The following is a 113,388-nucleotide window of genomic DNA, read 5'->3' on the forward strand; positions in this document are numbered from 1 at the left end:
AAGCATTAGCAATTTCAGTTAAAAAAGTGTCAATTGCCTCTCGAGAAGCCCTTTTAGTCAAATGGGCCTTAGTCGCTACTAAAGTCACAATTTGTTTTTTAGTCATAAATTCACCTCCTTTTTACCACTCTTAAATGGTGAGCAGGAGATTCCTCTAAAGGATAGCTTAAAATAAGAAGATTGTCAAGCTAATTCGGCCTTTTTGTTTATTGATTAGTTAATTATTTTGCTTTAGTCGTCTCACTGGCGGAAGTCTCGCGGATACAAGTCACCTTAATCTGGCCAGCATAGGTAACTTTTTCTTCTAATTTTTGGGCAATCTTATTAGCTAAAACTACCAGTTCGTCATCACTAACTTCTTCCGGTTTAACCATCACCCGAACATCCCGGCCGGCCTGATAAGCAAAAGCTTCCTCAACTCCCTCGAACTTGTTAGCGATTTCTTCAATTCCCTCCATCCGCTTCACATATTCTTCATGAGCGGCGTATCTAGCACCTGGTCGGGAACCGGAAATAGCGTCAGCAACCCAAATAATCCGCGATTCAGCTGACGAAAAAGGTTTATCTTCATGATGTTCAGCAATACAAGCAATCACTTCTTTGGGAATACTGTATTTCTTGGCCAAATCAACTCCTAACTGGACATGGGTACCTTCTTCTTCAGTAACCACTTTGCCAATATCGTGGAGGAGACAACCCAAACGGATGATATTAACATCGGCCCCAACTTCATGAGCAATTTGAAGACCAATTTTGGTTTCTTCAAGAGTATGAGCAATCATGTTTTGACCATAAGAAAATCTGAATTTGAAACGGCCTAGAAGTTTAATTAGATCAGGATGAAGTCGATAAACATCAACCGCATGACAAAGCCTTTTACCTTCCTCGAACATAATCTTCTCAACCTCTTTCTTAGTTTGACTAACAACTTCTTTAATTCTGGCTGGTTGAATTCTCTGATCTCTAACTAATTTTTGCAAAGCTCTTTTGGCAATTTCCCGGCGAATTGAATCAAAAGAAGAAATAATAATGTCATTAGCATCACCTAATTCAATCTCCACTCCCGTAGCCTGTTCAAAAGCACGAATGTTTCTACCTTCACGACCAATCACCCTGCCTTTCAATTCTTCACTCGGTAGTTGAACCGAAGAAACCGTGTATTCGGCCACATAATCAGTTGCTCCATGCTGCATGGCTTCAACCAATAACTCTTTGGCTTTCTCTTCAACTGTCTCTTCAACTTCTTCTTCCGCTTCTTTGACTTTGCGAGCCATACTTTCAGCTAGACGTTTCTCAGTTGCTTCCAATAAAAGATTTTTTGCTTCCTCACGAGTTAATTCGGCAATCTTTTCTAATTTAGCAATTTCTTTTTTTCTTATTTCTTCAACTTCAGTTAATTTCTTATCCAAATCTTTTTGGCGCTTATCAAGCTGGTTTTCTTTTTCCTCTAAAGCCCCTTCTCTTCTTTCAATTTCTGCAATTTTAGTTGCCAGCTCTTTAGCGATTTTTTTACTGTTCACTTTTTTTATCGATTTTACTTTTTCCCCACTTTTTTGAGTTGCCTTTTCTTCATCTAAAGCTTTTGTTAATAAATTATCTAATAATCCCATAAAACCTCCATATTAATAATCATTGGCGATTTGGCTTTTGGCAACGGAAAATGGCCGTTAGAAGATAACGGTTTATATCAAATTTAGATATAATCTACATTTTTTAGAAGCCATGATTCGTAATACCAACTTCGCCAAAAAAACTAATAATAACTGAATTTCAACAACTTTATTTTACCAGTTTTCTAAGTATTTCGCAATAACTGTTCTAATTACTTCCCAAGAAAAACCGCGCCGAGCCAAAAAAGCCGACATTTTTCGATAAAATTCATTTTTGGACAGGTTTTTATAAGTCTTTAATTTCTTTTGGGCTAATTCTTCAGCCAAACGCAATTCACTGACACTCTCAACCGTTTCTTTAATAACAGCCTTATCAATTCCTTTTTGACGCAATTCCATGGTTAGACCATACTTGCCTCGGGGCCGAAAACTCGTTCTTTGATCAACCCACCAACGGGCAAATTCCCGATCATCTATTTGTTTTAATTCTTTTAATTTAGCAATTACTTTTTCGGCTACTTTTGAAGATGATTTCTTTTTCTTAAAATAATTGCTGATTTCTTTTTCAGATCGAGGTCGCCTGGAGATTAAACGAAAAGCCCTATCCAGTAATTTTTGAAATTCATTCTTAAAAATTAAATCATCTATTTGTTTTTGATTTAATTTTTGGCCAATTTTTAAACGGGCTTTTAAAAAATTATCAGCATCTAAACCAAAAAAGAATTTGCCATCAAGATAAAGATTGACACGCTTTTTGTTTTTTTGGGCTTTGATTTTGGTTACTTGGGGCACTGAATTAGGAAGCTACTCTTTCTTTTTTTCGCCAATTTCTCTAGACAAATCTAACTTACCAGCTTTAACTTTTTCCCAAATTTCTTTCTCAATTTTTTTCGTTATTTGAGGGTGTTCTTCTAGATAAGCCTTAGCTGCCTCTCTACCTTGACCGAGCATGATTTTGTCAAACTTAAAAAAAGCACCCGACTTTTCAATAATCTCTAGTTCAACCGCAACATCAACCAAATTACCTGACTGAGAGATACCGCCAACATTCATAATATCAAATTCGGCCACTCGAAAAGGCGGCGCTACTTTGTTCTTAACCACCCTAGCTCGATGACGCGAACCAATTACAATCTCACCATCCTTAATGGCCCCAATTTTCCGTAAATCAATTCTGACAGAGGAATAAAACTTTAAAGCTAAACCGCCAGGGGTGGTTTCCGGATTACCAAACATCACTCCAATTTTATGACGCAGTTGGTTAGTAAAGATAACAATTGTTTTTGACTTGGAAATGGCCGCAGTTAACTTTCTTAAAGCTTGAGACATTAATCTGGCCTGAACACCAATCATTGCCGCGCCCATCTCGCCTTCAATCTCGGCCCGGGGCGTCAAAGCAGCCACTGAATCAATAGCAACAACATCAATTGCTCCAGAGCGAACCAATGTCTCAACAATTTCCAAAGCTTGCTCGCCAGTATCAGGCTGAGAGATTAATAATTCATTTAAGTTAACCCCAATGGATTCGGCTCTAGCTGGATCCATGGCGTGTTCCGCATCAACAAAAGCGGCTGAACCACCTCTTTTTTGGGCTTCAGCAATAACATGCAAAGCCAAAGTGGTCTTACCTGAAGCTTCAGGTCCGTAAATCTCGACTACCCGACCTCTTGGCAAACCACCGACACCAAGAGCGACATCTAAAGCAATTGAGCCAGTGGGAATAACATTAACTTTTTTCACTTCACCCTTGCTACCCATTCTCATAATCGCCCCTTTACCATATTGTTTTTCGATCTGTTCCATGGCCATTCTAACAGCTAGAGCTTTTTTACTAGAGGTGTCTTTTTTAACAACAGGGTTTTTAGGAGCTTTTTTCTTTCTTGCCATCTTTTTAGATTTTTACACAAAATGTGATAAAATTCAAGATGTAACGGGGTGTGGCGCAGTTGGCTAGCGCGCACGCATGGGGTGCGTGAGGTCGCCGGTTCGAGCCCGGCCACCCCGACAAATATGGAAGAAGAAAAATCAGAGGTCACTCCTTTTTGGTTAGGAACCACTTGTTCTGATCGTTCTTTTGAAGAATATAGAGATCTACTTGGTTTTTCTGAAAACGAATTTAAAGGAAAATCAATTCTCGATATTGGTGCTGGAACAACCCAAGAATTTACCAAGCAAGCTGCAAAGAAAGGTATCAAAGTCACTACCATCAATCCCGAATTAAATAATAAATTTTACCGAATGGCCCCAGATCAAAGAAGTTGGTGGCAATTAAGAAAACCAAAAAGACCTCTATCTGTCGCAGCTTTAGGACAAAATTTACCCTTTAAAGACGAATCTTTTGACGATATCACTTCTCTAATTGCTGTCCCACATTATTTACCAAATGATAGTCAACTAATCCGTCAGTCTTTCCGAGAAATGTTAAGAGTTTTGAAACCAGGCGAAAAAGCTTATTTATGCTTTAAAAAAAGAGATTTAATTGATCAAGAACTATCGAAACTAGAGACGGAAGGTATTTCTGTTCTATCTGAAGACATGCCAGGGTATTCCCAGAGACAAAGAACTATTTTAGAAAAGCCTCTCCAAAAAATCTAATGCTGTTTCCTATCTCTAAAAGCAATCTTACTGGCTAAAATCGTTGTAATGGGAACGGCCAAAATAAGACCGACACTTCCTACTAAAGTCCTAACAATTTCTTCAGCGATCATCTGGTAATTAATAATCTCTGAAAACGGTCGGGGATTATCAATGAAAAGAAGCATTAAAGGCAAAGCGGCGCCAGTGTAAACTAAAACTAAAGTGTTAATCATTGAGGCAATATGGTCTTGACCAACATCCATGGCTCTTAAAAACAATTCTTTTGTTTTCATTTTCGGATTAGCCTTTTTTAATTGCTGAATAATCGCCGCTTGAGAAATAGTAATGTCATCCAAAATTCCTAAAGTACCAATAATAATGCCAGCTAATAAAATCCCTTTTATATTAATTTGTCCTCGTCTGGCTAAATGAAGAAAGGCTGCTTCTTCTGAAGCATAACCAGTCAATTTGGTTAATTCAATAAAAAACTTTGATAAAAGGCCAACAATTAACAAAGCTATTAATGTTCCAGCCATGGCCACTAAGGTTTTTCGGTTTAAACCATGAGAAAGAAGAAAAGTTGCCGGAATAATAATTAATGAACCAACAATGGCAATAATAATCGGATCTTCGCCTTTATAAATCTGAGGTAAAATAAACAAGAAAATAACGGCAAAAGAGATAACTAGGCCTAATAAAGACATACCACCCCGCCATTGACCCACTATCAAAGCCAAAACAACAAAGATCAAAAAAAGCCAAACTAATGGTTTTCGCCGAATAAAATCAGTGATAATAAAAATGTTCTTGCCTTCAAAATCCTTAGAATAACTAATCATCACCTCATCACCCACTTGATATTTCGGCTGACCAACTATTGGAATATCGCCTACCTCGATCTTAATTTTTTCTCCAGCTAAAGAACCCTTGGATATCCTAACTTCTAATTCTTGATAAAGTAGTTTCTCACCATCTCTAATCATGGATTTTTCATCAAGAAGACTAATTACCTTTCCTTCAAGGAGTTCTTCTTGAAAAAGACTCGTTTCCATTTCTTGAGTCTCCTGCGACCAAATATAATCAATGGGTAAGCAAAAAAAGATTAAAATAAAAAAAAAGAAAGCTAATAGTTTTTTTATAACCATCCCAAGAACATCGCTAAACCTAAACCTAAAATAATGAGACCGGCTACTAAATGAAGATATTTGATATTCTTATCTTTCCAACCAGCTACATTTTCAACCGTGGTAAAGCCAATATAACAAGCGCCAGTAATTAATAACATTGGTAAAACAAAAATCAGATTATAAAGTAACAACCAAGGAATTACTTGAACTAAATCAAAGGTACATAAAATACCACCGCAAATCACATAAGGACCAATCGTACAAGGAAGCAAAAAAAGAGTAACTAAAGCCCCAACCACAAAAGCACCTCTAGGGCTAGTAACCTTAAACATTAGACTTTGGACTTTGGGACGCAGAAACATGGGCATCTCAGTTAAAAAACCTCCGGGTTTATAACGAATAAAATCTCTAAGATTTAAAATTCCTAAAATAATGGCCGCTAATCCTAAAATTCTATAAAGCCATAATTTAATACTCGTTAGAGCTTGGATTAATTGGAAAAACCTAATAATCACCAAACCATAGAAGAAATACATTACAAAAACGGCCGTGGTGAAAGCTAAGCCAGCTAAGAGGATATTGTAACGCTTTTTCGGAGCAAAGGCTAAAATAGCAAAAAGCATCATCACTAAGACTGCCAGAGCGCAAGGATTGATGGCATCAACCGCGGCCAAAGAAATAATCTTGGGTAAGGTCAATTCTGTTTGAATTGTCTCGCCCGAAGACACAGAGATACTGCCAGCTGACGCTGACAAAATTTCTGGCTTGCCTGGCAAAGTTGAAATATCCAAGTCTCCAAAGCTGGTCGAACTACCATCAGTCAAAGGGCAGGCATTACCTTCTAATTGCTCAAGCTTGGTTTCAATATTCTCTAAAATTGGCCTATCGCCAATAAGGAAATTATCCTTACCAAAAATAATTAAAGGAATACTTAACCCCGAACCATAAATTTCATTATATTTAGTTAATAAGGGTGCATTATTTCTTTGTTGATAAATTTCATATTCAATGATAACTAAATTGGGATACTTTTTAGGTAATTCTTTAAGGAGAACTGGATCAACTTGAGCGCAATGAGGACAACCAACTCCAGTAAAGTAAATCAGGCAAGTTTTCTCTTCGGCCTGGAGAGACGATGAAAACAAGACTGTCAGTAATAAAATGGAAATAAAAAAAATGGCTAATTTCTTCATTCAGCTATTCTTTAGGATAAGTAATTTTAGCCTTTTTTTCAACCACGAATCATTTTCACTCGACCTCCCTCAATCCTAATCGCTTTACCTTCAACCAAACCTTCACTTACTTTTTTTCTGGCGGAAGTGAGGATTCGTTGAAAAGTGGATTGAGAAACTTTCATCTTTCTAGCCGCTTTAATTTGGTCAACACCCTGATAATCAGCCGAACGAATGGCTTCTAATTCATCGACACTTAATTTAACCTCCCTTAAATAGCGCAAAGGTACTCCCCGAGGTTTGTAGTAAGTCACCCCTGGTCGAAATGATATCCACCGCCATCTTTTTGGTCTAGGCACGGTTAAATTACTTGCCTTGAATTTCTTTTTCTTCTTTTGCGACGTCTTCTAATTCTTCTTGAAGCGCTTTTTTGTATTCTTTTAAAGCCTCAACTTCCTCTTCTTTGGATTGAGGCCAGCGCCAACCAAAATAACGGCCCATGCCCCGGCCGGGCGCAAAACGTCGGCGCCAACCCAAACCTAGTCCACAAGGACCAAAACCACGACCTGTTGAAGGTCCTTGACCTCTTGGTCCTGTTTGATCAAATCCTGGCATAAATATTCACCTCCTCTCTCTTATTATGAATATATACCCATTATAACATGAACAGGAGAGTTGTCAAGGATTATTTTTTTTCTAAGAGAATTATCTTTTCGGAGATTGTTTCTTCGCTCGGGCTGATTGGGCAAGGCCGGCTTTGCGGCGCTCTTTCATTCGGGGGTCACGAGTTAAAAGACCAGCTTTTTTTAAAGGTAGATGATAAAGTTCAGAGTTTTCTTTGTCCAAAGCTCTGGCTAAGCCATGGACAACCGCTCCCAATTGACCATTTTTACCTGATCCTCTAACCTTAACCGTCGCGTAATATTTCCCTTCAGTTTTGGTGACCTGAAACGGCTTCATGTAAATAAGTTCATTGACTTCACCCGGAAACCATTCTTCAATTGGCCGATTATTGACCATCAAATCGCCTTTACCTTTGAAGAGTCTTACCCGGGCCACTGCCTCTTTCCTTCGGCCAAGAGCATAAGTATAGGCTTTTTTCCGACCTCGCTTGGTTTTTCTAACCTTAACTGTTTTTTTAGTCGTCATTATTTTTTAAATTTATCCTGATAAAGATGTTGATCGTCGCTAAACACTTTCAATCTCCTTAATCTTCGATCTCTTAATTTATTTTTAGGTAGCATGCCATTGACAGCGTAGTGAATTATTTTTCTCGGATCACGCTTCATCAACTCCTCAAAAGTTTTTTCCTTAAAACCACCAGGATAACCAGAATGATGTTGGTAGAGTTTTTGTTTTCTTTTACGGCCACTGACTTCAACCTCGGCCGCATTAATAACAACAACATAATCACCGCAATCTAAATTGGGCGAGTAATAAACTTTGCTCTTACCAATCAATAATTCCGCAATCTGACTTGCTACCCGACCAAGTCTCTTATCCTTAACATCAATCAGGTACCAACCTCTTTTAATTTCACTTGCTTTGGTTGTCTTTGTTTTTTTCATTTTTTCCTCGCGCTAAGTCTTTCTTTTTCTTGTTCGACTTTTTTGTTTTTTCTTTTCCTGACTTTTCTTCAGATTTGGGTTTAACCACTAATTCTAACTTCACCATGGTGGCATCATCACCACGACGTTGACCTAGGCGAATTATTCTAGTAAAACCACTTGATCTATCTTTAAATTGGGGAGTAATATTATCTACCAACTTATTAACAACCTTTCTATCATTAAAGAAAGCCTCTATCGTTCGTCGAGTGTGGAGAGTATTCTTTTTGCCCTTGGTAACTAAGCGATCAAAAAGTCGACGGACTGCCTTAGCCTTACTCTCGGTTGTTTTGATTTCCCCATGCAAAATCAAAGCGCTGAGTAAATTTTTAAACAGCGCTCTACGGTGACTTCTGCTTCGAGATAGTTTCTTTTTAGCCACTCTATGCTTCATTTTACTCGATTCTCAGAAAAATAAGATTCTTGCTAAAGCAATCTCTCTTATTTCTTCTTTTTCTTGAGAGAAACTCCTTTTTGGGATAAGGCAGCTTCAACGATGTTGACCGACTTTTCACCTAAATTTTTGACTTTAGCCAAATCGGCTTCGGTCGCCTCAACCAGATTAGCGACCGTACCATAACCTCCTTTACGAAGAGCGTTGGCGATTCTGGTTGGTAAGTCAAGCTCCTCCACTGTCAATCTCAAATTTAAATTAGGCATTTCACTCTTGGCCTTCTCCTTTTTAGGCATCTTTTTAGGAGAAGCTATTTGTTGGAAATAGCCAACCAGAATCTCAGCTGCCTGTTTTAAGGCCTGACTGGGTTTAAGACTACCATCAGTGGTAATCTCGAAAACCAACCGATTCAAGTCAGTTCTCCGACCAACTCGAGTAGATTCGATTCGATAATTAACCTGAAGAATGGGACCAAAAATAGCGTCAATCGGAATCTCACCTAATTTTTCTACTTCTCTCTCTTCGGCCGGTAGATAACCATAACCAGTTTCAACAATCATCTCTGCCTTAAATCGATTCTTCCGACTAGCTAAATTGCCAATAACCAAGTCTGGATTAGCAATTTTAACATTAGCCGGTGTTTTAATATCACCAGCCTTAATTTCACCAGGACCAGTTTTTTCTAAAGTCAATTTGACTGGTTTTTTTCCTTCATAACCAACCTTAACCTGTTTAAGGCCAAGAATAAACTCAATAATATCTTCCTTTAATCCTTCAAGAGTAGAAAATTTATGCTTAACGCCCGCGATCTTTACTTGAGTGATGGCAGCACCTGGCAAAGCCGAAAGCAAAACTCGCCGCAAAGCATTACCCAGAGTGTGTCCAAATCCAAGCTCTAGGGGTTCAATCACAAAATGACCAAAATCTTGGGTTTCCTTTTCTTTTTTAATTCGAAATAATGGTTCTATCATAGACCTCCTTTTATTATTAAAATTATCTTGAATAATATTCGATTATTAACTTGTCGTCAATGGCAGCTTCAATTTCTTCTCTTTTTGGCAGACGCATCATTTTACCAATTGGGCCCTTCCTTTGCAACCATTTAGGCATATTTTTAGTCCTATCAGTCCAATTTTTCTCCACCGCTGCTATTTTCATCGCCTTCTCACTAATTCGAATAAGATCACCGGGTTTGACTTGATAAGAAGCAATGTTAACTTTCTTTTCATTAACATAAGCATGACCATGACTAACTAATTGCCTAGCAATTGACCGAGAAGGCGCTAAGCCTGAACGATAAACTACATTATCCAACCTTGATTCTAAGAGTTGAAAAAGAACTTCACCGGTCACTTGAGGATTTTTAGATGCCTTATCAATATAGCGGCGAAATTGTTTCTCTAAAATACCATAGAGTCTCCTCGCTTTTTGTTTTTCCCTCAACTGCTGACCATATTCACTTAATCTTTTCCTTAACCTAGGACCATGCTGGCCTGGAGGTACTGCACCCTTTCTTTCAATCGGGCACTTGGGCGAATAACAACGCTCACCCTTTAAAAAAAGTTTGATTCCTTCGCGTCGGCAGAGTCGACATTTAGCATCAGTATATCTTGCCATTTAAACTCTCCTTTTCTTTTTTGGCCTTGGTCCATTATGAGGAATTGGGGTCACGTCAGCAATCAAACTCATTTTGATGCCAGCGGCTCTCAGAGCCCTTAAGGCTGAATCGCGGCCCGATCCTGGGCCTTTAATGTAAACTTCAACTTCCCTGAAACCGTGAGCTAAAGCTTTTTTAGCGGCTTTTTCAACGGTACTAATAGCCGCAAAAGGAGTTGATTTCCTTGCTCCCTTAAAACCGACTTCACCCGAACTCCCCCAACAAACGGTATTACCTTTTAAATCAGTAAAGGTAATGATCGTGTTGTTAAAAGTAGCCTGAATGTAAACTTTTCCTTTAGCCACAATCTTAGGCTCTTTCTTTTGGGGTTTGGTTTTAGTTTTTTCTTTTTTAGCTTTAACCATCATGCCTCCTTGTCCTCTTTAGCTACTTTTTCCTCTTCTGGATTCTTCTCGGCAACACCAAACTTAGTTAAATCCTTCTTGCGCATTGCTCCAATTGTCTTTCGCTTACCCCTTTTTGTCCGAGCATTTGATCGAGTTCTCTGGCCACGAGAAGGTAAGCCCTGTAAATGTCTTGTTCCTCGATAACTTCCCGTCACTTTCAGTTGTTTAATATTCTCGTTCACAATCGTTCTTAACTCTCCCTCCGTAGGTATTTTTTCAACCGTCTTTTGTAAACGAGTAATTTCTTCAGCCGTCAAATCCTTAATTCTTTTATTAGCATCAACGGCCGCTGTTTCTAAAACCCCTTGAACATTCTTACGACCAATACCATAAATTGCGGTTAAACCACTATCAACTTTCTTTTCAACTGGTAAATCAACTCCGGCAATTCGAACAGCCATGATTAACCCTGTCTTTGCTTATGGCGAGGATTAGAACAAATAACGTAGACTCGCCCTCGCCGGCGAGCAATTTTACAATTTTTACAACGTTTTTTAACTGACGCTTTAACTTCCATAATTATTTCTCCCGATAAACTATTCTTCCTTTCGTCTCATCATAAGGTGTCAATTCTACCCGAACCTTATCTCCAGGCATCACTCGAATGTGATGGATTCTTATCTTGCCTGAAAGATGACACAAAAGCTTTCTACCATCTTCCAGTTCGACCCTAAACATTGTATTGGGCAAGGCTTCGGTGACTGTCCCGGTAGTTTCTTCTTTTTTCTCTTTAATCATTGATTGAATTTTAACAAAATTTAGTTACTTTTTCAAGCTTAATTAGGCATAAATCATTTTCGAGTCAAAACTAATGGCTCTCCTGGAGTCACAAGAATTGTGTCTTCAAAAAGAGCCGCTAAATGACCATCAACTGTTTCTACTGTCCAACCATCTTCTCCTACCATGACTTCCGAATTTCCTTGGGTATAAATTACCTCAATGGCCAAAGTCATGCCAGGCTTCAATTTTTCAGTCTCCTCTATTCTTTTTTGCAAATAACAGGGTATTTGAGGTGGTTCGTGTAATTTTTTTCCCACCCCATGACCCACTAAAGCCTGAACTGGTTGCCAACCTTTGCTCTTAATTGTTGTTTGGATTGCCTGAGAGAGATGGCCAATCCGATTACCTAGTCTGACTGACTTAATAGCAACCTCTAAAGCCTCCCTACCAACCGATAGAAATTCTCTTTCCTTAAGTCGTTGATTGGTGCCTATGTCACCTACTAGCAAGCTATTAGCCTTATCAGTGTGATAGCCTTTGTAAAAAATACCAATATCGACACTAAGAAGATCACCTACCTTTAATCGATAGTCATTAGGAATTCCATGAACAACTCCCTGATTAACATTTAAACAAGTCGCCCAATGATAATCCTTAACCATTTTGAAAGAAGGTTTCCCATTTTGTTTTTTAATGAGCTCTTCAGCCAGAGTATCGACCTCTTTTAAACTCATTCCTGGCTTAATTTTGAGTTGTTCAAAAACCCAAGCCAATTTCTTGCCTCCCTCTTGCATTATCTTGATCTCTTTAGCTGTTTTTAGGGGAATCATTGATTCAACCGTTTCATAATCTCCTGATGAATCACTTCGATTGGCCTCTCACCATCAATCTCTATCAAAATTCCCTGTTGGCGAACATAATTAATTAAAGGTTCAGTTAGTCGATGGTAAGTTTCCAATCTCTTCTTGACTATTTTTGGTTTGTCATCTTGGCGCAAAACTAACTTCACCTGACAAAAGTCGCAAAGTTTATCTTTTTTAGGCGGTCTTGTTACTAAATTATATTCTTTATCACATTTTGGACAGACTCGTCGAGAGCTAATTCTCTTAATTGAAGTCATCTCGATTACCTTTAAATGAATTACTTTATTAATCTTAGTTCCTCGTTCAGTTAAAATTTTTTCTAAATCCTGATATTGGCTCAATTTTCTTGGATAGCCATCAAAAACAATTCCCTTACTAGTTTTGACTTTATCTAGCCAAGAATTGGCTACCTTTTTAATAACTGAGTCAGGAACTAAAGTACCTTGTTGATAAATAATTTGATTGATCTTTTCGCCAAGAGATGTCTTTTGTTTAGCAATCTCTCTAAGAACTTCGCCCATCTCAAGATGAGCAAACCCAAGTTTTTTAGCTAAAAGCTCTGCTTGAGCACCCTTACCTGAAGCTTGTGGTCCTAAAACAATAAAATTCATTTTAAAAAGCCCTCATAGCTTCTCATTGTCATCATCGCTTCTAGTTGACGAGTTGTCTCCAAAATGACCGAAACGACAATCAAAATCCCGGTACCGCCAATCGTCATAGTGGCAATCCCAGTTAAACCTTGGGCAATTGAGGGTAAAATGGCAATCAAACCTAGGAAAATCGCTCCGGCTAAAGTGATTCGATTTAAAATTCGATTAAGATAATCAGCCGTTGGTTGACCCGGTCGAATTCCGGGAATGAAACCACCATATTTACGAATTTCCTCAGCAATTTTGTCTGGATTAAAAACCACCGCCGTGTAAAAATAGGTGAAACCAACCACTAATAAGAAATAGGTAAGATTATAGACAACACCGCCTGGTTGAAAGATGGTGGCCAAACTAACCGCTATTTTAGCAATCATTGGTTGAGGAACTCCCTGAAGAAAATTACCCAACATTGAGGGTAAAAGAATCAGGGAAACCGCAAAAATAATAGGAATCACTCCGGCTTGATTAATTTTCAAAGGTAAATAAGTTGATTGACCACCATAAATCTTTCTGCCTCTCATCCGACGGGCATACTGAATCCTAATTTTTCGACTCGCCTCGTCAACCACTATAATAGCCACAATTACCGCTAAGGCCATTGCTAGAAAAATGATGAGATTAAATAAATTACCTGGTTCGAAAATACTAAAAGTTTGACCAAGTTGGACCGGATAACGAGCGACAATACCGGCAAAAATTAACATGGAAATTCCGTTGCCAATGCCGTATTCACTAATCAGTTCGCCTAACCACATCAAGAAAATCGTTCCAGCCACCATGGTGATAACTAAACTAATTAAACTCAATGGTAAAAGGCTAGTAATGATCTGTTGGTTTTTTAAAAGAGCATACATACCCAAAGATTGAACCACAGCTAAAGGAACGGTTAAAATCCGAGTATATTGGTTAATTTTTTCTCGACCATATTCACCTTCTTTAGAAAGTTCTTCTAATTGAGGAATCACCATCGTCAATAATTGGAAAATAATTGAGGCATTAATATAGGGGTTAAGGCCAAGAGCCATAATTGAAAAATTAGCTAAAGTGCCACCCGAAAAAATATCTAATAAACCTAATAATTGATTGCGGGCAAAGAGCTCTCGCAGAGCGATGGTATTAACTCCACCTACGGGAACATGGGCGGCAAAGCGAAAAACAATAAAAATCCCGGCCGTAAAAAGGATTTTTTTTCTTAATTCGGCAATCTTCCAGGCGTTAAGAAGAGTATTAAGAATTCTATTCATCTCTTAACTTCTTTTTTATTAACTTTGGTTATTTCTTTTTTCTTCTTTGCTGCTTCCTTTTGGGTTTTAACTGGTTTTGTTTTCTTTTTCTTGGCCGGCTTAGACTTTAATCGATTGGCCTTAGGTTGCTTTTCAACCTCAACTACCTTGCCTCCGGCTTTTTCAATTTTTTTAGTCGCTCCTTTAGAGGCGGGTAACTCAATCGTCAGCGCCACGTTCAAATCACCATCACCTAAAATTTTAACTCCTTGTTTTTCAGCTTTATCACTTGTTATAATTCTCTTTTTGGCCAGAGTGGTCAAATTAACCTTTTCCCCTTTCTTAAAAAGATTAAGATATTTAAGGTTAACCACCAAGGGTTTAGGCTTTAATGACTTAAATCTTCCTTTACCTCGCTGAAGCGGCAATTTTTTGATAAAGGATTTTTTTGTTTTAGTTCCTTCAAAGGTCAAACCAACCTTGCCTCGAGCTTTTAATCCCTTCGCACCTCGACCAGAAGTATGACCACCTTTTCCCGAACCATAACCCCGACCAACTCTTTTCTTTTTCCTCTTAGTAGTTTTTGGTAATTTATCTAATTTTATCATTTTATTAATTTCCTTTTGGATGTTTAAGCTGCTTCAAAGCTTCAAGCGTCGCATAAACATTATTAATCTTATTATTACTCCCCAGGATTTTAGAAACAATATCCTTTATTCCCGCCGCTTCAACCACCACCCGAACCGCACCACCGGCTTTAACCCCTGTGCCCGGAGGAGCTGGTTTGATTAAGATTTTGGCAGCACCCCGTTTAATCCGCACCTCGTGAGGAATGGTAGTTCCTTTAATAGGCACCTCAATCATTTTCTTTTTAGCTTGTTTCATTCCTTTTTTGATTCCAGAAATAACGTCAGGCGCCCTGCCCAAACCAACACCAACCTTTCCCTTTTTATCACCAACAACGGTCAGAACCGAAAAGCTAATCCGATTACCTCCCTTTGTCTTTTTCGAAACTCGATTGACTTGAACCACCTTCTCTTCAAATTCTCTTTCTCCTTGATTTTCTTCCATCATTCTTCTTCTAGGTTGATTAAACATTGTTTTATTTTTCTTAATTTTAAATTAATTTTTTAAACCTTAATTAAAATTTAAGACCTCCTTCTCTGGCGCCTTCAGCAAGCGCTTTAACTCGTCCGTGATAGCGATAAGGACCGCGATCAAAAATAACCTTTTTGATCTTTTTCTTCAGCGCTTTTTTCGCCAAGGCTTCCCCAATTAACTTAGCTTTCTTGATTTTGGTAACTGGCTTAGCTTCTTTACCAAGATCTTTCTCACTCGATCCCACTAAAGTTTTACCCTGCTCATCATTAATAAGTTGAGTATAGATCCTCTTATTAGAACGAAAAACCGATAGTCTGGGTCTCTCGTTTGTCCCTTTAATTTTCTGTCTGACTCTGTTTTTTCTTTTTAATTCTTGCTCTTTTTTAGTCATCTTCCCTCCTGATTATTCACCACCACCAAAACCACCTTCGCCTGTCTTACCGGCTTTACCTGGTTTTCGCCTTACTTCTTCGTCTTGATAACGAACACCTTTGCCTTTATAAGGTTCGGGTGGTCTAATCTGACGAATTTTGGCGGCTACTTGACCAACTAAGGCTTTATCGATTCCAGAGATTTTGATTGTTTCTTTATCCTCAACTTCAAATTGGATTTCTTTAATTGGTTCAACTACCACTGGATGAGAAAAACCTAAAGACAAAACCAAATTTTCCTCCTGCTTTTCTACCCGATAACCTGTGCCTACTAATTTTAAGACTTTACTGTAGCCTTGAGTGACACCTGTAATCATATTAGCCACTAAAGTTCTTATTAGGCCGTGCAAAGAACGGCTGAATTTATCATTCTTTTTTCGAATGACTTTAATTTCATCTTGGCCAATCTCCAACTTGATTTCCGACCGAATCTTTTGCTTCAACTCGCCTAGGGGGCCTTTTACTGTCAAAGTTGAACCATGATAATTAATTTCGACTCCCTCTGGTATTTTAACTGGTTGTTGACCTATTCTCGACATTTTTCCTTTACCATAATTGACAAATAACTTCGCCGCCAAGTTTTTTCTTTCTGGCTTGTTTATCGGTCATTAAGCCTTTAGAGGTAGAAAGAATTCTCATCCCAAAACCACTCCGAACTGGCTTCAATTCTTCAGCTTGAAGATAAACCCTCAGACTAGGCTTCGAAACGCGTTCTATACTTGTAATCGCCGGCTCCTGGTAAGGATATTTCAAACCAACAACTAATTGTTTCTCTTGAGGTTTTTTACCTTCAACTTCTATCTTTTTGAGATAGCCTTCCTGAACCAAAATCTTAGTTAAATTTTCTTTAGCAGCCGAATAAGGCACTTCAAATTTCCTTTTTCGAACGGCATAGCCATTTCTAATTCTGGTAATCAAATCACCAATTGGATCAGTCATTTTACCAACTTGCCTTGGTCACCCCAGGCAACTCTCCTCTATGAGCTAATTCACGAAAACAAAGCCGACAAAGACCAAAAAGACGTAAAAAGCCTCTTGGCCGACCACAAAGCTGACAGCGATTGTGTTGTCGAGTCGGATACTTTGGTTTTCGACCATCTTTAACGACTTTTGATTTTTTTGCCATTATTTTTCTCCTTTTTCAAAAGGCATACCTAATAACTCTAACAATCTCTTGGCCTTTTCGTTTGTTCGGGCATTAGTCACAAGCGTCATCTCCAAACCTCTGACTTTGTCCACCCTAGAATGGTCAATCTCTGAAAAAACAATCTGTTCTGATATCCCAAGACTGTAATTACCCTGACCATCAAAGCTCTTCAAAGAAACCCCTTGAAAATCTCTTAACCGAGGTAAAACGACGCTTATCAGCTTTTCTAAAAAATCATACATCCGGCGGCCTCTTAAAGTAACCATGAGGCCAATTGGCTGGCCTTTGCGCAATTTAAAACCAGCAATTGATTGCCGAGCCAGAGTCATTTTAGGTCGTTGGCCAGTAATCACCGCTAAATCTTCACTGGCTGACTTTAAAGCCTTCTTGTCAGTTAAAGCATCACTTAAACCAATATTAACCATAATCTTCTCCAATCTTGGTGCCGCTAAAGAATTACCTAGATCAAATTCTTTAGCCAGTTGAGGAGCAATTTCCTTCTGATATTTTTCTTTTAAATTGTTGCTTGACATTTTCGACAGATTCTTGTTTTAACCGCCTTACTATGAACCTTGCCACTCTTTTGTTCAATTCGATAACCGACTCGGGTCGGTTTTTTACATTTCGGACAAAAAAGGGCGACGTTAGCCACGAATAAAGGTTTAACAATTTCAATAATCCCGCCTGGTTTTTTCTCGCTTTGCTTCCGAGCATGTTTTTTATAAACATTAATGCCGGGAATAAGCACCTTATTGGTCTTGGGAAAAATTTTTTCAATTTTTCCTTTTCGACCTTTATCTTTACCTTTAAGAACGATAACTGAATCACCTTTCCTTATTTTCATATAACCTCCTTAGCCAAAGAAACAATCTTAGCATAACCTAAATCTTTAATTTCCCTAGCCACTGGACCTAAAATTCTGGTTCCTTTTGGGTTGCCATGCTTATCAATAATCACCGCCGCATTATCATCAAAACGAACAAAAGAACCATCAGCCCGACCCTGTTCCTTCTTGGTTCTAACAATGACAGCCTTAACTATCTCGGCATCTTCAACCACGCCATTAGAATCAGCCTGATCAACAACGGCCACGACAACGTCACCAATTTTACCGAATCGCCTCTTCGAACCACCTAAAACCCGGATTACTTTTAATTTTTTTGCCCCAGCATTATCGGCTGGTTTTAAGACCGTTCTTAATTGAATCATTTTTTAACCACCTCTAAAACCTTCCATTTTTTAGTTTTGCTGATTGGTTTTGTCTCCGTAATAATGACTTGATCGCCAACTTTAACCCCCAATTCATCATGGGCATGAAATTTTTTCTTAACTTTCATTCTCTTTTTATAAATAGGATGAGTCTTAAACCTAATAATCTCAACAGTAGCCGTTTTATTCATTTTAGTCCTAACAACTTCACCTTTAAATTTTTTCATTTAGTTAACTCCTTTTCTCTTAGAATTGTTTTTAAAACCGCCAGATGATGACGCTGATTCATTAACTGACGAGTGTTCTTAAGTTTACCTGCTCTTAATTCTAATCTTAACTTAGTTAATTTTTCCTCTACCTTAATAATTTCTTTTTGTAATTGAGCGATGGTTTTTTGATGCAATTCCTGTTTTTCTTTATCTTTCATTCTACTCCTTCTTAATAAACTTAATTTTAAAAGGTAATTTGGCTCCGGCTCGCCTAATCGCTTCTTTAGCCATCTTTTCATCAACACCAGCCAATTCAAAAATAATTCTACCAGGTGTAACCACAGCAACGTGATGATCAATAGCGCCTTTACCCGATCCCATCCTGACGCCTGCTGGTTTCTTGGTAACTGGTTTATCGGGAAAAACTCGAATCCAAATTTTACCTTGTCTTTTGGTTTGATGGGTAATCGCTTTCCGAGCCGCTTCAATTTGCCGGGCCATCAGCCAACCGCGACCAAGACTTTTCAAACCATAATCACCAAAAGCCAAAGTTGAACCTTTAATTGACTTACCTTTCATTCTGCCTCGAAATTGTTTTCGGTATTTAGCTCTTTTTGGTTCTAGCATGATTATTCTTCTTTCTCGCCTTTATAAACCCAAACTTTCACTCCAACATAACCAAATCTAGTGGTGGCTGGAATTTGAGCATAGTCAATTTCCGCTCGCAAAGTCTGTAAAGGAATGGCTCCCTTTTTAAAAGTTTCTGTTCGACTAATTTCCGCCCCGCCGACTCGACCTGAGAGAGCAATCTTAATCCCCTGAGCGCCGGCATCCATGGCTCGTTCAACCGTTTTATTGGCCACTCGCCGATAAGGCATCCTTTTCTCTAATTGCTGAACGACTCGAACCGCTATCAATTGGGCTGATAGTTCTGGTTCTTTGACTTCTTCAACATCCAACTCCAGATTCTTTTCTGGTTCAGTTAGACTAACCATTTTTACTAATTCCTTTTTTAAAAGCTCTAGGCCAGAACCGCCTCGACCAATGACCACTCCTGGCCGGGAAACTTTTAAGGTAATTTTCATTTTGTTAATTGATCGTTCAATCTGAGCTTCAACGATACCGGCTAAAGCCAATTTATCCATAAGATAACGACGGATTTGATGATCCTCCAAAATATTTTTTCGATATTGTTTGGAATCACGAGCAAACCAACGTGATCGCCACTGCTTAGAATTTGTTAATCTAAATCCAAAAGGATTAACTTTTTGTCCCACGTTTTTTTCCTTTTTTAACTTTAGTAGAAATCGGTTTTTTCTCTTTCTTGATTGATTTTTTAGCCTTTTTTTCTTCCTCACCTTCAAGAATAATTTTAATATGAGCCATTTTCTTCAAAATCTGATGAACTCTGCCTTTGGCAACAAAACGATAACGTTTCATTTGAGGGCCTTCACCAATTTCTAATCTTTTAATTTTCAGATCATCTTTCTTAAGATGAAAATTATTTTCGGCATTGGCAATCCCTTGTCTTAAAGTTTTTAATAATAATCTGGCAGCCTTTTTATTGAAACTTTTCAAGATTATCTCTGCTTCTAGAGCCTTTAGACCACGAACCTCAGCCGCTACTAAACGTAACTTCCTTGGTGTCTGGCGAACAAATTTGGTTTGAGCAATAATTTCCATTTTTCTTTAAGTTTTAGTAACCATTCGCTTAACTACTCGACCATGGCCTCGAAAAGTCCGAGTCGGCGCAAATTCACCTAATCGTTGGCCAACCATGGACTCGGAAACAAAAACATCAATAAAATTTCGACCATTATGGACCTGAAAAGTATGACCCACAAATTCTGGTGGAATTTGACTAGCTCGAGCCCAAGTTTTAATCGGCTCCTTTTTACCTGTTCCTTTCTGGGTCATAACCTTTTTAAATAATTTTTGGTCGATATATGGTCCTTTTTTACTGGATCTACTCATAGCGCCTCTTTCTGCCTTTAATGATTAACTTATCACTATATTTCTTTGATTTTCGCGTCTTTTTCCCTAAGGTCTTTTTTCCCCAAGGTGACTTAGGGCTAGGCATACCAATCCCGGAACGACCTTCACCACCACCGTGCGGATGAGAACTGGGATTTTGGGCCACTCCTCGAACCGAGGGGCGAATCCCCATATGCCTTTTTCTGCCCGCTTTACCTAATTTTCTGGTTTTCAATTCTGGCTTACCAACCTGACCAACAGTGGCGTAACAATCTTCCTTAATTAATCTTTGCTCGCTTGATGGTAATTTGACAATAACATAACCTTTTTCCTTACTGGCAATCGTTGCCCCAGTACCCGCGCCGCGAACAATTTGACCACCCTTACCTGGCATTAACTCGATATTGTGGATAACTGTTCCCACTCTAATCATCTTTAAGGGTAAGGCATTACCAGGTTTAATTTCCGCTTTTTCACCAGCCATAACCAGATCACCAACTTTTAAACCAACTGGGGTAAGAATGTACCTTTTTGCTCCATCCGGATAGTGCAAAAGAGAGATATCGGCTCCACGATTAGGCGAGCATTCAATCGAAACGACTTTAGCTTCGATATCTCTTTTATTTCTCCTGAAATCAATTTCCCTCAGAAACCTTTTTTGTCGACCACCCTGGTGGCGAGTTGTTACCTTGCCAAGAGCATTCCTACCCGAATGTTTCTTTAAGATTTTCTTTAATTTTTTTTCTTTTCTTGCCATCTTTATTATTCTCCAGTTTCAAAAATATCAATTTTTTCTCCTTCAGCTAATTCAACTACGGCTTTTTTCCAATCTGGCTGCTTAATCGGTTGGCGATTACGACCACTCCGCTTAGTTTTTCCTCGAAAATTAACCGTTCTCACCTTGATAACCTTAACACCAAATGTCTTTTCAATTACTTGGGCAATCTCTAACTTATTGGCTCTCCGATCAACCTCAAAAACATAGCGCCCCCAGGCTGACTCTTGGGTTCCTTTTTCAGTAACAATTGGTCTTTTAAAAATATCTTTAGCTTTCATTATTTCAAAAAAGTCTCTTTTAATTTTTTAATACTTTCTTCCATTAAAACAATCTGTTGATGATTCAAAACTTGGTAAGTATTAAGCTGATTAGCCTGAACCAACTCAATCCCAACTAGATTCCTTGAAGCCCGAATAACGTTTTCCAAAACTTCTGGCAAAACCAAAAGAATCTTCACTTTTTTTTCCTTTTTTTCTTTTAAAGGCAAACTCGCAAGAACCGCAGCCATGATCTTAGTCTTTGGTTCCACCTTGCTCAATCCCTTAACCGCAACTATTTCTTTTTCCTTAAATTTACTTGTTAAAGCGGAAAACAAGGCTTGGCGTTTCATTTTCTTGCTCATTTTCAATTTATAATTTTCCTTGCCCGTCGGACTGTGAGCCCGACCACCACCAACAAAAATCGGGGCATAACGATCACCGTGACGGGCCCGACCCGTGCCTTTTTGACGCCAAATTTTTCTTCGGGAACCTGTGACTTCGGCCCGAGTTTTGGTTTTAGCACCGGCTTTTCTTTGATTTGAAAGATAAACCCTAATAGCCTGAGTCATTAAGAGCTGGTTAATTTTAGCTTCAAATATCTCTTTAGGTAAACTAACTTGACCTGCCTTTCTACCAGAAATTGTGTAGAGATCTGCTTTAGCCATTTTCTTTTACCTCCTCAGTTTGTTTTTCTTTTGGTTTTTCCTCTTTTTTCTCTCCTGGTTTTTCCTCTTGACCTGATTCTGGTTTAGTTTTAGCTGCTTCGGCGGCAGTCAAAGATTCTTTAGCTTCTTTTTCTCGCCGCAAACGCTCAATTCGCTGTCCCTCAGTTTCTTCAATCTCTTTCTTACCCATCTCCATTAAAGGTACAAACCGCTTGTCTTTGCCTGTTTTGGTAATAATCAAAAACCCATTTCGGGCTCCTGGAACCAATCCTTTAATTAATAATTCTTCATTTTCCTCATCAACTGCCTGGAGTGTTAATCCCTTAACCGCTATTCGGGCGTTACCGGATCGACCTGGCATTTTCTTGCCTTTGTGAACCCTACCGGGTGTGGTGCCTTGGCCAATTGAACCTGGTGCTCTTTCTCGATCAGATTGACCATGAGTTCGCGGTCCACCTTTAAAGCCCCAGCGTTTCATTACACCGGTAAAACCCTTGCCTTTTGACCAACCAGTCACTTTTACCTGGTCGCCCGGCTGAAAAATATCAGTAATCTTAATTCGTCCGCCCACTTTAATCTCATCCCCAAAAGGCTTCTCTAATCTAATTTCCCGCAAAAAACGAGGAGCCTTTTCTAATTTGGCTCCTTTTAAGTGTCCTTTTAATGGCTTCTTAATCTTAGTTATTTTTTTCTCCCCCCAACCAATCTGAACTGCATGATAGCCGTCTTTCTTCTCTTTCCGAACCTGAACCACATGACAAGGCCCAGCTTTAACTCTGGTTACTGGTATTCTTGTTCCGTCTTGAGTAAATCTCTGATTTACCTCTTTTTTTATGCCTAAAATCGCGTTCAGCATTTTGACCACCAAAAAGAGTGCCGGAGGCACTCTTAGGATTACTCCATTAACTAAATTAGTTTAATTTCAATAGGTGTTTAACCTCACCTCCATTACTGAGTATTATAGAAAAATTTAGGATAAAAAGCAAGCTGATTCTTAGTGTAATAGAAAATGTTCGAACCGCGACAATTTTAAGAGAAAATTCTTTATTTTTTAATCGCTTTTATTAATAGCCTGGTAGGAACAGAAGAATATTTCTTATATTCCGTCAAGTTTTTTTTGGCTTCTTCGCCCATAGGAATTGGCTCTTCAACAGTCATTAAGTCAAAACCAGAATTTATTGTTGTATTAATGTAATCTGAAATCTTTTTCGGATGATATTCAATTTCTGTTCCCCAAGGCGTTTTTTCTATCTTTACTTTATTACTGAAGTATTCTGAATGATTAGTAACAAACCGAAGTGGGTGAATAGCAATAAGAAATAGATATCCTCCTCTTACTAACCATCTGGAGATATTCTCCATTGTTTTCTTAAAATCCTTTTGACTTAAGTAATTAAAAGTCATATTACTTACGACAAGGTCTAAGCTTTCACTCCGTAGTTTTAAATTAGGCAAGTCTGCCTGTATAAGTTTCACATTAGGAAAAGACTTTCGGGTGATATTTAGCATATCGGAACTTATGTCAGTTCCGATAAGATTTTTTTCCTGCACTCCCAAATCGAAAAGAAGTTTCATTGTTCTCCCAGCCCCACAACCAGCATCAAGAACCTGCATATCACTTTTCAATATTGGTTTTAAGTGCTTTTCTATTGCTGGTTTTTCTATAAATTTCCAACTAAATGATTTCTCTGAAAACTGGACATACTTGGCGGCTTGGGCGCCTGAATACTTTATTTTCATGGGGCTAATTATACTTGAAAAACAAATTATATTCAGTCAACAAAAGTCAGGGCTACACCCTTTTTTCCCATTCTTCCTGTTCTACCTATCCGATGGACATAATCACCATATGTTCTTGGTACGTCATAGTTGATGACATGAGTCACATTCTCTATGTCAATCCCTCTGGAAGCCACATCTGTCGCCAGTAAAATCTGAACCTCATTATTCTTTAACATATTCAAAGCCCGCAACCTCTGTCCCTGGCTCTTGTTACCATGAATCGCCGCAGCTTTGAAACCTCTCTGGGTTAGATTTGCTTCAAGCTTGTTCACTCCCCATTTGGTTCGGCCAAAAACCAAAACCTTCCTAAATTCCTCTTTAATCAACAGCTGGTGAAGAATCTCAAGTTTGTTTTTGCCCCGAGTTCGAATTATGTCTTGATCAACATTTTGAGGAGTCACACCGGTTTTTACCGACACTGTTACTGGATCAACTAAAAAACTTTGCATAATCACCTCAGTTTCCTTTGGTATCGTTGCCGAGAAGAATAAAGATTGGCGACTCTTTGGTAAAAATGAAATAATATGTCGGATATCGTTGATAAATCCCATGTCCAACATACGATCAACTTCATCTAAGACCACGTTTCCGTATTGACTTAAGTTCAAAATCCGTCGTCCTTCTAGATCCTTTATCCTCCCAGGGGTTCCAATCACAAAATTTGGCTGACGTGACAACTCGCGTGCCTGGACATTCAGTGAGGCACCTCCAATACATAGTGTTGAGAAAACTCTCGTACCCAAACTAAACAATTTAAATTCGTCTTGAATCTGTGAAGCTAGTTCGCGAGTAGGTGCCACGATTAAAACCTTTTGACTTCGATCTTTTGACACTTTTGTAATCAAAGGTAGTAAAAAAGCCGCTGTTTTTCCAGTTCCTGTGTTGGCAAGACCAACCAAGTCCCTTCCTTCCAATACGGGAAGTATTGCCTGGTCTTGAATTGCAGTCGGCTTGTCAAAACCACGCACTAGAATATTCTTTTTTACAGTTTCATCCAAAGGAAAGTCTGAAAAACTATTCGCTGGCACATATGGCATTTCGACAACGTCAATAGCCTTTTTGACAAACATAAGTGGGTTCAAGGAAGCACCTTTGCTTCGGTATCTACCTTGACCTCCTGATCTGTTTGGTCGATATTGACCAAAAGATCTATTATTCTGCCCGCGAAAACCACGGGAACGATCGCGCTTAAAATTTCTCATTTTTATTATATTAATGGCTTTAAAGGAGACGATTTGAAAAAAGGGGAAGATACGAATACCTAAACCAAATAAACCGACTCAAATCAGTATTAACTACTGATCAATATTTAAAGCTAACGGAAAGCATTGTAACACATCTAATTATCACTGTCAAACTATAGGATATTTGCTCACTTTTTCCCTTTAGTATCTTTTTTCTTGACTGGCGTTAACACTTCAATAGCTTTATCTGCTTTCTTGATTGTTGATTTTTTACTCTTTTTCGCCTTATTCTCTACCAACTTTGGTTTCTTCTCCCCGACCGACGATAGCAAATCAATAATTATATCAAGCCTGGTATTTAGAATTTCAATTTTTTCTACAAGTTGTGAAATGCTACGACTATTTATATCGCTTTGCGAAGGCCTTCTTGAATCTCTGTCGCCAAAACTTCTTCTGGGAGAACCTCTTCTGTCTCTTGATCTATCACTATCGCTTCCGCCTTTCTTCTCAAAACAGTCACTGCAATATACTGGCTTCTCACCGCTTGGCCTGAAGGGTACTTGACAATCCTTGCCACATTCATCGCAAACTGCATTGTGCAATAAAGGCCTTCTTGAATCTCTGTCGCCAAAACTTCTTCTGGGAGAACCTCTTCTGTCTCTTGATCTATCACCTGGATTAAAGTTTCTCATAAATGCTCCTACTAAATATTAAATATATTAGTGAGTATATGTATTATTAGTATAAATAGCAAGGAATACTGTAAAAAAATGCAAATAATTGATGAAATAGGAACGGTTTTTAAATAGTCTCGATACTCGTAATTTTGGTTATATTAAGTTGTAAACTGCTCAGGATAATAGAAAATGTTTGAACTGCTGTTCAGACTAAAGAATACGCTTATACTTCTTGTTAAATAAAAGCTTTTTAATAACCTTAATCTTTTAAGGCTTTATCAAAAAAATCTACTGAACGTTGGAGTGCTGTATCTAAGTTATTAGAAAGATTATGATTGTCTCCTTCATAAGTGTATAACTCTACGGGCTTGCCGGCATTTCTCAACGCTTCATCTAATCTCTGACTAAACAGGAGTGGTACTTCATCATCTGCCGTCCCATGTTGAAGCTGTATCGGGCCGGAAATGTCTTTGACAAACGATATGGGTGAAATTGACTGCCAAAACTGGGGATTTTCTTCAAAGTTACCGTATTTATCAATCAGTTCCTGTCTTCCTGGCCGTCTTTCCGCCTGTTCTCTTTGCGAAGGCACCCAAGGCTGAGGATTATGAACTGGATGATGCCAGTTTATGGCTAAATCTTCATAAGAAGCCACTACTCCTGCCCAGATTTCTCCTGCCTTAATATCTTCTGTTACTACCATTGAACGCAAAACTATCATTCCTCCCATAGAATGACCCCACATGCCGATTCTTTCTGGGTCAGCATCTTTATATTTTTTCATCGATGAAACAGCATTCAAAACATCTACTGTATAGGCTGATGAATAATAAGCGCCTTCTGGTTTGCCTTCTGAATTGCCGTGCCCCCTAAAATCGGGTTTAAAAACAAGATATCCATTCCTGGAGAAAGCATCAATGTAAGCAACATATTTCTCGGTTGTTCTATACTGTTCTGGTTGAATGTAGCCGTGGTTAAAAACAATCACCGGCCAGCCGGTCTCAGGTTGTTCTCCTTGTGGTATCGTTAACAGAGCATAAATTTTTAAACCGTCTGATTTATAAGAAGCAATGTATCTATTGTAATTTGAGCCGGGAGGCAGTGTCTGTTCGATAACAATATCGCTTCCGGGGTATTCCTGCTTCCTCATATATTCTATGGAGAGAGAGTTGGGTTCGTTTGTCAATCCGCCGAGGTTCTGCTCATTTATTTCTTTGGGAATACTTTTAAAGAAGCGGTTATAAGTGATAGTGCCGCCGAATATACATACAACAATAATAGAAATAACAAGAGTACGTTTTCTCATTTTGCACAAAAAAAATTATTATACCAGGTTTTTCTGACAAAATCATAAAGAAAATTACTTCTGGTTTTTGAAGATTTTAAGTTTGTGCAGGAATTGAGGGAGGAAATAAAAAAACTAACCTCTCAAGAGGCATTAATAGGCTGTTGTTAATTACTCAGCCTATTTCCCCTCCCTGGATGGGCCGGAACCTGTGCGCCAGCAAACCAATCATTGATTCCGTTATATAAAGATTGGGCAATCTGCTGTTGCCGGTTTCCAGTACCATCAGTTAATAAACCACATTCAGTCATATTTGATATAAAAGCTACTTCCTGAATAGTGGCGGGCATTTCCGCTTTAAGAATTACTCCAGAGGCAAACTGCAATAATCCTCCATTGCCAATTCCCAAGCTCGGATATAGTTGATTATGGATTGTCGAGGCTAAATCAATGTCTTTTTTCCATTTAGCGTACAATCCTTGAGTGTAATTCAATTCATGGTCGGTTGAACCGTTGAAATGAATGGAAACCAGAATTTCACCATCTGTATTGTTGGCAAGAGTGTATCTATCTCTATTGGTCATATAGACATCGCTTTCTCTAGTCATGTAAACTGTTACATCGGGCTCAAGCAGTGCTTTTAGCCTTTTTGCTACATCTAAATTTGCATCAGCCTCTGATAAACCAGGACACTCCATTGAACCAGGCTCATCGCCGCCGTGTCCAGCGTCAATGACTATTTTGTGGCCAGTTGCCTCTGCCGTATTGGAAACAAACACTAATGACGCAACCCACAATAACAAAACCAAAACAAGAAATACTATTTTTTTATTCATCCATTTCACCCCCTTTCAAACACTAGTTTTTTATCTGTAAAACAGTCTGATAAGCCAGCCGAAAATACTTCCGACCTGCTCTTCTGCCTGAATCTGCTCTTCTAAACTCGTATTCTGCTCAACCAGAGCCTGAATCGCTTCCTCAAGTTGGGTTTCATCAGCCTGGTTAGCTACTTGGTTTTGCAGTTGAGTTAACTGCCGGATTCTAAGCTGATTTTGTTCCATTTGTTGCTTGAGGTTTTTGATGGCTCCGTAGTCAGGACCAAACAACTTTTTCATTAAACCTGACCTGGATTCCAATTTGTTCAATTGAGTCTGAGTCTGTGTTTGAGTCTGGACCTGTTCCTGGGCAATATTTCTTACCTGACTGCCGACTTCCTCATTTAAACCTTCCATGTCCATTAACTGCTCCATGTGCTGTGTGGCCACCTGCAATTGGGTTTCTTCTCCTTGATTTTGAGTTTGGACCTGATTTTGATTCTGAACTTGGTTGCCTTGGGGAGTTGGCGAACCGCTAAGGTGGGTAGATGGGTCCTGGACTTTATTTTGCTGCTGGACTCCTTGAGCTGATACAAAAGAGGGAACAAGTATTAACGCTAACGCGATTATTGATGTTGCAATCAATTTCTTCAATTTTCTCACCTCCTTTTCCAGTAATTTTACTATATTTTACCTCAAGTTAAAGAAATTTATAAGTTTTAACTCTACTCTACAAAGTTAAAATATTAAAAACCTCTCATTATCTATAATTCGGCCAGTGAATTTAGCCAGACAGTCTTTCAAGGCTTTAAATAGGCGCGGGAATTGAGAAAGGAAATTGATAGGGTTAAAAACCCTACCACAATACCCGCAATTATCTAATTCACTCGTTATAAAGCTCTTGAATTCCTAGCCAGTCTCCGGTTCCTAAGGTTTGCTTATCAATCTCTCCGTAACCGCTATATCCATACATGGTCAACGCCGTGCTTGGCGGCATGTATAAGTCACTTAATCCATTGTGCCCGAATTCATGAGTGGCAATGTTTTGCAGGTCCATTTTGCCGCTTTCACCAGCCAAACTCCAAGTGAAACCTGTACTAAATACAACATCAGATTCTACTATAATTTTTAATGCTGGATTATACCAAAATTGATTTACTGCAATAATTCCTGATCCTAGACTTCCCCATGTTACTGTATTAGTATAATCTCTGTTTTCATTAAAACTTACGCTATCATCTAACTCTGGTGTTGCAAAAAGCTCAAATGAAGTTTCAATATCCCATGTTTCTAAACTTTCGCTTAGAGTAGCTATCACTTCATTTTCATTTAAGTAGCTTCCATAGGGGTTCACTTCATAAGTCATGGTGTCGGCCCACCTTATTCCACCGGCAATGAATTTGAATTTATCTACCGTGTCATCCCAAACTGGTTTGGAATTTTTAGCAGATTTTGCGTAGTGAATAAAGGTTATTTTTTCTAAATCCGGCGGAGTGGTTTCTGGTTTTCCTGGCTGTTCTTTTGCCAATACCGGAAAAGCTAAAGCCAAAAACAGCAAACAACTAGCTCCAATTAAAAATTTCCTCATATATTTGTTCACCCCTTTCTAAACACTAAAATTGCTAAATAATCTTACGCGAAAATCGCAAAAGAATATCTATAAATTAGTTCAGAGGTCCCCAAGGTCCAGCCGGGGCTTCATCCTCCATGTCAAATCGACAACGAGCCTCAGGGCCCCAAGGACCGGACCGATGTTCCGTGCAGTCGCCATCTTCAGGCTGGCTGGCCGCCATAACGCTCACGCTGAGTACCGACATGATTACTGTCATCAACAGCCCCACGGCCACAATGAAAGTTAATTTCTTCATTTTATTCACCCCCTTTCAATTTCAAATTTTCAATAAAAAATCCGCATAAAAGCGGATTAATAAATTTTCTTTGAATTGGGCAGGCAAGTGACTTGCCTCATTAGTCAGACGATAACAAGTTTTTCACGAATAGTCAACCAGCGGGTCAATCGAGATGTAAATAGTAAAAATGAAGCCCATCTAGTTTTAGCCTCATAATTCCCTTACAACTAGGGGATTTTATTAGAGGCGATTTAAGGCTAGTTTCTGCCTGAAGTTTTAAACCAAAGCTAACTTGGGTATATTAAATTCCAACTAGCTCACCCGATGGGACGATTTTCGAACCTTTATAAAATATTACTTAATAGAAAGTTATTTCTCGAAGCATACCCCATGACTTTGCGTCTGTTGCTTTTTTAAATACAAATATTGACTCAACCTTAAAGGAAAACACATTGTTAAAATTTTTTAATTCCTTTTTAATCTTAGGAAGTGAGTTGTTTGGTATTTTCTCCGCAATAGTCATATGAGGATTAAACTTGTCAGGAGTTGGACTATATTCACTGTAAACACTTTTTGTATAACCTTCTAAGAACTTAACAGTTTTTACTAGTAAGTTAATAATATATTTAGACGATTTAGAATCAGGTTTTACAAACGCAACATTATTTCTACCTTTAAAATAATCAATTGAATTAAGAGTAACTTCACCACATTTCGTTTTAGAAAAGTCGTTTACAAGTTTTGTAAGAAATCGTCTTTCCGTAATACCTTTTAAAAAGAATGGTGGATATACGGTAATGTGTGAGGGAATAGTGTAACTTGTGTATTTTGCATACAATCTGCGATATTTATCCATTGTTTTAATAACTTCTTTTGGAGGGAGAATGACTATTAGGTAAGAGTAAGAGTTCATACGTGAAGTATATCATCTGAGGCTAAAGGTCGTGGCTCGAGGATCTTAACGCTAATATAACCAGTCAATTCGTGCGTATTTTCAAGGTATTTGAGGATTCCAAGTTTATCAGTCAACTACAGGAAGAAATGAATAGAGTGATACCAGCAGTCAATCTTTCAAGTGGTACGATTCGTTCATCCATTCAATGATTTCATCGTCTATTTCTTGCTTGCTGCTTATATCAAAACAATTCTTATATACCATGCTGGACATTGGTACACATACTTTCAACCTTGGGCTATCAAGTTTTCTATCTAATGCAAACCTTATCTCTAACCTATCATTTTTAGGTAACGCTGCCAAAAAGTCATATTTACCAAACAAATGAACACAGCAAGGAATAGAAATTATTTTGCATTTACCAATCTTGCTGTCAATTTGTTCTACTAAAAAGTCAAACAGCTTTTTTGCTTGCTTCTTACCTACAAAATGCTTTTGCAAAGGAATCTTTTTACAACTATGAGGTTGGTTGGCGCCTCTGAAAATTCGTTTGCATTTAGGACACGTCCACATGGTTCAATTGTACTAGTTTTATCAGGAAATGATAAATGGAAGGTTATATTAAAGACTATTCGACTAATTTAATTTCATGGCTAAATTTCTTTATGCTCCCCAAACCAAAAGATATTATATCCAAGGTTTTAGGCACAATTCTTACTGCTTTTGAGGATGTAAACCAGATGGAAGTGATTAAAGTGAGGTGGGAGGAGATAAAGAAGTTACAGCCACAACTAGCGACTTCCTAGTTTTTTTATCCTCTCAGCTAATAAACCAGTTAATGAACCTATCCCAAACCAGAAAATTCCAACAAAAAGAACATTAAAAATAAAATTGTCAGAAAATGCTCGGCAACAGGTTTCAAAAATCTCTTCAAAAATGATTGAGGGAATAACCATCCAAAATAAAATACTTATTTTACCTCCAGTAATGAGTCCGAAGAGTAACCCCAAAACTATCAAGACTGGAAAAATCATAACTCCGGAAACTAACCAATAAGGTAAGTTTTTAAGTTTCATTATTTTAATTATATCAGAAGTTCGAAGGGCAACACTTGGTATATTAAAAACGAGACTAAATTTCTAAGCCCTCCCTTGCGGACGATGTTCTAACTAGCCTATTTTAGTAGATTTTTTTTCGAAGATGTGTTAAATAGGCAGAAAAAATTGTTGTTAAAAGTTGCAAGAAAGGAGAAATAACAACCATCAAGACTAACCATCCCCAAAAACTAGCAACTGGAGTAAAAAGTATTAGAGGTTCACCAAAATTAGCAATATCTTTTGTAGAGTCTAAACAATATGGCAACATCGCTAATAACCAAATAACAGCAAGGATTAAAAAGGTAAATAACGAGGCGAAGATTGAATATCTAAAAACCTTCCGCTCATCAATAAAATTACGAGCAAGAAAATATCCCAGAGGAAAACCTAAAAGTATATTAAAAAACGGGACTCCCATGCCCATGCCTATACAAATAATGTCAATTGCCAGATAACCTAAAATCCATTTTTTCTTTATTTTCATTTTTCCTCCTTATGCCAATATTTTACATCAATCTTATAAAAGACTAAACCATGTCCAGGGTGGGGTGGTAGATGGAAATTATTATAACCAACAAAAAAGGACGTAGTATCGGAATAATTTGATACCTGCGTCCAACCGAGCTCCCCCTAAAGGACCTATTCTGCAACCAAGAACTAGAATTTGATTTGAGCCTACAGGAAGTTAAAACTTACTTTCTAGTCCAACTCGCTGATTGACTCATTGTTACGCTCAATCTATCTCCATATAGACACATCTCATCTATCACAACTCGATACTCCAGTGCACTTTCTATCATTGATTTAAGATAAATTGCTACAGGCAGAGTTCCATCGCTTTCTTGTCCGAAAGCTTCTAATACTCGTATTCGTGTGTCCTTATCTGTATGGATAACTACACTTTCTTCGCTAGAAAGAACTCCTTGAGAATCATTCTTCACTCTACCCTCTATTACCAGGCCGACCCTTTCTTTGGGGTTATCGAGGTCTGAAACTGTATATGGTGTAAGGAGGTATAAACCGTCTTGTGTAACTTCGGCCACAAAATTAGACAGAAGAACCGGATGGTCCTCAGAGTCATCAATCTCAGCCTGCCTTTTGAATAACTCGTGTAGTTCATCCATGGTTAGAGAATATTCACCTCTGCTTTTTTCCGCCACAACCTCTATTAAAGCAATGTGCACTGGTCTTAACTCTGGTCTCTCAGGCATGTCCGAAGTATATCAAATCTGAAGCTAAAATCCTAGCTCCCCACGGTATACAGGCTTCGAGACTGGCTAACAGACAACTTTTTAGATATTCCGGCTCTAAGACTAAGCGTTGCTATCTAAGAATTGCTTAAGCGCTTGCAGGTCTTTTTTATCGGGGTCGTAATAATATGAGGTTATACCGAGCGATTGAGCGCTTTTTGTTGCTTCTGGACTGTGTTCAAAATAGACAACATCTTCCGGTTGGAGGCTAAAGTGTTCTAGCATTTTCCTAAAATACTCGGGGTCAGTCTTTTCCGGATTGTGCTTTAGTGTAAAAACCTCATAGGGCATTTTGTCCAAGCCAAACTTCTTAAATTGCTTATCGTTCGCGCCGGTTAAGATTATTTTTTGATTTGGAAAGCCCTCAAGAAGATCGTGCATTTCCTTAAAAATCTTAAAGGCATCCTTACCCTTAACCACAAAAGCGCCAATTGCGTCTACTAAAATAGTTTTCATAATTGAAGTATAACAAAAAGCGTTTTAGGGTTACATTCTATGCTCCGCGAACAGGACTCGAACTAATATTAAAATTTACATTTTGATTTCAATATCCACTCCTGAAGGAAGTTCAAGATGCATTAAGGAGTCAATTGTTTTACTGGTTGGTTCAAGAATATCAATCAATCTTTTATGAGTGAGGATTTGGAAGTGTTCTCTGGCGTCTTTGTCAGTGTGGGGACTGGTGGTAACCGTAATCAGTTTTCGGTGGGTTGGTAGAGGCACAGGACCCACTACTTTGGCACCACTAGCTAAGGCTGTTTCTAAGATTTTTTCGCAACTCTCATCGATGACTCGATGATCATATGCTTTTAAACGTACCCTTATTCTGCCCTTTGGCATTCTCTCCTTAGGCGATAATTTTACTAATTGCTCCCGCCCCAACAGTGTGACCACCCTCACGGATAGCAAAACGGAAGCCTTCTTCCATAGCGACCGGCTGAATAAGCTTGACTGTCATCTTGGCATTATCACCAGGCATGACCATTTCTACTCCCTTAGAGAGAGTGACTTCACCGGTTACATCTGTAGTTCGAACATAAAATTGAGGTTTGTAACCACTGAAGAAAGGGGTATGACGACCACCTTCTTCTTTGGTAAGGATATAAACTTCTGCCTCAAATTCTTGATGAGGCTTAATGGTACCAGGTTTTGCTAAAGCTTGACCTCGTTCCACGTCTTTCTTTTCGACTCCTCGAAGAAGAATACCAACGTTATCACCAGCTTCACCTTCATCAAGAGTTTTACGGAACATCTCAACACCAGTGACCGTTGTCTTTTGGGTGTCGCGAAGACCGATGATTTCGATTTCATCACCAACTTTAATTTTACCTCGTTCGATTCTTCCAGTGACAACAGTCCCTCGACCTTTAATAGAGAAAACATCCTCAAGAGGCATCAAGAAGGGTTTGTCTAAAGGCCGTTTAGGTGTCGGAATATTTTCATCAACCGCCTTCATCAGTTCAAGAACGGCTTTTTCTGCTTCAGCATCGCCCTCAAGGGCCTTAGCGGCGGAGCCTCGAATAATCGCAATTTTGTCACCAGGGAATTTATATTTAGTTAAAAGTTCCCTAATTTCCATTTCAACCAGATCAAGCATCTCTTTGTCCTTAACCAAATCGACTTTATTTAGGAAAACGATCATGGCTGGCACATCAACCTGACGAGCCAAGAGAATATGCTCTCGAGTCTGAGGCATTGGACCATCATCGGCGGCGACAACAAGAATGGCACCATCCATTTGAGCAGCACCGGTAATCATGTTTTTAATAAAGTCTTTGTGTCCGGGACAGTCAATGTGAGCATAGTGACGCTTTTCCGTCTCATACTCAATGTGGGAAATAGAAATTGTCAAACCCCGTTCTTTTTCTTCAGGAGCGTTATCAATCTGATCAAAGGGAATATATTTTGTCCCCGTATTTGCTTTCTCTAAAACCTTGGTAATTGCTGAGGTTAAAGTCGTCTTACCATGGTCAACGTGACCAATGGTCCCAATATTAACGTGAGGTTTTTCTCTTTTAAATTTTGTTTTTTCAGCCACTTTTTCTCCTTGATGCTATTTTAGCTAATTCTCGAGTATTTTACAAGACTGTTTTTTCTTTTGCAAGCCCTATTTATTTTCCTCTGTCAGAAGCAGCTCCAGTTTTGGCGGAAACAATTTTTTCCGTAATATTAGCCGGCACTTCTTGATAATGAGAAAATTCCATATAGGGATTGGCCCTACCCTGAGTAATACTCCTCAAAGTTGTGGCATAACCTGAGACTTCAGCCAAAGGAATGAGAACCGTAATCACCCGAATATTGCCCCGTGCCTCTGTCTCCTGAATTTGAGCCCGTTTACTAGACAAATCGCCAATAACATCACCCATAAACCCATCAGGCGTAGTCACTTCTAATTTCATAATCGGTTCTAAGAGAACCAAATTGGCTTGCTTAGCCGCATCTTGAAAACCCATTGAACCAGCAATCTTAAAAGCAATATCTGAAGAGTCAACTTCATGATAACTGCCGTCATAGACAGCCACAAACACATCAGTCACCGGATAACCTGCTAAAATTCCTTTATCCATCGCCTCCTTAACGCCCTTTTCAATCGCCGGAATGTAAACAGAAGGAATGGCTGTCCCTCGAATTTCATTGGTAAACTTAAAGCCCTCGCCTCGACCTAAAGGTTCCAGTCTAAGAAAACAATGACCATATTGACCTCGGCCACCTGATTGACGAATATATTTACCTTCGCCTCTAGCCATCCGGGTAATCGTTTCCTTATAGGCAACTTGGGGCCGTCCAGTCCTGGCTTCGACCCCAAATTCCCGCTTCATTCGGTCAACAATAATTTCCAGATGCAACTCACCCATACCAGAAATAATTGTCTGGCCAGTCTCCCGATCAGACTTGATTTGAAAAGTCGGATCTTCTTCAGAAAGACGATTAAGAGCATAACCGAGTTTCCCTTGGTCAGCCCGGGTTTTAGGTTCAATCGCAAGAGAAATGACTGGCTCAGGAAAAGTAATCGATTCTAAAACAATCGGCTTGGCTTTGTCACAGAGAGTATCACCCGTCGCCGCTTCTTTCAAACCAACAATGGCAATAATTTCCCCGGCTTCAGCCGTTTCAATTTGCTCTCGATTGTTGGCATGCATCAGTAATAAACGCCCAACTCTTTCAGACCGTTTTTTGGTACTATTGTAAACTTCCTCACCGGCTTTTAATGTTCCCGAATAAATACGAATATAAGTTAGTCTACCCACATGGGGGTCAGATTGAATTTTAAAAGCCAGAGCTGCAAAAGAACCTTTAGGATCACATGTTCTTCTTTCTTCCTTACCCGTTTCAGGGTTAGTCCCTTTAATCGCCGGAACATCAAGCGGATTGGGTAAAAAATCGATCACTCCATCCAAAATAGGTTGGACACCTTTATTACGCAAGGAGGCTCCGGTATAAACCGGGACAAGTTGATTAGCGATGGTTGCTTGACGAATGCCTGTTTTTAATTCTTCAAGGCTAATTTCTTCACTCCGTAAAAATTTTTCTGTGAGGTCTTCATTGGTTTCGGCCACTAACTCAACCAATTCTTCTCGATATTTTTTCGCTTGCTCAATTAGATTAGCGGGAATTTCTTTGGTTTCAAATTTCTCTCCGGTTTTATCCTTTTCTTCCCAAATCAAGGCTTTTTGATTGAGGACATCAACCACGCCGACAAAATCTTTCTCACTACCAATCGGCATCGTAAGAACAATCGGCTTGGCCCCTAAACGATCTTTAATCATTTCCACTGTCCGTTCAAAGTTTGCTCCCAATTTATCCATCTTATTAATGAGACAGAGACGAGGAACGTGATAGCCATCAGCTTGGTGCCAAACTTTTTCTGATTGAGATTGAACGCCTTCTTCAGCATCAAAAACAACAATCCCACCGTCTAAAACTCTTAAAGAGCGTTCCACTTCAGCCGTAAAATCAATATGGCCAGGAGTATCAATGATATTAATCCGATAGTCACGCCAAAAAGCGGTTGTCGCTGCTGACATAATCGTAATTCCCCGTTCCTTTTCCTGCTCCATCCAATCCATCTGGGTAGTACCTTCATCGATATCGCCGATTTTATAGCTCTTGCCAGTATAATAAAGGACCCGCTCGGTCGTGGTCGTTTTACCGGCATCAATATGGGCAATAATACCAATGTTCCGAACTTTTTCAATCGGGACTTTTCTTTTAGTAACTGTTTCGTTTTTTTCGGCCATCTTTCTGTCTTTATTTTATCAATTTTTAGGCAAATAAAAAACCGCCTCTGTCAAGAAGCAGGCTTGCTTCGAGCTCATTTTAACAAAATCCTATTGATTACTCAAGCGTAATGTCCTAATAACCTCGCTCTTTCCCTAGGCTTCTTGTTTCCTTAAGCAATTCTTGTTGAATCTCATTATCTTCCGTTTCGAAATGATGGCCGCTTGCAAAATTTCTTACTTCCATCATCCCAAATATCCCTGAACCATCAAAAACAACAAAAATGTCATGTTGAGGTAATCTGTAATTACCTACGACCCTATTAGTTTGGTGGTGTTCAATACAAAGTTCGGCTAAATCACCTTCAGCCCTGATAACAAGTCTATTTCTCGCCCAAGCAACCATCTCACTCTTTCTAAGGGAAAGTGGGCCTTCCATTTCGTCCCAACAATCCCGACAGATTGCTTTTACTTTAGGTTTTCTAATCGACATAAACTAAAAAATTGCTTTTGGGCAGGCAATAAAATAAAAATAATAGAATCCTGACTTCTACTCAAGAACCTCTTTGTCGGTAAAGCTTGGGATCAATCACCTTTGCCATAGCTTGAGTATCAAGAGTTCCATCTAAAAATTGGTTAATCTTTTTTACTTGACTCGCTGGCTTTTTCAAAACTTGATTATAGTCAATATAGATGACTTCAATATTGGGCTGTTTTCCCAACCATAATTTGGCCTCTTTTAAATGCTTTTTGAATAAGGCAGCCATCTTCTTATCACTGGCTTTATTTACTGGCTTACCTCTTCTTTTAAGCATTTGTCTTTGGGAAGCAAGAATCTCTTCCATCTTCCGTTGCATAAAAATTACTTTGTAATTGTAGCTTCTGGGTAAATATTTTAAGAATTCAGAAACCATCTTGACGGTCTTACCTTGAGCCTGTTTAAGCCAAGTTTTATCCCGCCTAATTTGTTTAACTTTTTCAAATTCATAATAACCCTTAGGATTATCTTCATCGGCCTTTCTCAAATTATCCGTCAAAACAGATATCCCACCGGCTTTCATCATCTTCATCATCATTGAGGTACCAGAACGAGGTAAACCAGAAACAATCGTAATCGTTTTTTGTTTCATTAAGTCAATTTTAGCAAACGTGGTGAATAAAAAAAATTACCACCTGAAGTGAGCAAAGGCTTTATTAGCTTCAGCAATTTTATTAATTTCTTCTTTCTTAGCGACCGCGCCGCCTTCTTTTTTAGCCGCCTCGATTAACTCAACCGCTAATTTCTCATAAAAGTGATGGTATTCCTTATTGGGCCTTGCTTGGGCGGCCTGAATAAGCCAACGAATAGCCAGTGATTCTCGCCGGTCACCTTTAACCGGTATCGGTACTTGGTAAGCAGCACCGCCAACTCGACGAGGTCGAACCTCCATTTGAGGTTTAACATTTTCCAAAGCTTGATGAAAAATTTCCAAAGGATTGCTTTTGGTTTTTTCTTCAATAAGTTTAAAAGCCTGATAAACATGTTTTTGGGCAACTGATTTCTTTCCCTGACGCATCGTCCGATTGATCAACTTGGTCACTAACCGGCTTTTATAGACTTCATCAGGAACGACCGTTCTTTTTGGTGCTCTTTTACCTCTCATTGTTTTCTCCTTTCTCTTCTCCTTTTTTCTCAGTTCTTTCGTCACTCTTTCCGCCACCAGCTGCTGGTGTGGCGGCGGCGCCCTTACGGGTACCATATTTGGATCGAGCCTTTTTTCTGTCCTCTACGCCGGCCGTATCAAATTTACCTCTAACCACATGATATTTCACTCCTGGTAAATCTTTAACTCGACCACCCCTAACTAAAACAACCGCATGTTCAGCCAGATTATGACCTTCACCAGCAATATAGGCGGTCACTTCCTTTTTATTAGAAAGCCTAACTCGAGCCACTTTTCTTAAAGCCGAATTAGGTTTCTTAGGAGGCATTGTTTTGACATAAAGAACTACTCCTCGTTTAAAGGGATTGGTTGCTTCTGTCATTCGCCTGTCTTTGGCATTAAAAGTTTTTCGCAAGGCAGCCGCTTTGACCTTTTTTCTTGTTTTCTTTCTGCCTTTACGAATTAATTGACTGATTCTTGGCATATTTTTATTCTATCATGAATTTAGGTTCAAATAAAGGAGTTTTTCACTCTTCAATCTTAGCTCTCTCTGGAGTCACTGGAATTAAACGACCAATAATTACATTTTCTTTAAGACCAAGTAGCTTATCTTCTTTCCCTTCAACTGCGGCATCGGTCAAAACAATGGTGGTTCTTTCAAAGGAGGCAGCCGAAAGCCAGGATTCGGTGTAAATTGAAGAACGACTTATCCCCAGGATCACCACTTGAGCTGAGGCCGGCTCGCCACCCTCCGCCAGTACTTTTTCATTCTCCTCTTCAAAAGTAGTCCGATTAACAAACTGACCAGGTAACAAAGAAGTATCGCCTGAAGTTTCTATCCGAACTTTATCGCTCATTTTCTTGACAATCACCTCAAAATGCTTATCTTGAATCTGAATTCCTTGTGATTCATAAACCATCTGTAGTTCCTCAATCAAATAGGCCTGAGCGGCTTTTAGGCCTCTGACTTCTAAGACTTCTCTTGTGTCAAGCGATCCAGTCGCCAATTGAGTTCCGGCATCAACCAAGTCTCCATCACTAACATTAATTTCACTAACGGCTGGAATAAGATATTCTTTTTCTTCAGGAGGTTTAACACCAACTGTCTTTATCTTTATTTTATAACTTTCTTCTGTTTCCAAAACTTCAACCTTCCCAGCAATTTCGGCTAGGGGCGCCAAAATTTTGGGCTTTCTAGCTTCAAATAACTCTTCAACTCTCGGCAAACCTTGAGTCACGTCAGAAACAGCAATCCCACCAAAATGATGAGTTCTTAAAGTCAGCTGAGTACCTGGTTCGCCAATTGATTGAGCCCCGATTACCCCCACTGGTGTTCCTATTTCTACCATGGTTTTAGTGGAAAAATCCCAACCATAACATTGAACACACATACCATGCTTCGTCTCGCAGGTCAAAGGTGAACGAATTTGGAGATTATTGATATTGTGTTTTTCTAAAAGGCCAATATTATTTTCGGTAATTAACTCGCCTTTTTTAAGGATGATTTTCTTTGTTTTAGGATCACTAACCTTCTTAGCCAAAACCCGACCCAAAGCTCTCTCCAAAAACTTATCGCCCCTCTTGCCGGAACGATTAATTTCAATTGAATCTTTCGTCCCACAATCTTCTTCACGAACAATAACGTCATGGGCGACATCAATCAATCGCCGCGTTAAATAACCGGCATCAGCGGTCTTCAAAGCCGTATCAGTTAAACCCTTGCGTCCACCTCTAGCGGAAGTAATGTATTCAAAAACCGATAAACCTTCTCTGAAATTCGATTTGACCGGCAACTCAACAATTTTACCCAAAGGGTCAACCACGAGCCCTTGCATGGCTGAAAGTTGCTTAACCTGTTCTTTAGAAGCTCTGCCTACTTTAGCTTCAATAATTAAGCGAACACTGTTTTCCAAATCAAATTTTTCCCAAGTTTTATCCGCCAATTCCTCTGTTGTTTCCATCCAAACTTCTTGGGTCAAACGTCGCTTTTCCTGATCAGTAATTAATCCTTTATTAAAGTTATTCTCGATTTCGGCCACCTTCTGATTCGCCTGATCAATCACCTTCTTTTTATCATCTAACATTGTGCAATCCATCACCCCAACTGAAAGACCAGAAAGAGTTGATCCCCAAAAACCAATCATCTTAATATCATCGACTAAATTGACCACCGTCTTTTTCTGACAGATCTGGATGGCTCGGGTAATCAAAGCTTTCACGGTCGGTCCTTTAACTTCATCATTGATAAAGGCTAATTCTTTAGGCAGAATTTTGTTGAAGATAATTCTTCCAGGAGTGGTTTCCATAATTTTGCCGTCAATTTTAACTTTAACCAATCGACGCAGTTCAACCTTCTTCCCCTGATAAGCTAAAATTACTTCTACTTGACTGGCAAAAATCGTTGGGTAGATTGGCAACTTAGTATTAACCGCAGTGACAAAAAAGCAACCTAAAGCCATTTCTTTACTCGGAATTGTCACCGGGCTGCCATCAGAAGGTTTAAGTAAATTTTGTTCGGGGAACATTAAATCTATAGATTCTTTCTTTGCTTTGGCGCTCAGAGGAATATGAACCGCCATTTGGTCACCATCAAAATCAGCGTTAAAACCAGCACAAACACAAGGATGAATTTGAATAGCTTCACCCTCAATTAAAACAGGGTAAAAGGCCTGGATGCCTAATTTATGGAGGGTTGGTGCTCGATTGAGGAGAACAGGATGATCTTTGGTGATTCTTCCAAGAATATCAAAAACTTCAGGTGGTTTTTGATCAAGAACATTTTTGGCATTCTTAACATTAGGAGCAATCCCGGTCAAAATCATCTCTCGTAAAACAAAAGGTTTAAACATTTCCAAAGCCATTTCTTTCGGTAAACCACATTGATTAAGCTTTAATTCTGGCCCAACCACAATGACCGAACGACCCGAGTAATCAACTCGCTTACCCAATAAATTCTGCCTAAAACGTCCTTGTTTACCTCGCAACATATCAGAAAGAGACCGTAATGGTTGGTTACCCCGACGATAACGACGAATTGGCCTTTTGGAAGCATCAATTAGCGTATCGACTGATTCTTGAAGCATTCTCTTTTCATTTCGAAGAATGATTTCTGGGGCTCCTAAATCAATTAAATGCTTCAAACGATTATTCCGATTGATAACCCGGCGATAAAGATCATTCAAATCACTAGTTGCAAACCGGCCACCTGAAAGTTGAACCATCGGTCGTAGATCTGGAGGAATAACGGGCAAATTCTTTAAAATCATCCAGGCTGGATCAATTTCAGCTTTTCTAAATCCTTCAACTACTTGCAATCTCTTAATCGCTTTGATATGACGAGCACCTTTACTTTCCTTAACTACTTTCCTCAAATCAGCCGCTAGCTTCTCGAGATCAATCATTTTAATAGCTTCTATGACTGCCTCAGCTCCCATATTCACCTTGAAAAAACCAGCTGCTTTATACTCAACCAGCTTCAAATATTCATCTTCACTTAAAAGGGCTTTTTCTTTCAAACCATTGGCAAGATTAATAATCGCTTGGTAAATTTCTTCAGCCCGCTCTCCTTCAGCTAGATATTCATCCCGAAGATTTTGGATTTTTTGTTTAGTTTTAAGTTCAATTTCTCCCAGAGCTAATGTCTGTCGTTCTTTATCCTTAATTTCTTTTCTAATTCTGGTCTTTTCTTTATTAACTTTTTCTTTGGCTTCCCTGATCTTTCCTTCGCACTCTTCTTTAAGGGTATTTTTCTTTTCCAATAAGTCTTTCTTTAAACGGTCAATTATTTTTTGCTGTTTTTTCTCGTCAACTCCAAAAATTAAATATTGAGAGAAATAAATCACCGATTCTAAACCACGTGGAGAGATATCAAGAAGAAGGGATAATTTCGAAGGCATCCCTTTGAAAAACCAAATATGGGCTATTGGTGAGGCTAAGCTAATATGACCCATTCTCTCTCGCCTGACTCGAGATTGGGTTACTTCAACACCACATTTATCACAAATAATACCGCGATAGCGAATTCGTTTATATTTACCACAGTAACACTCCCAATCTTTGGTTGGACCAAAAATCCTCTCACAAAAAAGACCGTCCTTCTCTGGTTTTAAAGTTCGATAATTAATCGTTTCTGGTTTGGTCACTTCACCATGAGACCAATCCTTAATCTCCTGGGGCGAAGCCAGTTTAATTCTTAAACCAGAAAAATCAACAATTTTTCTACCAAAAATCACTCTACCTCCTTTTCTTTAACAATAGTTGCGCCTGACGCTTGGGCTAATTCCTCTGCTTCCCCTCTCGCTTCTTCTTCTTCCTTCAACTCTTCTTCTGTTTCCTCTTTTTCTTTTTCTTCAATCACGCCAGTAGGTTCAATTTTTAAGCTAAGACTATTTAATTCCTTAACCAAAACTTTAAAAGATTCAGGGACAGTTGATTCCGGAATTTCTGTTCCCTTAACAATCGCTTCAAAGCTTTTTGCCCGACCAACAACATCATCACTCTTAATCGTTAACATTTCCTGAAGGGTATTAGCCGCTCGATGGGCTTCGAGTGCCCAAACTTCCATCTCTCCCAAACGTTGACCACCCATTTGGGCTTTACCTCCTAATGGCTGTTGGGTGACTAAGGAATAGGGACCAGTTGAACGGGCGTGACTTTTATCTTCAACCATGTGAGCCAGCTTGAGAATATAGCTAATTCCAACTACACTTTTCTTCTCAAAGGTTTCACCTGTTCGTCCGTCGTAAAGAGTGACTTTACCGTCAACCGGTAAACCTGCCTTCTTCAAAGCTTGAACGATTTCTTCTTCACTAAGTTTCTCAAAAACAGGTAAATCAACTTTATAGCCATCTTTCTTGGCTGCCCAGCCTAAGTGAGTTTCTAATAATTGACCTAGATTCATTCTCGTCAAAACCGAGAGGGGAGAAATGATGATATCCACAGGTGTACCGTCCGCCAGATAGGGCATGTCAGCTTCGGGAACAATCTTAGAAATAACTCCTTTATTACCATGACGACCAGCAATTTTATCACCCGCAGTTAATCGTCGCATTTGGGCCACTTTGACAATTACTTTCTTAAGAGTCCCTGGTTCGAGTTCATCACCCTTGATCCGATCCAATATCTGAACATCAATGACGGTTCCTCTTTCTCCGTGAGGCACCCGTAGAGAGGTATCACGAACTTCTCTTGCTTTTTCACCAAAAATCGCCCTTAGTAGCCTTTCTTCAGCCGTCAATTCTGTTTCCCCTTTAGGAGCAATCTTACCCACTAAAATATCGTGGGTGCCAACCTCGCTGCCAACCACTACAATACCATCCTCAGCCAGATTAGCCAGGTCAGACTCACCGACATTGGGAATATCCCGAGTGAGTTCTTCAGGACCAAGTTTTGTTTCCACCACCGAGGCTTCATATTCCTCAATCGTAATTGAAGTCAAAGCATCGTCTCTAACAACTCGATCAGAAACAACAATAGCATCTTCATAGCCTAGACCCTCAAAAGAAGCATAAGTAATCACCAAGTTTGTTCCTAAAGCCAGTTCACCTTGATCACAAGCCGGTCCATCAATCAATAAATCACCTTTTTTAACTAAATCTCCAGTCAAAACTAAGGGGTGCTGAGAGTAACAAGTGCTACTGGGACTAGTTCGTTTAAACTTAGTTAGATAATAAATCTCTTCCCTACCTTTGATTTTAATATATTCCGTATCCTGAAGATCATTCTTCTTACCATTAATTTTTAAGATAATCTCTTCGCTGTCAACATAAATGACTTTACCATCATGCCGAGCTCTAATAACCCAACCCATCTGTTCGGGAACAACCGACTCCATGCCTGTACCAATTATTGGCATCTCTGGCTTGACTAAAGGAATTGCCTGACATTGCATATTGGTTCCCATTAAAGCTCGATTGGCCATATCATGGGATAAGAAAGGAATCAAAGAAGCGGAAGTACCCACGATTTGTCGGGGAACAACATCAATATATTCCACTTTTTCCACCGGTGTTTCAAGGAATTCGCCCTGATAACGAACCGGTACCCAACTATCAATGATATAACTATTCTTATCGGTATGAACACCGCAATGAGTAATATAATGTTCCTGTTCATCATCAGCTTGGAGATAAACAATTTCATCGGTAATTTTCACTCGGTCTTTCCCCAGAATCTTCTTTCTAATCACCTTCCGATAAGGGGCTTCAAGAAAACCATATTCGTTCACTCGAGTATAAAGAGCCATATAAGTCACCAAACCAATATTAGGTCCTTCAGGAGAACGAACCGGACAAATTCGGCCATATTGAGAAGCGTTGATATCGCGAATCGAGAAACTGGCTCTTTCTCGAGTAATACCTCCCGGTCCAGTAACTGAAAGTCGCCGCAAATTATCAATTTCGGAAAGGGGATTAACCTGATCTAGAATTGCGGAAAGTTGACTGGAACGGAAAAACTCATTAAGTAAAGCCACGACTGGCCGGGCATTAACCAATTGAACTGGACTTGCCTTCTCCTCAGTTGAAATCAAACTCATTTTTTCTTTAATAGAACGCTCTAAACGAAGAAGGCCAACCCGAAAAACAGTATCAGTAACAATCTCGCCTACCCGGCGAACCCGGCGATTAGACAAGTGATCAATATCATCAACTCTCCCTTCACCATTTTGGAGTTTAATCAAGTAACGAATGGAGGCGATAACGTCTTCTTGACGAAGAATCCAGTTCTTTTTTTCATTGGCGACTTTTAAATCCAAACGCCTATTGATTTTGTAACGACCAACCTTACCTAAGTTATAGCGCCGACTGTCAAAAAACATATTCTCAAACATCTCTCGGGCGTTATCCAAAACCGCAGGCTCACCCGGTCGCATTTTTTGATAAATCTCGATTAAAGCTTCTTCTTTGGTTTTAGTTGAATCTTTTTCTAAAGTGGCAAGAATATAATCGTTACTTTCCTTAATTAAATCCTTAAAAGTATCAATAATTTCTTCATCACTAACTAAACCAAAAGCCCGCAAAAGAACTGTGATAGGAAATTTTCGCCTTCGGTCCAAACGACAACTGATAACGTCGTTGCGATTAATCTTAAACTCCAGCCAAGAACCTCGTAAGGGACGAATTTCCGCATTATAAAGCATTCGGCCGCTGACCCGGTCTATTTCACCAAAGAAAAACGCGCCCGGAGCGCGTATAATCTGGTTGATAACCCCTCTCTCGATCCCGTTAACAATAAAAGTCGCCCTTTCGGTCATCTGGGGAATATCACCCAAGAAAACTTCTCGAGTTACCTTCCGGTCATTCTTTTTGTTAATCAGAGTGGCTTCGACTCTTAGAGGGATATCATAAGTCAAACCTTTCCTAAGAGCTTCAGAAGGAGTTACTCGAGGTTTACCAAAATAATAATCACCGAAAGCCAATTGCCAATTTTTACCGGTAAAGTCATCAATTGGAGAAATTTCTTCCAATGCCTCCTTAATCCCCTCTTTAATGAACCATTGGTACGACTCTCTCTGAGTTTCCAGGAGATTTAATGGTGGCAGATTTTTATATTCATGTCCCCAGTTTAGGCGCTTTATTTTAGCGGTGGGCATTGGCGATTTTTTATAATAAAAAGGACAGAGAAAACCTAAGTATAGCAAAGAAGCGTACGCTTAGGTACGCCTACCCTACTATTGCTTAACTGGAAAAAGATTAACACATTAAAAGAAATCTGTCAAGGACAAAATCACCTCAAATATTTTTCTATATTCTCGCTATGTTCCTCGGCTGTTTTAGCGTAATAAATTTTTCCCTGACTATCAGAAAGGTAAAACCAATAATCAGTTTCTTGTGGATAAATCACGGCTTCGATTGAAGCTAGACCCGGATTGCAAATTGGTCCTAACGGTAAACCTTTATATTGATAAGTGTTATAAGGGGAATTAATTTTCAAATCATCTTTAGTTAACTTTGCTGGCCACCAATCAACTTCTTGCCAGTCCTTACCCATTGAATTTCTTTGATTAGCAAGAGCATATTGAACCGTCGCATCGGCTTGAAGCGGCCAGCCCTCTCGCCAGCGTTTAAGTAGGATTCCAGCGATAATCGGACTGTCTTTACCTCCCTTTGATTCTCTTTCGACAATCGACGCCAAAGTAATTACTTCTACCTGAGTTAAACCCGCTTTTTTAGCGGCAAGTTCTAATTCCAAAGAATATTTTTTTTCAGAGTTATTAGTTAAAATCTCTAAGACAGCTGAAGAACTGGCATCTTTAGGAATAAGATAGGTATCAGGAAAAAGATAACCCTCAAGATCATCTGTCAGTTGAAGAAATTGTGGATAACTAAAATCTTCCAGATTACTGGCCAGGCGCCGGCCGAACTCTTCCCGACGCCAACCCTCAGGAAAAGTTAACCAAAGATCTAGACTGCCGTGAGTCAAAAGATAAACCACCTCTTCAGCTGTCCAAGAAGGATTAATCCGAAAATCGCCAGCCTGAATCTTGCCTGATAAATTTTTAACCAGGACGAGAACCTTAAAAGCCGAAGCGCTTTTAACAAGACCTTCATCTTCTAATCGCTGAGCAATCAGAGATAAACCTTCGCCTTTGTGAATAACAAAAATCTGGCTTTGGCCTGGAGGTGATTGAACTGGAGAAACTGCCCAGCGCCACCAAAAAAAGCCGCCAATAACAGCGGCAATCAGGAAGAAAAAGACAAGACTAAACTTCTTCAAAAAGGGCACGACGATATTTTTTGGTTTTCGGATCATAAATAAAAATCCGACCGCACTTACAAGTTACTTTGACGATACCGTCTTTTCTTTTAACTCTTTTTCCTTTATCTAATGGTGTTCCACAACCCACACACTGGCCACGACTTAAAAGCCAAGCTTGAACTGGAGCAATAATATTTTTAAACATTTTGTTTATCTAAATAAGCTTGCAAAATAATCGCTGCGGCAAAAGCATCTTCCTTTTCTTGACGATATTTCTTTTTTTTGCCTACCTCTATCATTTTAGCAATTGCCTCTTTAGTGGTCAAGGTTTCGTCTTGGAAAAAAACTTCCAAGCCCGTGGCTTCTTTTAATCTTTGACCATACTCTTGTGCCTTCTGACCAATTTTGCCTTCGCTAACACCAATGACAATCTCTTCTATTCCCTCCTGCTCAATTATTTGAATAATCTTGCTTAATGTTTCTCGATGATTCTTAATCACTACTAAGGGCTGAGCCAAACTATTATCAGTGATCGCGAGGCCAATCTTTACTATTCCAAAATCGACTCCTAGAATTCTCATATTGCTACCAGTTGAGCCCGAATAACTAGCCTTCTTAAATAAGTACCTGGAGGAACGCAAGTAATTAGAGAAAGCCATTGACTATCATAATTCTGTTCTAAAACAGTAATATCTCCAGGTTCTGTTTCAACCAGCTTTCTGACTAGATAACGGTATTTGATACCGTCAAAGTCAACCAGAATCTCATCTCCCTTTTCAAGTTTAGGCAGAGTAGAAAAAATTGTTTTATAGTTTTTAGGGTTAAAAAACTGGGGTAAGACCGAATGACCAAAGATAACGGTGTTACCATATTGACCTGGTAAAGCGGTTCCCGGATACTGAACTAAACTAACCATCAAATCCTCCCCGCCAATTTGAACCGCAGCCTGGTTAATCTTCAACTTTGGAATATAAAGACTGTAATGGGTAATCCTGCTTGGTTGAGGCGGTAAGATTGGGACCGCCGGAAACCAAGTTTTAGGATTAGCGTAATTAATGTTGGCATCTTCGCCTAAAATAACACCCTGGGAAGAAACTGGACTGACTAGTTTTTGGGTAAAACGACTATTAGTCAACTCATAATAAAGAATAGGCAAAACAGCATTGCTGATTAAAATCAAACCAGTTGTTAAGATCAAAAGAGACAAACCCCGCCAGATAAAAGCCGTTTTTCTCTGATAGGCTAATCGTTCTCCAAGAGGGGCAGATTTTAAATAGCGGTAAGGAACGGTCATTGAATTTCTGTGATTATTTCAATTCGTTTGGCGATTCTGGGAAAAGTACCCAGTCGGCCAGGTAATTTAGGCGTAATTTCGACTTCAAATCCGGCTACTTTAGAAAGATTGTTCAAATAAGATTCACCTATTAGCAAATACTTACCAGCTAGATTTTCCCTTATTTGTTCTAAATCTTGCTGGGGAATTAGCCTGGCCTTAAGGTGAGCTTCTACGATTGCCTTGCCTTCTTCATCGATTTCGCCTAAATCAAAAGAAAATTCGGTTTCTTCAGGCAAATATTCAAAACCCTCGGTAACGGATTCTAAAACACTATCTTCGACTAATTCCTGAAGTTCTTTCTCAGTGTAAATAAGGGCTTTTGCTTGAACTTTTAAGGATAATTCCAAATTGTCAATTTCCTCACCTACATCATGACTGTAATCACTGCTAACTACCTTGGTAGAAATTGATTCTTCGACTAATTTATCTTCTGGTGAAAGCTGAGAAATTAATTTTTCCCTCGCCTCTTTTTCTAACTTGGCTTCCAAATCAGCTAGGAGAACTTCCTGGTCTTCTTTGGAAACAGCCTGAATTTGACGACTCATACCGCCACTAAAAGCTGATTCATTTTTGGCGACATAATCCGATTTAGCATAATTAGCGATTGTGAATTCCGTTCCTGAGGCTAAATTAGCCTCAGTTCCAATCTCTACCGCCGTCACCTTAACCACGGCTTTACCTGGTGGATCAGCGGCACTACTCTGAGAAGCAACAGTGACATCATCATCTAAAGTAAACTCTAAATCGGCCGTACTACTAATGACTGTGTTGGCATCGAATTTCTTCTCATTAGAAGTTCCATTATAAATAGTCACCTCTCCCTTGGCTGGGTCGCCAATATCTTTAGTTCCAGTCGTCGTTCGACTCTCGGTCCCTTCAACCTCCTCACCAACTTGCTGGGCAGGCAAAATAAAATTCTCTTTGTCTGGAGAACCAATCGTTGGATCTAATTCAACCGTAAAGTCTTTTTCTAAAATTTCTGGTTCTAAATAGAGAGTTATTTTGGCTTGGGGTAAATACCAATAGCCGGCAAAGGCACTTCCAGCCAGAATAAGGAAAAGAGCAAGAACAATAATTAGGATTGGCGAGCCCCGAAAAGAGGCAGGCATCAGCTCTTTAAAGAAAGCTAAATTAAACTTCTTCAATCCCGAAAAACCACCGAGAAAAGAAGTTATCTTAGAAAAAAAGTCTGCTCTGGCAAAAACAGGCTGTTTTGTCTTCATCTCTGGCTCTCCCATAAGAGATGGTTTTTCAACTGACTCTAATTCTTCTGGTTTTTCTAATACCTCTGGTTCCTCTAATGACTCTTCTAGTGGAGATGGTGGTGACTCCATAGCGATATCACCACCTTTAACAAAACCTAAATCCTCAGCCGGAATAAAACCTGGTTTTTCAATTCCTTCCTTAGCTTCTTCTTCAACTGCCTCTGTTTCTTTTTCCTCTTTAACTCCCTCTTCGGCTTCTGCTTCTTTCTTTTTCTCTTCTTCTCCTGGTTCCTCTTCAAGCACAAAACCAGCCGCTTTGACCACTTCTTTACCACCTGCTAAAGCAATTGCCTGAATATCAAAATCAAGAGGGAGAATCTCAACCTTAGGTAGATGAAGAAATTCAACTCCTTCTTTCTTTTTCTCCAGCCAGGGATAAGTAGTTAATTGTTGTCTCGCTTCTTCTAGATTTTCCTCGCCATTATAGATTAAAATTCGGGCAGGCAACGGTTCGTGAGTTTCAAATCGAGACAGACCTTCAATTAAATCATCAGCTAAATTATCGCTTTTATCAACTAGCTGGGGGCCAAAAATTCTGCCAATTCTCACTAAACCAATATCCACTTTCTTAAGACCAAGGTGAACCAAAACGGCTGTCGGCGGAATACCTTCAGTGGTTTTTAAATGATGAATAATTGCCTCAATAATCACCACAAAACCAGCTGGTTTAAGATCAAGCTTCTCGGAAACTTTCTTAAGAAGTTTTAATTTATCTTCAACAATCTTTTCCCCATCAACCCAACTAAAAGGCAAACCAAAAACAACCTTATCTGGTTCCTGAACTTCTCCTTCTACTGGTAATTTCTCAGCTGCCGAAGATAAACTAGCGTCAATAGCCTCAATCAATTCCTCTTCAGCCTGCCACCTCTCGGTATTACCCAGAGAAAGAACTTTAATCTGATTATCGACAATCGAGAAGACGGCACTTTTGACAAATTCTAAGCCGATCTCTAAAGCAAAATAATATTCAGAAGGTTGGCCTTCTTTTTGACGAATCTTACTTAAAATAGTTTTAACTTCCATGGGCAAGTTGAATGTATATTCGGCGCCGACCGGCACCAACTGCTTTCTCCTTTATTATCTTAACACGACCAATCTCTCTCGTCGACTTGACATGAGGACCACCGCAAACCTCTTGGGAATAATTTCCAATCGAATAAACTTTAACTTGATCGCCATACTTCTCACCAAAAAAAGCTAAAGCCTCTTTTTTCTTGGCTTCTTCTAAAGAGATTGTCTCTGCCTTAACTGGTAAATTAGCTTTAATTTTGGCATTAATAATTGCTTCAACTTTCTTTATTTGTTCATCAGTTAGTTTTTCTGGATGACTAAAATCAAAACGCAATCTTTCCGGAGTAATATTACTGCCTACTTGCTGAACATGTTTACCAAGAACATCTCGAAGGGCCTGATGAAGTAAGTGAGTAACGGTGTGGTATTTGGTAACAGTTTCTGAATGATCAACTAACCCACCAGCAAATTTCTTTTCTGCGCTTATTTTTGAAACTTCTTGATGCTTTTTTTGAAGTTCTTGAAAAGACGCATTAGATTTATTTTCGTCGAAAGGACGAATATATTTTTTAAGTATATTTGTAGTACCTTCAATTGGCCTGCCAAATACACTCTTTTGAGTAAAAACTATAGTACCAGCTACTCCTGAAGGTGAAGAAACATAAGGCAAAAAAGAATCATAATCTTTTTTATTCTTAATCAATCCCTTTAATTTAGGCAAAACCTCTGCCTTAAAAACCTCTGCCGGTTTATCCCCTTTTTTCAATCTTTTAGCTGGATTTTCTATTTTTTTTCTTTCTGAAGGTTTTTCTAAGTCTTTATCTTTTTCAATAAGCTTTTCTACTTTTTCTTTATACTCTTTTTCAATTTTTTTCTTTTTATCTTTAAGATATTCATACTCCTCTTGATAATTATTTATTACTGTTTTTACTATTTCGACTGTGAATTCGTCCTCAATACCTAATTTTTTTCCTTCGAACCTCGCATCCTTAATCAAGAGATGGATAATATTGCCTCGCCCTTTCCCATAAGGAATTACCCCATCACCAATCGCAAAAGTCGCTGCTCTTAGATGATCAGCAATAATTCGCATTGGCTTTTCGTTTTCTCCTTGGTACTTCTTCTTGGAAATTTTTTCAATTGTCTGAATAATTGGTTCAAATAATTCTGTTTGATAAACATCGTCTTTTCCCTGAAGCATGGCCGTTATCCTTTCTACCCCCATGCCAGTATCAATGTTTCTTTGTTTTAGCTTTTCTAATCTGCCACTAGGTAGGCGATTAAATTCCATAAAAACATCATTCCAAACCTCAAAATATTTACCACAATTATCGTCGGGCCGACATTGAGGACCACATTTTTTCTTACCAGTATCGTAAAACATCTCTGTATCTGGACCACAAGGGCCCGAATCACCTACCTTCCACCAATTATCTTCTTTGCCAAGAAAGTAAATTCTCTCTTCAGGAATACCTATCTTTTGCCAAATACCAGCCGCTTCTTCATCTCGAGGTGTATTTTTATCACCAGCAAAACAGGTGACCGAAATTCGCTTTGGTTCAAGATTTAATACCTTTGTTAAAAATTCCCAAGACCACTTAATGGCCTCTTCTTTCCAATAATCACCTAAAGACCAATTGCCAAGCATTTCAAAAAAAGTCAAGTGCATTGCATTGCCTATCTTTTTAATATCTTCAGTTCGTAAACAGCGTTGATTACTAACGAGGCGCTTACCTAAATGATGAGTTTTACCCAAAAGATAAGGAACTAAAGGATGCATGCCAGAATTAATAAACAAATCATCAGAACTGCCACCAAACTCTGGCACTGAAACTAAAGAAACATTGGGTAGTTTTTTATGCCCTTTTTTAATAAAAAAATCAAGATATTTTTTCTTTAATTCTTGAGCGGTCATCAAGAAGAATTATAACCTAGTTTGCCTGTGAAGTTAAGGGTTTGCCGTTGCGAACAAAGAATTTCTTACTAGCTTTTCGGCCTCGCTCCCGGAGTTGTTCAATATGACTTAATTTTTCTTGAGCCTCTTCAGTGATTTCTTTGGAAACACCTTTGGTCTTTTCCTCTAGCTGAACTTGGATTTCTTTAGCCTTAGCTCGAAATTCCGCTCCTTTGACTTCAAAATCTTCGACTAACTCGGCTAAATTATCCAAAGTTTCTTCACTCTTAGCCTTAATCTGTTTCTTAACCTCTTCACCCTGTTCGGTTTGGGTGAGAAAATAATAGGCGCCTGCACCAATCAAAGCGCCTAAAATCAAACCTTGAAAAAAACCTCCTTGATGATCTTGATCGCTCATTTTTCTTCTGACTCCTTTGTTTCTTTCTTCGGTCTTTCCCTCATCTTGGCCAACCAACCAAAAAGACCAGCAACTCCAGAAACACCGGTAATCGAACTGGAAAGAGAGGCAATCGGCCGAGCCACTGATTCCGAAATCAAACCCATATCATCAAGCATTTTATTGAACTTTTCAATCGTTCTTTTAATTTCTTTGAGAATAAAGAAAACTTGAACCCCTATAATGGTCAGGAGAGCTGTTAAAACAGTGACAACCGCAATTAGTAAAATTTGTGTCGTGTCAATCATGGGCAGTATTTCATAATATCCTATATTCAAGGCTAATTGTCAATTATAACTTTCTATATCAATTCGTTTTGGAATAATAAATCGTTCTTGTTTGTTTCGTTTTTCTGCCTATTCGATTAGTCGCTTCGATAACAATCTTATTTTCCCCACTCGTCAACCTTAAACGATAGCTAAATTTTCCTTCTTCATCAAGTTGAGTCAAGCGACCATTAATGGTCACGGAATTATCTGGATCAGTTCCTCCTTCAATTAAAACTTCTTCATTAACAATTTTTTCATTATCGATTGGCGAATAAACTTCTAATCTTGGCTTTCCCAATAAACTGTGGTATTGATAACCCAAGTAAGTTAAGAAAATGATAATAAACAAAGCGACAAGGGAAATCAAAGTCTTTCTTGGACTCCAACGAAATTGTTTGTTGAGACTTTCTCCAGAAGGCAAAACCAGTTTTTGCTCTTGTGTCCGCTGGTAATCTCGCCTAAAAACAGCCAACACTCGATCAGGTTCAAGACCCAAATACTGGGCGTAATTCCGAATAAAACCTCGGTTGGTAGTGATCGAAGGGAAGAATTGATATCTATCTTTTTCTAAAGCAATTAAATATTGCTTCCGAATTTTAATTTCCTGGGCAATTTCATCAAGACTAAGCCCCTTTTTCTTTCTTTTTTCTCTAAGAATTTGGCCGGCCGTTTTCATTTTTTTATTGTTGGGAGACAACTTGAGAGGCAAGATATTCTTCAGGATCTTTAATTAGAACTTCTCGGGGTTTTGAACCTTCAGCCGAACCAACAATACCAACTCTTTCTAATTGATCAATAATTCTGGCTGCTCGGGCATAGCCAACTTTCAAACGCCGCTGGAGTAAAGAGGCCGAAGCCCGTTCATAGCGACAGACTGTCCGAACCGCATCATCAAAGAGTTCATCTCTTTCTTGGATTTCACCACCTATCACCGTTCCTGCTTTAGTTGGCATTTTGGTTACTTCCTCAGTGTATTGAGGAGCAACACCGGCTTTTTTAAGAAAACCAATTAATTTCTGAATTTCTGGTTCAGAAACAAGGGTTCCTTGAATTCGTGTTGGTTTAGCTTGATCTGGAGGAATATAGAGCATGTCACCTCGTCCTAAAAGTTTCTCTGCTCCCGGCATATCAATAATCACTCTCGAATCAACTTGAGAAGAAACATTAAAAGCAATTCTGCAGGGAATATTAGCTTTAATCAAACCCGTAATCACATCGACCGAAGGCCGCTGGGTAGAAATAATTAAATGGATACCGGTAGCTCGGGCCATTTGGGCAATTCGACAGATAACGTCTTCGACTTCGGCCGGAGCAAACAACATAATATCAGCCAATTCATCAATAATAATTAGAATATAGGGAAGAGCTGAAAAACCTGAAAGTTCATTGTAGGCATCAATGTTCCGCACTCCTACTTCAGCAAATAATTTATAGCGACGTTCCATCTCGGAAATAGCCCACTTTAAAGCCGAAATCACTTTTTCTGGATCAACAATTACTGGGGTTAACAAATGAGGAATCCCATTATATTGGGTTAATTCCACTCGTTTAGGATCAACTAGGATGAATTTGACTTCAGCTGGAGAAGCTCTAAAAAGGATGGCAGCAATAAAAGAGTTAATACAAACTGACTTGCCTGAACCAGTGGCGCCAGCGATAAGAACATGAGGCATTCGGTTAATATTATCTACCACTGAATCACCAGAAACATTCAGACCTAGAGGTATCGTCAGTCTGGATTTAGCTTTTTCCATTTGATCTGAAGTTAACATTTTCTTGAGAGTCACAAATTCAGGACTTCGGTTAGGCACTTCAATCCCCACTAACGAGCGTCCAGGAATTGGAGCTTCAATTCTAATTTGACCAGTCGGCGCTGCCAAAGCTAAAGCTAAATCATTAGCTAATGTAGTAATCTTAGAAAGTTTCGTTCCTAAAGCAATTTCCAAAGCATATTGAGTCACGGCCGGCCCAAGATTAACCTCAGCCACTCGAGCGGCCACGCCAAAGGACTCTAAAGTCTTCTCAATGAGATCAGCGTTCTTTTTAATATCACCCCGGTCGGCTTTACCACTAACAGAATCAGCTAAAAGAGATAAAGGCGGAAATTCCCAAACGCCTTCCTCGGCAGGCAAATTAGTCACCAAAGAGGACGTTAATTCTTCTTCCCTCTTTTGTGATTCTGATTTAACGGCTTCTTTTGACCCTCCACTTCTAATTTCTAAATCCCCTGTCGCTAATTGACGACGGCTAGAAACCTTTTTAAGACCAGCGCTCAATTGGCGAATTCTGGTAATAAATTTCATTAAAAAGAGAACGATTTCTTCTAAAGAAGTATTAAAAACCACGACAAAACCAATAAAAACAAAACCCATTAAAACAAAGAAGGCACCAAAAGCACTAATTAAACCAGCTAGTTGATACCAAATTTGGGAACCAATCAAACCCGTTCGAGTTAAACTGATAAGAGCAATCGCTAAAACAACGGAACCAACAAAAACGTTAGGACGAGTGATTCGCCAGCGCAAGCGGGCCATCATCAAGCCTGCTGTCATTAAAAGAAAAGGCAAAAGAACTGCTCCCCAACCAAAATAATAAATAAAGACTTGAAATAATTTTGTCAGTAATGTCCCTTGGCGGGAAAAAGAAAAGACAATAATTGCAGCCAAAGAAAAGAGAAAAACACTGGAAATCGTATAAAGAGTGTCCTTTTTTAGGTTTAATTTAAATGGTTTTTTTCTTCTGCCTCTGGCCATTTTGACTCTAGCGGTGCTTTCTTCTATTTGATCTGGATTTTACCAAGTGAGTTTTTCCTATTAAAGGAGAACCTATTTTCACTTGGCCTTTAGCCGTCATTTCAACGGTATCATTTCGGTTCGGAAGAATAATTTCTTCCTCGCGATAACCCATTCTCTCGGCTAAAAGGGCATATTGTCTCATCTGACGAAAAGCGCCCCCAATTGGAACTAAATAATAAGGTCGGGCTAAACCAATCATTAAGGCTAAATCTCCCTGAGCAGCATGGCCACTGACGTGAAGGTCATCAAGAATATCTGAATAAGCGACATCAGCTCCTTGGCGGGAAAGGTTATCTACTAGCTTATTAATCGCCAATTGGGTACCAGGAATATAATCTGGTGAAGAAAAAACCACTTTATCATCAGGCTGAATTTCCAGTCCTTTATATTCACCTCTGGTAATCCTATCTAAGGCCGAACCTGTCTGGGCTTGACTGCCAGCCACAAACAAGCTAACTTTTTCTTTTGGCAAACTATTTAATTTTTTCATCGGCACAATTGTCTCCTTAGGAATATTCAGGTAGCCCAAACGGGAAGCGATCTTAAAAATTTTTTCAATCGACCGGCCAACTAAAATCACTTTTCTATTATATTTTACCGAAACATTCAAAGCTTGCTGCCAACGGGAAACATTAGAAGAGATGGTGGTAATTAAAACTCTTCCTCGACAATTACGCATTTCTCTCTCCAAAGAGTCCTCAACCATGGCTTCAGAAAGAGTGAAGCCGGCTTTTTCACTCCGCAGGCAGTCAGAAACCAAACAAACAACACCTTGATTACCAATGGTCGCGATTTTACCTACGTCAGAAATCGAACCCATTACCGGTGTCCAGTCAAATTTGTAGTCACCCATATGAAGAATCGTCCCGATAGGCGTTTTAATAGCAACCCCAAAAGTATCGGGAATCGAGTGAGTTAAATAAATAAAATCCAGATTAAAACTGCCCAAATTAACTTTTTCGCGAGAATCAATCAGGTTGATTTCAACTGATTGACCATATTCATCAAGCTTTTCCTTGATTAAGGCCGTTGTTAGGCGTGAAGCGTAGATAGGAATTTTTCGATTAAGCTTTGGTAGAATAAAAGGCAAACCACCATAATGGTCTTCGTGACCATGAGTAATGATGATGCCTTTAATTTTCTCTCGATTTCTAACCAAATAATCAACATCAGCCACCAACAAATCACCTCGAGTCGTTTCTTCTTCAGGAAAACCAACGCCACAATCAATGATGAGAATTTCGTTATTGTATTGATAGGCAAACAAATTCTGGGTAACGGTTCCCCAGCCACCAAGAGAAATCAGCCTTAATCCTGACTGATTATTCTGTTTTCTTTTATTGTTTTTATGTCGTCTAAAAATATTCATTTCAAAATTTAATTTAAATTAATTTCATTTGTTTATCAGTTTCTTGTTCTTCAACAATTTTTTCTTCTGGGTGTCCTTCAAGAAAAACCTCTATTTTCTTGAAATCTTCTTTTACCTCCTCCATTATTTTACCACTTCTTAAAGCCGCGGCCGGATGATACATCGGAATAACAATATAGCGCTTACTTAAAAAATCGACGTATCTCGCCTGACCGTGAATTTGAGAAATTTTCTCATCAGGCAAAAATTTAGTCATTGAAAACCGACCTAAAGTCACAATAATTTTCGGCTGAATTACTTGAATTTGTTCATCTAAAAAAGACCGGCAAGCTTCAATCTCTTCTGGCAAAGGGTCACGGTTACCTAGTGGTCGATGTTTAATGACATTACCAATAAAAACTTCTTTTCTTTCCAGTTTAATTAATTGAAGTAGCTGATCCAATAGTTTCCCCGCGGCACCAACAAAAGGTAATCCTTGCTGATCTTCATGAAAACCAGGGCCTTCACCAATAAACATCACCTCGGCATCAGGATTACCATCTCCAGGCACAGGATGAGTTGTTCCTTTATACAAACTACAACGGGTACATTCTGAAACCCGCCTTGCAATTTCTTCTAATTTCTCCGCTTTAGTCATTTAAACTGCATCTAAATAAATTACCAAGTAGGTAAAAACTCTTTTACATTTTCACTGGTGATATGAAAACTTCTACCTTTACCTTGGACAATCATTTTGGCTACTTTCCGACAGATACCGTTAATCGTTCTTTCTAAAGTTCGGATACCGGCATCATAACCTAAAGGCCTGACAATTTTTGGCCAAACGTCAGGATCAATTCTAATCGCCTCCTTGTCCAAACCAGTCTCTTGGATTGTTCTTGGTAAAACATAGTCCTTACTAATTTTGATTTTTTCTTCATCTGTATAAGAGGGCATTTGGATTGGTTCCAAACGATCCATGACCGCCACCGAGATATTACTGGTATTATTGCAAGTAGCAATAAATAAAACTTCAGAAAGATCAAAAGAATAGTCAATAAAGTGATCACGAAAAGCCATATTTTGTTCGGGATCAAGCAATTCTACCAAAACACCCATAATGCTTGACCGACCATCTTCGGTTACTCGATCAATCTCATCAAGAAGAAGAACTGAATTCTTTGTCCCGGTTCGCCGTAAAGCCTTAATAATCAAACCCGGTTCAGCATCGGGTCGAATTCGGGATTGACCCCGCAGATCAAGGGGGTCACCTAAACCGCCAAAAGGAACCCGTGCAAACTTTCTCCCCATCGCTTCGGCAATCGAATAAGCAATCGTTGTCTTCCCTGTTCCTACTAAACCAACAAAAAGGAGCATTGGTGCTCTCATAAACTTCAAAATACCTTCTTCCTTTCTTTCTTCTTTACCCTCTCTTTTTAATCTCATCACCGCTAAATACTCTAAAATTCTCTCTTTGGTTTCTTCTAAACCATAATGATTTTCATCTAAAATCTTTTTGGCCGCTTCCAAATCAAGCCTATCTTCACTTCTTTTCTCCCAAGGTAGGGCGGTTATCCAATCAATGTAATGCGAAACTCGCTCGTACTCGGTTGAATACTCACCATACTTAATCATTCGAGAGAGACGTTCAATTAAATGAAGACACTTTTCCTTTAATTCTGGGGGTAAACAAGCTGCTTCCGTCTTTTCTTCTAATTCAGCAATTTCTTTAAATAGGGCAGTTTTTTCAGGCATAGTAATAGCTTAACAAAAGCATAAGTTTAAAACAAGAAGTTTTATTAATGACGTCGAGGCGGTCGACGATTCGGCCGTCGAGAAAAACCTGAAGAACTTCGCTGCCGAGGTGGTCGATAATCACTCGTTTGTTTGTCTGGCTGCTCCTTTAAAACCATGGTTAAATTAATTCTCCCCATATCATCAATCTCAGAGACCTTAACTTTAACCTTATCGCCAATCTTAACGACTTCATTAGGGTCCCTAACATATTGAGTTGACATTTTTGAAACATGAACCAAACCATCTTTACCTGGTAAGATCTCGACAAAAGCCCCAAAAGGCTGGATTCGCTTGACTTCGCCTTCAAAAATCTCACCTGCTTCAACCTCTCGAGTCAAACCTTCAATTTTAGCCACAGCCATGTCCACCGCCGCTTTATCAGGTGCAGAAATATTAACTGAGCCATCGTCTTCGACATCAATTGCTGCCCCAGTTTCCTTAATCAATTCCCTAATAACACGTCCACCGGGACCAATCACTTCACCAATTTTATCTACAGGAATATGAAGAACTCTAATTTTAGGAGCGAACTTGGAAATCTGAGCCCGAGAAGCAGGCAAAACAGTCATCATTTTTTTGAGAATAAAATTCCTTCCTTCTTTGGCTCGAGAAACAATCTCCTCGAATAATTTTAAATCAATACCTTGATTCTTAACATCCATCTGAACAGCCGTCATCCCTTTTTCTGTTCCCGCCAGTTTGAAATCTATATCACCATTAAAATCTTCTAATCCTAAGATATCAGTCAAGATTACTTGTTTTCCCCCTTCTTCGATTAAACCCATGGCGATTCCGGCTACTGGTGCCTTAATAGGCGCTCCAGCGTCCATTAAAGATAAAGTTGAACCGCAAACAGCGGCCATTGAGGTGGAACCATTAGAAGACATTATTTCTGTTACCACCCGAATGGTATAAGGAAATTTATCTTCGGCAGGAATGACACTTAATAAAGCCTTTTCTGCCAAAGCCCCGTGACCAACTTCCCGACGCTTGGGCCAACCTACATAACCAATTTCTCCCATAGAAAAAGGCGGCATGTAATAATGATGAATGTAACGTTTGGTCTCCTCACCTTCCATGTTTTCAATTAATTGTTCTAAAGAAGGCGAACCCAAAGTGGTCACCGTCAGAGCTTGGGTTTGGCCACGTTTAAATATCGCCGATCCATGAGTCCGCGGCAATAAACCAACTTCGACCTCAATTGATCGAATCTCATCTGGTTTTCGACCATCAATCCGTTTACCCTTATTGACAATTTGTTCTCTAATACTTTTCTTAATTAAATCATCGATAATTCGATTAATATCTTTTTTGTTCTCTTCACCAAATTCTTCCCCTAAAGCTTCTTTCACTTCACCGATTAATTCTCTTGCTTCATTTTTGGCCATACTCGTTAAAATCTGGTCAATTTGTTTAGTCGCAACTTCGGTTACTTCCTTAACTAATTTTGCATTAACTTTTTTAGTTTCGACTGTTTGCTTCTTTTTACCAACTTTTTTAACTAATGATTCAATTAATTGAATCACCTCTTTTATTTCTTTTTGGGCAACATCAATTGCTTTGATAAGAATTTCTTCAGGCACTTCTTGGGCTGATCCTTCGATCATAATGGTCTTGTTCTCTTTTCCAGAAATAATCAAATCCATAATTGAATAACTTAAATCTTGGTAAGTAGGATTAATGACAAACGAACCTTCGCTATTTTTAGGAACATAACCAACTCTCATTGAACCCACTGGTCCTTGCCAAGGAAGATCGGAAATAGCCAACGCGGCACTGGTCGCCCAAACTGCCGGCATATCAGGATCGTTCTCACCATCAACCGAAAGAACGGTAATCACTACCTGAATATTATCCCGACAGTCCTTAGGAAATAATGGTCGAATAGAGCGATCAATTAAACGAGCTGTCAAAACAGCTTCGTCAGAAGGCCGACCTTCCCTCTTCACCCAACGGGAACCTTTAATCCGACCGCCAGCATAAAGACGTTCAACATACTCGACTTGAAGAGGCAAATAATCAAGACCTTCTTGAGGTTCTCCAGAGACAACGGTTGCGAGAACCATTGTATCACCGTAGCGAACTAAAACAGCGGCATTAGCCTGCTCGGCTAAAAGACCAACCTCTAAAGTTAATTTTTTGCCACCGATTTCTTTTGATTGAGAAACAGTTTTTATCATTAGAAACTACTTAGACAACTTCAAATCGCTAATAACATCTTTATAGCGCTTTTCGTCCCTCTTTAATAAATAAGCTAATAATCTTCTCCTTTTAGAAACAAGCGAAAGCAAGCCTCGTCGGGAATGAACATCTTTTTTATGCTCTTTGAGGTGGCCGGTTAACTTTTTTACCTTCGCCGTCAACAAAGCCACTTGGACTTCAGGAGAACCCGTATCCTCTTTTGACTGAGCAAATTTCTTAATAATTCTCTTTTTTTCGTTGGTTGTTAAAGCCATCGGCTCTCTATTTTAACAAAGATAAAAGAGGTTAACAAGAGGCATAAAACACTAAATTTCTATACCAATCGGACAATGGTCCGATCCTTTTACCTCTGGCATAATAAAAGCTTTTTTTAATTTAGATCTTAACTTTTTCGAAACAAAAGCATAATCTATTCGCCAACCCAAATTCCGTTCCCTGGCCTTAAAAGAATAAGGCCACCAAGTATAATTCCCTCCCTCTTGATGAAACATTCTAAAACTATCTTTAAAATTTAAACTAATTAGTTCATCAACTTGTTTTCTTTCTTCTGGAGTAAACATAATATTATTTTGATTCTGACTAGGACGCGCCAAATCAATTTCTTTATAAGCAATATTAAAATCACCAAACAAAAGTATCCTTTTATTTTTAATCTTTTTTAAATATTCAAAAAAGTGAGCATAGCTCTTTAATTTATAATTTAAGTTTTCTTTTTGTCTTCCGCCATGAGGTAGATAAAGATTAATCAAAATAAATTCCTGGTATTCAAGCTTTAAAAATCTTCCTTCTTCATCAAACCTTTTCAGATTAAGTTTTCGCTCAATCAGTAACGGTTTTTTCTTAGAATAAACGACGATACCACTATATCCTTTTCTTTTAGCTGAATTAAAATAAGAATAATAGCCTTTGGGAATAACTAAAACATCAGGTAATTGCTCTTTTTGGGCTTTTATTTCTTGGAGACAAATGATATCCGCGTCCGTTGTTTCCAACCAATCTAAGAAGCCTTTTCGAAAAACAGCTCGCAAACCGTTAACGTTCCAAGATACAATCTTCATTCTTAGTCTTAAATTTTCGTCATTTTAACAAAGATAAAAGAGGTTAACAAGAGGTTAAAGTCGTTGGAAAAAACTAAACACGGTCCTCACCTTTGTAGATTTTAGGCTCAAACCAATCAGGTTTTGGCTTCTCTATTTCCTCCTCTTCTTCTCTAGTTGGTTGCTTAAGAGCCGAAACTTTAGCAGGCATTGGTTTCAGAGGAGAGGTGCTTTTAGACTTTTTATTAGGCAATCTAACTTCTCGCCTTGCTCCCATTTTGAGACAAAGAGCGGCCGCTTCAAAGGTATCAGCACTCACTTTAGGTGAGGAAAATCGGTTGGTGGCTCGTTCAATTCCTTGAAAAAGATTAGTTCCAATATCCCTATCAGTCAATAATCTCAATAGTCCGATTAGTTTCGCCACTTCTTCAGAAAAGGAGGCGGCTGAAGGATCAACCAAGTTAATTTGGCCGTATTGTTGATTTCGAGAATTATTATCTAAGTTAATAACCTGAGTCTCTTTAAAAGCTTCCTGATTATCTTTGTAAAGATTCCCTAAACTCTCTAAGGAACTAGCACCAATCGTAAAAATCAAATCCACCTTCCCACCAGTGTAGGAAAATTCGACTTTATCTGAATCAAGAGGCGGATGACCAGGTCTAGGTTTAATCACTAAATTAAACTTACCATCTTCAATATTGTAACTGACCTTCTCAATCGCATCCTCAATATAATCAAAGGATATACTTAAGCTGTCTTTACCACCCTTAAGGCTATTTTCAATTTTATCAACCCCGACGAGCGAAGAAAAACCAACCGTCATTTCGGTTGAACAGCCAATGTTTACTGATTTCTTGGTTGTTCCTAAAGAAAGATAGAGAGCCAAACCAGCTGCCACTTGATCAAAATTGGGATTTTGGGGCAAGGCAATAAAAACTGTTTGGGCAGTGGCAAGAGCGGATTGAATTTGAGAAGCCTGGCTTTGATTAATCATTTACTCTTCCACTTTTCGATAAGAGATTAGCACATCACCTATCTGGAAGTCAAGCGTAGGTGAGAGAATCGCCCCGAATTCCTCATCTTTTTTAGCTTTCTCAATATCCTTTTTCTCAGTTTTCATTGATCTGATACGACAGTTACCGATTAGCTCTCCAAGGCGTTGGAGATGAAGCTGATCAGTTTTTTTAATTTCACCCTCAATTACCCGACAACCAGCCACTCGCTGTTTGTCGATCTCAAATTCCTGAAGCATCTCGGCGCGTCCCGAAATTTCTTCATCGGCCATGGGTTCTAGCTTTTTTTTAACCTTTTCTTCAATCTCTTCAAAAAATTTGTAAATAATCTGAAAAGGGCTAATTTTTACTTTTTCGGTGGCAGCTAATTTCTTAACTTTTCCTGGAGTTTTAACATTAAAAGCAATAATTTCTGCTCCTGTTGTTTCGGCCAACAAAACATCTGATTCGTTAACTTCACCTACACTTGAATTAATGACTTTTACTCCCTCAGGCAAACCAGCTAAAATAGCTTCTAAACTACCATTAACATCAGCTTTGATAATCAAATTCAATTTTTCCTCATCAGTTTCTTCTTTTTTAACTAGACTAGGAATTGCTTTTTTTTCTAAGGAAACTGGTTCTTTTTCAGTCCGTCTAAGAGTACTACCAATTGTTGGTACGGTTTTAAAACCTAAGACCTCAACTGGTTTGCTCGGACCGGTGGTTTTTACTCTTTGACCACTTTCATCAAACATGGCCTTGATTTTAGCAAAGGTACCATCAGCTTCAATCTGGTCACCGACTCGTAAATTGCCATTCCTGACCAAAATTGTAGCTAAGGGACCACGATACTTATCTAACTTAGATTCGATCACTAGAGCTTTCAACTCAGCTCCTGGTTTCTCTTTAATTTCTTCCATCTCTGCCACTAACAAAATCATTTCCAAAAGTTCATCAATCCCTTTGCCTGTTTTGGCAGACACCGATACGCTCACAATCTTACCCCCTTGGTCTTCGACCAAGACATTGTTCTTAGCTAAATTTGCTTTTACTTGCTTTAGATCAAAATGAGGTAAATCAATCTTGTTAATGGCGACTAGATAGGGAATTTTCGCTTGTTCAATATATTTTAGACTCTCTAAAGTTTGGGGTTTAACACCTTCATCAGCCGCCACCACTAGAACGGCGAGATCAGCGACTTTGGCACCCCGAGAACGCATCTCTGAAAAAGCGGCATGGCCGGGAGTATCAACAAAAGTAATGGTTTTGTTTTTAAATTTTATTTGGTAGGCACCAATGTGTTGGGTAATACCGCCAAATTCTTTAGCAACGACATTGGTCTGACGAATCTTATCTAGAAGAGTGGTTTTACCGTGATCAACATGGCCAAGGATAACCACCACTGGTGGTCGTGAAGAATTTTGAGAAATGTTTTTCTCCTTTGCCATTTTGATTTTTCCTGTCCCAAAGAACGACTCATTTTAGTGATTTTTTAATTTCTTCTGCCGCTTTGGGACCAATGCCTTTAATTGCTGCCACTGTATCTTTTTGTGATGCTAATTTTTTCTTTGTTTCAATACCAGCCGCTTCTAAAGTCGTAATCGTTCGCGTCGATAGACCTAGTTCTTCTAGCTCTGATGGTTTAGTTTTGGCCTTTTCTTTTTCTTTTTCAGTCTTCTTAACGATTTTTTCGGCACCTTTAATATCAATTCTGTAACCAGTTAGTTTAGCGGCTAAACGAACATTCTGGCCTTCTTTACCAATCGCTAGAGAAAGTTGATCTTCAGGGACAGAAACGATCGCTTCTTTTTTCTTTTCATTAAGTTTAACTTTAATCCCTTCCGCTGGTGAAAGAGCGGCCACAATAAATTTTTCCAGACTATCACTATACTGGATGACATCAATTTTTTCGCCTTCAAGCTCGTCAATGACCGCCTGAACCCGGACGCCTTTTTGACCAACACAAGAACCAACTGGATCAACTCCTAATTGAGTTGAGGAAACCGCAATCTTTGTTCGACCGCCGCCTTCCCGAGCAATTACCTTAATTTCTACGGCGCCTGAAGCAACTTCAGGCACTTCCCGACGGAAAAGAGCCTCAACCAAACCGGGGTCGGCTCGAGAAACAATTACTTCTCGACCCCGGGCTGTGTCACGAATTTCTTTAATCAGGAAAGTAAGACGTTGATTAACCGAGTATCTTTCTGCCCTAATTTGTTCTTGGGGAGGCATAACTCCCTCGGCCTTACCAATATCCACAATTGCATTTGGCCCATCAAAGCGAATAATCATTCCACTAACTAAGGTACCAGCACGCTTGGAATATTCATCCAGAATAGCGGTTTTTTCTGCTTCCCGAAGTTTTTGGATAATCACTTGTTTGGCAGTCATTGAAGCAATCCGACCAAAACCTGGTGGGGTAACTTCTTTCTTTTTCTCTTCTTCCTCTTCAGGAAACTCGTAGACCTTAAAGCCCCCTGTTTCCATATCCAAATCAACACTATAATCCATACCCTCTTTGACACCATAATCTTTTCGATAAGCGGCTAAAACCGCTGATTTAATTGATTCTAAAGCCACATCAGGCTCAATGCCTTTTTCAGCACAAATCTGATTAAGGGCAGAAGCAAATTCGGTTCTCGCTTTAAGAACAGTCATCTTTTTTCTTTTTTTATTTAAAAAGGTGGGAAGTTCCCACCTCAAAACTCATTTAACCAAACTAATTCTAACACCGAATAAAAAAGAAGTCAAAAATTGGCTTAGGAGATAAGAAGAATTAAAACAATCAAAAAAGTAAAAAGAGCTAACCAAGCCGTCATAAAAATAATTAATTTAAAAGCTTCCATAGTCTGTTTTCTTTCCCAAAACAAGATAAAGGCATAACCAAAAGCAATCAGAGCACAAATTAAAGCGGAAACAATAAATAAAACCAAAAAGAATAAGGGGCCCCAGTAATAAGAAATTGGCCCGAACAATTTTTCACCGCGCCAAAACAACAAACCCACTAAACTACAATAAAACAACAGACCTAGGGCTTGGAAAAAAGCAACGAAAGGTAAAGAGAAATCTTTCTTTTTCCTAAAAAGTGGACACATTTTCATTCTTAAATAATTATAACTTAACGATCAAATAAATTTTCAACCATGTTAAAATATAGATATGTCTCCAAAGAAAAACTGGGCGATTATTTCTCTTGTTTTTGCTACCTTACTCTATGGTCTCTATGGTGTTTATTCTCGCCTAATTGGCCTTGATTTTGGTGTTTTTTATCAAAATTTCCTAAGAAATCTAATTGTAGCGGTTATTCTTATATTCTATTTATCCCTCAAAAAAGAATGGCAACGAATCAAAATTAAAGACATCAAATGGATTATTGCCTGGGTTTTTAGTGGCTTTATTGCGATTATCACAATCTTTATTGCCTTCAATAAAATTCCTATTGGTATGGCTCTTTTCATCTTCTATGCCGGCTCAATCATTAGTGGTTACTTAATTGGTAGTCTATTTTTTGGCGAAAAATTATCAAGAATTAAACTTTTTTCAATTATTTTAACTTTTATCGGTCTTGCTTTAATCTACTCCCTGAATTTCGAAATAAACAAGTCGAAATATCTTCTCTTCGCTCTAATTGCTGGTTTTTCAACCGGCATCTGGAACACGCTTTCTAAAAAGGTCTCAAATAAATATTCTCACATACAATTAATTTTTATTGATGCCTTATTGCATGTTTTTTTAAGCCTCCCCTTAATATTTATCTGGAACGAAAAATTATCTTTCCCAAAACTATCAGTTCCCTGGGTAACCATTCTCGCTTTTGCTCTAACTCAAATAGTAGTAGTTAAGCTTATTATTTATGGCTTTAGGCATTTAGAAGCTCATCTTGGCACTTTAGTCATGCCTCTAGAAGTATTCTTTGGTGCTCTTTTTGGTTTTATTTTCTTTAAAGAAGTTCTTTCTTTTTACACAATCATTGGAGGTTTGATTATAATATCAGGGTTTATATTGCCAAACTTACTAATCAATCAAAAAGGCAAATCATCAGAGTAAAGTTCTTCTTCATTAACTTTTTTAGTTAATTCTTTGACCTTGTTTTTAGCAGGACAAAAACTCGTAAAAAGACAATATTTACAGAGTTTGCTTGGTCGGGGCTGCCAATCTGCAGTCTCTTTTATTTTCTCTATTTTCTCTAAAACTTTATCTTTAATCACCTCGCTTTTCTTTTCTATTTTAAAGCTCTTTTTTTTACCTGATTTTAAAAAGAAAAAACTGGTTTTCTTGACTGGCTGGTCAAAATTTGATTCCGCCAATAATTGGTAAAAATCCAACTGAAAGGGGTTGGTTTCTTCTTTTTTTGAGGTTTTAAAATCAATAATATGAAGGCTATCCTTATTCTTGGTAATCAAATCAAACTTACCGCTAATGTCATAATCATCAGTTAAGGGAACAATTAAATCCTGATAATCTTTGATTGAATGAAGAAAATCTTCGGTCGGCAGATAATGAATGGCTGGATTTTCCTCAGCCATCTTTAAAAAATTTCTTAACATCCTAATTCCCTCAGCATAAACCCCTCTTTCTTCTTCAAGACTTTCAAACCCACCCCATTCTAATAAAGGTGGTTTTTTGTTCCACCTGGCTTCACTGAGCCAAGTTTCGGCTAATTTTTTCATTAAATTTTCTTTTGTTCGATGGGCTAAGGGCAGGTAATAATAAGAGGTAATCGCATTATGGACCGCTTTACCGAGAGTATGGAAAGAATAAATATTCTCTGGCATCTGTTTTAACTTGGTCTTCATCTTCCTTTTGACGGGATCAAGATAGGAAAAAAAATATTGTTGAGGACACTCCTCAAAAAGATTTAATTTAGTCGGAGAGTAAATCTTATCGTAATCAATTTTTTGTTGGTCTTTAACTACTTTAGTCATTTGAACTACTTAACGTATTAATCATAACAATATTAATTATAGCAAAACCTTGAAAACTTATTTGCTAAAATCTCAACTTTTATATACAATCTCTCAATCTGCCCTTTCATTATGAGTAGAATTGAACAGGGCATCATTCCACCAGAAGTTGATCTTTCTGTTGACTCTAAAGTCATTAGGCAAGTCGAAAAGCTCTTAGGAACTGAGCCAAATATAGAACGGGCAAGAGAATGGATCCATAGTCCAGAAAAACAAAGAAGAGAAAAAATAATTGCAGGGGCCATTCTCACTTGCCTTACACCTCTTCTTTCCCTTTCGGCTCGTGGAGTATTGCGTGTTGATGGTGAACCAGCTTTTTATAAATATACCGTGGCTTTTCCAGGACCAAACAGAACTTTAATTAATCCAAGAGAATTTACAAAAGTACGGACTTTAAGATTAAACACTAGTGATCAAGAAAAAAGTCCTTTTGAAACAACAGCCTTTCAAGGAGGAAGAAAAAAAGAGTATGAGGAAACAGACCCTCGTGTTCATTCGCAATTAGGAAGTTTACTTAGAAAAACGGGCTTAGATGAAATCCCTCAACTTGAGGATGTTATTAATGGTGAAGTCTCTCTTATCGGTTTGCGTCCTTTTACTCTTGAAGAAATCAAAGGTTTACGCGTTGTTCTTGAAAATTTAGACCAAAGAGAGGAGCTTAAAGAATATCTAGAAAATTATTCAGAAATAATGGCTTATATTCTCCCTCTTCCTAGTATGGCTGGTCCTTATGCGGCTACTCTTAAGAAAAAATTAACTCTTATCGAAAGACTTGTTCTTGACCAACTTTATTGTCTTTGCGCCACTAAAGAAGGTGATAATCGAATCTTGGCCCGCTCAATAATCACCACTCTCAAAAGAACTGGGGCAAAATAAGAAAAATTTTCTCTAAACCTGTTATAATTATTCTGGTTATGGAAAAACATTTAAAAATAGCTTCATTAATAACCGGTGTTTCTTTTGCTCTTCTAATTCTTTCTATTCTTCTTCATAACTTTCTCTCCGGTCTCTTGGGAATCGAGGAACCAATCTTCTTCTCTTTTTTTCTGGTCCTAGCTCTTATTTTACCTTTTGCCCTTCTTTATTTGGCAATTGTCTCCGTCATTTTTTTAATTAAAAGGGGATTTGGATTAAAAAAGAAGTCACTCTTCAAAAAATAAAGGCTCCAATTATTTAAAAGTCAAAGCCACCCAATTACCCAAATAATGAGCAAGAATAATAACAATCAAGGCCACTAATAAATGTTCACCAACTACCCGCCAACGATTAGTTTTTTCTAACTCAGCCATTTTCAAACTAAAAATCGCTAACAAGACAGTCCCCCAGATAGCACTCACCAAAACCGCTAAAGGCAAATCAAAAATTAAAACGGGAATGATAAAGGTTGAAGCAAAAAAAAGTTTGGTAAAAAAGGTCGCCAAAGTCGCTAGCCAGATTTCTTTTGAAGAATGTTTGTTTTCTGATTCTTCAGAAACATGAATGCCCAAAGCATCGGAAAAAGCATCAGCAACAGCAATTGTTAAGATACCACCGATAACCGCCAATTGAGAATGAGTCCCGGACTGCAAACCAACCATCAAACCTAGGGTAGTAATAATGCCTGAGGTCAAACCAAAACTAAAACCGGTTTTGATTGAATCTTTCATTAAGCTATCTGTTCATAAGAGTAATCGAGAGTTGCAAAAAAGTAGCAATGCTCACCCAAATCAGATAAGGAATTTGAAGAAAAGCTAAGATTTTTGAGTGAGGAAAAATCGCCACCATCCCCCAAACAATTGTTAGCCAAACAACCAAGATATCAAAACTAGCTAAAGGCAAGTTTTTCAAGCCAAATAAAATAGGTGTAAAAGCAAAATTAGCTATCAGATTAATAATAAAAGGTAAGGCGACAATCAAAACGATTTCTTTCTTAATCAGCCGATAAAAGATAACAGTAAAGGTAATCAGAATAAGAGGATAAAGGATTGTCCAAATAGTGCTAATTGTTCCGGAAGTCGGTGTCCAACTAGGCTTTACCAAAGCTTGATACCAATCTTGCCAATTCCAACTGGTTAACATAAATTCAGTATATCATTTCATAGGGAGAAGAAGAAGGTGGCAAGCGGATTCTTATGATGCTGAAGGCACGCTGAGCACCATCAACACTATCGTTCCGATGATGATCGGCAGGATCACTGAAAGGTCAACGAGAACCTCTTTCCACAGCTCCTCATAGGGACGAGCTAACTCTGGGTATATTTCTCCCTCCTTTCCAGTTCACTACCTTCTTCTCAAACTACTAGAGCCGAATCCAAAAACCCGAAACGCTATGTTTCGAGCAGGATTAAACTAATTATAATACCTTTCCTCAAATTTTTTAATTAATTTCCTATCTTTTCCTGCTCTCTTACTCTTCAAATTTTTTAATAGCTTCTTTTTGTTCCTCAGTTAATCTTTTTGGGATTTTGATTTGCAATCTGACGTATTGATCACCTCGACCAAAACCATGAAGTTTCTTGATACCTCTGCTTCGAAGACGAATCATTGTTCCGGGTTGGGTCCCAGAACGAATTTTTAGTCTAACCTCACCATCAATGGTTGGTACTTCTGTTGTTCCGCCCGATACCGCCATACTTAAAGGAATTTTGTGGTTAACAAAAACATCAGCGCCATCTCTTTGAAAAATTTTATCTGGCTGAACATCAATGGTGACATCAAAATCGCGAAAGCGAATTCGAGAACCATCATCAACTCCAACCGGAATTTTAATTGTCTTTTTTTGCCCATCAAGATTAACATTTTTTTCTGTTCCCTTAGCCGCTTCCATAAAAGAAAGACTTAAGCCATAACGCGGTTTGGCTTCTCTTCTGCCAAAAGGAACTCCGCCACCAAAAAATTGTTCAAAAATCTCAAAAGGATCGGAAAAACCGCCAAAATCGAATTCAACACCTGGACCACCGCCCCCACCATAAGTGGTGTAAGTGTAGGTAAAAGGTCCTTGTTTGTAGGTCCGAGTCTGACCTCCGCCAAAAGGACCGCCAGCAAAACCACCTGGTCCGGCTCCAGCACCAGCCCCGCCATAACGGGGGTCAAAAGCCGCATGACCAAACTGATCATAAGTTTCTTTTTTCTTGGGATCAGAGAGAATTTCGTAAGCTTCGTTTATCTCTTTGAATTTTTCGTTGGCGCTAGAAGATTTATTTCTGTCTGGATGCCATTCTAAAGCTTTTTTTCGGTAAGCCTTTCTTATTTCGTCTTTAGAGGCATTTTTGGAAACATCGAGGATGTCGTAATAATCTCGCTTGGTCGCCATTTCATTTTTATTCTACCACTTCACCCTCTTCAACCTTTTCTTTATCAGCAACTGTCTTTGATTTTTTGCCTTTCTTTTTCTTACCTTCTTTAGGTGGTGCTTGCTGAGTTTTTTGGGCCTGATACATGGCAGCGCCAACTTTCTGGAGTTCTTCAGATAATTTTTTAGAAGCTTCTTCAAGTTCTTCTTTACTAGCGTCTTCTTTAGCTAGTAATTCTTTGAGTTTCTTAACTTCTTCTTCAACTTTTTCTTTATCTTCTTTTTTAACTTTATCACCAGCGTCTTTAAGGGTTTTTTCGGCTGTAAAGATTAAGCTATCCGCTTGGTTTCTAGCTTCAACAGATTCTTTTTTCTTTTGGTCTTCGGCCGCGTGTTTCTCGGCCTCAGTTTGAGCTTCTTTAACTTCCTCATCAGAAAGACTAACCGCGCCTTGAATGGTGATTGACTGTTCTTTGTTAGTCGCCTTGTCAATCGCTTTGACATTAAGAATGCCGTTGGCGTCAATATCAAAGGTCACCTCGATTTGGGGTATACCTCTAGGGGCTGGAGGAATGCCGTCGAGAATAAATCTGCCCAAAGACTTGTTGTCGACCGCCATGGGTCGCTCTCCTTGAAGAACATTAATTTCCACTTGGGTCTGATTGTCGGCCGCGGTCGAAAAAATTTGTGATTTAGAAGCGGGCACGGTTGTATTTCTTTCAATTAAAGGTGTTCTAACGCTACCTAGGGTTTCAACTCCCAAAGTCAGAGGGGTAACGTCTAAGAGAAGAATGTCTTTGACTTCACCACCCAAAACGCCACCTTGAATAGCGGCGCCAACAGCAACGACTTCATCAGGATTAACTGATTTGTTTGGGGTTTTGCCAAAATAATCCTTAACCGTTTCGTAAACCTTGGGCATTCGGGTCATCCCACCCACCAGAATGACCTCATCCACCTCTTTGGTTTCAATCTTGGCATCTTTAAGACAAGCTTTAACTGGGCCCATGGTCTCTTTAATTAAATCATCAACCAGTTGCTCCAATTTAGCCCGTGTCAGCCTCATTGTTAGGTGCAAGGGCTGACCGTCTTTGCCTTGGGTAATAAAAGGCTGGTTAATTTCGGTCTCTTGGGAAGAAGAGAGTTCAATCTTGGCTTTTTCCGCCGCGTCTCTAATTCTTTGCAAAGCCTGTTTGTCTTCTCTTAAATCAATCCCGTGTTCTTTTTTGAATTCATCGGCTAAATAATCAAGTAATTTCTGATCAAAATCATCCCCACCTAAATGAGTATCACCGTTAGTCGCCTTAACCTCAAAAACGCCATCACCGATCTCGAGAATCGAGATATCAAAAGTGCCGCCACCCAAATCATAAACAGCAATCGTTTCACCTTTTTTCTTTTCCAAACCATAAGCTAGAGCGGCAGCGGTCGGTTCATTAATAATTCTTTCTACCTTCAGACCAGCAATTTCTCCGGCTTGTTTGGTCGCCTGTCTTTGAGAATCATCAAAGTAAGCGGGCACGGTAATCACGGCACTCTCAACCGTTTCGCCTAAATAGGCCTCGGCATCCGTCTTACATTTGGCTAGGATTTTAGCTGAGATTTCTTGAGGGGTGTAATCCCGTCCACCAATGTGAATCACAGCCATACCGTCTTTACCGGCCTTAACTTCGTAAGGCACCATTTTGATGGTCTTCTTAACTTCAGCGTCAGTAAAACGTCGACCCATTAGCCGCTTAACCGAATAGGCGGTGTTGTCTGGATTAAGAATCATTTGCCGTTTGGCCACTTCACCTACCAGATTCTTAACCGGTTCAACCACTGAAGGAATCGTGTTTTTGCCTTCGGCCGAAGGAATCACTTTGGCTTTACCGGCTTCCATGACCGCCACGGCCGAGTTAGTTGTTCCTAAATCGATACCAATAATTTTTGCCATTTTTTCTATTTTCCTTTTCCTTGACCAACTTTAACTTTGGCTGGTCTTAAAACTTTATCATTTAATTTATAACCTTTTAAAACAACGTTGACTACTTGGTTTTTTTGTCCGGGTACAATTTCAACGGCATCCATGATTTCCGGATCAAACTTTTCTCCTTGGGCTTTTATCTCTTTAACACCTTCGCTCTCTAGGGCTGCCTGAAATCGAGTGCAAACCAGAGAGACACCTTTATCCTTCAAATGTTTTTCGCACAATTCCAAATCATCAAAAATCACTAAAAGTTTATCTAAAAGCTGGGCATTAGCTTGCTTAACAAATTCCCCTTTTTCCCTAGTAATCCGCTTTTCTAGATTAGCATAATCAGCTAAAACCCTTTTCAAACGATTTTCAAGTTCCTCGAGTTTCTTCTCGGTTCCTTTAGCTTTTTTCTTAGTCATTCTAGACCTCTTTAAGAACTTCTTCTAGTAAATTGCCAAAATATTTGACCATCGGAATCACTCGAGGATAATCTAAACGCATCGGCCCAATCACTCCCAAAGAACCGCTTTTCTCTGGACCAGCATCAAACTTAACAAAAATCATACCGCAAGGTTCAAGAAAGTCATAACCCAATTCATCCCCAAGTAAAAGATGAATTTGCTCTTCACCAAAAGAATGGCTAAACAAGTTTAATAAGCGATTGGTTTCATCAAGCATTGAAAGAATGGCCCGAGTAACATCAATATCATAGAATTCGGGCATTTCCAAAATATTGGCATAACCAGCATGATAGACGTCACCTTTTTTGGTAGCGGCGACGGCCAAAGTCCGTGATCTTTCAGCCAAAGCTTTGGTGGCCTCGTGCATTAATTTGTCAAAATCAAACCGCGAATCCCAAACCTTTTCTTTGGCAGCCACTTCGTCAGCCACCGAAAGCTTTTTCTCTTCCATTAATTGATTAACATAAAATTTAAAAGCTTCTTTACTGGGAATTCGACCCGCCGAAGTGTGGGGTTGATGAAGATACTTCATTTTTGTCAAAGCGGCCATCTCATTTCTGACAGTGGCCGGCGAAACACCCAGTTCATACTTTTTCTCCAGTGTTCCTGAACCAATCGGCTCGGCCGATTCCATATACTCTTCAATAATTGATTTAAGAATTTTAATTTGTCTATCAGTTAACTCTGCCATATTTTATCTCGTACATCCGTTAGGACTTGACGAGATTAGCACTTTTATAACATGACTGCTAAAGTTTGTCAAGAGGAATTTATAAATGCTATAGTCTAATCATCATGAAAGTTTTAGCAAAGAAAAAAGAGCTTCTCTCTTTAATTTTTATTATTTTTCTTTTGATTGCCCTACCTCTATTACTTAATCTAATTAACAAAGTTCAAATTTACTTAACCGAGGCCTTGGGTCAAGAAGCCAAGATTATTGTTGACGTTTCTATTGATCAAGGGCCGGTGGTCCCAATTTGGCAAGGTTTAGCCCAAGGGGGTGAAGAAAAAAATCCTTTTGATCAAATTATTAAAGAAACAACGGCTTTAAACCCAAAATACATCCGAATTGATCATCTTTATGATTATTACGATGTCGTTAAAAAAGAGAATGGTCAATTAAGTTTTGATTGGACAAAACTTGACCAAGTAGTTGACCAGATTATTCAAACCGGAGCTAAGCCCTACCTTAGTCTCTCTTACATGCCCGCTGCCATTGCCCAGGACAATAATATTATTAGCCCTCCGGTTGATTGGAACGATTGGTCGGCGGTTGTTCAAGCCACTATCCAACATTACAGCGGCCGGGCTGAAAAAAACCTCAAGGAGGTTGTTTATGAAGTCTGGAACGAACCAGATTTATTTGGCGACTGGCGAATTGGCGGTGAAAAAGATTATCGTCTTCTTTATAAACACGCGGTCATTGGTGCCAACCAGACTCAAAACACTAATCCTTTTAAAATTGGCGGGCCCTCAACCACGGCGCCTTATCGAGGCTGGGTGACTGGCTTTTTAGACTACATTAAGGACAATAATTTAAGAATCGATTTTTATTCCTGGCATCGCTATTCGCTTTCGCCAGCTGACTTTTTGACTGATATTGACCAGGTCGATACCTGGCTCTACGAAAATGCTGGTTATTCTTTAGAAAAACATATTACCGAATGGAGTTCGGTCTCGGAAAACTCTTCTTACCACGATACTAATCTCGATGCCGCTCATTTAGTGGCAGTCATCAGACAATTAATCCAAAGAGTTGATTGGGCTTTTACTTTCGAAATCAAAGACGGTCCTTCACCTACTGGCGAAAAATATTGGGGTCGTTGGGGACTCTTAACTCATGAATCAACCGGAACAATTGAAAAGAAACCCAAATATTTTGCTCTCCAGCTCCTTAATAAAATGGCTGGCAATCGAGTTTTTCTTGAAGGCGAAGGCACTTGGGTGACCGGCTTTGCTACCCGAGATGATCAACAAATCAAAATCATTTTGGTTAATTTTGATAAACAGGGACAGCATTTTGAGAAAGTACCAATAACCATCAATCAATTAGAGAATGGAACTTACTCTTACCAAGAAAGTTATCTTTTAGGCACTGGTAAAAAATCAACAGAAACAATTACTGATGGCAGTTTGAAAAAAGAAATTCCTCTCTCGGCTAATAATCTTGTGGTAATTGAATTAACTAAAACTTAAAACATCTTCATCTTTAAGTTGATGATTTAAACTCACTTGTTGTCCAGGAAAAAGAGCGCTGGGTCCCCAAAGAAGAATTTGTTTGAATTCCTTTTTTTCTGGAAAAATCTTTTGGGCCACACCAGCCACTTGGGCTCCTTTTTTCATAATTAAAGGTTCATTAAAATCCGGTTCTTTATCTTTTTGCTTAAGATAAACTCTGATCAAATTCAACTCCTGCCAAATCGCTTTTTTAAGTTCATCCAGACCAATCTCATTCTGAATACTGATCAAAATTTCCTTATTCTGAGTTTTAGACGCTTTATTCAGTAAATCAACTTTATTAACCACTAGCAAGGTGGGTAATTCAATTTTTAATAATTTGAGTTCCTTGTTAATCGCGGCCAATTTATTTTTAGTTTTAACGTCCACCATCAAAATTAATAAATCGGCAATCCGGACCACAGAAAGAATTTCTTTACCTCTGCCCTTGCCTTCAGCAGCCCTGCCAATAATGCCTGGGAGATCTAAAATTTGAATTTGAGCCCCTTTATATTTCAAAACACCGGGAATAACCTCAAGAGTGGTAAAAGGCCAGGATTCAACTCGAGCATGAGTCCCGGTTAAATTATTGAGCAAACTTGATTTCCCAACCGAAGGCGGACCCACTAAAACTACGGTAGCATCACCAAACTTTTTTAGAGCAAAACCTTTACCTTTACCTTGAGCGCTATTTGTTTCTTTCTGTCGTTTTAATTTGGCTAATTTTGCTTTTAAACGACCAATATAATGTTCCGTCCCTTTATGATAGGGAGTTTTTCTGATTTCTTCTTCTACGGCTTCTATTTTTGCCTCAAGATCAATGGTCATCTTTTTTATTTTTTATGATGAAACTTCCTCTGAGGCTGGTTGTGAAGACGAAGTCGTAATGATTTCTTCTGATTCCTTAAGAACCTGTTGCCAACGACCTAGTTTTTTAGCCAAACTAATAAAAGACTTCAGCTCGGCAATATTAAAAAGATAAGAGAGAACAAAATAAACAATCATCCCAGAAAAAGTGGCAATCATCGTTAAAATCACTAAATTAATCGTCCGGGTTGTGTCTAAGATAAATTGATCAAGAAACCTCATCGGTATCCATAAAGCGACCGCAGTTAAAAAAGTCGCCAAGCCCATCTTGATTACCGGAATAAATAATTCTTTTTTGCTAAAACCCCTGACAGCTTGATTAAGCAAAACTAAAAGCAATCCTGTCTGAAGAAAACTAGCAATCGTCGTTGCCCAAGCCAGACCTAAAATTCCTAAGTCAAATCTAAAGATAAAAAGAAAGCTTAAGGCCACATTGGTAAAAACAGAAACGACACTGATCCAAAAAGGCGTCTTAGTATCATGAAGAGCATAAAAACCTCTCACTAATAACTGAATGATCGCCTGAGCAAAAATAGAAATTGAGAAAACGGCTAGGACCCGGCCAGTTAAAAGCGTCGCTTTCCAAGGAAAAGAAGCCGCCCCAAAAACAATTCGAACGGCCGGAATTCGTAAAACTAATAAAATCGCACTCGCCGGCAAAACCAGATAAAGGATTTGATTAAAAGAAGCCAAGAAAGTTTGTTTGAACTTACTGAAATTCTCCTCTCCGGATTCCCGTGAGAGAGTCGGCAAAGCCGCCTGGCCAATGGTCGTTCCAAAAAGACCAATCGGCAGATTCATCAAGTGTTGAGCAAAATAAAAGATGGATAAGGAACCGGCTGCTAATGACGTCGCTAAGAAAACTGCCACCGTCAATTCAATTTGATTAACCGCCAAAGCAAAGGTTCGCGGCAACATAAGACGAACCACTTCCCTGACACCTGGATGGCGCCAATCAAAAACAAAGGAATAACGCAAACCTAATCTTAAAGCTAACGGTAATTGAATAATCAAATGAAGAAAAGCTCCTAAAACCACACCGACAGTGGGACCAAAAATACCTAACCAATGACCAAGACCAACTATCCCAAAAATTATCCCCAAGTTATAAACAATCGGTGAAAGAGCGGGCACCAGAAAACGTTGTTTTGATTGAATCACCCCGGTCAAGAAGTTGGAAACACAAAAAAATATCTGAGCTAAAAGCATTATTCTAGTTAAATCAACCATCAAATTAATTTCGGCGGGACTAAAAGCTGGCGCAATCAGATTCGCTAAAGGCCTAGCAAAGACAAAAACGATCAAGGCTAATAAAATAAAAACAGCCATTAAAAAATTAATGACTGATGAAGAAAGACGATAAGCTTCTTTTTCATCCTTCTCTAAATAGCGACTAAAAACCGGAATAAAGGCAGCCGAAAGAGCTCCAAGAACTAGGAGCTGAAAAATCATGTCTGGTAAACGAAAGGCAGCAAAATAAACATCAAGTTGCCTTTCTTGACCTCCAAAAAAAGTCCCGGCCAACAAACGATCTCTTAAGAGTCCTAAAAGTCGAGAAATAGCCACGGCCACCATAATGACGGTAGCGGCAGAAAGAATATTAACTTGTTTATGGGAAAAAATTAGGCTACCATTCCGCCAAAAACTTTTTAACATTTGTCTTTTATCTTAAAATCTATTATACTGCCTACCTAACTAAATTATACTGATATAATGCCTACCGGCAAGACTCTATTTATTTAAGCTATGCCAGTTACTGAATCAGCTAAAAAGAAAGTGCGCCGAGATAAGAGGCGAACGGTTATTAATCGAGAAATTCGCCTTCAAATCAAATCCACTGTCAAAGAAATGCGCCAAAAACCAGCTAAAAAGGCTTTTCAAAAAGCCAGTCGGGCTCTTGATCTGGCGGCCAAAAAAGGCATTATCCATAAAAAGAAAGCTTCGAGATCAAAATCGAGATTGGCCAAACTCCTACCAAAGAGTAAGAAGAAAACCCCAAAAAAGACTTCCTGATAAATTGCTTTACAAATTTCTCTCTAGTCCATATACTAGAATAGCTAGTACAATAGCTTATTAGTTTATGACTGCCTCAAAAAGTAAAATTGAATTTTTACCCCAAGAAGATTGGGAAAAGACTCCTTTTGGTAAATTCCTCAAGTGGTTGTTAACAGTTGGTCGCTATATTGTTGTCTTTACTGAATTGATCGTGATTCTTGCCTTTATCTCCCGATTCAAGCTCGATCGTGATTTAACTGATCTTTATCAACTCATCGAACAAAAGCAAGCAATTATTCAAGCATCAGTCGATTTTGAAACTGATTTCCGCTTTCTCCAAAAACAACTAACCAGCATCCAAGGTTTAAGAAAAGAACAACTCAAAACTAATCAACTCTTAAAAGAAATTTCTGACTTAACTCCTATCGATGTTTCTTTCTCTAATTTAACCATTACTGGTGATAAAGTCGAATTTAAGGCTACCGCTTTATCTGAAGCGGGTTTAGCAACTTTTATTTATAATCTTAAAAAATCGCCAAGCTTTACTAACCTAAACATTGATAGTTTATCTCTAGGTAGTGAACAAGGCGTGGGAATTAGTTTTAGTCTTAACAGTCAGTTAATTAAATAAATGCCAAATACTTTACCTAATCGCTATCAGCGCTATCGTCACTATTTCACCGGTGTCAATAATCTTTACAAGAAAAAACAAACAAAAGTTTACACCGGCGTTGTCCTTTCCCTGATAACGATATCTTTTTTTGGATTTTTTGCGATTCGACCAACTTTAATTACAATCAGCGGTCTGATTAAAGAAATTAAAGACAAAAAAGCTGTCGTCGATCAAATGGACCAAAAAATTGAGAGTCTCACCCAAGCCCAAATAAACTACTCCCAAATTAAAGATGATCTTGACTTAGTCAACCAATCACTCCCTCTTGATCCAGATCTGTCAACTCTTGTCAAACAACTCGAGGCTTTGGCTCGACTTTCCTCAGTTAAAATTGAATCAATCCGATTCGAAAAAACCAATCTCCAAGGAGAAAAAAGTAATGAAGCCCAAACCGTTAATTTTGACTTGGCTACCAGCGGTAATTATCAAAGTCTTAAGAACTTTCTCAGTTCACTAGATAATTTGAGGCGAATTATTGGGATTGATAGTTTTGCTTTCAAAACTTCAACTGAAGAAGAAACTCAAATCTTAATCTTAACTCTTAATGGTCACGCCTATTATTTAACCAGAGAAGAATGAAAGATCTTAAACTCGGTAAAAATATTCTTATTATCTCAATCTTAACCTTATTGACAGTTTTTGCTTGGATTGGTTTCCAAGTTTACGGTGCCTATACCAAAACAACCATTCCTAAAATAATTAAAGAACTTATTCAACCCTTAAATCCACGAATCGAAGAATCAGTCATTAAAGAAATTAAAGAAAAATATCAAGTCCCTAGTGAGGAACTTAATGTTGTTAGCCAACCTCCTGCCAGTCCCGAAACGGAAATGGAGGAAGAAGCTACCACTGGTCAAACGGCAACCCAAAGTGGTAATCTAGAAGAAGAATGAGAAAACGGATACCAACCGTTATTGGTTTAATTATTTTGATTGTCGGCATGACCGCCGCCGTTTTTTTGATTAACCGTAGTACCCATTGGTTTTCTCGAGCCGCTCCAGGCGCCGCGCCAAAACAAATTAAATTTACTAACATCACTGATAGTAGTTTTTCAGTTTCTTGGATAACAGACGAATCAACTTCAGGCTTTTTAAAATATGGTCCAAACAATAAAATTGACCAAACATCCAGAGACGATCGAGATGAGCTTACTGGTAAAACCGGCAATTATACTACCCATCACATCACTCTTCGCAATCTAAAACCAAATACGACTTATCAATTTCAAATTGGCTCGGGAGGCAGTTCGTTTGATAACAATGGCCAGAATTACCAAGTGACAACCGCCGCAACCCTAACCGCCCCCTCACCACCAAGTGATGTTGCTTACGGCACGATTAATGATCAGGCCGGTTCGCCAGCTGACGGCTTGATTGTCTATTTCTCTTTGCCCGGCGCTGTTACCCAATCGACCCTAACCAAGTCTTCTGGTAATTGGGTTGTTCCTTTAAATTTGGCTCGTTCAGAGGATTTAAAAAACTATGCCCAGTATGATTCTCAGGCAACGATTGAAGATATTCTTGTTCAAGGAGGAGCAAAGGGAACAGCCACAGCGGTCGTCACGACCAAAAATGATAGCCCGGTTCCTACGATCACCCTGGGTGAAAATCATGATTTTAAAGGTACCGTCACAACAGATGAAACTGATAAAACAACTGGTTCCTCAAAGTTTAATTTAGAAGACAGCGATTCCACTCCCTCATCTGACAAAGTAGAAATCATTAATCCTGAAGATGAGGAAGGTATTAGTACCCAAAAACCAGAAATCCAAGGAATTGGCCCGGCCGGAGCTATTCTTAATATTACCATTGAATCTTCAAAAACCTACACCGGCACCATTGTTGTTGATGATTTTGGTAATTGGAACTGGACACCACCAGCTGATTTAGAACCAGGCGAACACACAGTTACCATCAATTATCAAGATGAAAACGGTCTACTACAAACTCTTTCTCGTACTTTTATTGTCTTAGCCGCCGGTGAAGATGGTTTGCCGGCTCTTGAGGCAACTCCATCAGGAACAGCCACACCCTCACCAACACCTTCTCCATCGGTCAGCCCTTCACCCAGCGTCAGTCCGAGTGGTCGAGTTTCAATACCTTCAACTGAAGGCGGTGTTCCTGATTCTGGTTACTTGACACCTACTTTTTTAGTCTTCATAATGGGATTAGTTCTGATTACCTTTGGACTATTTAGTAATATTTTGCTTAAGAAGAAAGTTTTCTAGATGGCTGACCTGTCCCAAGATCAATCGCTAAAACCGAACCCAACCACAAATCCGCCTGGGGATAATCAACCTTCCCAAAATCAGGATGTCCAGATACCAACGCCACCAACTGAACAACCGACTTCAACTCCTTCAACCAGTGATTCTTCTTTTCCACCAATCAAGGAAGAAGAAAAATTTGCTACTCCAAAACAAGAAGAAATCAAAAAGGAACTTTCCGAATTAGGGATTTCGCCTAAAGGTAGTTCTAAAAAAACTCGGGTTTTATTAGCTACCCTTGGTGTTCTCTTTTTGATTGCCACTTTGCCAGCCGCTGTTTATTTAGTCAAGCAAAGACAGGAGATAAAAACTGAAGCTTCAGTCGGTACTCTAGAACATTGCACTTTACCCAATTGTACTGTCACAGTTGGCCCTGATTATCTTTCCTTTGTAGCCAATGGGCACGGAACCAAAACTACCAAAACACCCACGGTTAACCTAAATATTCCTACTGGTTCTACTGTTTTTAAAGCTTTTGCTATCTGGGGAGGAGAAAGAAACGCTGATAAACCTAAAGACAGAAATTTTAATTTAAGTATCAATAATCAGGCAGCTCAACCAGTTACGGCTGAAGCCGAATTTAATACTTACGTTGAACAATACAATAGTGCTCCTGAGGTATTTCTCGCCGACATTACTTCATTAATACCCACAAACACCACCCAATTTAATTTTAGGATCACGGGAGGATTTCTTGATGGTAGTTATGGTTCTGATGGTGGTGGTGGCGCTGGTTATGGTGTTGCCTATATTGTTGTTTACAAAAACCCTGCTAATTCTTACAACAAACTGGTGATTAAACTTTGGGGTGAATTTGTTTTCCGCAATTTATCAACTAATATGGACTTTAATATTCATGATCGAAAAACAGGCTCCGATAAACTCAGAATGGCCTTTTTCTTTGGCGAGGGGGAAGGTTCGATGGTAGGTGACTCCCGACCTAACTACCTCTATTATAATGAAGCAAATAATCAACAATTAAATCCAACCGATGGGACCGCTTTTCCCGCTTGGGGTACTGACCCTAGTGATTGGTGGGATACCAGAATTACTGGGGATGATTTACCGAAAATCAGTGCCTTAAGTAACACAGCTACTTTTCATACTTATTCACCTAACCGGCCCGATGAACCTAATGGTTTACTGGGTGACTCTATAGTCTGGGTTGGTGGTGTTGTAGAATACGAAGTGGAACCCCCAACATATGGCTGTTGGGACGAGTGTAGTACTCAAAGCAATTGTGATCTGGCTGGCTATATCTGTGCTATCCCTACTGGTGATACTAGTCAAACTAAAAGATGTCTTAATCCTCAATGTCCTAGTGAAGAGACTTGTGTTTGTACTCCTCCTCTTTGTACTAGCTTAACAGCTTCGCCATCAGCCGAAACTTTAGGTGAAAGTGATGAAGTTCAATTTATCTGCAAGGGTACGGCTGGAACAGATGACTCAATTGATCGAATTGAATTTAAGGTTCAGGTTAATGATGAATGGCAGACTCCAGTTGCAGCTGATAACATTACCGAATTAGATGGAGAATACGAAGGAAAAATCAACTACACCATTCCAAAAGCAGGTGACTACCAAGTTCAATGTCGGGTTTGCACCACTAATGAACAAATGACTTGTGACGACCAAGGTTGTGCCAGCAGTGCGACTATTAAATGCACTGAGTGGGGTAAAGCAGCAGTAGAGGGATCATAATGAAAGAATTTTTAAAGAAAAATTGGCAAATTAGCCTGGTTGGTTTTACCACCTTAATCTTGGCGGTAATTGCTTTGGCTACTGCCTGGCGTTTATATCAGGTAGGTAAAGAACCAATTGCACCAACTGCACCCACCTCTTTTCCTCAGGCTGACGAACCGGAAGAACCACTCGAAGAAGCAGTTTGTACCTTAGAATTCACAATAGAAGCCATTAGCTGTTACGATGCTTGTACAGTAGATACTGATTGTCCTCAGAACTTCGGGGATGATGAAGTTGACCTAGTTTGTGATGAAGATGAAAACATCTGTGTGAATGAGAGCTGTTCTGATGAAGATGACTGTGTATGTCCAGAAGAAAGCCACACACCTACACCGACTCCGAGCCCTTCACCTTCAGTAGCAGGTTCCCCTGTTCCTAGCCCGAGCCTAGTACCATCACCTTCACCTCAACAAGTTGAATTGCCAGAGGCAGGGATTATCTCACCAACAATCTTGGCGACTCTTGGAGGAATTATTCTTGTTCTGATTGGTCTTCTTCTTTGATCTATTTCCAAGAAGGGAAAAAATAATAAAGATTGTCTAGCCATTTAGGAATATAGAGTCCTGTCCAGTGAGGATAGAAAAAGAAAAAAGTAATGATAACTAGTAGCGAATAATAAATCACTATTCGCGAAAATCTTTTCTTTTTCCATAACCAATTTAGAGCCCAGCCCAAAAACAAACCCAAAAAGACAACTGAAGGTAAATAGTGATGAATAAACATAATCCTGGGTGAAAAAATCCATGGTAAAAAGAAAGCAAAGTAAGCGAAAATTACGATCCCCAATTCTTGACTACGTTTTTTAAAAGCTTGCCAAATGACTAAAGGCAAACTAAACAAACCACCCCACCAAATAATTGGATTGCCCATCGCATAAATATTGGCAATTGCCTCTGGTCGATAGCCTACAAAAAACCAAACCGGCTTGACTAACAAAGGCCAAGACAAGGCTGGTGATTGGTAATGATGAGTGGCTGTTAGTCGCGTATGATACCACCACATCTGCTGTTGTAATTGCCACCATTGATCCAAAGAGTGACTGGTCAGAAAAAAAGGTAAATAAACAAGGAGATAAACAACAATTGGTAAAAGAAGGAAACAAAGAACAAAAATAAAACTGGTTCGCTTTAAAAAATCAAATCGTTTTTTTTGTTTTAAAAACTCAATCAATTGCCATAAACCTAAGATTGGTAAAAGATAAATCGCTGTCCATTTAGAAGACAGCGCTAAGCCAAAACTTAATCCGGCAAACAGATATCTTTTTTCTAAAAAAAGCCAAAGAGTTAATAAACTAAAGAAGAGAAAATAAATATCATTCATCCCGATTCGACTCATTACTAAAAGCAAACCATCAAAAGCTAGGAGAAAGGTGGCGAAAAACGCTACTCGTTGATTGAATAATTTTTTCCCAATTAAGTAAACTAGCCAGAGACAACCAACGCCAAAAAGAGCGCTAAAAAGCCGCCAGGCAAAAGCCGTTTCGCCAAAAACAAAGATCCCTAAAGTTATAAAAAGTTTAGCTAAAGGCGGGTGGGTCCATTCATAAGCCACCCCTTCAGGTGCCTGGTGCCACCACTCCCAGGCCGCCACCTGGCCTTTAGCCATTTCGGTAGCCGTAAAAGCATGATAAACCTCATCAAAATAAAATCTTGGTGGCTCGCCTAATTGCCAAAATCTGAATAAAAAAGAAAAAAATAATAGTAAAATAATAATTCTGTTTCTGGAAATAATTTTTCTTATTTTTGGCCAATTAATTTTAATTCTTTTAAACACCAAAATAATAAAAGCTAAACTAATCAAAGTAATCGCGATTGAAAACAAATTAATCCATGGCCAACTAAAAATAAATTCCCCGTTTTTTAACAACCACACTAAGGCAAAATATAAATTGGCCGTAGAAATTAAAGAAATAATTAATAAGGCAAGACCATACCAAAAACTAAATCCAGTTAAAATGGTGAGAAAAGGCAAAACAGTAAAAATGTGTCTTTCGTGAACCCGAGTGGCAAAACTAAAAAGCACCAGAAACATCGTAGTCATGATTAACCAAATGTCTTCTCTTTTTCTTTTTTGCCAAATCAGCAAAAAACTTAATCCCAAAACAAAACTGATCATTAATAAACCCCAATGTTGATAAGTAATTCCCCAAAAACGGATTTGATCAGACTGCCACCAATGATTGTTAATTGCCCAAAAATTAAAAGCATTGACTGAAGTATAGGGATAAACCGAAAAAGCATATTGATACCTCTCAATTAACAAACCTAAAGGATCCTTAAGGGAAAAAGGCAGAGTGATCAAGAAAACACCAGTCAAAATAGCCGCCGCAAAATTTCTAATGGGTTTATATTTTTGCCACCAGTTGCCTTTTTTCTTTTGCTTTTGCCAAACCAGGAGACCAAGGATCGGTAAAACTAAGAAATAAATTGGTTTCATGGTTAAAGAAAGGCCAATTAAGAATCCTGAAGAAACAAAACGATTACCTAAGAGAAAGTAAACTGAGGCCAAAAGAAGTAAAGCTCCTAGGGCATCAACTTGACCCCAAAGACTACTGTTAAAAAAAACGGCCACGTTAAAAAGATAGCCAGCTGTTAACCAGAGGGCAATTTTTTTAGATTTCTTTTTGAGAATAAGAAAGATTAGGTAAGCGGTCCCAAAATCAGCCAAAGTCGCTGGCAGTTTAAAAAGGAGATCTTGAGAAAAATTAAGAAAGTGGCTAAGAAACCGCCAGGTTAAATCAATGCCGCCAAGAAAATAGAGATAAAAAGGTAAATAATCACAAAAACTAACTTCTTGATAAAATCGCTCAGGACCAAACTCAACCACCTTCTCAGACCAATAATGCCATAAGCCCATATCAGAGGAGTGAGTGCCGTAAGGTAATAAAATCAATCTGAAGACAAAGGCAAGAGAGAAAATAGTTAGTAGTTTTCTTTTTAAGAAAAACCTAGTTATTCTCGAGTAAGTTTTGGACATATGCTTGAATTTCTTGCCAATCGCCTGTTCGAGGAATTAAAACCCAGTGGTTGTCATATTTCTGCGGGTTAGGTGGCGGATTGATCAAATAACTCTCTTTGCCTTCGACACCACCATCTAAAATTTCTGAGTTTAAGTCACCGGAACGCATTTTCAGTAAAAGTTTTACCATACCTCCCCAATTCTTTTGGGAAATATCGGTCTCAAAATTCTGCTGAGCTACTTTAATTAATCGAATTATTTCAAAAGGATTTCTCAAAACTTTAAAAGAAAAGAGTTTATTTTTAATAGCGGCTAACAATTGTTGTTGACGACGACTGCGAGCATAGTCAGTTCCTTCTTCGCCTTCAGCATAGCGACTCCGAACGTATTTCAAAGCTGTTTCTCCATCCATTACTTGTTCGCCGGCATCAAAATGAAGATGTTCGTAACGACAACCATACTCTGGATCACCACCACATTCATCATTTTCTTTACCCGGAATTGGGTAGTAAAAATCATCAAAATTATTTTCAACCTTTAGAGTCACCCCACCTAAAAGATCGATTATTTGCTCAAAACCAGAAAAGTCAATGACAATGCCATAATCAACTGGTTGGTTTAAAATCTCGGCGACTGAGGCTTTGGCTAGGAGTAAACCTCCGCCTGGTTTTTTTTCATTACCATAATGATAAGCTGTATTTAATTTGGCTCTCATCGAAGCTAGCCAAATATCTCTAGGTAGGGACAGCATTAAGGTATTGCCAGTTTGGGGATTGATCGAAACAAAAATGATTGTATCAGTTAGATCAGCACCTGCTTTCTCCTCGTCACTCACCCCTAAAAGCAAAAGATTAACCCGACCATTACCTCCCTTAAGATCTTCGGGAGATTGACTAATCAAAGAAATACCCCCAGAAATTAGGTTGCCAGTTAATCTAGCTCCCATAATTATTGATGGTGTAGCGGCCCTAATAATCAAAATTGCTAAGATAGTGGTAATCACTATCAGGCCTAGACGAATTTGAGGAAAATAACGAGCCGCTAATCTTCTTATCTTGGAAAGATTGGTTTTTAACTCTTTCTTCATTAACATGCTAAAATGCCTCTAGTGTTAAGCCATATTCTAACCCAACTCAACCCTTCCCAGCAAGAAGCCGTTACTTTTGGCGAAGGGCCCCTTTTGATTCTAGCGGGTGCCGGTAGTGGGAAAACTCGCGCCTTAACTTTCCGAACTGCCTATTTAATTCAGGAAAAAAAGATCCCTTCAGAAAATATTCTTTTATTAACTTTTACTAACAAAGCCGCTGGCGAAATGAAAGAAAGAATCCAAAAGTTACTCAGTCACTCCCAAAATGAACTCCCTTTTGCCGGGACTTTTCATTCTTTTTGCGCTCGCCTCTTAAGAACTGAAGGAAAACATCTTGGCATCTCCCCTAACTACAGTATTTATGATGAAGCTGATCAGCTAGAAACAATTAAATTAGCGATGATCAAAATCGATGCTTCGTCAAAAGAATTCAAACCTGCTTCGATTTTAAACACTATCTCCCAAGTAAAAAACGAGCTTATCTCGGCAGCTGAATATCCCCAATATGCTCGGGGTTTTTTCCAAGAAACAGTGGCTCGAGTTTATTTGGCTTACCAAAAATTACTTAAAGAATACCAGGCCCTAGATTTTGATGACTTATTATTTGAGACTGTTAGACTTTTTCAAAAAGAAAAACCAGTTTTGCAGAAATATCAAAATCAATTTCAATATCTTCTCATTGACGAATATCAGGATACCAACCAGGCCCAGTATATTCTAACCAAACTCCTAGCCAATAAATGGCGTAATCTCTGCGCTGTTGGTGACGCCGCCCAAGCTATCTATGGCTGGCGGGGAGCTAATTATCGCAACCTAATGAGTCTTAAAAAGGATTTTCCTGACTTAACCATTATTAATCTGGAACAAAATTATCGTTCCACCCAAAACATTCTCCAAGCCGCTAATGGAGTCATTAGAAAAAACACCAAACATCCGATTCTCAATCTCTGGACCAAAAATCAGGCTGGCGAAAAATTAATCGTCTTTGAAGCTAATAACGAGCAGGAAGAAGCCCAATATATTATTAATGGTATTGTCAGTCAAGGCGGTGATTACAATGATTACGTTGTTCTCTATCGGACCAACGCCCAATCCCGAGTTATTGAAGAAGCTTTTCTTCATGCTGGTTTACCTTACACTCTGGTTGGTGGGACCCGCTTTTATGAAAGAAAGGAAATTAAAGATTGTTTAGCCTATTTAAGACTTTTAACCAACCCTAAAGACATGGCCTCTTATAAGAGAATCCAAAAATTAGGTAAAAGAAGATTTAAAAAATTCCTTAAATTTACTGAAGAATTCGATAAAAAGAAATCAAAGATTAGATTAACCACTCTGGAAATTTTGGATAAAGTTCTTGAAGCTGCCGATTACTTAGATCTTTACAATAAAAAAGATGAAGCCGATTCAACAAGATTGGAAAATATTAAAGAACTTCGTTCGGTGGCTACCGAATTCCCCAAGCTAGATAATTTTTTAGAGAATGTTGCCCTTGTCCAGCAAGAATATCTGCCTCAAAACCCCATTCAAAATCAGAAAAAAAACGCGGTTACTTTAATGACGGTTCATGCCGCTAAAGGAACCGAATTCCCAGTTGTTTTTATGGTTGGAATGGAGGAGGGTCTCTTTCCTCATTCGCGGAGTATCATGGACAGAGAAGAACTTGAGGAAGAAAGACGCCTCTGTTATGTAGGCATGACTCGGGCTAAAGAAAAACTCTACCTTATTTATACTCACCAACGCCTTTATTTTGGCCAACGTTCAACTAACCCACCTTCAAGATTCTTAGCTGATATTCCTCTTAATTTAGTTGAGACCTCATCGACTTGATTTGTTATCATAGAACTATGATTATTCGCGAAGTCCTGCCTGAAGAAAAAGATCAATTTAACACCGTAGTTAATCACCCTCTTCAAACTTGGGAATGGGGAGAATTCCGGAAAAAAACTGGTCTGGAAGTGATTCGTCTCGGCCTTTTTGATGAGAAAAAAATCAAGGCTGGTTACCAGGTCACTGTCCACCCTATCCCTAAACTCCCTTATAGCATCATTTACTTTCCTAAGGGGCCAATGCCTGATAAAAGGTTGATTGACGCTTTGATTAAGCTAGGCCAAAAAGAAAAAGCGATTCTAGTTAAACTTGAGCCTAATATTTTGACTGACGAAAAAAATTCCAAACCTGAAGTTTGGCAAAACTTTAAGTTAAAGCCAGGCGACCCCTATTTCACCAAACATACCTTTTACCTTGATTTAACTAAAAGTGATGAAGAATTAATGACGGCGATGAAACCAAAAACTCGTTATAATCTTCGCCTCTCTCAAAAACATGTGATCGAGGTAGCTGAGGATAACTCGCCAAAAGCCTTTGAGGTTTACCTTAAACTGATGGCTGAAACCACCAAAAGACAAGGTTTTTATGCCCATACCCCAGAATACCACCAAAAAATGTGGGAGACCCTTCAACCAACTGGTCTAGCTCATCTTTTAACGGCTGATTATCAAGGAAAAATTTTGGTCACCTGGGTTTTGTTTAAATTCAAAGATGTTCTTTATTATCCTTATGGCTGGTCCACTAGAGAACACCAAAATGTGATGGCTTCTTACGCCATGATGTGGGCGGCGATTCAGTTTGGTAAAAAACAGGGCTGCAAGCTTTTTGATTTATGGGGAACACCTGGACCTGATCCCAGTCCCCAAGATCCTTGGTTTGGTTTTCATCGCTTTAAACTTGGCTTTGGCGCTAAAGTGGTGGAATTTGTTGGCACTTATGATTTGGTGATTGATCACCGTTTTTATCCTGTCTTTAACTTGGCTAATGCCTTACGCTGGAAATTACTTCGTCTAAGAACGAAACTGCCATTTTAAATGGATTTACGTCAATCAAAGGAATTCGCCCACTATATGAGACTTTCTGGCTGGCGAGTAGAAAAAGTGAGTAATTGCTTTTTCTACATCCGTAAATTACCCTTGTTACCACCTCTGATTATGAAAGCCCAGTATCCTAATTCGCCGATTCCCTTCGAAGGGATTGAAAAACTGGCAAAAAAATACAAACCCCTTCAAATCCAAATCCAACCTTTAAAAACAGAACCAGGTTTGGAAAAGTATGGTTATCGATTAAGCGGTGGTGGTCATGTGACGAAAACTCTTCAAATTAACCTCAATCAATCTGAAAAGAAAATCCGTGAACAAATGAAGAAAGATGCTCGTTATAGCCTTAGAAAAGCAGAAAAAGAAAAATTACAAATCATTGAAATACTTGATTTAGAAAAATTCCGGCAGGCCTGGAGAAAAGCTGTTGGCTGGCGAAAATATGTTCCTTCTTTAAAAAATTTAAAAAATCTTAAAAAAGCCTTTACCAGAAAAGCTCTTTTTCTGACCGCTCAATCTCAAGGTAAAATTGTGGGCGGGACAATCATTCTAACTACTAATAGTAGTGCTTACTATTACTCTGCCTTTACTTCTAAAGAAGGCCGAAAAAAATTAGCTCAATATCTTTTAGTTTGGGAGGCAATGAGATTAACTAAAAAAAGAGGTTGTCAGATTTTTGATTTTGAAGGGACCTATGATCAAAGATTTCCAATTAAAGATTGGCAAGGATTTAGTCATTTTAAAAAAAGTTTTGGTGGTCAAGAAGTTGAATATCCAGGCTGTTTTAAAAAAATCTTCTTGAATTATCCAAAAGAAAGAGCCTAAAGCTCACGTGAGCTAAAGGCTCCATGTACCTCCAGAAGTTTGTCCAGAAACTGGACTATTTCGGCACCAGTATCTCCAAAACCCTCAATACACTAGAAGAGAGAGAGACTCTGGTCTCTGAGATAACCTTTATCCCTCCGCCGGCCCGAAAATCGCCAACTTGGAGATGAATATTGCCACACCAATTCACTGTCCTAGTGAATGCAGGAGTGGACGATTGCCGGGTTATCTCTGAACCATACGTAAGACGTAGCCAAAGCGCTTCTTCCGCCGTTGGAATGATTGCTCTGACTTCTCCCTCTAAGCTGGTCAACGCAGGGTTCCCAACCGCGAGCTCGGCACTACCAGTCTCGTGGCGCAGAACATCGGTTGTAGAATAAGCTGCGAGCGGCTGATCAGGTCGCCAAGCTATCTCCCTTGGTATCGTAGGAAAACTGTCAAACCGGGAAAGCTCTGGATACACTCGCGACCCCATAGTGTCGAAGTCCCACATCGAAACAAGGGTCATCCCTGGTGGAACGCTGACGATCTTATAGTTCATCTCCACCAAAGCATTCTTTGCTAGTGGTTTGAACTTGCGCTCCAACTGGAGAACCTCTTTCAATTGAGGGAGATCAACTCGACGAGGATCAACTCGTAAGATGAGATTCATCAACTCTGTTAACGGACGCTCTCCTTCCGCCAGCATCTGTGACTCTCCATGAGTCAAGTTGACTCGTGAAAGGATCCGCAACATAAGCTGACTCAGTTCACTCAACTGTCCTTTTGTTTGAGCACTCCGCTTTACATTCACGGCACACTCTCCTTTTCGCCAGTTAGTTCTGAAGGTACGAAGACAGCTTATCATGAAAAACCAAGAAAATCAACCTATAGAATTTAAGACCAGGCTTCACAGATAAGTTTGTACTCGCAAAAGTCACACCAGACTCCGGGTCTTGGTTCAAATTGACTTCTCTCAATTTCCTTGGCTTTTTTGATTAGGTCTTTTTTTGCTTGAATCAATTGTTCTTTGCTTCTTTGAGTTGATTTTTTCTCACCTGTATCAAGGAAATAAAAGGACAAAACCACGTCTTCTGGATTTTGTCTGAGAATTCCCGGGTCAATCGCTGCTAAAGCATAAACACTCATTTGTAATGATCTGTCCAATTCTTTTTGATCAATCACTTTTCCGGTCTTGTAATCAATAATTTCCATTCCTGACTTGGTTTCGTCGATCCGGTCAATTCGACCGCCAATCCTTAGACCTTCTTTGGCTTTAATCACAAAATTTTGTTCTAAATACTTAGGTAAGTGGTCCAGGTTATAGCCTTTATCATAGAATTTTCTTAACATCCGTTCAGCTTCTTTCCGCATCCGCTTTTCATGAGCCTTAGAGGTATAACCTTCGTCGCTCCAATTTTTATCTAAAGTATTTAATAAATCTTTTTTTGTTGGTTTTTTATCTTCTAAGGCTGCTTGATAAAAATCTTTTAAGGTTTGATGAATCACATTACCAAAACCAGCCGCCGGTGGGGTTGGCGTGGGAATTCTTTGAATGTAACGATAACGGTATTGGAGAGGACATTTATCATAAGTCTCTACCTGAGAAAAAGATAAATAATTAATAGGTAAGCGGTTTCTTTCTGACTTTACTTCTGGGGTTGGTCTAAAATCAAAAATAGTTAATTGATCATCAGCTTTTATTGGCTTTTTAATTATTTCTTCACCTAAGGCTTCTGTTACAAAAGAAGAAATCTTTTTCTCTCTTTTGGCTTCACCATAATAATTGGCGGCCGTTAAAAACAAACGGTCACAAGCTCGGGTCATGCCCACGTAAAATAACCGCCTTTCTTCTTGTTCGTGATAATCACCTATAGGTAAAGTTTCTTTAATCAAAGCTTCAGGAATCGGAATTTGTTCTGGTCTTTCTCGGGTGGGGAAACGAGCTGTTACTAAATTAACCAAAAAAACCACCGGAAACTCCAGACCTTTAGCTGAATGAACGGTTAGGAGATTAACTCGATTTTCTTCAGTCCAATCCAAATTACTGGCTAAGGGTGATTCACCTAAATCCATGGAGAGATTAAGCCAATTAACTACGGCTCTGACCGAGGCATCCTCATGATCAACTTCATAAGTCTTAAGGCGATCAAAAAATTTAGAAATATTTTGGGCTTGTTTTTCTTCAGTCGGTGATTTGTAATCAGCTAAATTCTTTAATAAACCGGTGTCTTCAAGAAAATAATAGAGAATTTGACCAGCCGTTTCTTTGGAAAGGAGTTTAAGATGACGGTAAACCATTTTAACAAATTCATCAATCTGATTTTTGGTTTTTTTACTGATTCTTAGTCTCTCTGCTTGTTCACAAGCTTCAAACAAAGAAAGGTTCTTTCTCTTAGCATAATTATTAATAGCCGCCAAATCCCGGGCATCCAGATTGAATAAATCCAGGGAAAGAACTCGGTAAAGAGCCAGGTCATCTTCGAAATTGTAAAGGATCTTAAGATAAGCAATTAAGTCTTTGACTTCAGCTTGACGAAAGAGTTGACCGGGACCAAGAAATTGATAAGGCAGACCCTGGCGAGCCAGGGCCCGGACAAAAGGTTCAGCATGATTGTTTGCCCGAACTAAGATAGCGATGTCCTGATAGTCATAACTACCAACTGAACCATCAATCAGACTTTTAATCGTTTTAGCCACGGCTTCAGCTTCGTTTTCCACCCGATCAGTCTGAATAAACTCAATTGGCTTACCTTTAATTTTTCTGACGGCTTTAAGTTTTTTATCGATTTTTTCTTTGACCTCTAAGCGATCAGGGTTGTTATTTTGAATTAACTGGTAGGCATGATCAAGAATTATTTGGCTAGAACGATAGTTTTTAGCAAGAACCACAATCTTAGCTTTGGGATAGTTTTTTCGGAACTGAATAACATTGGAAACGGCAGCTCCCCGAAAACGATAAATTGATTGATCATCATCGCCAGTCACGGTAAGATTCGCTTTCTTGCCTGCTAAAAGCATCGCCAATTCATTTTGGGCATAATTGGTATCTTGAAACTCATCAACTAAAAAATATTTAAATTTATTTTGATACTGATGGAGAATATTTTTTCGGGTTCGAAAAAGTTTAATGGTTTTACTAATTAAATCAGCAAAATCCATCATTCCTTCTTTAATTTTTAATTCTTCATAGGTTCGATAAGCATTGGCTAATTCCAATGTCTTGGTCGCTTCATCCTTGGCTTCTTTGGTCTTAGCTTTTTGTTTTAATTTCCGAGCGTGCTTCAGATATTCTTCAGGCAAAATATCTTCATCTTTTAATCGAGAAAAATGTTGGAGAAGACCATCTACAAATTTAGTCGGATTACCTAAGGGCCGAAAATATTCAAGTTTAAATTTAAAAAGATGGTTAATCAGAAACTGGGTGGTTTCTGCCTGGGCCATCAGTTTGTAACCCGGATCAAGGCCAATCTGGAGGGCTTCTTGGCGCAAAACCCGGTCACAAAAAGAATGGAAGGTGGCAATCCACATATCGGTGTAACCATAAGGCATGGCAATATCGACTCGTTCTTCCATTTCTCGAGCCGCTTTATCAGTAAAAGTCAGAGCTAGAATTTCAGCGGGTTTGGCTTTTTCAGAAGTCACCAACCATTTAATTCTTTCTGTAATGACCGTGGTTTTGCCAGTGCCAGCGCCAGCCATAATCAAAAGAGGGCCTTCGCCGTGTTTAATTGCTTCTTGCTGTTTCTTGTTTAATTTTTTCCCTTTGGAATTAGCCATCGTGAAGAGTTAATCTCCCTTCATCTTTAATTGTTTTGTTTCTTCTCCTGCGCCTTCACTTAAAGAATCGGTTGAAGATAGTTTTTGGCCTAAGAGAGTAAAACCAGAAAGAACATTACTCATTTGGTTGTAAGCATTCTGGAGATGTTTGCCAAGAACCGAAAGAGAACTCTCGGTCTTTTCATAATCTTTTCTAATCGCCCTTAAAAGTCGAAAAACTTCCCGGGAACGACTTTCTATTTTCTTACCTTCAAAAGACAAGAGAATTGTCTGGAGATGAGCGTAAAGAGTTGAAGGGGAAACCGGATAAACTCGATGGCTTCGAGCAAAGTCGGTCAAATCAGGAATATTGGCAATTTCATAAAAAACCGCTTCTGAAGGAATATACATTAAAGCAAAATCCATTGTCCCTTCTTCAGGCAGGATATACTTTTGGGAAATTGTTTTAATGTGTTTCTTAACATCAGCCACAAAAGAGACCCTAGCTTTTTTCTTTTCTGCTTCGTTTTCAGCTTTAACAATTCGTTGAAAATTTTCCATGGGAAATTTAGAATCAATAGGTAAAAGACCTGCATCCGTTCTCAGGGCGGCATCGACCTTTTCCCCTGATTTAAAACTGTATTGAAGATAAAAGGCATTTTTGGGAAACATTTGGGAAATTAAGTCTTTTAAAACTTCCTCACCAATATTACCTCTTAACTTAGGACTCTTTAAAAATTCTTGTAAGTCACGCATTGACCGACCAATTTCACTGAATTGACCCGCCTCTTTTTGAAGATCACCAATCACTCGGGCGGCCCGATCAAGCCGGGTGGCAATGGCATCAGTATTCTTTTGCAAAGTATCGGTAATGTTCTTGTTGCTTTTTTGCAACAGATCTTGGTTCGCCCGAAGCCATTCAACTAGAGTTTCGTCTGGTTTGTTTTTTTCCGCAATTTGAGAAAGTTTTTTGTTAATCAAAAAAACCGCCAGGGCAATGGCGCCAATAATCAAGGCCGTTAAAAGGTAAAATTCGTTGGGCATAGCTTCAATTTTAGCACAAATTAGCGTATGATTAAATCATGAAAGAAAAAGAATTTTCAAGAGAAGAAGCTCAACCTAAGCAACTGATCCGAAGAACATTAAACTTTAGACAACGAAGGAAAAACTTTTTCCCTACTCTTCTTTTGACCATTCTCTTTTGGCTCGGTTGGACATTAGTTTTATTTAAAGTCCCACCAGAAAATCTTTTATCAATCTTGGGTTTTTTTAGCTTGCTTTTTGCTACTTTGTTTCTTACCAGTGCCCTATTTTTTGCTAATTCCCGCAGAGGTTTAATAACGGCTCTTTTTTTTGTTCTAGTACTTGTTTTTCGCTATTACCAAATTGGCAATCTTCTAAACTTAATTATTCTTTTAGCTATTTTTGTTGCTCTAGAACTCTTTTTTAGTAAGCAATAATTTGACATTTTCTGCCACTTCTGTTATTAATTTAATTAAACAAACTATCTTGCCTGCCCACTTTAGTAATTTGAAGTGGGTAATTTGTTTTTACTATGCAAGTTTCAAAAAAGAAAGTTAACCCTAATCTGAAAAATCAGATCTACCAACTCCTTTATCAAGTCATCGCTGATATCCGCTCAAAAAAAGAAGCCGAAACATTTCTCAATGAAGGTTTAACCGAAACCGAACTAGAAATCTTTGCCAAGCGCCTGGGAGCCGCCTATTATCTTAATAAAGGTAGAAGTTATTCCAATATTAAGGCCAATTTAAGACTTTCCAGCGCCACAATTTCTTCAGTAGCCGAACAAATGAGAAAGGGCAAGGGTTTTGAAAATGCTCTTCAGAAAATTAATGCCGAAGAATGGGCTAATAAATGGGCGAAAAGAATCAGTAAGCGCTTTAAATCTCTTCTTTAAATTCCTCTTTTAGATTAAGGCTAAATTTAGTAAAATTAGATCATTATGGCTAGAAAATTCTATCTGACCACCGCTATTCCTTACGTTAATGCCGCGCCCCATGTTGGTCATGCCTTGGAATTCGTCCAAACTGATGTCATTGCCCGCTATCATCGTTTTCTTGGTGAAGACACTTATTTTCTATCTGGAACCGATGATAATGCCCTTAAAAACGTCCAGGCAGCTGAGGAGAAAAAAATTCCTGTAGAAAAATTTGTTAAACAGAATTCGGATAAATTCTATCAATTCAAAAATATTCTTAATATCTCCTTTGACGATTTTATTCGCACTACCGAAAAACGTCACGTCGAAGGAGCCCAAGCCTTATGGAAAGCTTGTAAAAAAGAGGATATTTACAGGAAAAAATATAAAGGCCTCTATTGTGTTGGTTGTGAAGAATTTAAAACAGAGAAAGATCTTGTTAACGGTCAGTGCCCTGAACATAAAAAAGAACCAGAATTGGTGGAAGAAGAAAATTATTTCTTCCGCCTCTCTAGATACCAAAATTGGCTAGAAAAGTTAATTACTAGTAACAAATTAAAAATTGTTCCTAAAACCCGCAAAAATGAAGTTCTCGCTTTCATCCGCCAGGGTCTTGAAGACTTTAGTATTTCTCGAACTAAAGAAAGAGCTCATGGTTGGGGAATCCCTGTTCCTGGCGACTCCAACCAAATTATTTATGTTTGGTTCGACGCTTTAGCCAACTATATTACCGCTCTTGATTGGCAAAACAAAGGCAAGCTTTATCAAAAATATTGGCCGGCTGATCTCCATGTGATTGGTAAGGGAATTATTCGATTCCATGCTATTTACTGGCCAGCTATGCTTAAAAGCGCTAGTTTACTACCACCAAAAGCCGAATTTGTCCATGGTTATATTACGGTTGAAGGCGAAAAAATCAGCAAATCAATAGGCAACGTGATTGATCCTTTCGATTTGGTTAAGAAATTCGGGACTGACCCAATCCGCTATTATCTTCTTCGAGAGATTCCAGTCTATGGTGATGGTGATTTTTCGATTCAACGATTCAAAGAAGTCTATAATGCCGATTTGGCTAATGGTCTAGGTAATTTAGCTGCCCGAGTGGCTAAGTTATGCGAAAAGTCAGGTTTTGAATTTAAAAAAACCAATCAAAAACTTTATCCCGAAATTCAAAAAGCCCTAGTAAAGTTCCAGTTGGATCAAGCTTTGAATTTTATCTGGCAAGAAAAAATTACTGCTTGTGACAAATTCATTGATCAGAAAAAACCCTGGGAGGTTTCAGGTAAAAAACTAAAGCCAGTTTTAGATAAATTAGTTAAGGAAATCCGAGAGATTAGTTATAATCTTGAACCTTTTCTCCCAGAAACCGCCGAAAAAATTGAAAAACAGTTTCAAGGACCCAAAATCAAAGCCGAAAAACCACTTTTCCCTAGAATAGAATAATGTTAGTTGATACCCACACTCATCTTAATTTTCAAGAATTTGAAAAAGACTTAGACCAAGTCATTAAAAGAGCCATTAAAAACAAGGTTGAGAAAATCGTCTGTGTGAGCAGTAATCTTCAAGAATCAGAAAAAGCGATTGAAATTGCTCAAAAATATCCAGGAATTGTTTTTGCGGCCATTGGTATTCATCCCCACCAAACAGACCCGAAAACAAAATTATCCACAAAAGAACAACTTCAAAAATTGGCTAAATTGACTAAACGAAAAGAAGTTGTTGTAATTGGCGAGTGCGGTCTTGACTATTCACCGGCCCCGCCCGGAGAAAAAGATCGGTCTCAAAAAGAACAGCTCTTTCTTTTTAAGAAACAAATTGAATTGGCTTTAAAAGAAAAACTGCCGATTAATATTCATTCTCGGAAGGCTTCTTCAGAAACCCTTGAAATTCTTGAAAGATATGGGAAAAAAGGGCTGAAAGGTATTTGGCATTGTTATTCAGCTGGTAAAAAAAGAATTAAAAGAATTAGTCAATTAGGTTTCTTTTTTGGGGTTGATGGCAATCTGACTTATGATCCTGGTTTCCAAAATGTTTTTAGCCAAATCCCCTTAGAAGAAATTGTTTTAGAAACTGACTGTCCTTTTCTTACTCCAGAACCTTATCGAGGCCAAAGAAGTGAACCCTCTCATGTTAAAATTACCGCAGAATACTTAGCTAAATTAAAAGACACTACTCTAGAAGAAGTTGCTAAAATTACAACTCAAAATGTCAAAAAAATCTTCAAAATTTAAAAAAGTTGACTACCCCGTCCAAATGGCAAATATTAAAAAGGGTCAATGGCGCATGCAAGCACATATTAACAAGGGGGTTAGTTTAAAAGAGTTAAAAAAAGAAGAATCAAAACTTTCGCAACAAATAAAAAACATCGTAGATAATGCCTCATCACCACCTCAAACCTGTAAATTCTTCCCTGGTTCGAAACTGATTGGTTATGGCTGGGAATGGGCGGTATATAAACTTCCTGATAAAAATCACGTTGTTAAAATACCAGCAGGAATTTTCCCAGAAGTAAATGATCCTAGATATTTAGATAACATAAAATTCGCCTATCAAACATGTCGACAATTCATTAAACCTTTTATTTTAAAAACTACTTTTGAGAGACGGGAAACTGATATTGGTCCAGTCAATATGATGTTTCAAAAATGGCTTCCTGATAAACAATATCGCTTTATTGAACCAAAAAAACTTTCATCCAAGCTAAGAAAATCACTCAAAAATTTTGGTCAAGGTTTATTAAAAATTCTAGAAAAACATGACTGGATACCGGATCTAAATCTTTATAAAAAAGTAATAAAAGGTAAAAGAGTTTGGAGTATTTGGAATTTAATGTTGGAAAATGAGGAGCCAAGAATTATTGATTCCATTGCTTATTACGACATTTTTCGTCTTTACCCAGAAAGGACAATTCAAGAAATTAAAATAAAAGGTGATGCCTGGCGAAAATTTCTAGAAGAAATTTCTAAATGAAAATAATCACTTTCAACATTCAAGGTGGTTTTAAAATTGATCAAGTTTGTCGAGAAGTCGAAGAAAAAATTGGATTTTTTGATCTACTTTGTCTTCAAGAAGTCTGCGAATCTCCAAAAATAAAAAATCACGCCCAACAAATCGCTGAATTTTTGGGCAAGGATTACGCTTCTAAATCCTTTTTACCAATTGATTTCAAAATTAAAAACATGGGAAATGCTTTTGTTTTTAACAAAAAGGTTTTAAGACTAATAGATTCGTTTGGGCTTGTTCTTCCTTCTTTTAAACCCAATTTATCTTGGCGATCCATAGGAAAAATCTTTCCCCCGTGTGATCGCCTTTGCCATATTGGTTTTTTTAAAACCAAACAAGGAAAAATAATTAAGGTTTCTAATTTTCATCTAGAATTCATCGGTGGTTCGACCACGCGAAAAAAGCAAGTCGATTTTTTTCTGAAGAATTCTCTTAATCCTGACAAACCTGATTTAGAGTTTATTCTTGGCGACTTCAATACGACTGGTTCTTCAAAAAAAGCTTCAGCTGAACTTAAATTATTAGAAAAAAAGGGCTTTGTTGAACTTTCTAAAAAAATTACTTGGACTTCTAGTCCCTCAAATCCTGATCCCGCTTGGAAAAAACCCTATCAACTCTTAAGAATAGCTAAAATTTTCAGTCCCTTATTAAGAACAAAAACAGATTATATTTTTAGCAAAGGTGAGCCAAGGCAAGCTCAATGCTCAGCCATAAATTTTTCTTCCACCGATCATCGGGCTGTTATTTTAAATTTCAGCCTTTAACTGCTATAATTACCCACAATGAAAGAATTTGTTGAACGTTATGATGCTCGAATCCAAAGATTCCTGGAAATTCTACCTGGGACTTTAGCTTGGACAATTATTCTTTTCCCTCTTTGGGGCGCTTTTTTTATGCCTCGAATTGTCGCCTACTTTACGGTTGGTTTTTTGGTTTTCTGGTTTTATCGTTCTTTTCAAGCTGCCTTTCTAGGATTGGCTGGCTATATTAAAATCAAACAGGCAGAAAAAATTAATTGGCACCAGCAATACTTAAAGGATAAAGACCAAGACTCTCTCTCTTGGGAAGAAATTAAACACCTTGTCATTATTCCTAATTACAATGAATCGGTAGAGAAAATCTCTGAAACTCTTAATCGTCTCGCTAAGCAGAAATATCTTAACAAAGACCAGATGATTATTGTTCTGGCTATGGAAGCGAGAGCTGAAGGTTCCCGAAAAAGAGCCAGGGAACTAACTAAAAAATTCAAAGGCCAATTTGGTCAACTAATTACCTCCATCCATCCTGACGGCATTAAAGGTGAAATTCGAGGCAAAGCCTCTAATGAAGCCTGGGCGGCTAAGTTAGCTAAAAAAATTCTTGTTGATAAAAAAGGTTATGATATCGACAAAATCACTATCACCAGCTGTGATGCTGATTCCTGTTTCCATCCTAAATATTTTTCCTCTCTTACTTACGAATTTGCCCTTAATAAAAAACGCTATCTCCGCTTCTGGCAATCACCAATTGTTTGGCATAATAATTTCTGGCGCGTACCCGCTTTCATTAGAATTGTCGGCACTATGGGTAATATTACTCATGTCTCTCACCTTTTAGAACCAGAAAGTCTTTATCTTAACTACTCTACCTATTCTGCTTCTCTAAAAATGATCGACAAGGTTGGCTATTGGCACACCGACATTATTCCTGAAGACTGGCATATTTTCCTCCAAACTTTTTTTGATAATCGAGGTGAAGTTGAAGTCGAACCTATTTTCCATCCAACCAGTATTGATGCTCCTGAAGGTACTAGCTATTTTGGTTCTCTAAAAAATCGTTATCTTCAATGCCGACGTCACGCTTGGGGTTGTACTGACATTCCTTTTGCTATTAAATTAGCTTTGAAACATCCCGAAATTCCGGTTTGGACAAAGGTTTTTCGAATTTACAAACTAGTTGAAACCCATCTCATCTGGTCAACTAACTGGTTTATTCTGACTTTAGGTGCTTGGTTACCAGCTCTGATTAACCCGGTTTTCAAACAGACTGCTCTAGGTTACAACCTGCCTAGAATTTCTCGGATTATTTTGACCACTTGTTTGCTTTTCCTTTTCGTCGTTATTGCTCTTGATTTCTCTCTGCGTCCTAAAAAACCCAAAGACTTTCCTCGCTGGAAATCATCCCTCGAGTACCTTCAGTGGATTTTGATGCCTGTGGCCACTCTATTAATGTCAGTTATTCCTGGACTTCATTCTCAAACCCAATTAATGACCGGAAAAAGACTGGAATATTGGGTCACAGAAAAAGTATAGTATTATTATGAACCAATTCACTGCCAGTCTTTGGGGCGATGAAGCTTGGGCCGCCACTCTAGCAATCAAGCCCTATTGGCAAATCGTTACCACCGTAGCCCGAGATACTTCACCACCTCTTTATTACCTTCTTTACCATACTTGGATTAAATTTTTTGGCATTTCAGAAATCTCTATCCGGATGCTTTCCTTTGCTTTCTTCTTGGGAACAGTCGTCACCGTTTTTTTTATTGGTAAACATCTTTGGGATAAAAAAACTGGTCTTTTAGCCGCTCTTTTAACCCTCGTTAATCCTTTTCTCTTTCATTACGCTTTTGAAGGGAGAATGTATGCCATTCTGGCTTTAACTTCAACCCTTTCAATCTACTTTTTTCTTAAGAAAAATAGGCTGGGTTTCATCCTTGCCAGTGTAGCCGCTCTTTATTCCCACCATTTCTTTATTTTCATCATTGCTTTTGAAGGACTCTGGCAACTAACAGAAAGCTGGAGTCAGCCTATTAAAAAAATCATTAAAAATTACCTTGATTTCTTCCTGATTGGCCTTCTTTATCTTCCTTGGCTTTATCCCCTTTATTACCAAGTTTCCCTTGTGAGTAGTGGTTTCTGGTTAGGCAAGCCTAATTTTGAAGTTTTTCTTGAAACCGTCATTAAGTTTCTTGTTGGTTCTGGTCAAGAAACCAGTCGTCAATTGGCTTTTGGAGCCATTGGTCTAATTCTTATTTTAAGAAATTGGTTTAAAGATAAAAAACAATCTCTTTTTCTTTTAGGTTGGTTTTTTATTCCTCTTATTCTTACCTACCTTATTTCTCAATTCTTCCAACCAATTTTCTTCGATCGTTATATGCTTCTAGTCGTTCCAGCTAGTAGTTTATTAATTGCTTCTCTAAGAAGGAAATTCTCCTTCATTTTTATTTTCATCGTTATCTTTCTCTTAGCAACTCTTAATTACCATTATTTCACCCACCCCACTAAGAGACCCTTCAGAGAGTTCGCTAATTATATTAAAACCGAAGCGGCGGATCTAACTTTGATTAACTACAGCGCCGCTTCTCATCATCTTTTTGAATCAAAATATTATGGTCTCGAGGCCCCAATTTATGCGCCCAATCCATTACCTTTTTATACTGGAACCGCCTTAATGGAAAAAGAAGACATGATTGATCAACTCCCTGATAAAGAAAGTCTTGGTTTAATCACTAGCGCCTCTCCTGAAGAAATTGTCATTACCGGCTATGAAATTGAAAAAAGCAAACAATTTGATGATTTATCTTTCTTATGGCTAATCAAGTTATAAAATTAACGAAAAAATATTGGCTTTTTCTTGTTTTTGGCTTTTTTGTTATTCTGCGTTTACCCTCTCTATTTGAACCTTTTACTTACGGCGACGAGGGTATTTATCTTGCTTTAGGCCAAGCTGCTAGAAAAGGTTTAGTTTGTTATCGGGATATCCACGATAACAAACCGTCAATGATTTATCTAATAGCTGCTCTCGCTGGTAATTTTTCTAATTACCGCCTTCTTTTCTTTTTTTGGAGCCTGGTCACGACTTTCGTCTTTTATCAACTCAGCCAAGCTGTTTTCAAAAAGAATTTCTTTGCCATTATGACAACTACATTCGCCTTCGTTTTTCTTAGCAACATTCATACTTTTGAGGGTAATGTCGCTAATGCAGAAAACTTTATGCTTTTACCCACGATCGCGGCTTTTTGGTTAATTTACCGCCTAAAAAATCCTCCTCTTAAAATTTGGTTTACAAGCGGTGTTTTCCTTTCTTTAGCCACTCTTTTCAAAATTCCAGCCGCTTTTGATTTCGCCGCCCTTTTGATGTTTTTTTTAATCACTCTTTTTGATCAAAAAGAAAAAAAATATCTTCTCTACGCTAAACGCTCTTTTTGTTTAATCACTGGCTTTCTTTTTCCCATTCTGATTACTTTTCTTTATTATGCTTCCCAAAATGGCCTCAAAGAATACCTTGTGGCTGCTTTTCTCCAAAACCTTCCCTATCTTTCTTCTTGGTCAACCAGTCAACCTCAAACTGGTGGCTTACCTCTCTTTCTTCTCATGAGAGGCCTGGTTACTTTTCTTTTAGTAATCATCATTTTTATTTTAAGAAAGAGAATTAGTCTCGCTATCAGACTTGTCTTAATTTGGTTTGCTTTTTCTTGGTTTGCGAGCCTCCTTTCCTTAAGACCCTATCCCCATTATCTTATTCAAATTATGCCGGCTCTATCTTTGTCTTTTGGTTTCTTCTTCATCAAATCGAAAAAAGAGTTTAAAAAAATCTTTATCCCTATTACTTTATTAATTATTTTCGTCCTCACCTTTAAAGGTCTTTATTTTTGGAGCTATCCTAACCAACCTTATTACTTCAATTTCTACCAATATGCCCTTGGTCAAAAGAATCAAGAAGCTTATTTTAATGATTTTGATGGTCGAGCCAACGACATTTATCAAGTGGCTTCTTACCTCCAAAGCCATAATCATGTTAAAGAAAAGATTTTCATTTGGGGCAACCTTCCTTCTCTCTATCCTCTTGCCCGACGCTCACCCGTAGGTCGCTATACGGTTGCCTATCACATTATTGATTTTGACGGTTACCAAGAAACAATGGAAGTTCTCCAGGCACAAAAACCTCAATACATTATTGTTGATCCCCAAGAAGAGAGACCTTTTCCTGAATTTTTTTCTTGGCTAGAGCAAAATTATGCTCTGGAAAAGAAAATTGGTGTTTTTCAATTCTATCACCGGCTCTTCTAGCTACCCCATGTTAGAATAGTATTTAAAGAAAATCCGTGAGAGAACTAAATAAAACAACCACCCAAATTAATCTCATCCTGCTTGCCGCCCAAGCTTTAGCGATTGTCCTGGTTTGGCGTTTCTTGCCACCAGAAATTCCCTTTTTTTACTCCCGGCCCTGGGGTAAAGATCAACTCGCCAGTTACCCAAGTATTGTTATGTTACCTCTAATTGGCTTAATTATTTTTTTTACTAATCTGGTAATTGCCCAGTTGGCGATTAAAGAAGATTCATTAATTAGGAAAATGCTGGTGATTGCTAGTCTGGTTTTTAGTTTTTTAATTCTTATTAGTTTCGTTCAAATTATCCGTTTGATTCTTTAAATGACCTGGCCTTTAATTAAAAATCTAATCGGTTTACCCTTAATAACGGCCTTTTTTATTTCTCTGCTGGCAACTCCCATCGTCATTTTTATTTACCATCGTCTGGGTTGGGTCGATGATCCGACCAAAAGAAAACGAAAACAGGATCTTCATCAACAACCTCTACCTCGAGGTGGAGGCATTCCTATTTTTCTGGCTCTTCTAATCAGTTCGCTTATCTTCTTACCGCTTGATAAACACCTTAAAGGAATTCTCCTTGGTATCACGATTATGGTCATCATGGGTACTCTTGATGATATTTTTGATCTTAATCCCTATCTCCGTTTGATTCTGGGTTTTCTGGCGGCTGGTGCGGTGGTGGGAGCGGGAATTGGGATTGCTTTTATTACCAATCCGCTTGGGGGTATTATTCAACTTAATCAACCCCAAATTCAATTCCAACTCCTAGACGAAACCCGTAATTTATGGATTCTTGCCGATTTTCTGGCTCTCTTATGGATTGTTGGTCTAAGTAACATCGTTAATTGGGCTAAAGGTTTTGACGGTCAACTCCCAGGAATTGTGGTTATTGCGGCTCTAACAATCGCCGTTTTTTCCTTTCGCTATTCAGCTGATATTACTCAGTGGCCGATTGCCATCCTTGCCTCGATTCTCGCCGGCGCCTATCTTGGTTTTCTACCCTTTAACTTCTATCCCCAAAAGATTATGCCTGGCTATGGGGGTGGCACTTTAGCTGGTTTCATGATTGCTATTCTCACTATTCTCGCCACCAGTAAAATTCTGACGGCTATGGTCGTTCTTGGTGTTCCACTGATTGACGCTGGTTATTCTATTGTCCGAAGAATTCTCGCTGGCCACTCACCTGTCTGGGGTGATCGAGGTCATCTTCACCACAAACTCCTTGATGAGTGGCATTGGGGAAAAAGAAGAACCGCTCTTTTTTATTGGGGCCTGACCGCGATTTTGGGGATTCTCGCTCTCGGCTTGAACAGTCAAGGAAAATTCTATACAATCATCATGTTAGCGATTATTATCGGAATCTTATTTCTGTGGTTCAACTTTTTATCAACCTTTTTCATTCCATCCGCCCAAGACAAACACTCAAAAACCTTGCCTTAGCCGCGCCTTTAATCTTCTCGGGACAGTTATTTTTGGCTGATTCTTTTTGGCTAACTATTAAGTGCATTTTTATTTTTTCCATTCTCACTTCTTCAATTTATCTTTTTAACGACGTCATTGATATCTCTAAAGACAAACTTCATCCGATTAAGAAAAAACGCCCGATTGCCAGTGGCAAGATTCCCGTTTTTCTGGCTCTTCTTTTCTTCATTAGTGGTTTTCTTGTTAGTCTTTACCTAGCTTATTTGGTTAATCCCTTTTTCTTTTTAGCTTGCTTAGTCTACTTTATTCTTCAGATTGGCTATTCTTTAATTTTTAAGAAAATTGTTTTGATTGATATTCTGGTTATTGCTGCTGGTTTCATTATTCGAGTCTACGCCGGGGCTCTGGCTCTTAATGTTCATATGAATGTCTGGTTTTTACTCTGTGTTATTTCCTTGGCTCTGTTTTTAGCGGCCGGAAAAAGAAGGACCGAACTAGCGATTTTAGAACAACAAGCCGCTCAACATCGAAAAACTCTTTCTTTTTATTCACCGCCTCTTTTGGATTCCTATCTTTCCATTTTTGCTAACTCTGCCTGGATGGCCTATGCTCTTTATACCTTTTTCGTCCCCCCGCCACCAATCACTCAACGGTTTTCCTTTCTAACTCAACTACCTCTTACTTTCTCGGGTATTAATAAATGGCTAATGATTACCATTCCGGTGGTTATCTTTGGAATTATGAGGTATTTAAAAATCATTCACGAAGGTAAACGAGCCGAATCACCAGAAAAGGTTCTTCTGGGCGACAAAACACTATTATTTACTGTTGGTCTTTGGATCTTTTTAGTTGTCGTGATTATGTATGGAGTTGTTTAGTTATTCAACCAATTCACAATAAACGCCACTGACCCAACCCTCTTCATCCTCTTCATATTCAATTTTGTACCAACCACTTTTTTGTTCATCGAGATAAGGAAAAACTTCACCCACATCAACCTTAGCCAGTTCTTCGCCTTCGGTTGAAGGTTCATCTCTAACTCTAAGCCAGCCAGTACTAGTTTCTTTAATTCTCACATAAGGTTCGTCTATTGGGGATGGGCTGGCCTTAGGGCTTGATTCTGGCGAAGGTGAAGGAGACGGAGAGGCCTCTTCTTCTTCCTCTTCCTCATCTTCCTCTTCTTCGTCGAGCTCCCCACTCGGAGTTGCTTCAACAATCCCTTCAATACTTTGGGCTAATTTTACGCTTACCGTTAATTTGTAACCAGCCACTGTTTGGGCGGTAATCGTTCTTTCTTCAAAACCTGGAGAACTAATCACCACTTGGTAATCTCCAGGAGTCAAATCATCTTTCAAAACCGGCGCAAAGCCACCAGGCTCATTGTTAATTTTAACTACGGCCTGATCAGGAATGGAAACCACAGCTAAAGAAGCCGTGTTCCGACTAGCAATCTTCTCTAAAGATAAAATCTCACCTGAAGATTCAGACTCTGTTTTAGCTAAATTCCGATTAATAGCCGTAATAATTCCTGGAGTTAAATTGACTTTGCTTTCCCAAGAGACCAAACTATCAGTCGTTGTTTCCGGAACCAATTTAATAGTGTGCTCACCAGATTCGATTTTGTCGCTAAAAAAGGGCGTTACCCCTTTCTGCTCGCCATCTATAAAAACATTGGCTTTGGGAGTTGAAGATATCTGGAGAGCCCCCATTCCGGGCCGAGAAAAGAACTTATTCTTGATAATCAAACCGCCAAGAAGGGCTACTAAAACAACAACCGCAATAATCAACCAGTTTCTTTTCATCAGAAGGATGATAGCACAGGCAGGTAAAAGAAGCAAGAAAAAATGGCTTGCAAAAAAGAGGTTTTTTAATTGATTTTTCAAAGAATTTATGCTAGACTATGGGACAGTTGAAAGTCTTTCCTATTCTTTTATCGACAAAGGCGTCAAAGAAGAATAGTTTATTTTTCCAGCACTCTAGTATCACCAAAGCCTTTTTGAAGGAGAGAAGGAGAAAATGAATAACGATATCAGTGATCTGACGAGGATACTGGTGTTGGGAGGCGGTGGAACATTCGTTCTCTGCGAAAGCCTTGTGATACTCGCTTGCATTGGACTCGCGGGGTGGTATGCTTCCGTCCGAGTCAAAACCTGACTCAGAAGAGAGCAATAATCACTGCCGAGGGCAAAGGGAGCCAACGCTGGTGGCGTTACAACAAAACCAACCGAGGCTCCTTTTTCTTGGCCAAAAATTGCTTTCTGAGCTCAGAAATGAGAAAATGTGATTGTGGCCCAGTACTCGAGTAGCTCAGAGAACTGTCTGCAAAACAGTTAACGCGGGTGCAACTCCCGCCTGGGCCTCAAAAAGTTGCCTTTTTGTGCTATAATATATGTAGATCCTCTCTCGTTTATCGGAGAGGATTTTTTGTGGGTAAAAACCTATAAAACATGAATCAAAACTACATTCTTAATCTAGGGAAACATCAAATTACGGTTAAATTTAACCGTAAGCGGGGTCGTCCTGGAAAAAGCCTTGTCTACCGTCTTGATGAATTTGTTTCCCAATTAATTAGCTTAACCGCTGATAAACGTTATTCTGGTCAGCCGATCAGCCGAGCGCTACGTTATGTTTTTGAAAACAAGCAAATTAAGAAAACTCTTGGTTTTAACCTAGCCATGTTCACCCTTTTAGCGGGAATAGTTATTCCTCCTATTTCTGCTTTTAACCCAGCTCAGCCAGTGGAAACAGCTACAGTGGTGGCCACTGATGAAGCTTTAGTAACCGAGAAATCAGTCCGAGTCCCCTTAGATTCTTTTGAAGTCTCTCAAGGCTATAATGGCCTTCACCAGGGAATTGACTTAAATGAAGTTGAGGGTGCTCCAATTTATCCTTTAATGGAAGGAAGAGTAGAAAGAGTTTTCTACACTCGTTTCTCTTACGGTAACCATATCCTTATTAACCACGGTTCAGGTTTTAAATCCCTTTACGCTCACTTAGCAAAAATTGTGGTTAAGGAAGGCGATGAAGTTGACAAAAACACGGTCATTGGAACCGTTGGTCACACTGGTTGGGCGACTGGTTCTCACTTACACTTAGAGGCTTATGACAACGGTCGAACCTTTAATCCGCTTACCATTCTTAAGTAATTTTTCCTTCCTTTCTCTTGGGCCATTTGTAAACAACCAAAGGAAAAACCAAAGCTAGAAGCCAGCCAAAAGGAGCTAAAAAAGCAAGGAAAATTGGCTTGATCGCTAAAACTTTATCTAAAAGATAAAGGTTCAAACCAATCATGGGAATGGCCGCAAAAACACTGATTAACAGATAAGGCTTGAATTTCATGGCTGTTAATCCAGCCGCATAAGAAACATAATCAGCTGAAGCCCCACCTAATAGCCGGGCAAGAAACAACATTTTCAAACCAATTATTTTGGTGACTTCATCAATTTTTTCCATCGTCTTTTTACCAACTAATTTGGCAACAATTGGTCGTCCCCAACGCTGGGCAATCAAAAAATTAATGGCTGAACCAACCGTATGGCTAATCAGAACATAAAAACAGGTTTGCCAAAAATCAAACAAAGCTAAACCCACTAACCAAAAAGGAATTGAAGTTAAGGGAGAAACAACAATCGATAAAGTAATCAGGACGATCAAAACCAGTGGTCCTAAAATTCCAAAGGAACGGACAAAACTTTTTATTTCTTCAATCTCAAAGCGATAAACATTTCTTTGAAGAAGATAAAGAGCCAAAATAATTAAAATAACAACAGTGATCAATAAAATTGCCTTTTTTCTGGGTTTCATAAGCCAATTTTAACACGGCAAAGATGGTAGAATTAAGTAATGAATCAAAAATTTACAGATATAAAATACTGCATTTGGGATGTTGATTTGACTTTCTATACTGTTTCTCCTCAAATGAAAAAGGAATTCAAGAATAAAATCTATGAATATCTTTCTCAAAAACTAAAAATCCCAATAGGTGAGGCTAAACAAAAATATGAGGAAGAACTCAAAAAAAGAAAGAGTAAGACAGCTACCCTAGAGGCATTTGGACTGGGAAAATATGCAATTCAAGAAGTTATTGATAGCATTGATAAAAATAGATATCTAAAAAAAGATCCGCGTCTCATTCAGTTATTCAAAAATTTAAAACATTACAAACACGCAATAGTTACTAATAGCACAAAAAACTCTGTAAATAAAACACTAAAGATTCTCGGATTAAAGAAAAGTTTCTTTGAGACAATAATAACTAAGGAAGATGTAAATCATTACAAGCCAAGCCCAGAGCCTTTTATAAAGATTGTGGAAATATTTAGAACCAAGGCTGAAAAATGTGTTTCAATAGGCGATGTCGATTACAGTGACATCATCCCAGCTAAAAAGTTAGGCATGAAGACTATTTTTGTTTGGGGGAAATCAAAATACGCGGATGAATCTGTATTGACTATTTACGAAGTTGAAAAATTATTGATGTAAAAAATAAAAGATAGGAAGTAACTGGCTTACATTCCCATACCGCCACCCATGCCGCCACCTTGAGGCATAGCAGGGATTTTTTCTTCTTTTTCCGGAATATCAGTCACTAAACCTTCTGTCGTCAAAATCATGGTTGCCACCGAAACCGCATTCTGGAGAGCAGTCCTAGTCACTTTCACTGGATCAATGATACCGGCCTTGATCATATCGACATATTCACCGGTTAAAACATTAAAGCCAATCCCCTTACCTTTTCTCTTAATGTTGGCCACAACCACGCCACCATCAGCCCCTGCGTTCTCAGCCAGCAATTTTGTGGGTGATTCCAAAGCCTTCCCAATAATTTCAGCACCCGTCAATTCGTCTCCTTTTAATCCTTCAGTTTTAATTGCTTTGGCCGCAGCCAGTAAGATGACACCACCACCAGGAACAATTCCTTCTTCAATAGCAGCTTTAGTGGCAGCGACCGCATCTTTAACTCTTTCTTGTTTTTCTTTCATTTCTGTTTCTGAAGCTGCACCGACTTCAATCACGGCTACTCCACCAGTTAATTTAGCCAATCTCTCTTCCAACTTTTCTTTATCAAATTCCGAGGTAATTCGGTCTAATTCTCTTTTAATCTGTTTTATCCTGCCTTCAATTATTCTTTTTTCTCCTTTACCACCAACAATCACGGTTTTATCTTTATCAGCCGTGACTCGATCGGCTCGACCTAAATCTTCAACCGTTACTTCCTCAAGTTTTCGACCAATATCTTCAGAGATGACCGTTCCACCAGTCAAAATAGCAATATCTTCAAGCATTTCTTTCCTACGATCGCCAAAACCCGGCGCTTCAACAACTAAGACATTAAAAGTACCGCGGAGCTTATTAACAATGATGGTTGCTAAAGCTTCACCATCAACTTCATCAGAAATGATAATCAAATTCTTAGAAATTTTAACTAGATTCTCAAGAAAAGGTAAAAGTTCTTGAAGCGAAGAAATCTTTTTATCGGTTAAAAGAATATAGGGGTCTTCAATTGTTGCTTCCATTGTGTCTGGATTAGTCACAAAATAAGGAGAAGTGTAGCCTTTGTCAAATTCCATGCCCTCTTTGTAATCGATTACCAATTCCAAGCCCTTACCTTCCTCGACGGTGACGACACCGTTAGGACCAACTTTTCTCAAAGCTTCAGTGATTTTCTCGCCAATTTCTTGATTTTGAGCGGAAATGGTGGCCACCTGAACAATTTTTTCGCTGTTATCTTTAACTGGTTGAGCCTGTTTCTCGATTGATTTGACCGCTTGTTCTGCTGCTTTTTCAATTCCCTTATTTAAAATCATTGGATTGGCTCCAGCGGTAATGTTTTTAATACCCTCTTCAACAATGGCTTGGGCAAGAATTGTGGCTGTGGTTGTCCCGTCTCCAGTCACATCATTAGTTTTTTCAGCCGCCTCTTTAATCAATTGAGCTCCCATATTCTCAAAAGGATCTTCAAGCTCAATTTCTTTGGCAACAGAAACACCATCATGAACCACCGAAGGAGCTCCCCATTTTTTATCCAAGGCAATATTCCGACCTTTAGGACCAAGGGTCGTTCCCACTGCCTTGGCTACAGCATCAATGCCTTTTTTTAATTTTTCCCTGGCTTCAGCTGAATATTTAAGTTGTTTTGCCATTTTTAGTTAACAATTGCCAAAACGTCTTCAAACTTAACAAAAATCAATTCTTTACCAGAAAGACCTAATTTAACTTCATCGCCACCCCATTTTTTGTAAATTACGGTCTGACCGACTCTAAATTCAGGTTTAATTTCTTTGCCGGAATCGGTTGTTTGAGGAGCGCCAATAGCGATCACTTTACCCCGTTGAGATTTTTCATCATGAGTATCGGGAAGAACAATACCAGTAGAGGTTCTTTTTTCCGCTTCCACTGGTTCAATTAAAGCATAACCGGCGGTTGGTTTAAGTTTGGGCATTGATGTTTTTTTATTTGATTTCGTC

General features: G+C 38.7%; 128 protein-coding genes, 2 tRNA genes and 1 pseudogene (1 of these 131 running past the window's edge). 31 read left to right on the forward strand and 100 right to left on the reverse strand.

Features of this window, described 5'->3' with window-relative positions; all coding sequences use genetic code 11:
- From VMY36_02065 to recA, 4 genes are all read right to left on the reverse strand, one after another.
- A protein-coding gene (locus VMY36_02065) for an HU family DNA-binding protein (protein ID HUV42671.1) crosses the window boundary here: on the reverse strand, nucleotides 1–106 show its 5' portion. Its footprint begins 167 nt before the window's first position; 106 of the gene's 273 nt are visible here — the first part of the coding sequence; the start codon lies at nucleotides 104–106; its stop codon lies off the left edge, out of view.
- Nucleotides 107–221: 115 nt separating this feature from the next.
- Nucleotides 222–1,610, reverse strand: a complete 1,389-nt coding sequence (gene rny, locus VMY36_02070) for a ribonuclease Y (GenBank protein HUV42672.1) — start codon at nucleotides 1,608–1,610, stop codon at nucleotides 222–224.
- Between the two features lie 174 nt (nucleotides 1,611–1,784).
- Nucleotides 1,785–2,402: a RecX family transcriptional regulator gene (locus VMY36_02075; protein ID HUV42673.1), complete on the reverse strand. Its 618-nt coding sequence runs from the start codon at nucleotides 2,400–2,402 to the stop codon at nucleotides 1,785–1,787.
- 12 nt (nucleotides 2,403–2,414) lie between these two features.
- Nucleotides 2,415–3,497, reverse strand: a complete 1,083-nt coding sequence (gene recA / locus VMY36_02080; protein HUV42674.1) for a recombinase RecA — start codon at nucleotides 3,495–3,497, stop codon at nucleotides 2,415–2,417.
- Nucleotides 3,498–3,541: 44 nt separating this feature from the next.
- Here recA and VMY36_02085 point away from each other — a divergent pair.
- A tRNA-Pro gene (locus VMY36_02085) sits at nucleotides 3,542–3,615 on the forward strand.
- Between the two features lie 5 nt (nucleotides 3,616–3,620).
- Nucleotides 3,621–4,205: a class I SAM-dependent methyltransferase gene (locus tag VMY36_02090; protein ID HUV42675.1), complete on the forward strand. Its 585-nt coding sequence runs from the start codon at nucleotides 3,621–3,623 to the stop codon at nucleotides 4,203–4,205.
- On the opposite strand, the gene VMY36_02095 is transcribed toward VMY36_02090, so the two are convergent.
- The 78 genes and pseudogenes from VMY36_02095 to VMY36_02480 all read right to left on the reverse strand — a co-directional run bounded on the left by VMY36_02095 (nucleotide 4,202) and on the right by VMY36_02480 (nucleotide 66,680).
- Nucleotides 4,202–5,332: a YibE/F family protein gene (locus VMY36_02095; protein ID HUV42676.1), complete on the reverse strand. Its 1,131-nt coding sequence runs from the start codon at nucleotides 5,330–5,332 to the stop codon at nucleotides 4,202–4,204. The genes VMY36_02090 and VMY36_02095 overlap by 4 nt on opposite strands.
- Entirely contained in the window at nucleotides 5,323–6,507 is a 1,185-nt protein-coding gene (locus tag VMY36_02100) for a hypothetical protein (protein ID HUV42677.1), read from the reverse strand. Before VMY36_02100 ends, VMY36_02095 begins: the two co-directional genes overlap by 10 nt.
- 38 nt (nucleotides 6,508–6,545) lie before the next feature.
- Nucleotides 6,546–6,845, reverse strand: coding sequence for a DUF134 domain-containing protein (locus tag VMY36_02105; GenBank protein HUV42678.1), 300 nt, complete (start codon nucleotides 6,843–6,845; stop codon nucleotides 6,546–6,548).
- 7 nt (nucleotides 6,846–6,852) lie between these two features.
- Nucleotides 6,853–7,101 (reverse strand): DUF5320 domain-containing protein, encoded by a 249-nt coding sequence (locus VMY36_02110; GenBank protein HUV42679.1) that lies wholly within the window; start codon nucleotides 7,099–7,101, stop codon nucleotides 6,853–6,855.
- 90 nt (nucleotides 7,102–7,191) lie between these two features.
- Entirely contained in the window at nucleotides 7,192–7,635 is a 444-nt protein-coding gene (rpsI, locus tag VMY36_02115) for a 30S ribosomal protein S9 (GenBank protein ID HUV42680.1), read from the reverse strand.
- Entirely contained in the window at nucleotides 7,635–8,054 is a 420-nt protein-coding gene (gene rplM, locus VMY36_02120; GenBank protein HUV42681.1) for a 50S ribosomal protein L13, read from the reverse strand. Before rplM ends, rpsI begins: the two co-directional genes overlap by 1 nt.
- A complete protein-coding gene (rplQ, locus tag VMY36_02125) occupies nucleotides 8,023–8,487 on the reverse strand; it encodes a 50S ribosomal protein L17 (GenBank protein ID HUV42682.1) in 465 nt (154 codons plus the stop codon). The genes rplM and rplQ overlap by 32 nt, the downstream gene beginning before the upstream one ends.
- Before the next feature lie 47 nt (nucleotides 8,488–8,534).
- Entirely contained in the window at nucleotides 8,535–9,458 is a 924-nt protein-coding gene (locus VMY36_02130) for a DNA-directed RNA polymerase subunit alpha (protein HUV42683.1), read from the reverse strand.
- 22 nt (nucleotides 9,459–9,480) lie between these two features.
- Nucleotides 9,481–10,104 carry a 30S ribosomal protein S4 gene (rpsD, locus tag VMY36_02135; GenBank protein HUV42684.1) on the reverse strand — a complete coding sequence of 208 codons (624 nt, stop codon included), beginning with the start codon at nucleotides 10,102–10,104 and terminating at the stop codon, nucleotides 9,481–9,483.
- Nucleotides 10,105–10,509, reverse strand: a complete 405-nt coding sequence (gene rpsK, locus VMY36_02140; protein ID HUV42685.1) for a 30S ribosomal protein S11 — start codon at nucleotides 10,507–10,509, stop codon at nucleotides 10,105–10,107. It lies immediately after the preceding gene.
- Complete coding sequence (rpsM, locus tag VMY36_02145; GenBank protein ID HUV42686.1) at nucleotides 10,509–10,952, reverse strand: 30S ribosomal protein S13; 444 nt, start codon at nucleotides 10,950–10,952, stop codon at nucleotides 10,509–10,511. The genes rpsK and rpsM overlap by 1 nt, the downstream gene beginning before the upstream one ends.
- A gap of 2 nt (nucleotides 10,953–10,954) precedes the next feature.
- Nucleotides 10,955–11,068 carry a 50S ribosomal protein L36 gene (gene rpmJ, locus VMY36_02150; GenBank protein ID HUV42687.1) on the reverse strand — a complete coding sequence of 38 codons (114 nt, stop codon included), beginning with the start codon at nucleotides 11,066–11,068 and terminating at the stop codon, nucleotides 10,955–10,957.
- 2 nt (nucleotides 11,069–11,070) lie between these two features.
- Nucleotides 11,071–11,289: a translation initiation factor IF-1 gene (gene infA / locus VMY36_02155; GenBank protein HUV42688.1), complete on the reverse strand. Its 219-nt coding sequence runs from the start codon at nucleotides 11,287–11,289 to the stop codon at nucleotides 11,071–11,073.
- Nucleotides 11,290–11,342: 53 nt separating this feature from the next.
- On the reverse strand, nucleotides 11,343–12,101 hold the full coding sequence (gene map / locus VMY36_02160) for a type I methionyl aminopeptidase (GenBank protein ID HUV42689.1): 759 nt from the start codon (nucleotides 12,099–12,101) through the stop codon (nucleotides 11,343–11,345).
- Complete coding sequence (locus tag VMY36_02165) at nucleotides 12,098–12,745, reverse strand: nucleoside monophosphate kinase (GenBank protein HUV42690.1); 648 nt, start codon at nucleotides 12,743–12,745, stop codon at nucleotides 12,098–12,100. The genes map and VMY36_02165 overlap by 4 nt, the downstream gene beginning before the upstream one ends.
- Nucleotides 12,742–14,028, reverse strand: coding sequence for a preprotein translocase subunit SecY (gene secY, locus VMY36_02170; GenBank protein HUV42691.1), 1,287 nt, complete (start codon nucleotides 14,026–14,028; stop codon nucleotides 12,742–12,744). Before secY ends, VMY36_02165 begins: the two co-directional genes overlap by 4 nt.
- Complete coding sequence (gene rplO, locus VMY36_02175) at nucleotides 14,025–14,615, reverse strand: 50S ribosomal protein L15 (protein HUV42692.1); 591 nt, start codon at nucleotides 14,613–14,615, stop codon at nucleotides 14,025–14,027. The genes secY and rplO overlap by 4 nt, the downstream gene beginning before the upstream one ends.
- A gap of 4 nt (nucleotides 14,616–14,619) precedes the next feature.
- Entirely contained in the window at nucleotides 14,620–15,105 is a 486-nt protein-coding gene (gene rpsE / locus VMY36_02180; protein HUV42693.1) for a 30S ribosomal protein S5, read from the reverse strand.
- Between the two features lie 43 nt (nucleotides 15,106–15,148).
- On the reverse strand, nucleotides 15,149–15,499 hold the full coding sequence (rplR, locus tag VMY36_02185) for a 50S ribosomal protein L18 (GenBank protein ID HUV42694.1): 351 nt from the start codon (nucleotides 15,497–15,499) through the stop codon (nucleotides 15,149–15,151).
- Between the two features lie 12 nt (nucleotides 15,500–15,511).
- Nucleotides 15,512–16,078: a 50S ribosomal protein L6 gene (gene rplF, locus VMY36_02190; GenBank protein ID HUV42695.1), complete on the reverse strand. Its 567-nt coding sequence runs from the start codon at nucleotides 16,076–16,078 to the stop codon at nucleotides 15,512–15,514.
- 7 nt (nucleotides 16,079–16,085) lie between these two features.
- The gene (gene rpsH / locus VMY36_02195; GenBank protein ID HUV42696.1) at nucleotides 16,086–16,478 is read right to left on the reverse strand and encodes a 30S ribosomal protein S8; all 393 of its coding nucleotides are present in this window, start codon (nucleotides 16,476–16,478) and stop codon (nucleotides 16,086–16,088) included.
- A gap of 1 nt (nucleotide 16,479) precedes the next feature.
- Nucleotides 16,480–16,665, reverse strand: coding sequence for a type Z 30S ribosomal protein S14 (locus VMY36_02200; protein ID HUV42697.1), 186 nt, complete (start codon nucleotides 16,663–16,665; stop codon nucleotides 16,480–16,482).
- A complete protein-coding gene (gene rplE / locus VMY36_02205; protein ID HUV42698.1) occupies nucleotides 16,665–17,219 on the reverse strand; it encodes a 50S ribosomal protein L5 in 555 nt (184 codons plus the stop codon). Before rplE ends, VMY36_02200 begins: the two co-directional genes overlap by 1 nt.
- Nucleotides 17,201–17,530 carry a 50S ribosomal protein L24 gene (gene rplX, locus VMY36_02210; GenBank protein ID HUV42699.1) on the reverse strand — a complete coding sequence of 110 codons (330 nt, stop codon included), beginning with the start codon at nucleotides 17,528–17,530 and terminating at the stop codon, nucleotides 17,201–17,203. Before rplX ends, rplE begins: the two co-directional genes overlap by 19 nt.
- Complete coding sequence (rplN, locus tag VMY36_02215) at nucleotides 17,527–17,895, reverse strand: 50S ribosomal protein L14 (GenBank protein HUV42700.1); 369 nt, start codon at nucleotides 17,893–17,895, stop codon at nucleotides 17,527–17,529. Before rplN ends, rplX begins: the two co-directional genes overlap by 4 nt.
- Nucleotides 17,892–18,122 carry a 30S ribosomal protein S17 gene (gene rpsQ, locus VMY36_02220; GenBank protein ID HUV42701.1) on the reverse strand — a complete coding sequence of 77 codons (231 nt, stop codon included), beginning with the start codon at nucleotides 18,120–18,122 and terminating at the stop codon, nucleotides 17,892–17,894. The genes rplN and rpsQ overlap by 4 nt, the downstream gene beginning before the upstream one ends.
- Nucleotides 18,119–18,322: a 50S ribosomal protein L29 gene (gene rpmC, locus VMY36_02225; GenBank protein ID HUV42702.1), complete on the reverse strand. Its 204-nt coding sequence runs from the start codon at nucleotides 18,320–18,322 to the stop codon at nucleotides 18,119–18,121. Before rpmC ends, rpsQ begins: the two co-directional genes overlap by 4 nt.
- Nucleotide 18,323: 1 nt before the next feature.
- Entirely contained in the window at nucleotides 18,324–18,731 is a 408-nt protein-coding gene (gene rplP / locus VMY36_02230) for a 50S ribosomal protein L16 (protein HUV42703.1), read from the reverse strand.
- A gap of 2 nt (nucleotides 18,732–18,733) precedes the next feature.
- Nucleotides 18,734–19,381: a 30S ribosomal protein S3 gene (gene rpsC, locus VMY36_02235; GenBank protein HUV42704.1), complete on the reverse strand. Its 648-nt coding sequence runs from the start codon at nucleotides 19,379–19,381 to the stop codon at nucleotides 18,734–18,736.
- A complete protein-coding gene (gene rplV / locus VMY36_02240) occupies nucleotides 19,365–19,787 on the reverse strand; it encodes a 50S ribosomal protein L22 (protein ID HUV42705.1) in 423 nt (140 codons plus the stop codon). The genes rpsC and rplV overlap by 17 nt, the downstream gene beginning before the upstream one ends.
- Nucleotides 19,788–19,793: 6 nt before the next feature.
- Nucleotides 19,794–20,078 (reverse strand): 30S ribosomal protein S19, encoded by a 285-nt coding sequence (gene rpsS, locus VMY36_02245; GenBank protein ID HUV42706.1) that lies wholly within the window; start codon nucleotides 20,076–20,078, stop codon nucleotides 19,794–19,796.
- Nucleotides 20,071–20,835: a 50S ribosomal protein L2 gene (rplB, locus tag VMY36_02250; protein HUV42707.1), complete on the reverse strand. Its 765-nt coding sequence runs from the start codon at nucleotides 20,833–20,835 to the stop codon at nucleotides 20,071–20,073. The genes rpsS and rplB overlap by 8 nt, the downstream gene beginning before the upstream one ends.
- A 5-nt stretch (nucleotides 20,836–20,840) precedes the next feature.
- The gene (rplW, locus tag VMY36_02255) at nucleotides 20,841–21,134 is read right to left on the reverse strand and encodes a 50S ribosomal protein L23 (protein ID HUV42708.1); all 294 of its coding nucleotides are present in this window, start codon (nucleotides 21,132–21,134) and stop codon (nucleotides 20,841–20,843) included.
- Nucleotides 21,134–21,781 carry a 50S ribosomal protein L4 gene (gene rplD / locus VMY36_02260; protein HUV42709.1) on the reverse strand — a complete coding sequence of 216 codons (648 nt, stop codon included), beginning with the start codon at nucleotides 21,779–21,781 and terminating at the stop codon, nucleotides 21,134–21,136. Before rplD ends, rplW begins: the two co-directional genes overlap by 1 nt.
- A gap of 226 nt (nucleotides 21,782–22,007) precedes the next feature.
- A pseudogene (gene rplC, locus VMY36_02265) lies at nucleotides 22,008–22,637 on the reverse strand (50S ribosomal protein L3).
- A gap of 188 nt (nucleotides 22,638–22,825) precedes the next feature.
- Nucleotides 22,826–23,521: a class I SAM-dependent methyltransferase gene (locus VMY36_02270; protein ID HUV42710.1), complete on the reverse strand. Its 696-nt coding sequence runs from the start codon at nucleotides 23,519–23,521 to the stop codon at nucleotides 22,826–22,828.
- 32 nt (nucleotides 23,522–23,553) lie between these two features.
- Nucleotides 23,554–24,765, reverse strand: a complete 1,212-nt coding sequence (locus VMY36_02275) for a DEAD/DEAH box helicase (protein HUV42711.1) — start codon at nucleotides 24,763–24,765, stop codon at nucleotides 23,554–23,556.
- 385 nt (nucleotides 24,766–25,150) lie between these two features.
- A complete protein-coding gene (locus VMY36_02280) occupies nucleotides 25,151–25,420 on the reverse strand; it encodes a hypothetical protein (GenBank protein ID HUV42712.1) in 270 nt (89 codons plus the stop codon).
- A 263-nt stretch (nucleotides 25,421–25,683) separates the two neighbouring features.
- A complete protein-coding gene (locus VMY36_02285; GenBank protein ID HUV42713.1) occupies nucleotides 25,684–26,730 on the reverse strand; it encodes an alpha/beta fold hydrolase in 1,047 nt (348 codons plus the stop codon).
- A gap of 146 nt (nucleotides 26,731–26,876) precedes the next feature.
- Nucleotides 26,877–27,545, reverse strand: a complete 669-nt coding sequence (locus tag VMY36_02290; protein HUV42714.1) for an N-acetylmuramoyl-L-alanine amidase — start codon at nucleotides 27,543–27,545, stop codon at nucleotides 26,877–26,879.
- Nucleotides 27,546–27,575: 30 nt separating this feature from the next.
- Nucleotides 27,576–28,178, reverse strand: coding sequence for a hypothetical protein (locus tag VMY36_02295; protein HUV42715.1), 603 nt, complete (start codon nucleotides 28,176–28,178; stop codon nucleotides 27,576–27,578).
- Nucleotides 28,179–28,407: 229 nt separating this feature from the next.
- Complete coding sequence (locus VMY36_02300) at nucleotides 28,408–29,112, reverse strand: matrixin family metalloprotease (protein ID HUV42716.1); 705 nt, start codon at nucleotides 29,110–29,112, stop codon at nucleotides 28,408–28,410.
- A gap of 76 nt (nucleotides 29,113–29,188) precedes the next feature.
- Nucleotides 29,189–29,392 (reverse strand): hypothetical protein, encoded by a 204-nt coding sequence (locus tag VMY36_02305; protein ID HUV42717.1) that lies wholly within the window; start codon nucleotides 29,390–29,392, stop codon nucleotides 29,189–29,191.
- A gap of 340 nt (nucleotides 29,393–29,732) precedes the next feature.
- On the reverse strand, nucleotides 29,733–30,287 hold the full coding sequence (locus tag VMY36_02310) for a 2'-5' RNA ligase family protein (protein ID HUV42718.1): 555 nt from the start codon (nucleotides 30,285–30,287) through the stop codon (nucleotides 29,733–29,735).
- Nucleotides 30,288–30,437: 150 nt separating this feature from the next.
- Entirely contained in the window at nucleotides 30,438–30,770 is a 333-nt protein-coding gene (locus VMY36_02315) for a DUF5655 domain-containing protein (GenBank protein ID HUV42719.1), read from the reverse strand.
- A gap of 290 nt (nucleotides 30,771–31,060) precedes the next feature.
- On the reverse strand, nucleotides 31,061–31,345 hold the full coding sequence (locus VMY36_02320; protein HUV42720.1) for a hypothetical protein: 285 nt from the start codon (nucleotides 31,343–31,345) through the stop codon (nucleotides 31,061–31,063).
- Nucleotides 31,346–31,448: 103 nt separating this feature from the next.
- A complete protein-coding gene (locus VMY36_02325) occupies nucleotides 31,449–31,850 on the reverse strand; it encodes a hypothetical protein (protein HUV42721.1) in 402 nt (133 codons plus the stop codon).
- 208 nt (nucleotides 31,851–32,058) lie between these two features.
- The gene (locus VMY36_02330; protein ID HUV42722.1) at nucleotides 32,059–32,577 is read right to left on the reverse strand and encodes a hypothetical protein; all 519 of its coding nucleotides are present in this window, start codon (nucleotides 32,575–32,577) and stop codon (nucleotides 32,059–32,061) included.
- A gap of 102 nt (nucleotides 32,578–32,679) precedes the next feature.
- On the reverse strand, nucleotides 32,680–33,072 hold the full coding sequence (locus VMY36_02335; protein ID HUV42723.1) for an HAD-IA family hydrolase: 393 nt from the start codon (nucleotides 33,070–33,072) through the stop codon (nucleotides 32,680–32,682).
- 75 nt (nucleotides 33,073–33,147) lie between these two features.
- The gene (rpsJ, locus tag VMY36_02340; protein ID HUV42724.1) at nucleotides 33,148–33,456 is read right to left on the reverse strand and encodes a 30S ribosomal protein S10; all 309 of its coding nucleotides are present in this window, start codon (nucleotides 33,454–33,456) and stop codon (nucleotides 33,148–33,150) included.
- A gap of 7 nt (nucleotides 33,457–33,463) precedes the next feature.
- The gene (gene tuf, locus VMY36_02345) at nucleotides 33,464–34,654 is read right to left on the reverse strand and encodes an elongation factor Tu (GenBank protein HUV42725.1); all 1,191 of its coding nucleotides are present in this window, start codon (nucleotides 34,652–34,654) and stop codon (nucleotides 33,464–33,466) included.
- A gap of 73 nt (nucleotides 34,655–34,727) precedes the next feature.
- Entirely contained in the window at nucleotides 34,728–36,854 is a 2,127-nt protein-coding gene (gene fusA / locus VMY36_02350) for an elongation factor G (protein ID HUV42726.1), read from the reverse strand.
- 115 nt (nucleotides 36,855–36,969) lie between these two features.
- Nucleotides 36,970–37,326, reverse strand: coding sequence for a hypothetical protein (locus VMY36_02355; protein ID HUV42727.1), 357 nt, complete (start codon nucleotides 37,324–37,326; stop codon nucleotides 36,970–36,972).
- A 61-nt stretch (nucleotides 37,327–37,387) separates the two neighbouring features.
- The gene (locus VMY36_02360) at nucleotides 37,388–37,963 is read right to left on the reverse strand and encodes a sulfotransferase domain-containing protein (GenBank protein HUV42728.1); all 576 of its coding nucleotides are present in this window, start codon (nucleotides 37,961–37,963) and stop codon (nucleotides 37,388–37,390) included.
- A gap of 36 nt (nucleotides 37,964–37,999) precedes the next feature.
- Entirely contained in the window at nucleotides 38,000–38,476 is a 477-nt protein-coding gene (rpsG, locus tag VMY36_02365; protein HUV42729.1) for a 30S ribosomal protein S7, read from the reverse strand.
- On the reverse strand, nucleotides 38,466–38,960 hold the full coding sequence (gene rpsL / locus VMY36_02370; GenBank protein HUV42730.1) for a 30S ribosomal protein S12: 495 nt from the start codon (nucleotides 38,958–38,960) through the stop codon (nucleotides 38,466–38,468). The genes rpsG and rpsL overlap by 11 nt, the downstream gene beginning before the upstream one ends.
- Nucleotides 38,961–39,003: 43 nt before the next feature.
- Nucleotides 39,004–42,708: a DNA-directed RNA polymerase subunit beta' gene (rpoC, locus tag VMY36_02375; protein ID HUV42731.1), complete on the reverse strand. Its 3,705-nt coding sequence runs from the start codon at nucleotides 42,706–42,708 to the stop codon at nucleotides 39,004–39,006.
- Nucleotides 42,705–46,067 carry a DNA-directed RNA polymerase subunit beta gene (gene rpoB / locus VMY36_02380; protein HUV42732.1) on the reverse strand — a complete coding sequence of 1,121 codons (3,363 nt, stop codon included), beginning with the start codon at nucleotides 46,065–46,067 and terminating at the stop codon, nucleotides 42,705–42,707. Before rpoB ends, rpoC begins: the two co-directional genes overlap by 4 nt.
- Before the next feature lie 134 nt (nucleotides 46,068–46,201).
- Nucleotides 46,202–47,227 carry an endolytic transglycosylase MltG gene (mltG, locus tag VMY36_02385; protein ID HUV42733.1) on the reverse strand — a complete coding sequence of 342 codons (1,026 nt, stop codon included), beginning with the start codon at nucleotides 47,225–47,227 and terminating at the stop codon, nucleotides 46,202–46,204.
- A complete protein-coding gene (locus VMY36_02390) occupies nucleotides 47,178–47,378 on the reverse strand; it encodes a hypothetical protein (GenBank protein ID HUV42734.1) in 201 nt (66 codons plus the stop codon). The genes mltG and VMY36_02390 overlap by 50 nt, the downstream gene beginning before the upstream one ends.
- Nucleotides 47,371–47,754 (reverse strand): Holliday junction resolvase RuvX, encoded by a 384-nt coding sequence (ruvX, locus tag VMY36_02395; GenBank protein ID HUV42735.1) that lies wholly within the window; start codon nucleotides 47,752–47,754, stop codon nucleotides 47,371–47,373. Before ruvX ends, VMY36_02390 begins: the two co-directional genes overlap by 8 nt.
- On the reverse strand, nucleotides 47,751–48,467 hold the full coding sequence (locus tag VMY36_02400; protein HUV42736.1) for a sortase: 717 nt from the start codon (nucleotides 48,465–48,467) through the stop codon (nucleotides 47,751–47,753). Before VMY36_02400 ends, ruvX begins: the two co-directional genes overlap by 4 nt.
- A complete protein-coding gene (locus tag VMY36_02405; GenBank protein ID HUV42737.1) occupies nucleotides 48,464–50,797 on the reverse strand; it encodes a baseplate J/gp47 family protein in 2,334 nt (777 codons plus the stop codon). Before VMY36_02405 ends, VMY36_02400 begins: the two co-directional genes overlap by 4 nt.
- Entirely contained in the window at nucleotides 50,787–52,700 is a 1,914-nt protein-coding gene (locus VMY36_02410; GenBank protein HUV42738.1) for an alanine--tRNA ligase-related protein, read from the reverse strand. Before VMY36_02410 ends, VMY36_02405 begins: the two co-directional genes overlap by 11 nt.
- 16 nt (nucleotides 52,701–52,716) lie before the next feature.
- A complete protein-coding gene (locus tag VMY36_02415) occupies nucleotides 52,717–53,097 on the reverse strand; it encodes a YtxH domain-containing protein (protein HUV42739.1) in 381 nt (126 codons plus the stop codon).
- Nucleotides 53,094–53,384 (reverse strand): hypothetical protein, encoded by a 291-nt coding sequence (locus VMY36_02420; GenBank protein HUV42740.1) that lies wholly within the window; start codon nucleotides 53,382–53,384, stop codon nucleotides 53,094–53,096. Before VMY36_02420 ends, VMY36_02415 begins: the two co-directional genes overlap by 4 nt.
- A 58-nt stretch (nucleotides 53,385–53,442) precedes the next feature.
- Nucleotides 53,443–54,081, reverse strand: a complete 639-nt coding sequence (locus VMY36_02425; GenBank protein HUV42741.1) for a helix-turn-helix domain-containing protein — start codon at nucleotides 54,079–54,081, stop codon at nucleotides 53,443–53,445.
- A gap of 4 nt (nucleotides 54,082–54,085) precedes the next feature.
- Nucleotides 54,086–56,158 carry a DNA translocase FtsK gene (locus VMY36_02430; protein HUV42742.1) on the reverse strand — a complete coding sequence of 691 codons (2,073 nt, stop codon included), beginning with the start codon at nucleotides 56,156–56,158 and terminating at the stop codon, nucleotides 54,086–54,088.
- Nucleotides 56,159–56,165: 7 nt separating this feature from the next.
- Entirely contained in the window at nucleotides 56,166–57,569 is a 1,404-nt protein-coding gene (locus VMY36_02435) for a ribonuclease J (protein HUV42743.1), read from the reverse strand.
- Between the two features lie 13 nt (nucleotides 57,570–57,582).
- A complete protein-coding gene (locus tag VMY36_02440) occupies nucleotides 57,583–58,206 on the reverse strand; it encodes a uracil-DNA glycosylase (GenBank protein ID HUV42744.1) in 624 nt (207 codons plus the stop codon).
- A 20-nt stretch (nucleotides 58,207–58,226) separates the two neighbouring features.
- On the reverse strand, nucleotides 58,227–59,303 hold the full coding sequence (locus VMY36_02445) for an AAA family ATPase (protein ID HUV42745.1): 1,077 nt from the start codon (nucleotides 59,301–59,303) through the stop codon (nucleotides 58,227–58,229).
- Nucleotides 59,304–59,347: 44 nt separating this feature from the next.
- Complete coding sequence (locus VMY36_02450) at nucleotides 59,348–61,525, reverse strand: polyribonucleotide nucleotidyltransferase (protein ID HUV42746.1); 2,178 nt, start codon at nucleotides 61,523–61,525, stop codon at nucleotides 59,348–59,350.
- Between the two features lie 6 nt (nucleotides 61,526–61,531).
- Nucleotides 61,532–61,801 (reverse strand): 30S ribosomal protein S15, encoded by a 270-nt coding sequence (rpsO, locus tag VMY36_02455; GenBank protein ID HUV42747.1) that lies wholly within the window; start codon nucleotides 61,799–61,801, stop codon nucleotides 61,532–61,534.
- Nucleotides 61,802–61,852: 51 nt separating this feature from the next.
- A complete protein-coding gene (locus tag VMY36_02460) occupies nucleotides 61,853–62,605 on the reverse strand; it encodes an exodeoxyribonuclease III (GenBank protein ID HUV42748.1) in 753 nt (250 codons plus the stop codon).
- A 73-nt stretch (nucleotides 62,606–62,678) separates the two neighbouring features.
- On the reverse strand, nucleotides 62,679–63,578 hold the full coding sequence (locus VMY36_02465; GenBank protein HUV42749.1) for a hypothetical protein: 900 nt from the start codon (nucleotides 63,576–63,578) through the stop codon (nucleotides 62,679–62,681).
- Nucleotides 63,579–65,027: a translation initiation factor IF-2 gene (gene infB, locus VMY36_02470; protein HUV42750.1), complete on the reverse strand. Its 1,449-nt coding sequence runs from the start codon at nucleotides 65,025–65,027 to the stop codon at nucleotides 63,579–63,581.
- A gap of 28 nt (nucleotides 65,028–65,055) precedes the next feature.
- Complete coding sequence (nusA, locus tag VMY36_02475) at nucleotides 65,056–66,237, reverse strand: transcription termination factor NusA (protein HUV42751.1); 1,182 nt, start codon at nucleotides 66,235–66,237, stop codon at nucleotides 65,056–65,058.
- A 101-nt stretch (nucleotides 66,238–66,338) separates the two neighbouring features.
- On the reverse strand, nucleotides 66,339–66,680 hold the full coding sequence (locus VMY36_02480) for a hypothetical protein (GenBank protein HUV42752.1): 342 nt from the start codon (nucleotides 66,678–66,680) through the stop codon (nucleotides 66,339–66,341).
- Nucleotides 66,681–66,738: 58 nt separating this feature from the next.
- Between VMY36_02480 and VMY36_02485 the strand changes: the two genes are divergently transcribed.
- Entirely contained in the window at nucleotides 66,739–67,626 is an 888-nt protein-coding gene (locus tag VMY36_02485) for a DMT family transporter (GenBank protein ID HUV42753.1), read from the forward strand.
- Here VMY36_02485 and VMY36_02490 read toward each other — a convergent pair.
- The gene (locus VMY36_02490; GenBank protein HUV42754.1) at nucleotides 67,602–68,504 is read right to left on the reverse strand and encodes a PD-(D/E)XK nuclease family protein; all 903 of its coding nucleotides are present in this window, start codon (nucleotides 68,502–68,504) and stop codon (nucleotides 67,602–67,604) included. The two genes, VMY36_02485 and VMY36_02490, sit on opposite strands and share 25 nt — an antisense overlap.
- A gap of 111 nt (nucleotides 68,505–68,615) precedes the next feature.
- Between VMY36_02490 and VMY36_02495 the strand changes: the two genes are divergently transcribed.
- Together VMY36_02495 and VMY36_02500 are read left to right on the forward strand one after the other, a co-directional pair.
- Nucleotides 68,616–69,419, forward strand: a complete 804-nt coding sequence (locus VMY36_02495; protein ID HUV42755.1) for a sugar transferase — start codon at nucleotides 68,616–68,618, stop codon at nucleotides 69,417–69,419.
- 38 nt (nucleotides 69,420–69,457) lie between these two features.
- Complete coding sequence (locus VMY36_02500; GenBank protein ID HUV42756.1) at nucleotides 69,458–69,703, forward strand: hypothetical protein; 246 nt, start codon at nucleotides 69,458–69,460, stop codon at nucleotides 69,701–69,703.
- A 9-nt stretch (nucleotides 69,704–69,712) separates the two neighbouring features.
- Here VMY36_02500 and VMY36_02505 read toward each other — a convergent pair whose 3' ends face one another.
- The 6 genes from VMY36_02505 to VMY36_02530 all read right to left on the reverse strand — a co-directional run bounded on the left by VMY36_02505 (nucleotide 69,713) and on the right by VMY36_02530 (nucleotide 74,923).
- Nucleotides 69,713–70,189, reverse strand: coding sequence for a VIT1/CCC1 transporter family protein (locus VMY36_02505; GenBank protein HUV42757.1), 477 nt, complete (start codon nucleotides 70,187–70,189; stop codon nucleotides 69,713–69,715).
- Between the two features lie 4 nt (nucleotides 70,190–70,193).
- Nucleotides 70,194–70,601: a TspO/MBR family protein gene (locus VMY36_02510; protein HUV42758.1), complete on the reverse strand. Its 408-nt coding sequence runs from the start codon at nucleotides 70,599–70,601 to the stop codon at nucleotides 70,194–70,196.
- Nucleotides 70,602–70,929: 328 nt separating this feature from the next.
- Nucleotides 70,930–71,835, reverse strand: coding sequence for a DnaJ C-terminal domain-containing protein (locus VMY36_02515; protein ID HUV42759.1), 906 nt, complete (start codon nucleotides 71,833–71,835; stop codon nucleotides 70,930–70,932).
- Between the two features lie 7 nt (nucleotides 71,836–71,842).
- Nucleotides 71,843–73,750: a molecular chaperone DnaK gene (dnaK, locus tag VMY36_02520; protein HUV42760.1), complete on the reverse strand. Its 1,908-nt coding sequence runs from the start codon at nucleotides 73,748–73,750 to the stop codon at nucleotides 71,843–71,845.
- A gap of 5 nt (nucleotides 73,751–73,755) precedes the next feature.
- Complete coding sequence (locus tag VMY36_02525; GenBank protein ID HUV42761.1) at nucleotides 73,756–74,190, reverse strand: nucleotide exchange factor GrpE; 435 nt, start codon at nucleotides 74,188–74,190, stop codon at nucleotides 73,756–73,758.
- Nucleotide 74,191: 1 nt separating this feature from the next.
- Complete coding sequence (locus VMY36_02530) at nucleotides 74,192–74,923, reverse strand: hypothetical protein (protein HUV42762.1); 732 nt, start codon at nucleotides 74,921–74,923, stop codon at nucleotides 74,192–74,194.
- Between the two features lie 104 nt (nucleotides 74,924–75,027).
- Between VMY36_02530 and VMY36_02535 the strand changes: the two genes are divergently transcribed.
- Entirely contained in the window at nucleotides 75,028–76,428 is a 1,401-nt protein-coding gene (locus VMY36_02535) for a hypothetical protein (protein HUV42763.1), read from the forward strand.
- On the opposite strand, the gene VMY36_02540 is transcribed toward VMY36_02535, so the two are convergent.
- Together VMY36_02540 and murJ are read right to left on the reverse strand one after the other, a co-directional pair.
- The gene (locus tag VMY36_02540) at nucleotides 76,414–77,277 is read right to left on the reverse strand and encodes a GTPase (protein HUV42764.1); all 864 of its coding nucleotides are present in this window, start codon (nucleotides 77,275–77,277) and stop codon (nucleotides 76,414–76,416) included. The two genes, VMY36_02535 and VMY36_02540, sit on opposite strands and share 15 nt — an antisense overlap.
- Before the next feature lie 12 nt (nucleotides 77,278–77,289).
- On the reverse strand, nucleotides 77,290–78,972 hold the full coding sequence (murJ, locus tag VMY36_02545) for a murein biosynthesis integral membrane protein MurJ (GenBank protein HUV42765.1): 1,683 nt from the start codon (nucleotides 78,970–78,972) through the stop codon (nucleotides 77,290–77,292).
- A gap of 90 nt (nucleotides 78,973–79,062) precedes the next feature.
- Between murJ and rpsT the strand changes: the two genes are divergently transcribed.
- The 7 genes from rpsT to VMY36_02580 all read left to right on the forward strand — a co-directional run bounded on the left by rpsT (nucleotide 79,063) and on the right by VMY36_02580 (nucleotide 84,496).
- Complete coding sequence (rpsT, locus tag VMY36_02550; protein ID HUV42766.1) at nucleotides 79,063–79,329, forward strand: 30S ribosomal protein S20; 267 nt, start codon at nucleotides 79,063–79,065, stop codon at nucleotides 79,327–79,329.
- A gap of 67 nt (nucleotides 79,330–79,396) precedes the next feature.
- Nucleotides 79,397–79,942, forward strand: coding sequence for a PilN domain-containing protein (locus tag VMY36_02555; protein HUV42767.1), 546 nt, complete (start codon nucleotides 79,397–79,399; stop codon nucleotides 79,940–79,942).
- Complete coding sequence (gene pilO, locus VMY36_02560) at nucleotides 79,943–80,563, forward strand: type 4a pilus biogenesis protein PilO (GenBank protein HUV42768.1); 621 nt, start codon at nucleotides 79,943–79,945, stop codon at nucleotides 80,561–80,563.
- Complete coding sequence (locus VMY36_02565) at nucleotides 80,560–80,877, forward strand: hypothetical protein (protein ID HUV42769.1); 318 nt, start codon at nucleotides 80,560–80,562, stop codon at nucleotides 80,875–80,877. The genes pilO and VMY36_02565 overlap by 4 nt, the downstream gene beginning before the upstream one ends.
- The gene (locus VMY36_02570; GenBank protein HUV42770.1) at nucleotides 80,874–82,211 is read left to right on the forward strand and encodes a fibronectin type III domain-containing protein; all 1,338 of its coding nucleotides are present in this window, start codon (nucleotides 80,874–80,876) and stop codon (nucleotides 82,209–82,211) included. Before VMY36_02565 ends, VMY36_02570 begins: the two co-directional genes overlap by 4 nt.
- Entirely contained in the window at nucleotides 82,212–83,951 is a 1,740-nt protein-coding gene (locus tag VMY36_02575) for a hypothetical protein (protein ID HUV42771.1), read from the forward strand.
- Nucleotides 83,951–84,496, forward strand: a complete 546-nt coding sequence (locus tag VMY36_02580) for a hypothetical protein (GenBank protein ID HUV42772.1) — start codon at nucleotides 83,951–83,953, stop codon at nucleotides 84,494–84,496. The genes VMY36_02575 and VMY36_02580 overlap by 1 nt, the downstream gene beginning before the upstream one ends.
- Before the next feature lies 1 nt (nucleotide 84,497).
- Here the strand turns inward: VMY36_02580 and VMY36_02585 are convergent, their stop codons facing one another.
- Both VMY36_02585 and VMY36_02590 read right to left on the reverse strand, forming a co-directional pair.
- Nucleotides 84,498–86,969 (reverse strand): glycosyltransferase family 39 protein, encoded by a 2,472-nt coding sequence (locus VMY36_02585; protein HUV42773.1) that lies wholly within the window; start codon nucleotides 86,967–86,969, stop codon nucleotides 84,498–84,500.
- On the reverse strand, nucleotides 86,941–88,044 hold the full coding sequence (locus VMY36_02590) for an LCP family protein (protein HUV42774.1): 1,104 nt from the start codon (nucleotides 88,042–88,044) through the stop codon (nucleotides 86,941–86,943). The genes VMY36_02585 and VMY36_02590 overlap by 29 nt, the downstream gene beginning before the upstream one ends.
- A 6-nt stretch (nucleotides 88,045–88,050) precedes the next feature.
- Between VMY36_02590 and VMY36_02595 the strand changes: the two genes are divergently transcribed.
- From VMY36_02595 to VMY36_02605, 3 genes are read left to right on the forward strand one after another with little or no spacing between them, the layout of a single operon-like run.
- Nucleotides 88,051–89,865 (forward strand): UvrD-helicase domain-containing protein, encoded by a 1,815-nt coding sequence (locus tag VMY36_02595; GenBank protein ID HUV42775.1) that lies wholly within the window; start codon nucleotides 88,051–88,053, stop codon nucleotides 89,863–89,865.
- Between the two features lie 17 nt (nucleotides 89,866–89,882).
- Nucleotides 89,883–90,899 carry a peptidoglycan bridge formation glycyltransferase FemA/FemB family protein gene (locus tag VMY36_02600; protein ID HUV42776.1) on the forward strand — a complete coding sequence of 339 codons (1,017 nt, stop codon included), beginning with the start codon at nucleotides 89,883–89,885 and terminating at the stop codon, nucleotides 90,897–90,899.
- Nucleotides 90,900–91,730, forward strand: coding sequence for a peptidoglycan bridge formation glycyltransferase FemA/FemB family protein (locus VMY36_02605; protein ID HUV42777.1), 831 nt, complete (start codon nucleotides 90,900–90,902; stop codon nucleotides 91,728–91,730).
- Nucleotides 91,731–91,785: 55 nt separating this feature from the next.
- On the opposite strand, the gene VMY36_02610 is transcribed toward VMY36_02605, so the two are convergent.
- From VMY36_02610 to VMY36_02620, 3 genes are all read right to left on the reverse strand, one after another.
- Nucleotides 91,786–92,205, reverse strand: a complete 420-nt coding sequence (locus VMY36_02610; GenBank protein ID HUV42778.1) for a hypothetical protein — start codon at nucleotides 92,203–92,205, stop codon at nucleotides 91,786–91,788.
- A 401-nt stretch (nucleotides 92,206–92,606) separates the two neighbouring features.
- Nucleotides 92,607–95,489 (reverse strand): ATP-dependent DNA helicase, encoded by a 2,883-nt coding sequence (locus VMY36_02615; GenBank protein HUV42779.1) that lies wholly within the window; start codon nucleotides 95,487–95,489, stop codon nucleotides 92,607–92,609.
- A gap of 9 nt (nucleotides 95,490–95,498) precedes the next feature.
- Nucleotides 95,499–96,512, reverse strand: coding sequence for a DNA recombination protein RmuC (locus VMY36_02620; protein ID HUV42780.1), 1,014 nt, complete (start codon nucleotides 96,510–96,512; stop codon nucleotides 95,499–95,501).
- 38 nt (nucleotides 96,513–96,550) lie between these two features.
- Between VMY36_02620 and VMY36_02625 the strand changes: the two genes are divergently transcribed.
- From VMY36_02625 to VMY36_02680, 12 genes are all read left to right on the forward strand, one after another.
- Nucleotides 96,551–96,928 carry a hypothetical protein gene (locus VMY36_02625; protein HUV42781.1) on the forward strand — a complete coding sequence of 126 codons (378 nt, stop codon included), beginning with the start codon at nucleotides 96,551–96,553 and terminating at the stop codon, nucleotides 96,926–96,928.
- 95 nt (nucleotides 96,929–97,023) lie between these two features.
- Entirely contained in the window at nucleotides 97,024–97,386 is a 363-nt protein-coding gene (locus tag VMY36_02630) for a Trp family transcriptional regulator (GenBank protein HUV42782.1), read from the forward strand.
- Nucleotides 97,387–97,431: 45 nt separating this feature from the next.
- Nucleotides 97,432–98,850 (forward strand): methionine--tRNA ligase, encoded by a 1,419-nt coding sequence (gene metG, locus VMY36_02635; GenBank protein HUV42783.1) that lies wholly within the window; start codon nucleotides 97,432–97,434, stop codon nucleotides 98,848–98,850.
- Nucleotides 98,850–99,638, forward strand: a complete 789-nt coding sequence (locus VMY36_02640) for a TatD family hydrolase (protein HUV42784.1) — start codon at nucleotides 98,850–98,852, stop codon at nucleotides 99,636–99,638. Before metG ends, VMY36_02640 begins: the two co-directional genes overlap by 1 nt.
- Nucleotides 99,613–100,377 carry a hypothetical protein gene (locus VMY36_02645; GenBank protein ID HUV42785.1) on the forward strand — a complete coding sequence of 255 codons (765 nt, stop codon included), beginning with the start codon at nucleotides 99,613–99,615 and terminating at the stop codon, nucleotides 100,375–100,377. The genes VMY36_02640 and VMY36_02645 overlap by 26 nt, the downstream gene beginning before the upstream one ends.
- Nucleotides 100,374–101,174: a hypothetical protein gene (locus tag VMY36_02650; protein HUV42786.1), complete on the forward strand. Its 801-nt coding sequence runs from the start codon at nucleotides 100,374–100,376 to the stop codon at nucleotides 101,172–101,174. The genes VMY36_02645 and VMY36_02650 overlap by 4 nt, the downstream gene beginning before the upstream one ends.
- An 18-nt stretch (nucleotides 101,175–101,192) precedes the next feature.
- The gene (locus VMY36_02655; protein ID HUV42787.1) at nucleotides 101,193–102,701 is read left to right on the forward strand and encodes a glycosyltransferase family 2 protein; all 1,509 of its coding nucleotides are present in this window, start codon (nucleotides 101,193–101,195) and stop codon (nucleotides 102,699–102,701) included.
- Between the two features lie 7 nt (nucleotides 102,702–102,708).
- A complete protein-coding gene (locus VMY36_02660) occupies nucleotides 102,709–103,995 on the forward strand; it encodes a glycosyltransferase family 39 protein (GenBank protein ID HUV42788.1) in 1,287 nt (428 codons plus the stop codon).
- Nucleotides 103,977–105,458, forward strand: coding sequence for a hypothetical protein (locus tag VMY36_02665; protein HUV42789.1), 1,482 nt, complete (start codon nucleotides 103,977–103,979; stop codon nucleotides 105,456–105,458). The genes VMY36_02660 and VMY36_02665 overlap by 19 nt, the downstream gene beginning before the upstream one ends.
- 35 nt (nucleotides 105,459–105,493) lie before the next feature.
- Nucleotides 105,494–105,820 carry a hypothetical protein gene (locus tag VMY36_02670; GenBank protein ID HUV42790.1) on the forward strand — a complete coding sequence of 109 codons (327 nt, stop codon included), beginning with the start codon at nucleotides 105,494–105,496 and terminating at the stop codon, nucleotides 105,818–105,820.
- Nucleotides 105,821–106,939 carry an MraY family glycosyltransferase gene (locus VMY36_02675; protein ID HUV42791.1) on the forward strand — a complete coding sequence of 373 codons (1,119 nt, stop codon included), beginning with the start codon at nucleotides 105,821–105,823 and terminating at the stop codon, nucleotides 106,937–106,939. It begins immediately after the preceding gene.
- Between the two features lie 32 nt (nucleotides 106,940–106,971).
- Nucleotides 106,972–107,799 carry a UbiA prenyltransferase family protein gene (locus VMY36_02680; GenBank protein ID HUV42792.1) on the forward strand — a complete coding sequence of 276 codons (828 nt, stop codon included), beginning with the start codon at nucleotides 106,972–106,974 and terminating at the stop codon, nucleotides 107,797–107,799.
- Here VMY36_02680 and VMY36_02685 read toward each other — a convergent pair whose 3' ends face one another.
- Entirely contained in the window at nucleotides 107,800–108,723 is a 924-nt protein-coding gene (locus VMY36_02685) for a PEGA domain-containing protein (protein ID HUV42793.1), read from the reverse strand.
- 486 nt (nucleotides 108,724–109,209) lie between these two features.
- Here VMY36_02685 and VMY36_02690 point away from each other — a divergent pair.
- Both VMY36_02690 and VMY36_02695 read left to right on the forward strand, forming a co-directional pair.
- Nucleotides 109,210–109,281, forward strand: a tRNA-Cys gene (locus VMY36_02690).
- An 87-nt stretch (nucleotides 109,282–109,368) separates the two neighbouring features.
- Entirely contained in the window at nucleotides 109,369–110,067 is a 699-nt protein-coding gene (locus VMY36_02695) for a M23 family metallopeptidase (protein ID HUV42794.1), read from the forward strand.
- On the opposite strand, the gene VMY36_02700 is transcribed toward VMY36_02695, so the two are convergent.
- Nucleotides 110,060–110,725: a VTT domain-containing protein gene (locus tag VMY36_02700; protein HUV42795.1), complete on the reverse strand. Its 666-nt coding sequence runs from the start codon at nucleotides 110,723–110,725 to the stop codon at nucleotides 110,060–110,062. The two genes, VMY36_02695 and VMY36_02700, sit on opposite strands and share 8 nt — an antisense overlap.
- A gap of 39 nt (nucleotides 110,726–110,764) precedes the next feature.
- On the opposite strand from VMY36_02700, the gene VMY36_02705 reads away from it, so the two are divergent.
- Nucleotides 110,765–111,403, forward strand: a complete 639-nt coding sequence (locus VMY36_02705) for an HAD family hydrolase (GenBank protein ID HUV42796.1) — start codon at nucleotides 110,765–110,767, stop codon at nucleotides 111,401–111,403.
- Between the two features lie 26 nt (nucleotides 111,404–111,429).
- Here VMY36_02705 and groL read toward each other — a convergent pair whose 3' ends face one another.
- Nucleotides 111,430–113,064, reverse strand: a complete 1,635-nt coding sequence (groL, locus tag VMY36_02710) for a chaperonin GroEL (GenBank protein ID HUV42797.1) — start codon at nucleotides 113,062–113,064, stop codon at nucleotides 111,430–111,432.
- Nucleotides 113,065–113,066: 2 nt separating this feature from the next.
- Nucleotides 113,067–113,363: a co-chaperone GroES gene (locus tag VMY36_02715; GenBank protein ID HUV42798.1), complete on the reverse strand. Its 297-nt coding sequence runs from the start codon at nucleotides 113,361–113,363 to the stop codon at nucleotides 113,067–113,069.
- Between the last annotated feature and the right edge of the window lie 25 nt (nucleotides 113,364–113,388).

It is taken from the genome of Patescibacteria group bacterium (assembly GCA_035529375.1).
Classification (GTDB): domain Bacteria; phylum Patescibacteriota; class Microgenomatia; order PFEM01; family JAHIFH01; genus DATKWU01.

Bases quoted from the DNA above. Each gene is read 5' to 3' on its own strand.
- VMY36_02425 (HUV42741.1), bottom strand. From the start codon at position 54,081: ATGAAAACGGCCGGCCAAATTCTTAGAGAAAAAAGAAAGAAAAAGGGG.
- VMY36_02605 (HUV42777.1), top strand. From the start codon at position 90,900: ATGGATTTACGTCAATCAAAGGAATTCGCCCACTATATGAGACTTTCT.
- rpsJ (HUV42724.1), bottom strand. From the start codon at position 33,456: ATGCCAAAGGGCAGAATAAGGGTACGTTTAAAAGCATATGATCATCGA.
- dnaK (HUV42760.1), bottom strand. From the start codon at position 73,750: ATGGCAAAAATTATTGGTATCGATTTAGGAACAACTAACTCGGCCGTG.
- VMY36_02515 (HUV42759.1), bottom strand. From the start codon at position 71,835: ATGGCGACCAAGCGAGATTATTACGACATCCTCGATGTTTCCAAAAAT.
- rplM (HUV42681.1), bottom strand. From the start codon at position 8,054: ATGAAAAAAACAAAGACAACCAAAGCAAGTGAAATTAAAAGAGGTTGG.
- rny (HUV42672.1), bottom strand. From the start codon at position 1,610: ATGGGATTATTAGATAATTTATTAACAAAAGCTTTAGATGAAGAAAAG.
- VMY36_02320 (HUV42720.1), bottom strand. From the start codon at position 31,345: ATGAAACTTAAAAACTTACCTTATTGGTTAGTTTCCGGAGTTATGATT.
- VMY36_02445 (HUV42745.1), bottom strand. From the start codon at position 59,303: ATGCCTGAAAAAACTGCCCTATTTAAAGAAATTGCTGAATTAGAAGAA.
- VMY36_02575 (HUV42771.1), top strand. From the start codon at position 82,212: ATGGCTGACCTGTCCCAAGATCAATCGCTAAAACCGAACCCAACCACA.
- rplB (HUV42707.1), bottom strand. From the start codon at position 20,835: ATGGCAAGAAAAGAAAAAAAATTAAAGAAAATCTTAAAGAAACATTCG.
- VMY36_02300 (HUV42716.1), bottom strand. From the start codon at position 29,112: ATGAGGAAATTTTTAATTGGAGCTAGTTGTTTGCTGTTTTTGGCTTTA.
- VMY36_02700 (HUV42795.1), bottom strand. From the start codon at position 110,725: ATGAAACCCAGAAAAAAGGCAATTTTATTGATCACTGTTGTTATTTTA.
- rplW (HUV42708.1), bottom strand. From the start codon at position 21,134: ATGAAAGCTAAAGATATTTTTAAAAGACCAATTGTTACTGAAAAAGGA.
- rplQ (HUV42682.1), bottom strand. From the start codon at position 8,487: ATGAAGCATAGAGTGGCTAAAAAGAAACTATCTCGAAGCAGAAGTCAC.
- VMY36_02355 (HUV42727.1), bottom strand. From the start codon at position 37,326: ATGTCGATTAGAAAACCTAAAGTAAAAGCAATCTGTCGGGATTGTTGG.
- VMY36_02130 (HUV42683.1), bottom strand. From the start codon at position 9,458: ATGATAGAACCATTATTTCGAATTAAAAAAGAAAAGGAAACCCAAGAT.
- rpsQ (HUV42701.1), bottom strand. From the start codon at position 18,122: ATGAAAAAATTTAAAGGTGAAGTTGTTAGGACTAAAATGAATAAAACG.
- VMY36_02305 (HUV42717.1), bottom strand. From the start codon at position 29,392: ATGAAGAAATTAACTTTCATTGTGGCCGTGGGGCTGTTGATGACAGTA.
- VMY36_02440 (HUV42744.1), bottom strand. From the start codon at position 58,206: ATGACTAAAGCGGAGAAATTAGAAGAAATTGCAAGGCGGGTTTCAGAA.
- VMY36_02665 (HUV42789.1), top strand. From the start codon at position 103,977: ATGGCTAATCAAGTTATAAAATTAACGAAAAAATATTGGCTTTTTCTT.
- VMY36_02410 (HUV42738.1), bottom strand. From the start codon at position 52,700: ATGACCGCTCAAGAATTAAAGAAAAAATATCTTGATTTTTTTATTAAA.
- VMY36_02705 (HUV42796.1), top strand. From the start codon at position 110,765: ATGAATCAAAAATTTACAGATATAAAATACTGCATTTGGGATGTTGAT.
- murJ (HUV42765.1), bottom strand. From the start codon at position 78,972: ATGTTAAAAAGTTTTTGGCGGAATGGTAGCCTAATTTTTTCCCATAAA.
- VMY36_02460 (HUV42748.1), bottom strand. From the start codon at position 62,605: ATGAAGATTGTATCTTGGAACGTTAACGGTTTGCGAGCTGTTTTTCGA.
- rpsK (HUV42685.1), bottom strand. From the start codon at position 10,509: ATGGTTAAAGCTAAAAAAGAAAAAACTAAAACCAAACCCCAAAAGAAA.
- VMY36_02435 (HUV42743.1), bottom strand. From the start codon at position 57,569: ATGAATATTTTTAGACGACATAAAAACAATAAAAGAAAACAGAATAAT.
- rpsD (HUV42684.1), bottom strand. From the start codon at position 10,104: ATGGCAAGATATACTGATGCTAAATGTCGACTCTGCCGACGCGAAGGA.
- rpsS (HUV42706.1), bottom strand. From the start codon at position 20,078: ATGAGTAGATCCAGTAAAAAAGGACCATATATCGACCAAAAATTATTT.
- metG (HUV42783.1), top strand. From the start codon at position 97,432: ATGGCTAGAAAATTCTATCTGACCACCGCTATTCCTTACGTTAATGCC.
- VMY36_02595 (HUV42775.1), top strand. From the start codon at position 88,051: ATGCCTCTAGTGTTAAGCCATATTCTAACCCAACTCAACCCTTCCCAG.
- rplF (HUV42695.1), bottom strand. From the start codon at position 16,078: ATGTCGAGAATAGGTCAACAACCAGTTAAAATACCAGAGGGAGTCGAA.
- VMY36_02610 (HUV42778.1), bottom strand. From the start codon at position 92,205: ATGGGGTCGCGAGTGTATCCAGAGCTTTCCCGGTTTGACAGTTTTCCT.
- rpsI (HUV42680.1), bottom strand. From the start codon at position 7,635: ATGACGACTAAAAAAACAGTTAAGGTTAGAAAAACCAAGCGAGGTCGG.
- VMY36_02485 (HUV42753.1), top strand. From the start codon at position 66,739: ATGTCTCCAAAGAAAAACTGGGCGATTATTTCTCTTGTTTTTGCTACC.
- VMY36_02165 (HUV42690.1), bottom strand. From the start codon at position 12,745: ATGAATTTTATTGTTTTAGGACCACAAGCTTCAGGTAAGGGTGCTCAA.
- rplR (HUV42694.1), bottom strand. From the start codon at position 15,499: ATGACTAAAAAAGAGCAAGAATTAAAAAGAAAAAACAGAGTCAGACAG.
- VMY36_02400 (HUV42736.1), bottom strand. From the start codon at position 48,467: ATGACCGTTCCTTACCGCTATTTAAAATCTGCCCCTCTTGGAGAACGA.
- VMY36_02585 (HUV42773.1), bottom strand. From the start codon at position 86,969: ATGTCCAAAACTTACTCGAGAATAACTAGGTTTTTCTTAAAAAGAAAA.
- VMY36_02100 (HUV42677.1), bottom strand. From the start codon at position 6,507: ATGAAGAAATTAGCCATTTTTTTTATTTCCATTTTATTACTGACAGTC.
- VMY36_02480 (HUV42752.1), bottom strand. From the start codon at position 66,680: ATGAAAATGTGTCCACTTTTTAGGAAAAAGAAAGATTTCTCTTTACCT.
- VMY36_02625 (HUV42781.1), top strand. From the start codon at position 96,551: ATGAAAGAAAAAGAATTTTCAAGAGAAGAAGCTCAACCTAAGCAACTG.
- VMY36_02540 (HUV42764.1), bottom strand. From the start codon at position 77,277: ATGACCATTGATCTTGAGGCAAAAATAGAAGCCGTAGAAGAAGAAATC.
- VMY36_02290 (HUV42714.1), bottom strand. From the start codon at position 27,545: ATGAATAAAAAAATAGTATTTCTTGTTTTGGTTTTGTTATTGTGGGTT.
- recA (HUV42674.1), bottom strand. From the start codon at position 3,497: ATGGCAAGAAAGAAAAAAGCTCCTAAAAACCCTGTTGTTAAAAAAGAC.
- rpmC (HUV42702.1), bottom strand. From the start codon at position 18,322: ATGAAAGATAAAGAAAAACAGGAATTGCATCAAAAAACCATCGCTCAA.
- mltG (HUV42733.1), bottom strand. From the start codon at position 47,227: ATGATCCGAAAACCAAAAAATATCGTCGTGCCCTTTTTGAAGAAGTTT.
- VMY36_02565 (HUV42769.1), top strand. From the start codon at position 80,560: ATGAAAGATCTTAAACTCGGTAAAAATATTCTTATTATCTCAATCTTA.
- pilO (HUV42768.1), top strand. From the start codon at position 79,943: ATGCCAAATACTTTACCTAATCGCTATCAGCGCTATCGTCACTATTTC.
- VMY36_02200 (HUV42697.1), bottom strand. From the start codon at position 16,665: ATGGCAAAAAAATCAAAAGTCGTTAAAGATGGTCGAAAACCAAAGTAT.
- VMY36_02660 (HUV42788.1), top strand. From the start codon at position 102,709: ATGAACCAATTCACTGCCAGTCTTTGGGGCGATGAAGCTTGGGCCGCC.
- rplD (HUV42709.1), bottom strand. From the start codon at position 21,781: ATGGCTAAAGCAGATCTCTACACAATTTCTGGTAGAAAGGCAGGTCAA.
- infA (HUV42688.1), bottom strand. From the start codon at position 11,289: ATGATTAAAGAGAAAAAAGAAGAAACTACCGGGACAGTCACCGAAGCC.
- VMY36_02600 (HUV42776.1), top strand. From the start codon at position 89,883: ATGATTATTCGCGAAGTCCTGCCTGAAGAAAAAGATCAATTTAACACC.
- map (HUV42689.1), bottom strand. From the start codon at position 12,101: ATGATTCCCCTAAAAACAGCTAAAGAGATCAAGATAATGCAAGAGGGA.
- VMY36_02360 (HUV42728.1), bottom strand. From the start codon at position 37,963: ATGAAACAAAAAACGATTACGATTGTTTCTGGTTTACCTCGTTCTGGT.
- nusA (HUV42751.1), bottom strand. From the start codon at position 66,237: ATGACTGTTCTTAAAGCGAGAACCGAATTTGCTTCTGCCCTTAATCAG.
- rpsO (HUV42747.1), bottom strand. From the start codon at position 61,801: ATGGCTTTAACAACCAACGAAAAAAAGAGAATTATTAAGAAATTTGCT.
- rplP (HUV42703.1), bottom strand. From the start codon at position 18,731: ATGCTAGAACCAAAAAGAGCTAAATACCGAAAACAATTTCGAGGCAGA.
- VMY36_02285 (HUV42713.1), bottom strand. From the start codon at position 26,730: ATGAGAAAACGTACTCTTGTTATTTCTATTATTGTTGTATGTATATTC.
- VMY36_02580 (HUV42772.1), top strand. From the start codon at position 83,951: ATGAAAGAATTTTTAAAGAAAAATTGGCAAATTAGCCTGGTTGGTTTT.
- VMY36_02590 (HUV42774.1), bottom strand. From the start codon at position 88,044: ATGTTAATGAAGAAAGAGTTAAAAACCAATCTTTCCAAGATAAGAAGA.
- VMY36_02095 (HUV42676.1), bottom strand. From the start codon at position 5,332: ATGGTTATAAAAAAACTATTAGCTTTCTTTTTTTTTATTTTAATCTTT.
- VMY36_02110 (HUV42679.1), bottom strand. From the start codon at position 7,101: ATGCCAGGATTTGATCAAACAGGACCAAGAGGTCAAGGACCTTCAACA.
- VMY36_02430 (HUV42742.1), bottom strand. From the start codon at position 56,158: ATGGCCAGAGGCAGAAGAAAAAAACCATTTAAATTAAACCTAAAAAAG.
- rpsT (HUV42766.1), top strand. From the start codon at position 79,063: ATGCCAGTTACTGAATCAGCTAAAAAGAAAGTGCGCCGAGATAAGAGG.
- VMY36_02525 (HUV42761.1), bottom strand. From the start codon at position 74,190: ATGACTAAGAAAAAAGCTAAAGGAACCGAGAAGAAACTCGAGGAACTT.
- VMY36_02650 (HUV42786.1), top strand. From the start codon at position 100,374: ATGAAAATAATCACTTTCAACATTCAAGGTGGTTTTAAAATTGATCAA.
- VMY36_02330 (HUV42722.1), bottom strand. From the start codon at position 32,577: ATGCCTGAGAGACCAGAGTTAAGACCAGTGCACATTGCTTTAATAGAG.
- fusA (HUV42726.1), bottom strand. From the start codon at position 36,854: ATGGCCGAAAAAAACGAAACAGTTACTAAAAGAAAAGTCCCGATTGAA.
- VMY36_02630 (HUV42782.1), top strand. From the start codon at position 97,024: ATGCAAGTTTCAAAAAAGAAAGTTAACCCTAATCTGAAAAATCAGATC.
- rpsG (HUV42729.1), bottom strand. From the start codon at position 38,476: ATGAGAGGTAAAAGAGCACCAAAAAGAACGGTCGTTCCTGATGAAGTC.
- VMY36_02645 (HUV42785.1), top strand. From the start codon at position 99,613: ATGTCAAAAAAATCTTCAAAATTTAAAAAAGTTGACTACCCCGTCCAA.
- ruvX (HUV42735.1), bottom strand. From the start codon at position 47,754: ATGAGAATTCTAGGAGTCGATTTTGGAATAGTAAAGATTGGCCTCGCG.
- VMY36_02495 (HUV42755.1), top strand. From the start codon at position 68,616: ATGAGTAGAATTGAACAGGGCATCATTCCACCAGAAGTTGATCTTTCT.
- VMY36_02555 (HUV42767.1), top strand. From the start codon at position 79,397: ATGACTGCCTCAAAAAGTAAAATTGAATTTTTACCCCAAGAAGATTGG.
- VMY36_02500 (HUV42756.1), top strand. From the start codon at position 69,458: ATGGAAAAACATTTAAAAATAGCTTCATTAATAACCGGTGTTTCTTTT.
- VMY36_02715 (HUV42798.1), bottom strand. From the start codon at position 113,363: ATGCCCAAACTTAAACCAACCGCCGGTTATGCTTTAATTGAACCAGTG.
- VMY36_02420 (HUV42740.1), bottom strand. From the start codon at position 53,384: ATGATTGACACGACACAAATTTTACTAATTGCGGTTGTCACTGTTTTA.
- rpoB (HUV42732.1), bottom strand. From the start codon at position 46,067: ATGCCCACCGCTAAAATAAAGCGCCTAAACTGGGGACATGAATATAAA.
- VMY36_02615 (HUV42779.1), bottom strand. From the start codon at position 95,489: ATGGCTAATTCCAAAGGGAAAAAATTAAACAAGAAACAGCAAGAAGCA.
- VMY36_02535 (HUV42763.1), top strand. From the start codon at position 75,028: ATGAAAGTTTTAGCAAAGAAAAAAGAGCTTCTCTCTTTAATTTTTATT.
- rplN (HUV42700.1), bottom strand. From the start codon at position 17,895: ATGATTCAATTAAGAACGGTCTTAAAACCAGCCGATAATGCTGGGGCA.
- VMY36_02505 (HUV42757.1), bottom strand. From the start codon at position 70,189: ATGAAAGATTCAATCAAAACCGGTTTTAGTTTTGGTTTGACCTCAGGC.
- rplX (HUV42699.1), bottom strand. From the start codon at position 17,530: ATGAAAATAAGGAAAGGTGATTCAGTTATCGTTCTTAAAGGTAAAGAT.
- VMY36_02570 (HUV42770.1), top strand. From the start codon at position 80,874: ATGAGAAAACGGATACCAACCGTTATTGGTTTAATTATTTTGATTGTC.
- VMY36_02275 (HUV42711.1), bottom strand. From the start codon at position 24,765: ATGAGAAATTTTAAGCGCGATCGTTCCCGTGGTTTTCGCGGGCAGAAT.
- VMY36_02530 (HUV42762.1), bottom strand. From the start codon at position 74,923: ATGGCAGAGTTAACTGATAGACAAATTAAAATTCTTAAATCAATTATT.
- VMY36_02450 (HUV42746.1), bottom strand. From the start codon at position 61,525: ATGATAAAAACTGTTTCTCAATCAAAAGAAATCGGTGGCAAAAAATTA.
- rpsL (HUV42730.1), bottom strand. From the start codon at position 38,960: ATGCCAAGAATCAGTCAATTAATTCGTAAAGGCAGAAAGAAAACAAGA.
- secY (HUV42691.1), bottom strand. From the start codon at position 14,028: ATGAATAGAATTCTTAATACTCTTCTTAACGCCTGGAAGATTGCCGAA.
- VMY36_02405 (HUV42737.1), bottom strand. From the start codon at position 50,797: ATGGAAGTTAAAACTATTTTAAGTAAGATTCGTCAAAAAGAAGGCCAA.
- VMY36_02655 (HUV42787.1), top strand. From the start codon at position 101,193: ATGAAAGAATTTGTTGAACGTTATGATGCTCGAATCCAAAGATTCCTG.
- VMY36_02310 (HUV42718.1), bottom strand. From the start codon at position 30,287: ATGAACTCTTACTCTTACCTAATAGTCATTCTCCCTCCAAAAGAAGTT.
- VMY36_02415 (HUV42739.1), bottom strand. From the start codon at position 53,097: ATGAGCGATCAAGATCATCAAGGAGGTTTTTTTCAAGGTTTGATTTTA.
- rpsH (HUV42696.1), bottom strand. From the start codon at position 16,478: ATGACTGATCCAATTGGTGATTTGATTACCAGAATTAGAAATGGCTAT.
- VMY36_02270 (HUV42710.1), bottom strand. From the start codon at position 23,521: ATGAAAATAAAGTATTCAGGCGCCCAAGCCGCCAAGTATGTCCAGTTT.
- VMY36_02325 (HUV42721.1), bottom strand. From the start codon at position 31,850: ATGAAAATAAAGAAAAAATGGATTTTAGGTTATCTGGCAATTGACATT.
- VMY36_02390 (HUV42734.1), bottom strand. From the start codon at position 47,378: ATGTTTAAAAATATTATTGCTCCAGTTCAAGCTTGGCTTTTAAGTCGT.
- rplO (HUV42692.1), bottom strand. From the start codon at position 14,615: ATGATAAAATTAGATAAATTACCAAAAACTACTAAGAGGAAAAAGAAA.
- VMY36_02620 (HUV42780.1), bottom strand. From the start codon at position 96,512: ATGCCCAACGAATTTTACCTTTTAACGGCCTTGATTATTGGCGCCATT.
- VMY36_02490 (HUV42754.1), bottom strand. From the start codon at position 68,504: ATGACTAAAGTAGTTAAAGACCAACAAAAAATTGATTACGATAAGATT.
- VMY36_02465 (HUV42749.1), bottom strand. From the start codon at position 63,578: ATGATTAATCAAAGCCAGGCTTCTCAAATTCAATCCGCTCTTGCCACT.
- infB (HUV42750.1), bottom strand. From the start codon at position 65,027: ATGGCAAAGGAGAAAAACATTTCTCAAAATTCTTCACGACCACCAGTG.
- rpsE (HUV42693.1), bottom strand. From the start codon at position 15,105: ATGTTTAATCAACCTAGAAGAAGAATGATGGAAGAAAATCAAGGAGAA.
- rplV (HUV42705.1), bottom strand. From the start codon at position 19,787: ATGGAAATTATTGCTCAAACCAAATTTGTTCGCCAGACACCAAGGAAG.
- VMY36_02695 (HUV42794.1), top strand. From the start codon at position 109,369: ATGAATCAAAACTACATTCTTAATCTAGGGAAACATCAAATTACGGTT.
- rpmJ (HUV42687.1), bottom strand. From the start codon at position 11,068: ATGGAAGTTAAAGCGTCAGTTAAAAAACGTTGTAAAAATTGTAAAATT.
- groL (HUV42797.1), bottom strand. From the start codon at position 113,064: ATGGCAAAACAACTTAAATATTCAGCTGAAGCCAGGGAAAAATTAAAA.
- VMY36_02675 (HUV42791.1), top strand. From the start codon at position 105,821: ATGACCTGGCCTTTAATTAAAAATCTAATCGGTTTACCCTTAATAACG.
- VMY36_02685 (HUV42793.1), bottom strand. From the start codon at position 108,723: ATGAAAAGAAACTGGTTGATTATTGCGGTTGTTGTTTTAGTAGCCCTT.
- VMY36_02090 (HUV42675.1), top strand. From the start codon at position 3,621: ATGGAAGAAGAAAAATCAGAGGTCACTCCTTTTTGGTTAGGAACCACT.
- rpsM (HUV42686.1), bottom strand. From the start codon at position 10,952: ATGGCTGTTCGAATTGCCGGAGTTGATTTACCAGTTGAAAAGAAAGTT.
- VMY36_02510 (HUV42758.1), bottom strand. From the start codon at position 70,601: ATGTTAACCAGTTGGAATTGGCAAGATTGGTATCAAGCTTTGGTAAAG.
- rplE (HUV42698.1), bottom strand. From the start codon at position 17,219: ATGTCAAGCAACAATTTAAAAGAAAAATATCAGAAGGAAATTGCTCCT.
- VMY36_02640 (HUV42784.1), top strand. From the start codon at position 98,850: ATGTTAGTTGATACCCACACTCATCTTAATTTTCAAGAATTTGAAAAA.
- VMY36_02335 (HUV42723.1), bottom strand. From the start codon at position 33,072: ATGAAAACTATTTTAGTAGACGCAATTGGCGCTTTTGTGGTTAAGGGT.